General features: G+C 61.3%; 100 protein-coding genes, 2 tRNA genes and 5 pseudogenes (2 of these 107 cut by a window edge). 52 read left to right on the forward strand and 55 right to left on the reverse strand.

Annotated elements, in window-relative coordinates; genetic code table 11:
• The 3 genes in view from minD to ACX0MV_RS15490 are tightly spaced (at most 56 nt apart) and all read left to right on the forward strand, a layout consistent with a single transcriptional unit that may run on beyond the window.
• Positions 1 to 724 carry the 3' portion of a septum site-determining protein MinD gene (gene minD / locus ACX0MV_RS15480; protein WP_458983406.1) on the forward strand. 92 nt of this gene lie to the left of the window's left edge, so 724 of the gene's 816 nt are visible here — the last part of the coding sequence; its start codon lies beyond the left edge, outside the window; it ends in the stop codon at positions 722 to 724.
• Positions 721 to 975 carry a cell division topological specificity factor MinE gene (gene minE, locus ACX0MV_RS15485; protein ID WP_025165363.1) on the forward strand — a complete coding sequence of 85 codons (255 nt, stop codon included), beginning with the start codon at positions 721 to 723 and terminating at the stop codon, positions 973 to 975. Before minD ends, minE begins: the two co-directional genes overlap by 4 nt.
• 56 nt (positions 976 to 1031) lie before the next feature.
• On the forward strand, positions 1032 to 1667 hold the full coding sequence (locus ACX0MV_RS15490) for an RluA family pseudouridine synthase (protein WP_458983407.1): 636 nt from the start codon (positions 1032 to 1034) through the stop codon (positions 1665 to 1667).
• Between the two features lie 17 nt (positions 1668 to 1684).
• On the opposite strand, the gene ACX0MV_RS15495 is transcribed toward ACX0MV_RS15490, so the two are convergent.
• Complete coding sequence (locus ACX0MV_RS15495) at positions 1685 to 2692, reverse strand: hypothetical protein (protein ID WP_458983408.1); 1008 nt, start codon at positions 2690 to 2692, stop codon at positions 1685 to 1687.
• 234 nt (positions 2693 to 2926) lie between these two features.
• Here ACX0MV_RS15495 and ACX0MV_RS15500 point away from each other — a divergent pair, with 234 nt between their 5' ends.
• The 3 genes from ACX0MV_RS15500 to fhuB are packed head-to-tail and all read left to right on the forward strand — an operon-like array spanning position 2927 to position 6553.
• A complete protein-coding gene (locus ACX0MV_RS15500) occupies positions 2927 to 3688 on the forward strand; it encodes an ATP-binding cassette domain-containing protein (protein WP_458983409.1) in 762 nt (253 codons plus the stop codon).
• A complete protein-coding gene (locus ACX0MV_RS15505) occupies positions 3688 to 4548 on the forward strand; it encodes an ABC transporter substrate-binding protein (RefSeq protein ID WP_458983410.1) in 861 nt (286 codons plus the stop codon). The genes ACX0MV_RS15500 and ACX0MV_RS15505 overlap by 1 nt, the downstream gene beginning before the upstream one ends.
• Positions 4541 to 6553 (forward strand): Fe(3+)-hydroxamate ABC transporter permease FhuB, encoded by a 2013-nt coding sequence (gene fhuB / locus ACX0MV_RS15510; protein WP_458983411.1) that lies wholly within the window; start codon positions 4541 to 4543, stop codon positions 6551 to 6553. Before ACX0MV_RS15505 ends, fhuB begins: the two co-directional genes overlap by 8 nt.
• 382 nt (positions 6554 to 6935) lie before the next feature.
• Here fhuB and fhuF read toward each other — a convergent pair whose 3' ends face one another.
• The 13 genes and pseudogenes from fhuF to ACX0MV_RS15575 all read right to left on the reverse strand — a co-directional run bounded on the left by fhuF (position 6936) and on the right by ACX0MV_RS15575 (position 35034).
• Entirely contained in the window at positions 6936 to 7682 is a 747-nt protein-coding gene (gene fhuF, locus ACX0MV_RS15515) for a siderophore-iron reductase FhuF (protein ID WP_458983412.1), read from the reverse strand.
• A gap of 13 nt (positions 7683 to 7695) precedes the next feature.
• Positions 7696 to 9006 carry a lysine N(6)-hydroxylase/L-ornithine N(5)-oxygenase family protein gene (locus tag ACX0MV_RS15520; RefSeq protein ID WP_458983413.1) on the reverse strand — a complete coding sequence of 437 codons (1311 nt, stop codon included), beginning with the start codon at positions 9004 to 9006 and terminating at the stop codon, positions 7696 to 7698.
• A gap of 210 nt (positions 9007 to 9216) precedes the next feature.
• Positions 9217 to 10215: a GNAT family N-acetyltransferase gene (locus ACX0MV_RS15525; RefSeq protein ID WP_458983414.1), complete on the reverse strand. Its 999-nt coding sequence runs from the start codon at positions 10213 to 10215 to the stop codon at positions 9217 to 9219.
• Positions 10205 to 12370 carry a TonB-dependent siderophore receptor gene (locus ACX0MV_RS15530; RefSeq protein WP_458983415.1) on the reverse strand — a complete coding sequence of 722 codons (2166 nt, stop codon included), beginning with the start codon at positions 12368 to 12370 and terminating at the stop codon, positions 10205 to 10207. Before ACX0MV_RS15530 ends, ACX0MV_RS15525 begins: the two co-directional genes overlap by 11 nt.
• A 464-nt stretch (positions 12371 to 12834) precedes the next feature.
• Positions 12835 to 18219 carry an amino acid adenylation domain-containing protein gene (locus tag ACX0MV_RS15535; protein WP_458983416.1) on the reverse strand — a complete coding sequence of 1795 codons (5385 nt, stop codon included), beginning with the start codon at positions 18217 to 18219 and terminating at the stop codon, positions 12835 to 12837.
• A gap of 104 nt (positions 18220 to 18323) precedes the next feature.
• Positions 18324 to 21455 (reverse strand): annotated as a pseudogene (locus tag ACX0MV_RS15540) (amino acid adenylation domain-containing protein); the annotation flags it as partial.
• A 45-nt stretch (positions 21456 to 21500) separates the two neighbouring features.
• Positions 21501 to 29057, reverse strand: a pseudogene (locus tag ACX0MV_RS15545) (amino acid adenylation domain-containing protein); the annotation flags it as partial.
• 11 nt (positions 29058 to 29068) lie between these two features.
• On the reverse strand, positions 29069 to 29794 hold the full coding sequence (locus ACX0MV_RS15550; RefSeq protein WP_458983417.1) for a thioesterase II family protein: 726 nt from the start codon (positions 29792 to 29794) through the stop codon (positions 29069 to 29071).
• Positions 29794 to 29997 (reverse strand): MbtH family protein, encoded by a 204-nt coding sequence (locus tag ACX0MV_RS15555; RefSeq protein WP_458983418.1) that lies wholly within the window; start codon positions 29995 to 29997, stop codon positions 29794 to 29796. The genes ACX0MV_RS15550 and ACX0MV_RS15555 overlap by 1 nt, the downstream gene beginning before the upstream one ends.
• A gap of 279 nt (positions 29998 to 30276) precedes the next feature.
• Entirely contained in the window at positions 30277 to 31968 is a 1692-nt protein-coding gene (locus tag ACX0MV_RS15560) for a multidrug ABC transporter permease/ATP-binding protein (RefSeq protein ID WP_458983419.1), read from the reverse strand.
• A gap of 49 nt (positions 31969 to 32017) precedes the next feature.
• The gene (locus ACX0MV_RS15565; protein WP_458983420.1) at positions 32018 to 32596 is read right to left on the reverse strand and encodes a sigma-70 family RNA polymerase sigma factor; all 579 of its coding nucleotides are present in this window, start codon (positions 32594 to 32596) and stop codon (positions 32018 to 32020) included.
• Between the two features lie 111 nt (positions 32597 to 32707).
• Positions 32708 to 34315, reverse strand: a complete 1608-nt coding sequence (locus ACX0MV_RS15570) for an ATP-binding protein (RefSeq protein WP_458983421.1) — start codon at positions 34313 to 34315, stop codon at positions 32708 to 32710.
• On the reverse strand, positions 34312 to 35034 hold the full coding sequence (locus tag ACX0MV_RS15575) for a response regulator (protein ID WP_458983422.1): 723 nt from the start codon (positions 35032 to 35034) through the stop codon (positions 34312 to 34314). Before ACX0MV_RS15575 ends, ACX0MV_RS15570 begins: the two co-directional genes overlap by 4 nt.
• Positions 35035 to 35762: 728 nt before the next feature.
• On the opposite strand from ACX0MV_RS15575, the gene ACX0MV_RS15580 reads away from it, so the two are divergent.
• The 7 genes from ACX0MV_RS15580 (at position 35763) to ACX0MV_RS15610 (ending at position 44747) form a co-directional block, all read left to right on the forward strand.
• Positions 35763 to 38642, forward strand: coding sequence for a ribonucleoside-diphosphate reductase subunit alpha (locus tag ACX0MV_RS15580; protein WP_458983423.1), 2880 nt, complete (start codon positions 35763 to 35765; stop codon positions 38640 to 38642).
• 217 nt (positions 38643 to 38859) lie between these two features.
• Positions 38860 to 40113: a ribonucleotide-diphosphate reductase subunit beta gene (locus ACX0MV_RS15585; RefSeq protein ID WP_458983424.1), complete on the forward strand. Its 1254-nt coding sequence runs from the start codon at positions 38860 to 38862 to the stop codon at positions 40111 to 40113.
• Between the two features lie 114 nt (positions 40114 to 40227).
• Complete coding sequence (locus tag ACX0MV_RS15590) at positions 40228 to 40389, forward strand: hypothetical protein (RefSeq protein WP_458983425.1); 162 nt, start codon at positions 40228 to 40230, stop codon at positions 40387 to 40389.
• A gap of 431 nt (positions 40390 to 40820) precedes the next feature.
• Complete coding sequence (locus tag ACX0MV_RS15595; protein WP_458983426.1) at positions 40821 to 41261, forward strand: hypothetical protein; 441 nt, start codon at positions 40821 to 40823, stop codon at positions 41259 to 41261.
• A 561-nt stretch (positions 41262 to 41822) separates the two neighbouring features.
• The gene (locus ACX0MV_RS15600) at positions 41823 to 42353 is read left to right on the forward strand and encodes an REP-associated tyrosine transposase (protein WP_458983427.1); all 531 of its coding nucleotides are present in this window, start codon (positions 41823 to 41825) and stop codon (positions 42351 to 42353) included.
• A 317-nt stretch (positions 42354 to 42670) separates the two neighbouring features.
• A complete protein-coding gene (locus ACX0MV_RS15605) occupies positions 42671 to 44041 on the forward strand; it encodes a sensor domain-containing protein (RefSeq protein WP_458983428.1) in 1371 nt (456 codons plus the stop codon).
• Positions 44042 to 44219: 178 nt separating this feature from the next.
• Positions 44220 to 44747 carry a hypothetical protein gene (locus ACX0MV_RS15610; protein WP_458983429.1) on the forward strand — a complete coding sequence of 176 codons (528 nt, stop codon included), beginning with the start codon at positions 44220 to 44222 and terminating at the stop codon, positions 44745 to 44747.
• A 49-nt stretch (positions 44748 to 44796) separates the two neighbouring features.
• Here ACX0MV_RS15610 and ACX0MV_RS15615 read toward each other — a convergent pair whose 3' ends face one another.
• Positions 44797 to 45324 carry a DUF421 domain-containing protein gene (locus ACX0MV_RS15615; protein ID WP_458983430.1) on the reverse strand — a complete coding sequence of 176 codons (528 nt, stop codon included), beginning with the start codon at positions 45322 to 45324 and terminating at the stop codon, positions 44797 to 44799.
• Positions 45325 to 45622: 298 nt separating this feature from the next.
• Between ACX0MV_RS15615 and ACX0MV_RS15620 the strand changes: the two genes are divergently transcribed.
• Entirely contained in the window at positions 45623 to 46960 is a 1338-nt protein-coding gene (locus ACX0MV_RS15620; RefSeq protein WP_458983431.1) for a CSLREA domain-containing protein, read from the forward strand.
• A 113-nt stretch (positions 46961 to 47073) separates the two neighbouring features.
• Here ACX0MV_RS15620 and ACX0MV_RS15625 read toward each other — a convergent pair whose 3' ends face one another.
• The 6 genes from ACX0MV_RS15625 to ACX0MV_RS15650 all read right to left on the reverse strand — a co-directional run bounded on the left by ACX0MV_RS15625 (position 47074) and on the right by ACX0MV_RS15650 (position 52128).
• Entirely contained in the window at positions 47074 to 47802 is a 729-nt protein-coding gene (locus ACX0MV_RS15625) for a carbonic anhydrase (protein WP_458983432.1), read from the reverse strand.
• 59 nt (positions 47803 to 47861) lie between these two features.
• Positions 47862 to 49124, reverse strand: a complete 1263-nt coding sequence (locus ACX0MV_RS15630) for a sensor histidine kinase (protein WP_458983433.1) — start codon at positions 49122 to 49124, stop codon at positions 47862 to 47864.
• On the reverse strand, positions 49114 to 49797 hold the full coding sequence (locus ACX0MV_RS15635; protein WP_458983434.1) for a response regulator transcription factor: 684 nt from the start codon (positions 49795 to 49797) through the stop codon (positions 49114 to 49116). Before ACX0MV_RS15635 ends, ACX0MV_RS15630 begins: the two co-directional genes overlap by 11 nt.
• Before the next feature lie 191 nt (positions 49798 to 49988).
• Positions 49989 to 50876 carry an NAD(P)/FAD-dependent oxidoreductase gene (locus ACX0MV_RS15640; RefSeq protein ID WP_458983435.1) on the reverse strand — a complete coding sequence of 296 codons (888 nt, stop codon included), beginning with the start codon at positions 50874 to 50876 and terminating at the stop codon, positions 49989 to 49991.
• 91 nt (positions 50877 to 50967) lie between these two features.
• Entirely contained in the window at positions 50968 to 51426 is a 459-nt protein-coding gene (locus tag ACX0MV_RS15645; protein ID WP_458983436.1) for an Rrf2 family transcriptional regulator, read from the reverse strand.
• Positions 51427 to 51513: 87 nt separating this feature from the next.
• Entirely contained in the window at positions 51514 to 52128 is a 615-nt protein-coding gene (locus ACX0MV_RS15650; protein WP_458983437.1) for a DJ-1/PfpI family protein, read from the reverse strand.
• A gap of 398 nt (positions 52129 to 52526) precedes the next feature.
• On the opposite strand from ACX0MV_RS15650, the pseudogene ACX0MV_RS15655 reads away from it, so the two are divergent.
• Both ACX0MV_RS15655 and ACX0MV_RS15660 read left to right on the forward strand, forming a co-directional pair.
• Positions 52527 to 53219 (forward strand): annotated as a pseudogene (locus ACX0MV_RS15655) (PAS domain-containing protein); the annotation flags it as partial.
• Positions 53220 to 53324: 105 nt separating this feature from the next.
• Positions 53325 to 53759 (forward strand): annotated as a pseudogene (locus tag ACX0MV_RS15660) (methyl-accepting chemotaxis protein); the annotation flags it as partial.
• Positions 53760 to 53850: 91 nt separating this feature from the next.
• On the opposite strand, the gene ACX0MV_RS15665 reads toward ACX0MV_RS15660, so the two are convergent.
• Positions 53851 to 54363, reverse strand: a complete 513-nt coding sequence (locus ACX0MV_RS15665) for a DUF2938 domain-containing protein (RefSeq protein WP_458983438.1) — start codon at positions 54361 to 54363, stop codon at positions 53851 to 53853.
• A gap of 72 nt (positions 54364 to 54435) precedes the next feature.
• Here ACX0MV_RS15665 and ACX0MV_RS15670 point away from each other — a divergent pair, with 72 nt between their 5' ends.
• On the forward strand, positions 54436 to 54855 hold the full coding sequence (locus ACX0MV_RS15670) for a helix-turn-helix domain-containing protein (protein ID WP_458983439.1): 420 nt from the start codon (positions 54436 to 54438) through the stop codon (positions 54853 to 54855).
• Between the two features lie 106 nt (positions 54856 to 54961).
• Complete coding sequence (locus tag ACX0MV_RS15675; RefSeq protein ID WP_458983440.1) at positions 54962 to 55510, forward strand: hypothetical protein; 549 nt, start codon at positions 54962 to 54964, stop codon at positions 55508 to 55510.
• Between the two features lie 38 nt (positions 55511 to 55548).
• On the opposite strand, the gene ACX0MV_RS15680 is transcribed toward ACX0MV_RS15675, so the two are convergent.
• Together ACX0MV_RS15680 and ACX0MV_RS15685 are read right to left on the reverse strand one after the other, a co-directional pair.
• A complete protein-coding gene (locus ACX0MV_RS15680) occupies positions 55549 to 56184 on the reverse strand; it encodes a hypothetical protein (RefSeq protein ID WP_458983441.1) in 636 nt (211 codons plus the stop codon).
• A 242-nt stretch (positions 56185 to 56426) separates the two neighbouring features.
• Positions 56427 to 56621, reverse strand: a complete 195-nt coding sequence (locus ACX0MV_RS15685; RefSeq protein ID WP_458983442.1) for a CsbD family protein — start codon at positions 56619 to 56621, stop codon at positions 56427 to 56429.
• A 324-nt stretch (positions 56622 to 56945) separates the two neighbouring features.
• Between ACX0MV_RS15685 and ACX0MV_RS15690 the strand changes: the two genes are divergently transcribed.
• From ACX0MV_RS15690 to ACX0MV_RS15715, 6 genes are all read left to right on the forward strand, one after another.
• On the forward strand, positions 56946 to 57527 hold the full coding sequence (locus ACX0MV_RS15690; RefSeq protein ID WP_458983443.1) for a hypothetical protein: 582 nt from the start codon (positions 56946 to 56948) through the stop codon (positions 57525 to 57527).
• An 84-nt stretch (positions 57528 to 57611) separates the two neighbouring features.
• On the forward strand, positions 57612 to 60047 hold the full coding sequence (locus ACX0MV_RS15695) for a helicase-related protein (protein ID WP_458983444.1): 2436 nt from the start codon (positions 57612 to 57614) through the stop codon (positions 60045 to 60047).
• A 75-nt stretch (positions 60048 to 60122) separates the two neighbouring features.
• Positions 60123 to 60251: a hypothetical protein gene (locus ACX0MV_RS15700; protein ID WP_458983445.1), complete on the forward strand. Its 129-nt coding sequence runs from the start codon at positions 60123 to 60125 to the stop codon at positions 60249 to 60251.
• Between the two features lie 266 nt (positions 60252 to 60517).
• Positions 60518 to 62485: an AAA family ATPase gene (locus ACX0MV_RS15705; RefSeq protein ID WP_458983446.1), complete on the forward strand. Its 1968-nt coding sequence runs from the start codon at positions 60518 to 60520 to the stop codon at positions 62483 to 62485.
• A 381-nt stretch (positions 62486 to 62866) separates the two neighbouring features.
• Positions 62867 to 63823, forward strand: a complete 957-nt coding sequence (locus ACX0MV_RS15710) for a TAXI family TRAP transporter solute-binding subunit (RefSeq protein ID WP_458983571.1) — start codon at positions 62867 to 62869, stop codon at positions 63821 to 63823.
• Between the two features lie 106 nt (positions 63824 to 63929).
• Entirely contained in the window at positions 63930 to 64211 is a 282-nt protein-coding gene (locus tag ACX0MV_RS15715; protein WP_458983447.1) for a peptidylprolyl isomerase, read from the forward strand.
• Positions 64212 to 64267: 56 nt separating this feature from the next.
• Here the strand turns inward: ACX0MV_RS15715 and ACX0MV_RS15720 are convergent, their stop codons facing one another.
• Together ACX0MV_RS15720 and ACX0MV_RS15725 are read right to left on the reverse strand one after the other, a co-directional pair.
• Positions 64268 to 65146, reverse strand: coding sequence for a CAP domain-containing protein (locus ACX0MV_RS15720; protein WP_458983448.1), 879 nt, complete (start codon positions 65144 to 65146; stop codon positions 64268 to 64270).
• A 147-nt stretch (positions 65147 to 65293) separates the two neighbouring features.
• Complete coding sequence (locus ACX0MV_RS15725; RefSeq protein WP_458983449.1) at positions 65294 to 65665, reverse strand: hypothetical protein; 372 nt, start codon at positions 65663 to 65665, stop codon at positions 65294 to 65296.
• Positions 65666 to 65857: 192 nt separating this feature from the next.
• Between ACX0MV_RS15725 and ACX0MV_RS15730 the strand changes: the two genes are divergently transcribed.
• Positions 65858 to 66289 carry a DUF3597 domain-containing protein gene (locus ACX0MV_RS15730; RefSeq protein WP_458983450.1) on the forward strand — a complete coding sequence of 144 codons (432 nt, stop codon included), beginning with the start codon at positions 65858 to 65860 and terminating at the stop codon, positions 66287 to 66289.
• Positions 66290 to 66405: 116 nt separating this feature from the next.
• Here ACX0MV_RS15730 and ACX0MV_RS15735 read toward each other — a convergent pair whose 3' ends face one another.
• Positions 66406 to 66651, reverse strand: coding sequence for a hypothetical protein (locus tag ACX0MV_RS15735; RefSeq protein ID WP_458983451.1), 246 nt, complete (start codon positions 66649 to 66651; stop codon positions 66406 to 66408).
• A 218-nt stretch (positions 66652 to 66869) separates the two neighbouring features.
• On the opposite strand from ACX0MV_RS15735, the gene ACX0MV_RS15740 reads away from it, so the two are divergent.
• Positions 66870 to 67103 carry a hypothetical protein gene (locus ACX0MV_RS15740; RefSeq protein WP_458983452.1) on the forward strand — a complete coding sequence of 78 codons (234 nt, stop codon included), beginning with the start codon at positions 66870 to 66872 and terminating at the stop codon, positions 67101 to 67103.
• 5 nt (positions 67104 to 67108) lie between these two features.
• On the opposite strand, the gene ACX0MV_RS15745 is transcribed toward ACX0MV_RS15740, so the two are convergent.
• Together ACX0MV_RS15745 and ACX0MV_RS15750 are read right to left on the reverse strand one after the other, a co-directional pair.
• Positions 67109 to 67993 (reverse strand): EamA family transporter, encoded by an 885-nt coding sequence (locus ACX0MV_RS15745; protein ID WP_458983453.1) that lies wholly within the window; start codon positions 67991 to 67993, stop codon positions 67109 to 67111.
• A gap of 96 nt (positions 67994 to 68089) precedes the next feature.
• On the reverse strand, positions 68090 to 68917 hold the full coding sequence (locus ACX0MV_RS15750; protein WP_458983454.1) for an inositol monophosphatase family protein: 828 nt from the start codon (positions 68915 to 68917) through the stop codon (positions 68090 to 68092).
• 144 nt (positions 68918 to 69061) lie between these two features.
• Between ACX0MV_RS15750 and ACX0MV_RS15755 the strand changes: the two genes are divergently transcribed.
• The gene (locus ACX0MV_RS15755; protein ID WP_458983455.1) at positions 69062 to 69796 is read left to right on the forward strand and encodes a sulfite exporter TauE/SafE family protein; all 735 of its coding nucleotides are present in this window, start codon (positions 69062 to 69064) and stop codon (positions 69794 to 69796) included.
• A 36-nt stretch (positions 69797 to 69832) separates the two neighbouring features.
• On the opposite strand, the gene dgt is transcribed toward ACX0MV_RS15755, so the two are convergent.
• Both dgt and ACX0MV_RS15765 read right to left on the reverse strand, forming a co-directional pair.
• Complete coding sequence (gene dgt / locus ACX0MV_RS15760; RefSeq protein WP_458983456.1) at positions 69833 to 71329, reverse strand: dGTPase; 1497 nt, start codon at positions 71327 to 71329, stop codon at positions 69833 to 69835.
• A 152-nt stretch (positions 71330 to 71481) separates the two neighbouring features.
• Entirely contained in the window at positions 71482 to 71727 is a 246-nt protein-coding gene (locus tag ACX0MV_RS15765) for a DUF2789 domain-containing protein (RefSeq protein ID WP_458983457.1), read from the reverse strand.
• Between the two features lie 196 nt (positions 71728 to 71923).
• Here ACX0MV_RS15765 and ACX0MV_RS15770 point away from each other — a divergent pair, with 196 nt between their 5' ends.
• From ACX0MV_RS15770 to ACX0MV_RS15790, 5 genes are all read left to right on the forward strand, one after another.
• On the forward strand, positions 71924 to 72472 hold the full coding sequence (locus ACX0MV_RS15770; RefSeq protein WP_458983458.1) for a hypothetical protein: 549 nt from the start codon (positions 71924 to 71926) through the stop codon (positions 72470 to 72472).
• 191 nt (positions 72473 to 72663) lie between these two features.
• On the forward strand, positions 72664 to 73365 hold the full coding sequence (locus ACX0MV_RS15775) for a YebC/PmpR family DNA-binding transcriptional regulator (protein ID WP_458983459.1): 702 nt from the start codon (positions 72664 to 72666) through the stop codon (positions 73363 to 73365).
• Positions 73366 to 73562: 197 nt separating this feature from the next.
• Entirely contained in the window at positions 73563 to 74177 is a 615-nt protein-coding gene (locus ACX0MV_RS15780; RefSeq protein WP_458983460.1) for a hypothetical protein, read from the forward strand.
• Between the two features lie 302 nt (positions 74178 to 74479).
• Complete coding sequence (locus ACX0MV_RS15785) at positions 74480 to 75013, forward strand: ankyrin repeat domain-containing protein (protein WP_458983461.1); 534 nt, start codon at positions 74480 to 74482, stop codon at positions 75011 to 75013.
• Between the two features lie 207 nt (positions 75014 to 75220).
• Positions 75221 to 76978, forward strand: a complete 1758-nt coding sequence (locus ACX0MV_RS15790; RefSeq protein WP_458983462.1) for an N-acyl-D-amino-acid deacylase family protein — start codon at positions 75221 to 75223, stop codon at positions 76976 to 76978.
• Between the two features lie 75 nt (positions 76979 to 77053).
• Here ACX0MV_RS15790 and ACX0MV_RS15795 read toward each other — a convergent pair whose 3' ends face one another.
• The 3 genes from ACX0MV_RS15795 to ACX0MV_RS15805 all read right to left on the reverse strand — a co-directional run bounded on the left by ACX0MV_RS15795 (position 77054) and on the right by ACX0MV_RS15805 (position 80469).
• Entirely contained in the window at positions 77054 to 78007 is a 954-nt protein-coding gene (locus tag ACX0MV_RS15795; RefSeq protein WP_458983463.1) for an FHA domain-containing protein, read from the reverse strand.
• A 122-nt stretch (positions 78008 to 78129) separates the two neighbouring features.
• Positions 78130 to 79668, reverse strand: coding sequence for a serine/threonine-protein kinase (locus ACX0MV_RS15800; protein WP_458983464.1), 1539 nt, complete (start codon positions 79666 to 79668; stop codon positions 78130 to 78132).
• A gap of 18 nt (positions 79669 to 79686) precedes the next feature.
• Positions 79687 to 80469, reverse strand: coding sequence for a PP2C family protein-serine/threonine phosphatase (locus tag ACX0MV_RS15805; protein WP_458983465.1), 783 nt, complete (start codon positions 80467 to 80469; stop codon positions 79687 to 79689).
• A 476-nt stretch (positions 80470 to 80945) separates the two neighbouring features.
• Between ACX0MV_RS15805 and ACX0MV_RS15810 the strand changes: the two genes are divergently transcribed.
• Positions 80946 to 81386 (forward strand): GNAT family N-acetyltransferase, encoded by a 441-nt coding sequence (locus ACX0MV_RS15810; protein WP_458983466.1) that lies wholly within the window; start codon positions 80946 to 80948, stop codon positions 81384 to 81386.
• A 45-nt stretch (positions 81387 to 81431) separates the two neighbouring features.
• Here the strand turns inward: ACX0MV_RS15810 and ahpF are convergent, their stop codons facing one another.
• The 3 genes from ahpF to ACX0MV_RS15825 form a co-directional block, all read right to left on the reverse strand.
• Complete coding sequence (ahpF, locus tag ACX0MV_RS15815) at positions 81432 to 82985, reverse strand: alkyl hydroperoxide reductase subunit F (RefSeq protein WP_458983467.1); 1554 nt, start codon at positions 82983 to 82985, stop codon at positions 81432 to 81434.
• Between the two features lie 165 nt (positions 82986 to 83150).
• Entirely contained in the window at positions 83151 to 83714 is a 564-nt protein-coding gene (ahpC, locus tag ACX0MV_RS15820; RefSeq protein WP_458983468.1) for an alkyl hydroperoxide reductase subunit C, read from the reverse strand.
• Between the two features lie 193 nt (positions 83715 to 83907).
• Positions 83908 to 84873 carry a zinc-binding dehydrogenase gene (locus ACX0MV_RS15825; protein ID WP_458983469.1) on the reverse strand — a complete coding sequence of 322 codons (966 nt, stop codon included), beginning with the start codon at positions 84871 to 84873 and terminating at the stop codon, positions 83908 to 83910.
• A gap of 127 nt (positions 84874 to 85000) precedes the next feature.
• Between ACX0MV_RS15825 and ACX0MV_RS15830 the strand changes: the two genes are divergently transcribed.
• On the forward strand, positions 85001 to 87082 hold the full coding sequence (locus tag ACX0MV_RS15830) for a carboxy terminal-processing peptidase (RefSeq protein WP_458983470.1): 2082 nt from the start codon (positions 85001 to 85003) through the stop codon (positions 87080 to 87082).
• A 103-nt stretch (positions 87083 to 87185) separates the two neighbouring features.
• Positions 87186 to 88949 carry a bifunctional diguanylate cyclase/phosphodiesterase gene (locus ACX0MV_RS15835; protein ID WP_458983471.1) on the forward strand — a complete coding sequence of 588 codons (1764 nt, stop codon included), beginning with the start codon at positions 87186 to 87188 and terminating at the stop codon, positions 88947 to 88949.
• Here the strand turns inward: ACX0MV_RS15835 and ACX0MV_RS15840 are convergent.
• The 9 genes and pseudogenes from ACX0MV_RS15840 to ACX0MV_RS15880 all read right to left on the reverse strand — a co-directional run bounded on the left by ACX0MV_RS15840 (position 88946) and on the right by ACX0MV_RS15880 (position 96077).
• On the reverse strand, positions 88946 to 90070 hold the full coding sequence (locus tag ACX0MV_RS15840; protein WP_458983472.1) for a GNAT family N-acetyltransferase: 1125 nt from the start codon (positions 90068 to 90070) through the stop codon (positions 88946 to 88948). The two genes, ACX0MV_RS15835 and ACX0MV_RS15840, sit on opposite strands and share 4 nt — an antisense overlap.
• Before the next feature lie 259 nt (positions 90071 to 90329).
• Positions 90330 to 91667 (reverse strand): OprO/OprP family phosphate-selective porin, encoded by a 1338-nt coding sequence (locus ACX0MV_RS15845; RefSeq protein ID WP_458983473.1) that lies wholly within the window; start codon positions 91665 to 91667, stop codon positions 90330 to 90332.
• Between the two features lie 209 nt (positions 91668 to 91876).
• Positions 91877 to 91966, reverse strand: a pseudogene (locus ACX0MV_RS15850) (HvfX family Cu-binding RiPP maturation protein); the annotation flags it as partial.
• 86 nt (positions 91967 to 92052) lie between these two features.
• A complete protein-coding gene (locus ACX0MV_RS15855) occupies positions 92053 to 92751 on the reverse strand; it encodes an HvfC family RiPP maturation protein (RefSeq protein ID WP_458983474.1) in 699 nt (232 codons plus the stop codon).
• The gene (locus ACX0MV_RS15860; RefSeq protein WP_458983572.1) at positions 92748 to 93590 is read right to left on the reverse strand and encodes an HvfB family MNIO-type RiPP peptide maturase; all 843 of its coding nucleotides are present in this window, start codon (positions 93588 to 93590) and stop codon (positions 92748 to 92750) included. The genes ACX0MV_RS15855 and ACX0MV_RS15860 overlap by 4 nt, the downstream gene beginning before the upstream one ends.
• A gap of 21 nt (positions 93591 to 93611) precedes the next feature.
• Entirely contained in the window at positions 93612 to 93941 is a 330-nt protein-coding gene (locus tag ACX0MV_RS15865; protein WP_458983475.1) for an HvfA family oxazolone/thioamide-modified RiPP metallophore, read from the reverse strand.
• Positions 93942 to 94120: 179 nt separating this feature from the next.
• Positions 94121 to 94351 carry an anti-sigma factor family protein gene (locus tag ACX0MV_RS15870; protein WP_458983476.1) on the reverse strand — a complete coding sequence of 77 codons (231 nt, stop codon included), beginning with the start codon at positions 94349 to 94351 and terminating at the stop codon, positions 94121 to 94123.
• Positions 94345 to 94956 carry an RNA polymerase sigma factor gene (locus ACX0MV_RS15875; RefSeq protein ID WP_458983477.1) on the reverse strand — a complete coding sequence of 204 codons (612 nt, stop codon included), beginning with the start codon at positions 94954 to 94956 and terminating at the stop codon, positions 94345 to 94347. The genes ACX0MV_RS15870 and ACX0MV_RS15875 overlap by 7 nt, the downstream gene beginning before the upstream one ends.
• Positions 94956 to 96077, reverse strand: a complete 1122-nt coding sequence (locus ACX0MV_RS15880; protein ID WP_458983478.1) for a beta-ketoacyl-ACP synthase III — start codon at positions 96075 to 96077, stop codon at positions 94956 to 94958. Before ACX0MV_RS15880 ends, ACX0MV_RS15875 begins: the two co-directional genes overlap by 1 nt.
• Before the next feature lie 337 nt (positions 96078 to 96414).
• Between ACX0MV_RS15880 and ACX0MV_RS15885 the strand changes: the two genes are divergently transcribed.
• Positions 96415 to 97488 carry an alpha/beta hydrolase family protein gene (locus ACX0MV_RS15885; protein ID WP_458983479.1) on the forward strand — a complete coding sequence of 358 codons (1074 nt, stop codon included), beginning with the start codon at positions 96415 to 96417 and terminating at the stop codon, positions 97486 to 97488.
• 89 nt (positions 97489 to 97577) lie between these two features.
• On the opposite strand, the gene ACX0MV_RS15890 is transcribed toward ACX0MV_RS15885, so the two are convergent.
• Positions 97578 to 97859, reverse strand: a complete 282-nt coding sequence (locus ACX0MV_RS15890; protein WP_458983480.1) for a hypothetical protein — start codon at positions 97857 to 97859, stop codon at positions 97578 to 97580.
• A 261-nt stretch (positions 97860 to 98120) separates the two neighbouring features.
• A tRNA-OTHER gene (locus ACX0MV_RS15895) sits at positions 98121 to 98199 on the reverse strand.
• 119 nt (positions 98200 to 98318) lie between these two features.
• Here ACX0MV_RS15895 and ACX0MV_RS15900 point away from each other — a divergent pair.
• The 5 genes from ACX0MV_RS15900 (at position 98319) to ACX0MV_RS15920 (ending at position 102089) form a co-directional block, all read left to right on the forward strand.
• Positions 98319 to 98555 carry a ribbon-helix-helix domain-containing protein gene (locus tag ACX0MV_RS15900; RefSeq protein ID WP_458983481.1) on the forward strand — a complete coding sequence of 79 codons (237 nt, stop codon included), beginning with the start codon at positions 98319 to 98321 and terminating at the stop codon, positions 98553 to 98555.
• Complete coding sequence (locus tag ACX0MV_RS15905) at positions 98552 to 98881, forward strand: type II toxin-antitoxin system RelE/ParE family toxin (protein WP_458983482.1); 330 nt, start codon at positions 98552 to 98554, stop codon at positions 98879 to 98881. The genes ACX0MV_RS15900 and ACX0MV_RS15905 overlap by 4 nt, the downstream gene beginning before the upstream one ends.
• Before the next feature lie 46 nt (positions 98882 to 98927).
• Positions 98928 to 99662: a hypothetical protein gene (locus tag ACX0MV_RS15910; protein WP_458983483.1), complete on the forward strand. Its 735-nt coding sequence runs from the start codon at positions 98928 to 98930 to the stop codon at positions 99660 to 99662.
• A 268-nt stretch (positions 99663 to 99930) separates the two neighbouring features.
• A complete protein-coding gene (locus ACX0MV_RS15915) occupies positions 99931 to 101178 on the forward strand; it encodes a DNA cytosine methyltransferase (RefSeq protein ID WP_458983484.1) in 1248 nt (415 codons plus the stop codon).
• 11 nt (positions 101179 to 101189) lie between these two features.
• Positions 101190 to 102089, forward strand: coding sequence for an Eco29kI family restriction endonuclease (locus ACX0MV_RS15920; protein ID WP_458983485.1), 900 nt, complete (start codon positions 101190 to 101192; stop codon positions 102087 to 102089).
• 80 nt (positions 102090 to 102169) lie between these two features.
• Here the strand turns inward: ACX0MV_RS15920 and ACX0MV_RS15925 are convergent, their stop codons facing one another.
• Together ACX0MV_RS15925 and ACX0MV_RS15930 are read right to left on the reverse strand one after the other, a co-directional pair.
• Positions 102170 to 103426 carry a hypothetical protein gene (locus tag ACX0MV_RS15925; protein ID WP_458983486.1) on the reverse strand — a complete coding sequence of 419 codons (1257 nt, stop codon included), beginning with the start codon at positions 103424 to 103426 and terminating at the stop codon, positions 102170 to 102172.
• Positions 103427 to 103503: 77 nt separating this feature from the next.
• Entirely contained in the window at positions 103504 to 103653 is a 150-nt protein-coding gene (locus tag ACX0MV_RS15930) for a hypothetical protein (RefSeq protein WP_458983487.1), read from the reverse strand.
• 241 nt (positions 103654 to 103894) lie between these two features.
• Between ACX0MV_RS15930 and ACX0MV_RS15935 the strand changes: the two genes are divergently transcribed.
• The 11 genes from ACX0MV_RS15935 (at position 103895) to ACX0MV_RS15985 (ending at position 111593) form a co-directional block, all read left to right on the forward strand.
• Positions 103895 to 104110, forward strand: coding sequence for a DNA-binding protein (locus ACX0MV_RS15935; protein ID WP_458983488.1), 216 nt, complete (start codon positions 103895 to 103897; stop codon positions 104108 to 104110).
• Positions 104111 to 104327: 217 nt separating this feature from the next.
• Complete coding sequence (locus tag ACX0MV_RS15940; RefSeq protein WP_458983489.1) at positions 104328 to 104486, forward strand: Arc family DNA-binding protein; 159 nt, start codon at positions 104328 to 104330, stop codon at positions 104484 to 104486.
• A 39-nt stretch (positions 104487 to 104525) separates the two neighbouring features.
• On the forward strand, positions 104526 to 104870 hold the full coding sequence (gene pflM / locus ACX0MV_RS15945) for a lysogeny maintenance protein PflM (RefSeq protein ID WP_458983490.1): 345 nt from the start codon (positions 104526 to 104528) through the stop codon (positions 104868 to 104870).
• 462 nt (positions 104871 to 105332) lie between these two features.
• Positions 105333 to 105692 carry a hypothetical protein gene (locus ACX0MV_RS15950; protein ID WP_458983491.1) on the forward strand — a complete coding sequence of 120 codons (360 nt, stop codon included), beginning with the start codon at positions 105333 to 105335 and terminating at the stop codon, positions 105690 to 105692.
• 104 nt (positions 105693 to 105796) lie between these two features.
• A complete protein-coding gene (locus ACX0MV_RS15955; protein WP_458983492.1) occupies positions 105797 to 106009 on the forward strand; it encodes a hypothetical protein in 213 nt (70 codons plus the stop codon).
• 14 nt (positions 106010 to 106023) lie between these two features.
• Positions 106024 to 106233, forward strand: coding sequence for a major capsid protein (locus ACX0MV_RS15960; RefSeq protein ID WP_458983493.1), 210 nt, complete (start codon positions 106024 to 106026; stop codon positions 106231 to 106233).
• A 143-nt stretch (positions 106234 to 106376) separates the two neighbouring features.
• Entirely contained in the window at positions 106377 to 107624 is a 1248-nt protein-coding gene (locus tag ACX0MV_RS15965; RefSeq protein ID WP_458983494.1) for a virulence factor TspB C-terminal domain-related protein, read from the forward strand.
• Between the two features lie 2 nt (positions 107625 to 107626).
• Positions 107627 to 107956, forward strand: coding sequence for a DUF2523 domain-containing protein (locus tag ACX0MV_RS15970; RefSeq protein WP_458983495.1), 330 nt, complete (start codon positions 107627 to 107629; stop codon positions 107954 to 107956).
• 13 nt (positions 107957 to 107969) lie between these two features.
• Positions 107970 to 109157: a zonular occludens toxin domain-containing protein gene (locus tag ACX0MV_RS15975; protein WP_458983496.1), complete on the forward strand. Its 1188-nt coding sequence runs from the start codon at positions 107970 to 107972 to the stop codon at positions 109155 to 109157.
• 142 nt (positions 109158 to 109299) lie between these two features.
• Positions 109300 to 110577: a hypothetical protein gene (locus ACX0MV_RS15980; protein WP_458983497.1), complete on the forward strand. Its 1278-nt coding sequence runs from the start codon at positions 109300 to 109302 to the stop codon at positions 110575 to 110577.
• Entirely contained in the window at positions 110577 to 111593 is a 1017-nt protein-coding gene (locus ACX0MV_RS15985) for a phage integrase (protein WP_458983498.1), read from the forward strand. Before ACX0MV_RS15980 ends, ACX0MV_RS15985 begins: the two co-directional genes overlap by 1 nt.
• Here ACX0MV_RS15985 and ACX0MV_RS15990 read toward each other — a convergent pair.
• The 5 genes from ACX0MV_RS15990 to dapA form a co-directional block, all read right to left on the reverse strand.
• On the reverse strand, positions 111590 to 112129 hold the full coding sequence (locus ACX0MV_RS15990; protein WP_458983499.1) for a DUF4124 domain-containing protein: 540 nt from the start codon (positions 112127 to 112129) through the stop codon (positions 111590 to 111592). The genes ACX0MV_RS15985 and ACX0MV_RS15990 overlap by 4 nt on opposite strands.
• Positions 112130 to 112338: 209 nt before the next feature.
• Positions 112339 to 112428 (reverse strand) — tRNA-Ser (locus ACX0MV_RS15995).
• 80 nt (positions 112429 to 112508) lie between these two features.
• Positions 112509 to 113378, reverse strand: a complete 870-nt coding sequence (locus ACX0MV_RS16000; RefSeq protein WP_458983500.1) for a phosphoribosylaminoimidazolesuccinocarboxamide synthase — start codon at positions 113376 to 113378, stop codon at positions 112509 to 112511.
• 87 nt (positions 113379 to 113465) lie between these two features.
• Positions 113466 to 114581, reverse strand: a complete 1116-nt coding sequence (gene bamC / locus ACX0MV_RS16005) for an NlpB/DapX family lipoprotein (protein ID WP_458983501.1) — start codon at positions 114579 to 114581, stop codon at positions 113466 to 113468.
• 17 nt (positions 114582 to 114598) lie between these two features.
• Positions 114599 to 114904 carry the final stretch of a 4-hydroxy-tetrahydrodipicolinate synthase gene (gene dapA / locus ACX0MV_RS16010; RefSeq protein ID WP_458983502.1) on the reverse strand. Its footprint extends 573 nt past the window's final position, so 306 of the gene's 879 nt are visible here — the last part of the coding sequence; its start codon lies off the right edge, out of view; the stop codon is at positions 114599 to 114601.

Consider the following 114904-nt stretch of genomic DNA (forward strand, 5'->3'; position numbering starts at 1 on the left):
GCACAAGACCGTCATCGTCGATTTCGACGTCGGCCTGCGCAACCTCGATCTGATCATGGGCTGCGAACGCCGCGTGGTGTACGACTTCGTCAATGTGGTCAACGGCGAAGCGACCCTTACCCAGGCCCTGATCAAAGACAAGCGCCTGGAAAACCTCTACGTGCTGGCGGCTAGCCAGACCCGCGACAAGGACGCCCTGACCCAGGAAGGCGTCGAGAAGATCATCAACGAACTGCGCGAAAACTTCGAATACGTGGTCTGCGACTCGCCTGCCGGTATCGAAAAGGGTGCTCACCTGGCGATGTACTTCGCCGACGAAGCGATTGTCGTGACCAACCCGGAAGTTTCCTCGGTGCGTGACTCGGACCGCATGCTCGGCCTGCTGGCGAGCAAGTCGCGCCGCGCCGAAAAAGGCGAGGAGCCGATCAAGGAACACCTGCTGCTGACCCGCTACAACCCGGAGCGTGTGCTCAAGGGTGAAATGCTCGGCGTAGAAGACGTCGAGGAAATCCTCGCGATCCGCCTGCTGGGGGTGATCCCTGAGTCGCAAGCAGTTTTGAAAGCCTCCAACCAGGGCGTGCCGGTCATCCTCGATGACCAGAGCGACGCGGGCCAGGCCTACAGCGATGCGGTCGACCGCCTGCTGGGCAAGGAAGTCGCGCACCGCTTCCTCGACGTGAAAAAGCAGGGCTTCATGCAACGGTTGTTCGGAGGTCGTGAATGAATATTTTCGACTTCTTCCGCGAACGCAAGAAAGAAACCACGGCGTCCATCGCGAAAGAGCGTCTGCAGATCATCGTCGCCCACGAGCGCGGCCAGCGCAGCCAGCCGGACTACCTGCCGGCGCTGCAGCAGGAGCTGGTCGAAGTGATCCGCAAATACGTCAATATCGATTCGGATCAAGTACAGGTTGCGCTGGAAAACCAGGGCAGCTGTTCCATTCTGGAACTCAACATCACGCTCCCTGACCGTTGATTGGTTGAGAGCATGCAACGGCGGCCCTGGCCGCCGTTTCTATTTGTGGAAAGCCCATGCCGCTGTCGAATGTCGAAATTCTCCACCAGGACGCCGCCCTGCTGGTGATCAACAAGCCCACCCTGCTGCTCTCGGTGCCCGGCCGCGCCGAGGACAACCGCGATTGCCTGGTCACCCGCCTGCAGGAAAACGGCTACCCGGAAGCGCGCATCGTCCATCGCCTGGACTGGGAAACCTCGGGGATCATCGTTCTCGCCCGCGACGCCGACAGCCACCGCGAGCTATCCCGCCAGTTCCACGACCGCGAAACCGAAAAAGCCTACACCGCACTGTGCTGGGGCCAGCCCGAGCTGGACAGCGGCAGCATCGACCTACCGCTGCGCTACGACCCGCTGACCAAGCCGCGCCACGTGGTCGACCATGAGCAAGGCAAACACGCCCTGACCTACTGGAAAGTGCTGGAACGCCACGCCGAGCATTGCCGCGTCGAACTGACACCGATCACCGGCCGTTCTCACCAGTTGCGCGTGCATATGCTGTCAATCGGTCACCCGCTGCTCGGTGACGGCCTCTACGCCCACGAACAAGCGCTGGCCGCCTACCCGCGCCTGTGCCTGCACGCCAGCATGCTCAGCCTGACCCACCCGCAGACCGGCGAGCGCCTGCGCTTCGAATGTGCGGCGCCGTTCTGACCAGCGCCGCGCGATGCCTAGAACCTGATCGGCATGTTCTGATACGAGGTACCGCGTTTGCTGGTACTGAACATGCCGTCGGAGCCGAACGCGCCCAATGCGCCACTGGCAATCTGCATTCCCGGGATAAAGCTGAACATCTGTAGCAACGGCCCCAGCGCCTGGCCCACGTCATCCATGAACTTCTCGAAATTGTCCTTGTTCGAACCATCCAGCCGCACGTGCTTGTCATTGGTCTGATCGAGCCGATGGTCAGCCTTCAGCGCCCCATAGCCCTGCTCGGCGAAATCCTTGAGGTTGCCGGCTTCAGTCCCATGCCGCGCATCACCGCTGCTGGTGATGCCCTGGATGTCGCCATCGCCGGGGCCGCGGTAACCGCCTTCGCGATTGTTTGAAGAGTCGATCCAGTTCAACACCTTGGCCGCGTTGTAAGCCGCATCGGCGCGTGCCTCGGGGTCTGGGTTGTCGGCGGTCCAGTCACCGAAGCGCTCCTTCAACTGGTCGCGTTTGATGTCCTTCTGGTCGCCCAGGTTGGCCAGCGCCGGATTCGCGGCGATGATTTCCTCGGCGCTGCGCGTGTCGCCTTCAGGGCGCCCGGTGGCTTCGGTGGGAACGCTGAGGTTCTGTTGTTCACCAGGCAGATCGCTGTTGCCGAATGAGAAACCGGAGCCACCGAGAGACGCCCAGTCACCCGCCTGATAGGCCTCCAGCATCTTCGAGAAGTCACCGCTGTTGAGCAGCTCCTTGAGGTCGAAGCCGCCACCCTTGCCGTCATCGGCGAACTTGGCCGACAAATCGTCAAGCAAGGTACTGCCGGCCTCGCCAAGGCTGTTCTTGGTGACCGAGCTGTCGAACTTCACCATGCCATCTTCACCGATGCTCAGTCCGTACTTGCCAAGATGATCGGTGAGCCACTTGGGCATCTCCTGGCCCTGCAAGCCACCGGAGAAATTGCCCAGGCCTTCGAACCCAGCGCTGGAAAAATTGCCGGGGATGTTGATATTGCTGGGAATGGAAGCGCTCATCGTACCCTCCTGTTGATTTTCACCTGTGCAGCCAGACCGCGACGCCAGCTCTGCCATACCTGCTGAGTGGCAGCGGCGATGGATTGGGTTCCACCCCTGCGACACTGTCCAGGCGCCTGGACGACGCCAAGCTTTGGAGCAGGCACTGATTAACAATTGATAAGCATTAGCATTCTGCATTAAGGTTCGCGCTTTTCCTGCGCCCGTTGCAGGCACGCGTCGTGGAGCCTTCGTATGTTCGACCTGCAGAGCGTCAGCTTCAGCTTGCCCGACCGGACTCTCTTGCATCCGCTCAGCCTGACCATTGCCCATGGGCAGATGGTTGGCCTGATCGGGCATAACGGCTCCGGCAAATCCACCCTGCTGAAACTGCTGGCGCGCCAGCAGGCGCCAAGCGGTGGCAGCCTGAGCCTGGACGGCAAACCGCTCGCTGACTGGCAGGAGCGCGCCTTTGCCCGTGAAGTGGCATACCTGCCGCAGCAATTGCCGGCGGCGTCCAGCCTGACGGTGCGCGAGCTGGTCGGCTTCGGTCGTTACCCCTGGCACGGCCTGCTTGGGCGCTTCAGCCAGAAGGATCATGAAAAGGTCGCCCAGGCCCTGGCGCTGACTGACACCGAGCGCTTCGCCGAACGCCTGGTCGACAGCCTGTCCGGCGGTGAGCGGCAGCGCGTCTGGCTGGCCATGTTGCTGGCCCAGGACAGCCGCTACCTGCTGCTCGATGAACCGACTTCGGCCCTCGATATCGCCCATCAGGTAGAGGTACTGGCGCTGGTACGCGACCTCAGCCAACGCCTGGACCTCGGCATAGTGGTGGTATTGCACGACATCAATATGGCCAGCCGTTATTGCGACCGCCTGATCGCCCTGCACAGCGGCCGCCTGCTGACCCAGGGCAGCCCGCAGGAACTGATGACCGACAGCACCCTGGAAGCCATCTACGGCATCCCCATGAATGTGCTGCAGCATGCCGGCCAACCCATCGCCGTGGTGAACTGATGCGCGCCTGGCTTGCATGCTGCCTGCTACTGATCGGCACCCTTGCCCAGGCTGCGCCAGCGCAGCGCATCGCCGTGATCGACTGGGGCATCGCCGAAACCCTGCTGGGCCTGGGCGTAACGCCCATCGCCGTGGCACAGACCGAAGGTTACCGGCGCTGGGTTCGCGAGCCTGCGTTGCCGCAAGACGTCGTCGATATCGGCCTGCGGGTCGAACCCAATCTGGAATTGCTCAGCCAGCTCAAACCCGACCTGATCCTGATCACCCCACAGTTCGAAGCCAGCCGCGCACAGCTTGAACGCATCGCGCCGGTAAAGTCCCTGGCCATCTACACCCGCGAAGCGGAAGGCTATGTCGGCGCGCAACGGGTCACCCGCGAACTGGCCGCCCTGCTCGAGCGCGAAACCGAGGGCGAAGCGCTGATCGAGCGCGTCGAGGCCAAGCTGCAGCAGGTGCACCAGCGCCTGAGTCAGTACCCGTTGCCCGCGTTCTATATCGCCACCTTTCTCGATGCCCGACATGTGCGCCTGTTCGGCAAGCAGAGCCTGTATCAGGGCGTGCTGGACCGCGTCGGCTTGCGCAACGCCTGGCAAGGCCCGACCAACTACTGGGGCTTTACCCAGGTGGGTATTGAGCGTCTGGCCGAGCAGCCGGACGCCGGACTGATCTATCTCGACCCTCCGCCGCCCGGCACCGAGCAAGGCTTGGCCAACAGCGCCCTGTGGCAACGCCTGCCCATGGTGCGCGAACAGCGGGTTTACGGGCTGCCGCCCGTGTGGAGTTTCAACGGCCTGCTGGCCGCCGAACGTTTCGCCGGCCTGCTCGAACAGCGCCTGAGCAAGGAATACGGCCATGACTGATTCCGTGGCCCGCCTCCCCCTCGTCGAACGTCGGCGCGGCTTCACCGCCAGCCCGCTCTGGCTGTGCGCCCTGCTGCTGGTTGGCGCGGCGACGCTGGCGATCAACGACCTGACCCTGCGCCTGCCCAGCGCGCTCTGGTGGCCGGCATTCTGGCAGCCGGACGACAGCGACATCCGCCAGCTGGTGCTGCATTACAGCTGGTTGCCGCGCCTGTGCATGGCCGCGCTCTGCGGCGCCACCCTGGCCCTGGCCGGTACGGTGATGCAGCAGGTACTGCGCAATCCGCTGGCTTCGCCCACCACGCTCGGCGTCGCCAGTGGCGCGCAACTGGCCCTGGTGGTCGCGACGCTATGGGCGCCCGGCCTGCTGCTGATCGGCCGCGAATGGGTGGCGATGGCCGGCGGTGGCGCCGCCGCGTTATTGGTGTTCAGCCTGGCTTGGCGCCGTGGCCTGGCGCCCTTGACCCTGATCCTCGCCGGCCTGGTCGTCAGCCTGTACCTGAGCGCGCTGAATACCAGCCTGATGCTGATCCAGCAGCAGGACATGAACGCGGTGTTCATCTGGGGCTCGGGCTCGCTGAGTCAGAACAGCTGGAACGGCGTGGATTTTCTCCTGCCGCGTCTGGGCCTTGGCCTGCTTCTGCTGCTGCCTCTGCTGCGCCCGCTGGGCCTGCTGGAACTCGACGACAATGGCGCGAAAAGCCTCGGCGTGCCGATCCACTTCCTGCGTTTTTCCAGCTTGACCCTGGCGGTGTTTCTCAGCGCTTGCGTGGTCAGTGTGGTCGGGGTGATCGGCTTTATCGGCCTGGCCGCGCCGGCCCTGGTGCGCCTGCTCGGCGCGCGCACGCTGCGTGCCCGCTTGATCTGGGCGCCGACCTTGGGCGCGCTGCTGCTGTGTGTCACCGATCTTGGCATTCAGCACCTGGCCGGCAGCCTCGCCGAACTGCTGCCCACCGGCGCCGCCACCGCCTTGCTCGGTGCGCCGCTGCTGCTCTGGCTGCTGCCGCGGCTGAAATTGACCGGCGGCCAGCCACAGAACGAAACCGGCGCCGCGACCCTGCGCTACTCGCGCCCGATGCTGCGGCTGCTGCAGCTCGGTGGCGTGCTGATCGCCAGCCTGGTGCTGGCGCTGGCCATCGGCAAGGGGCTGGAAGGCTGGCAATGGCAGCTCGGCGACCTGCAACTGCTCGAATGGCGCTTGCCACGGGTGACGGCTGCAGCGGCGGCCGGACTGATGCTGGCCATCGCCGGCACGCTGATCCAGCGCCTGACCGGCAACCCTATGGCCAGCCCGGAGGTCCTGGGGATCAGTGCCGGCGCCGCGCTCGGGCTGATCGCCGTGCTGTTTCTAATGCCCTATTCCGGCCTGCCGGCGCAGCTCGCGCTCGGCGGCCTGGGTGCCCTGCTGACGCTGTTGTTGCTGCTCGGCATGAGCCGGCGCAACGGGTTTGCGCCCGAACGGGTGCTGCTGATCGGTATCGCCATCAGCGCGTTCTTCGACGCGCTGCAGGTCATCATCCTGGCCGGCGGCGACCCGCGCGGGCAGAACCTGCTGAGCTGGCTGTCCGGCTCGACCTATTTCGTCACGGCCCCCACGGCTTTCGGCGTACTGCTGTGCGCCGTGTTGCTGCTGCTGGCGACACTGCCCTGCACCCGCTGGCTGGAACTGCTGCCTTTGGGCGACAGCAGCGCCAAGGCGCTGGGTGTACACCTGGGCAAGAGCCGTTTTTACCTGCTGCTGCTCGCGGCCCTGCTGACCGCCGGCGCGACGCTGATCGTCGGTCCGCTGAGCTTTATCGGCCTGCTCGCGCCCCACCTCGCGCGCCTGCTCGGGCTGACCCGCGCAATGCCGCAACTGCTGGGCGCAGCGCTGCTGGGGGCGACCGTGATGGTGCTGGCCGACTGGCTGGGACGCAACCTGCTGTTCCCGATCCAGCTCCCGGCCGGCCTGCTCGCCTCGCTGGTCGGCGGCGCCTACTTCATGCTGTGCCTGCGCAGGCGTTGATAGGCCAATGCGTAGGGTGCGCCGTGCGCACCACAAATTGCGCTGGCCCTGGTGCGCACGGCGCACCCTAAGACGTGAGACCTTGTGTCGGAGCGGATGTGGCGTTGTTAGCCGCCGTCGCTTAATCCAGCGCGCCGCCGACGGTGAACAATCGAGGTGGGGCAGGTTATCCGGGCGACCGGAACGGCGTGGGAAGAGACACCTTTTCTACTCGCGTATCCATTGTGTGCAGCATCGCCGATGAAGCGTGGGATCGCTGGCAGAGGTTGCGATGGTAGGGTGCGCCGTGCGCACCACAAATTGCGCTGGCCCTGGTGCGCGCGGCGCACCCTACGAAGTGGGCCTGTGTCGGGGCGTGGTGGGCGTTCTTAGCCGCCGTCGCTCAATCCAGCGCGCCGCCGCCGGCCGGTGGACAATTGAGGTGGGGGCAGTTGTCGCACATTTCCATGGCCAGCTGGTTGCGGATGCAGCAGGTACGGCGCTGTCGCCAGGGTGCCTGGCCCTCGCCCTGCTCGATATAACGTACCGGCTCGAACAGCGGGTTGCGCGAGCCATCCGGGCGCAGTCGGGTGGCCAGCAGGGCATGCCCATCGGCCAGGGTTGCAGCGGGAAACGGTAAGCGGCCCAGGGTGCTCATAAACCATTCGACGTAGTTGCCGGCATTGCTCCACAGCACCCGCGGCGCCACCTTGCGGTAGCGGTTGAGGGCCGTGATAAAGGGCGTCAGGTTGCCGTCCAGCAAATCACCGAAGCGCTCGAAACCATCGCGTGGCGCGCTGGACCAGCGCTCGCCTTCGCCGGGTAATTTGAATGCTTCCGGCAAGCCATCGGCACCCACCACCACTTCGATCGCGTCGAATTCCAGCGGCAGGCGCCAGTTGAGAATCAGGCCCGCCGCCAGCACGGGCGGTATCAGGCGCAGAAAATAGTACTTCGACCAGAGCGACAGCAGCGCGCGGCGATCACCGTCTGCATGCTCGGGGCCAAAGCGCAGCAACCACTCCTCCAGGCGCTGCGGGTCGACGAAATCCCGCGCCGGCACAGCCGGGCGAGGATCGTCGGCGAGGGTCAGCACCTCGCGGTAATGGGCGAACTGGCCCTGAAACAAAGGAGCAATGGCTGGAATCAACGGCGAAGTCTCGTCATGCGCAGGCGCTGGCTGCAGTATGCGGCCGGCGGCTCTGTTCCAGAAGCGCGTCCACCACTTCCTGGGAGCGTACCGAAAGCACTGACAACAGCGTATCGCTCAGGCCGTGACTGGCCTCGCAGCAGCCTTGCAGGTAAATGTTGGGGAAAAATCCGTCCAGGGTCGGCACGCGGTAATGGCGTTCCACTTCACCCTCAGCCAGGTACTGGCTGACGCCCTCGAGCAGACGCTTGTGGCCGTCGCGGCGATACCCGGTTGCAAGCACCACGCCGTCGAATTCGCGCAGCTCGTTCTGCCCGCTGTGGCTGTCGCTGAGGCTCAGGCGAATACCCTGTGCAGCCGCCTCGACCCCATGGATATGCCGATTGGCCAGCAGCTGCTGGTTGCTGCGCCCGGTAATGGTCTGCAGGTAAAAGCCCTGGTAGATCCGTTCGATGAGGTCCAGGTTGACCACCGAATAATTGGTGTGGGCGTGGGCGCGGATCAGCTCCTGGCGCACGGCATGGGGCTGCTGGTAAATCAGGTCGGTATAGGAAGGATCGAAAATCTCGTTGACGAAGGGGCTGTCGTCCGCCGGGCGTAATGCCTGGCTGCGCATGATCAGGGCTACTTCGGCGTTCGGGAAACGCCCGGTAAGGTCGCTGAAGATCTCTGCCGCGCTTTGCCCGGAGCCGATCACCGCCAGGCGCTGGGGATGCTCACGGTCAGCGCACAGGCTGTCGATGCGCTCCTGATACATCGAGGAGTGGATCACCCGCGGCTCATCGCGCAAGGCGCGGAACGGTTCGGGAATTGCCGGCAGACCGCCGATGCTGACCACCAAGTTGCGGGTAATCCGCGCGCGGGTGCGGCCATCGGCATAGCGCGAGATCACCCGCAGGCGTTGCACCTCGCCCTGCTCTTCGATGGCCTCGACGGCTATCACTTCCTCGCCGTAATGCACCCGATCGGCAAAGTGGCCGGCGGCCCAGCCCAGGTAGTCGTTGTATTCGATGCGCGACGGATTGAAGCTGCCGATATTGATGAACGGCTCCAGACGACGCTTCTGATGCAGGTAATTGATAAAGGTGAAACGGCTCGCCGGATTGCGCAGGGTCGCCAGGTCCTTGAGGAAGGAGATCTGCATGCGGCTGTCTTCAAGCAACATGCCGCCGTGCCATTCGAAGGCCGGTTTCTTTTCCAGGAAGCAGTAGCGCAAGCCGCCTTCGCGGATTCGTCGATCCTCCTCCAGGGCCACGGCGATGGCCAGGTTGGCCGGACCGAAGCCCAGGCCGATTACGTCGTATTCCAGCGTTTCAATACTCATGTCAGGCACCGATTCTGTGGTCTGTGGCTCGTGATTAGGACGCCGCGCGTCCCGCCTCAGGCCGTTGCTAAATGGCTGCGCTCAGCCAGGCCTTGTTCGCCTTGCCTGGGCATCTGCGCCCAGTCGTCGCTCGCTACATCTTTCAACGGTCTGTAAACCTCATCAGTGGCCGCGTTATTCGCGGCTCGTGTTATTGCGACGCGCCGCAGCTCAACAGAGCGGGCAGCGCGCAAAGAAGGTTTCCCGCTCCAGCACCATCAATGCGGCGCGTTTGTGCGGAAAATCGAACTCCTTGTGCTTGGCAAAACCCAGCGCCTGCAGGTGCTGGATCATTCGCGCATTGTCGGCGCGCGGCTCACAGACGATGCGCTGCGTGCGCGGCTCGTCGAGAAACAGGTAATGCACCAGGGCGCCAAGCCAGGCGGCGACCTTGTGCGGGCCGCGGTGGGCATCCTCGCCGACCAGCATATGGATGCCGCGGTCGTAATCGTCCGCCGGGTAGAAGGGCGCGATGCGGTCCTCCTTGGCCCAGTAAGCTTCGTAATAGGCGAAGGGCTGCTCGTCGAAAGCGCCGACCAGGGTCAGTACCCGTGGATCATCCGCCAGGGTTTCGAGGTACGCGCGGTGCTGCTCGAGATCACCCTGCTCCTGCCAGAACGCCGCTACCCGTGGGTGGTTCTGCCAGCGATTGAAGCGCTGCAAATCGCCCTCGATATCCAGACTACGCAAGGAAACCCAGGCGCCGAGACGGGCATCGAAACGCCGATAAAGCTCGCCAACCGGCTTCGGTGCACGCCGCGGATGACGTCGCCCGCTCGGATGCATCACCAGGCTGTGCGGGTAATCGGCACTGGCAGGCTGGCGCAGAAACGGCTGCGGAAGCTGCCAGAACATGTCGCGCTCGATACGCAGGTCCGCGCCCTCGCCCACCAGCAGGCCGCGGGCACGCAAGGCAGGATCGACTTCCGCCAGTTCCAGGCGCAGCTGTTGTAGCGCCGGGTCATTGGCGAAGCTCCAGTAGGCCAGCGCCCACAGCGCCTCGGCCTGCTTGTCCAGCGCCAACTCCAGCGGCACCAGCACCGAGCCCTGACGACGGGCGCGCAGCAGCGCGCGCTCGTCCAGGTGCAAGGCCAGGCTGGCGCCATCGTCGCGGCCAACCAGCTGCTGCCCGGTAGGCAGCGGCAGGTAGCTCAGGCCGTCAGAACTCATAGCTGACACTGGCGATGACGTTGCGACGGTTGCCGTACCAGCAGTAGTAGTCGCAGGCGGTGACATATTCCTTGTCGGTCAGGTTGTTGGCGTTGAGCTGCAGGCGCACATCTTCAATGCGGTAGCTGACCATGGCATCCAGCAGGGTGTAGGACGGCACCTCAAGGGTCTCGACGTTGTCCCCGTAACTGGAACTGGTGTGACGGACGCCGGCACCGAAGCCCAGGCCGTCGAACATGCCGCCTCGGAACTGGTAGTTGGCCCAGACCGATGCCATCTCGTCAGCGATATTGGCAGGGGTCTTGCCCTTTTCGGCCGGGTTGGTGGTCTTGGTAGTTTCCGGATCAAGCTTGGTGTAACTGGCCACTACGCTGACGTTCTCGGTGACATTGGCCTGGGCCTCGAGCTCGATGCCGCGGCTGCGCACTTCGCCCAACTGGGTCGGGACGCCAGCCTTGGTTTTTCTGACGTTTTCCTGGGTCAGCTCGAACACTGCTGCGGTGAACATGGCATCAAAGCCTTCAGGCTGGTACTTGATACCGATTTCCTTCTGGTTGCCCTCTTCAGGCTCGAAGGGATCACCCGTCACGGCGTTCAGGTCGGTGACCGGCAGGAAGAACTCGGAGTAGCTGATGTAAGGAGTCAGGCCGTTGTCGAACACATGGGCAACGCCACCGCTCCAAGTGAAGTTCTCGTCACGCACGTTGTGGCTAACGCCAGTGGTGCGGTTGTCGAAGTCGGTGCGCGACTTGTCGAAACGGCCGCCGAGCAGGAATACCCAGTTGTCGTACTTGAACTGCTCCTGGATGTAGTAGCCCATCTGGTCGGCGCGGGTGTCCTTGTCCTGCAGGGCAAAATCGCCAATGGGCAGGCCGTATTCCGGATCGTAGATGTCCAGCAGCGGGATGGCCGGGAAGGTCGGGTAACCGTTAGGGCTGCGGTCGTTGATTTTCAGCTGCTGGTAATCGACGCCCAGCAGCAGGGTGTTTTCCCAACGATCACCGAACCAGTTGCCGAGCAGGCGGTTGTCCACCGACAGGTTGTCGGCCTTGCCATCGTTGTAGGTCAGGCCGCGGGCGATCAGGCGGTCGGTGGCGCTGCCGTAATAGAACAGCTGGCGCAGTTCCAGATCCATGTGGCCGTAGCGCAGGTTCTGCTGAAAGTCCCAGTTATCGTTCAGGCGATGGTTGAACTCGTAACCCAGGGTGTACTGGTCGCGCTCGAAGGTCTCGTAGCTGGGGTCACCCACGGCGGTATCGGTGTCGATCTTGCCGTTCGGATTGGGCGCGATGGTGCCGCTGGACGGCAAAAACTGCAGCTGTGGATCGGAGCGATCCTTCTGCACACTGGCCAGTAGGGTCAACGAGGTGTCGCTGTCGAAGTTGATCGTCATCGACGGCGCCAACAGGATGCGCGCGGCATCGACATCATCGACCTGGGATCCAGTGTCACGCGACAGACCGACCACGCGGTACTGCACGTCGCCCTGCTCATCCATCTGACCGCCGACGTCGAAGTTCACCTGCTTGCGATTGAAACTGCCGTATTGCAGACCGACTTCATTCTTCTGGTCGGCGGAGGGGCGTTTGCTCTGCAGGTTGATCAACCCGCCCGGCGGGGTTTGCCCGTAGAGCACCGAAGACGCGCCCTTGAGCACCTCGATGCGTTCGAGCATGTAAGGGTCGATCTGCCAGCTGTAGAACGCGCTGGAATAGATCCGCGAACCATCCATGAACAGCCCGTTGTTGGCCTGCTTGAAGCCTCGAATGATGAACCAGTCCTGCTTGTTGTCCTCGCCGTAGAAGCCGGCTTGCACGCCGCCGGAGTAGCGCAGGGCGTCGCTGATGGTTTGAACGTTGCGGTCCTTCATCTGCGCCTCGGTGACGACGGATACCGAACGCGGGGTCTCGCTGAGGGGTGTGTTGATCTTGGTCGCGCTGCGGCTGTTCTTCGCCACGTAGCCCTGGTCTTCGCCGACCGGGCTGTCCAGCTCGCCGGTAACGCTCATGCTTTCCAGCTCGATGGGCTCTTGCGCCGCCTGCAGCGGACTGGCGAGCAATGCCAGGGCGTAGCCCATGGCCAACGGCAGGTGCGCGCGTTTGAAGGGCGCTATGGCTAGAGACTTCGACAACCGGTACTTCGCTGAACGCTGCATCAACTTACTCTCCCCAGATCAAATACAAATCAGAAAAATTCTCATTACCGTATCTTCTCCCACTAAGACGATTGCCGGCAAAAAAAATTTAGCGATTTGTGGATTTATTTTTCCCAGGCCCAACTACGTGTTGCACGAAGCCTTTGTTGGGTGGGTTAGCGGCGCGGAGCCTGGCCGCAAAGTAACTGTGGCATTGGTGCGCCGCGACCTACCAAGCGGTGGCAGGCCAGACCCCTCCGGTGGATTACCGCGCAGAAAACTACACATCAGACTTTGTAGGGTGCGCCGCGCGCACCAATACCAATGCCAGTACTGAGGCACACGATCCCGTAGGGCGGACATGCCGATAGCTTGTCCGCCATTTATGCCCACGGTGGACACGCCTTCGGCATGTCCACCCTACAACGCGTCATCCATAGCCGATGATGCGTATGACTGTTCTGGCACATGCGCGCCCGTTGTCTTTAACCCAGCGCCGACAAGTGGCGGCTTACCTGCTCCAGGGTCTGCGGTGAGCGCACGATCCCCAGGTGGTCGGCGTCGATCAGGCTATGGCTGGCCGCCCGACCAAGCACCTGTTCCAAGCCCTGCTCCAGCATCGCGGCGCGGCCCTGGGGCCGGCCTGCCCACCAGCAATGCGGGCGTACCTTGACCATCGGCAAGGCATAACCGGCGCACAGGCGGCGCATATGCTGCTCGACCGACCAGGCGAACAGCAGCTCCTGCAGACTCTGGCTGGCCATGGCGTCGAGCCCCTGCCCCAGCAGCCAGTGCTTGCAGGCCTGCGGCCAATCCAGCGGTGGCAGCGGTTCGAGCCGCGCGAGCAGATCGTCCAGCGCGCCTGCCGATAGCTCCGGCACCAGCATGCGCAGGTGCTCGCCGAGGCGCGCACGGGCTTGCGGATGGCGGCTGTCGTCCTCGGGAATTTCCGTGCCGGGCACATAGCAATCCACCAGGCCAAGAAAGGCCACGGTCTGGCCGCGGGCTTCCAGACGCGCGGCCAGTTCCAGCGCCAGGCTGCCGCCCAGGGACCAGCCCAGCAGGTGATAAGGCCCCTCGGGCTGTTGACGCAGCAAGGCAGCCAGGTAGGCGTCGGCCATCTCGGCCAGGCTCGCGTCGCGCCATTCGGGGTCGACGAAGCTGCGGCACTGCAAGCCGAACACCGCACGCTGGCCTTCCACCTTGGCCGTCAGCGGCTGGTAACCGGTGACCCGGCCGGTGACCGGATGCGGGCAGAACAACGGCGCCGCCAGCGAGGTCTGTCGCGACAGTTGCAGCAGGGGCGTCGGCCCTGCTCCGGCGGTTGTCCCGGCCAGATCGAGCAAGGCCAGCAGTTCGGCGCGATAGGCCTCGGCCAGCGCCTGCACCGTGCTTTCGTGCAACTGGCTGGGCGCGTATTCCCAAGCCAGGCTGAGTTCGCCGTCGAACACCTGGCCATTGACCGTGAGCAAGCTGCCCAGCGGGTTGCCAGAGGCCTGTTGCGCACCGCCGCCCTCCAGCGGACGGAACCAGCCGGTGGCTTCACCGCCGGCATACTGGCCGAGGTAGTTAAAGGTCACCTGGGCCTGCGGCGGGGCTGCCAAGGCGGCTTGTGCGGCCGATTCGCCGAGCCAGCGCAGCGCGCCATACCCGACGCCGCCATTGGCGACGTGCTGCAACTGCGTCTGCACGCTGTGCAGTTGCTCGCGCAGGTCGCCGACGTGGGGCAGGCGCAGCGGATAGAGGCTGGTAAACCAGCCCAGGGTGCGGCTCGGGTCGATTGCGCCAGCCAGCGGCTCGCGGCCATGCCCTTCCAGATTGACCCGCAGCGCGCCTTGCCCGCTCCAGGCGCAGAGCGCGCGGGTCAGGGCGGTCAGCAACAGATCGTTGATGCGTACGCCCAGGGCGCTCGGCACCTGGGTCAGCAGGCGTTTGCTGCTGGCGCGATCCAGGCCGATGCGCACCTCGCGCTTTTCGCCAAAGGTCGCCGTGGCCGCCGGCAGATCCTGGGGCAGCGGCCGGTCATGGCCGGACAGCCGCATGCACCACTCATCCAGTTCGGCGGCGGCCTGCTCGCTGCGTGCCCAGGTTTGCAGATGCTCGGCCCAGTCCTTGAAGGAACAGGTCTTGGCCGGCAATGCTGGCGGCTGACCGGCGACCAGGCGCTCATAAGCGCGTGGCAGATCCTCCAGCAGCACACGCCAGGACACACCGTCCACGGCCAGGTGATGGATCACCAGCAACAGCCGATCCGCCTGACCGGCCTGGCGCAGATAGAGCGCACGCAGCAGTGGGCCGTCGGCCAGATTTAGGCTGCGTTGCACTTCGTTGCACACCTCTTCGGCCTCAGCGTCGCTGTCGACCTCGCGGCTTAGCAGCAGCGGCGTATTCAGCGCATCGTGCGCGGCATACCACTGCCGGCCCTCGGCGAAGCGCAGGCGCAAGGCGTCGTGATGCAGCACCAGCGCCTGCAAGGTCTGCTCCAGCACTGCAGGGTCGAGCGGGCGCTGCACCTCGAGGTACAGCGACTGGTTCCAGTGCGCCGGCTCGGCCTGGCCCATGGCGAAGAAATGCGCCTGGATCGGCGTCAGCGGCAACTCGCCGCTGACCGGCCCCTGGGCCAGGGTCGATTCGCTCGCCGGCCGCGCAACGGCCGCCAGCTCGGCCAGGGTTTGTTGCTGAAACAGATCCCGCGGGGCCAGCGCCAGACCCTGCTGACGCGCCCGGCTGACCACCTGTAGCGCAACGATGGAATCGCCGCCCAGCTCGAAGAAATGATCCGTGCGCCCTACCCGCTCGACACCCAGCACCTGCTGCCAGATCGCGGCGAGGATTTGTTCGTTGTCAGTTTGCGGTGCCTGGTAATCCGCGCTCTGCCATTGCGGTTCCGGTAGCGCGGCGCGATCCAGCTTGCGCGCCGGGGTCAGCGGCAGGCTGTCCAGCTGCATCAGCTGCGCCGGCACCATATAGTCCGGCAGCTGAGTGGCCAGCCGTTGTTTGATTTCGCTCAGGTCCAGCTTGCCGCGACCGACGAGATAGCCGACCAACTGCTTGCCGCTCGGCGTATCGCGCGCCACCACCGCCGCATCGGCGACCTGTGACAGGGCCAGCAATTGGCTTTCGATTTCGCCCAGCTCGATACGGAAACCGCGGATCTTTACCTGATGGTCGACCCGGCCCAGATAATCCAGCGCACCGTCTTCACGCCAGCGCACCAGGTCGCCGGTGCGGTACATACGCTCACCCGGTCCACCAAAGGGATCGGGTAAAAAGCGCTCGGCGGTGAGATCCGGGCGCTGGTGATAACCGCGAGCCAGGCCGACTTCGCCACCGATATACAGCTCACCAGCGACGCCGATGGGCAGCAGATTGAGTTCGCTGTCGAGCACGTAGCAGGTACGCGGACCAACCGGGGTGCCGATCGGCGCGTAGGCCGCTTCCAACTGGTCGCCGGCAAAGGCTTCCCAGATTAGGGGGGTGACCACCGTTTCGGTGGGGCCGTAGCCATTAACAATACGAGTGGGTTTAAGCACCCGCTGCATACGCTCGTAGGTCTCGCGGGTAAAGGCTTCGCCGCCCAGGGTCCAGCTGCGTACGTTCAGGGTGAGGTTCTGGCTTTCGACCCAGTCGAGCAACTGAATGGCATAGCTCGGCGGGAAGACGGCGATGGTGATGCCTTCGTCCTGCAATACCTGACAGGTCTGCTCGACGCTCCACAGCTGCTGATCACGAATCACAAGACGACTGCCGAAGGCCAGCGGCACCGTCCAGCGCTCCACCGCGCCATCGAAGCTGATGGAAGCGAAATGCAGCTCTACATCGTCCGGGGTCATGCCGTAGCGCTGGCCGATGGTCTGCACATGCATGGTCAAGCCGGCGTGATTCACCGCCACGCCTTTGGGCTGACCGGTGGAGCCGGAGGTGTAAATCAGATAGGCCAGATTAAGCGGATGCATCGCGACAGCAGGCACTTCGCTGCTGTAGGCAGACAGCTCAAGTCGATCCAGGCAAAGCGTCTCCACGGCCGGCAAACGCCCCGCCAGATCGCTGCTGGTAATCAGCCATCGCAGGCCCGAGTCCTCGACCATATACGCAAGGCGTTCGCGCGGATAACCGGGGTCCAGCGGTACGAAGGCGCCGCCGGCTTTAAGAATCGCCAGCAGGCCGACGATCATCGAATTGCCACGCTCCAGGGACAGGCCAACCCGCGCTTCCGGGCCAACGCCGCGCTCGATCAGCAGATGGGCCAGGCGGTTGGCCTGGGCTTCCAGTTCGGCATAGCTGAGGCGCTCGCCACCATGCACCAGGGCGATGGCGTCGGGGCGCAGACGGGCCTGCTCAGCGATCAGCTCCGGCAATAGGCGCGCCGGGTTATGGCTTTGCTGGCACTGGTTCCAGACGGCCAGGCGTTGCTGATCTTCGTCGTCGAGCAATGGCAGACGCGCCAGCGGCAGATCCGCGGCCTGGCACAGCTGCTCGAGCAGGCCAATAAAATGGCTGGCCATACGCGCCACCAGGGCAGCGTCCAGGCGCTCGCGGGCATGGGTGAAGACCAGGCGCAGCTCGCCGTCGGCGTCTTCCTCGCTGTCCAGGGCCAGGTCGAAAATCGCATGCGGCACATCCTGGGCCAGGGGCGTCAGGCGCAGGCCGGGCAGCCGGGCCAGGGCGCCGAGGTCGCGTTTTTGGTGGTTGAACAACACCTGAAACAACGGCGTCTGGCCGAGGCTGCGTTCTGGGGCCAGGGCCTCGACCAGTTGATCAAATGGCAGGTCCTGATGGTCCTGCGCTTCCAGCGCGCGCTGGCGAACCTGGGCAAGCAGTGCGCGAAACGACTGCTGCGGGCTCAACTCGGCGCGCAGCACCTGGGTGTTGACGAAAAAGCCGATCAGCGGCGTGATCTCGCCGCGTTGCCGATTGGCCACCGGCACCCCGACGCGGATATCGCGCTGGCCGCTGTAACGCGCCAGCAACAGCTGAAAGGCCGCCAGCAGCACCTGGAACAGCGTGGCGCCTTCGCCCTGGGCCAGGGCGCGCAGCCGCGCCGACAGCCCAGCCGGCAGCGCTTGGCCAAGGCGCACTGCATGGCGCATCTGCCCGGCCGCCTGGCGATAGGGCAAGGCCAGCACCGGTTGCTCGCCACCCAGGCGCTCGCGCCAGTACTGCAACTGCCGCGCGCCCTCGCCCGCCTCCAGCCAGGCGCGCTGCCAGATGGCGAAATCGGCGTACTGCACCGGTAGCTCGGCCAGGCTCGCTGGCTGGCCCTGGCACAGCGCGGCGTAGGCCTGGGCCAGCTCGGCGCTGAATACGCCAATCGACCAGCCGTCAGAGACGATATGGTGGGTAACCACCTGCAAGCGCCATTGCTGGTCGTCCAGGCGCAGCAACTGCACCCGCAGCAGCGGCCCGCGGGCAAGGTCGAAGGCGCGTGCGGCCTGCTCGCGGGTTACCGCCTCAAGCTGCTGCGGCTCGCCGCGCAGGTCGCGCTCCTCCAGCGCCAAGGCCCCAGGCGGGTCGATGAACTGCCAGGGCTGACCGTCACTTTCCACGAAGCGCGTACGCAGCGCCTCGTGCCGCGCCAGGATCAGCTCCAGCGCGCCGATCAGCGCCGCGCGATCCAGCTCGCCCTCCAGGCTGAACGCGCCAACCATGTGGTACGCGCTGCTGTCCGGCTCCAGCTGGCCGATCAGCCACATGCGCTGCTGGGCGAAGGACAGCGGCAGGCGCTCGCCCCGCGGTGCCGGCACCAGCGGCAGCAGCTCGAAGCGGATGCCCTTGGCCTGCAGCAGTTCGAGGAAGCGCTTCTGTTCGGGCGCGCCGAGGGCCAGAAAGCGCCGCGCCAGGGCGGCCTTGTCGATCAGGGGATTGCTCACAGCGACTCCAATTCATCCAGTAGTGCGGCCATTTCGCGCAGCGCATCGTCGTCCGCTTCGGCGGTTTGCGGCGCCTGGCGCTGCAGCGAATCGGCCAGGGCGGCGAGGTTGTCCAGTTCAAAGAAGGCCCGCAGCGGCACTTCCAGGCCGAGCTGCTGACGGATCTGCGCGACCGCCTGAGTGGCCAGCAACGAGTGCCCGCCGAGCTCGAAGAAGTTGTCGTCGAGGCCGACCTGCGGCACCTCCAGCAGCGTTTGCCAGATAGTCGCCAGGGCCACCTGCAGCTCACCGACCGGCGCCCGGTACTCGCGCACCTGCCACTGCGGTTCGGGCAGCGCGCGGCGTTCCAGCTTGCCGTTAGGCGACAGCGGCATCTGCGCCAGCCGCACCAGGGCGGCCGGCAGCATATGTTCGGGCAGCTGGGTTTTCAGCGCGGCCTTGAGCTCGGCCAACCAGTTAGCTTCATCGGCTTCAGCCGGCACCGCATCCGCCACCAGATAGCCCACCAGCTGCTTGCCGATCTGCGTATCGCGCGCCACCACCACCGCTTCGGCAACGCCCGGTTGCGCCAGCAGCAATGCCTCGATCTCGCCCAGTTCGACGCGGAAACCGCGAATCTTCACCTGATGGTCGATGCGCCCCAGGTAGTCGATGGCGCCGTCTTCGCGCCAGCGCACCAGGTCGCCGGTGCGGTACATGCGCGCACCCGGCGGGCCGAAGGGATCAGGCACGAAACGTTCGGCGGTCAGCTCGGGGCGGCCGTGATAACCGCGGGCCAGGCCGATGCCGGCCAGGTACAGCTCGCCCGGCACGCCAAGCGGCACCCGCCCCAGTTGTGGGTCAAGCACATGCAGACGCAGATTGGCGATGGGCCGGCCGATGGGCACCGCGTGGCGGCCTTCGTCGATGCAGGTCCAGTGGCTGACGTCGATGGCCGCCTCGGTCGGCCCATAGAGGTTGTACAGGCGCACTTGGGGCAGACGCTGGAACACCCGCGCCTGCAACTCGGCAGGCAGCGCCTCGCCGCTGCAGACGATCTGCCGCAGGCTGCTGCACGCCTCGATCTGCGGATGGCCGACAAAGGCCTGCAGCATTGAGGGGACGAAATGCAGGGTGGTCACCTCATGGCGCTGAATCAGTTCGAGCAGGCGCTGCGGGTCGCGGTGGTCGCCCGGCGCGGCTACGGCCAGGCGCGCGCCGGTCATCAGCGGCCAGAAGAACTCCCACACCGAGACGTCGAAGCTGAACGGGGTTTTCTGCAACACCGTGTCGCTGGCATCCAGTCGATAGGCTTCCTGCATCCACAACAGGCGATTGGCCAGGGCCGCGTGGCTGTTGCCGGCGCCCTTGGGTTTGCCAGTGGAACCGGAGGTGTAAATCACATAGGCCAGGTCGTCGGGGTGCAGCTCAAGTGCCGGCGCCTGGGCCGATTCGTCGCTGCAATCCTCGCGGTCCAGGCACAGCGTGCGTACCTCTGCCGGCAACGGCAGCTCGGCCAGCAGCAGGCTGTGACTGAGCAGCAGCTCGACGCCGGCATCCTCCAGCAGGTAGGCCAGGCGCTCGACCGGGTACTCGGGGTCCAGCGGCACATAGGCGGCGCCGGCGCGAACGATGGCGTGCAGGCCAACCACCAGCTCCAGCGAGCGCTCCAGGCTGATGCCGACCAGGCTGCCCTTCACCACTCCGAGCCGACGCAGACGGTTGGCCAGGCGGTTGATCTGCGCGTCCAGCTCAGCGTAGCTCAGGCTACGCTCGGCCATCAGCAACGCTGTGGTGTCAGGGGTGCGCGCCGCCTGCTGGCTGATCAGTGTCGTGACCGGGACGAAGGCGCCGTAATCGCGCTCGCTGTGGTTCCAGGCGGCGATGCGCGCATCCTCTTCCTGATCCAGCAGCGGCAGCAGGCCGATGGCCTGATCCGGCGCGGCGCACAGACCTTCGAGCAGGCGCTGGAAGTGCCGCGCCATGCGCGCGATGCTGCGCGCCTCGAACAGTTCGCAGGCGTAGCTGATAAAGCCGCCAAGGCTGCCGTCCACACCTTCTTCGGTATCCAGGGCCAAGTCGAACTGAGCACCCGCGGCGCCCGGATCGAAAGGCTCGACACGCAGCCCCGGCCAGTTGCCGAGAGCGCTGAAGTCGATCTGCTGGTGGTTGAACGCCACCTGGAACAGCGGGTGATGGCTAAGGCTGCGCTGCGGCTGCAAGGCCTCGACCAGCTGATCGAACGGCAGCTCCTGATGGCTTAGGGCGTCACGGCTGGCCTGCTGCAGTTCGCCAAGCAACTGGCGGAACGGCTTGTTGCCGGCCGGCGCACCGCGCAGCACCAGGGTGTTGACGAAGCAGCCGAGCACGCCTTCGGTTTCCAGCAGGCTGCGCCCCGCTACCGGTACGCCGACGCGGATATCGTCCTGGCCGCTGTAGCGGTGCAGCAGGCTTTGCCAGGCCGCCAGCAGCAGGGCGAACAGCGTGGCGTTTTCCCGCTGGGCCAGGGCGCGCAGCTGGCCGGTCAGGCTTTCCGGCAGGCTGAAGCGCAGACGCGCGCCGCGTAAGCCGGTGCGTGCTGGACGCGGATGATCGGTGGGCAGCTCGAGCAGCGGCTGGTGCTCGCCCAGGGCCTCGCGCCAGTACGCCAGCTGCCGCTCGCGTTCGCCACTGGCCAGCCACTGGCGTTGCCAGTGGGCGTAGTCGGCGTATTGCACCGGCAGCGGCGCGAACGTCGGCTGCGCACCTTCGGCAAAGGCCGCATAGGCCACGCTGAACTCGGCGATAAAGCGCTGCATCGACCAGCCATCGGAGACGATATGGTGCTGCACCAGCAGCAGCCGGTGTTCCTGATCACCGAGGCGCAGCAGGGCCACGCGCAACAGCGCATCACGGGCCAGATCGAACGGCTGACCAAGCAGTTGTTTGCTGATGGTCTTGGCCGCCGCCTCGCGCTCGTGGGCGGGCAGTTCGCGCAGGTCATGCTGCGCGATGGCCTGGGCCTGCGCCGGCAGGATGCGCTGCAACGCCTCGCCCTGCACCTCGACGAAACGCGTGCGCAGCGCTTCGTGGCGGGCCACCAGCACATCGAAACTGGCTTGCAGTGCGCCACGGTCGAGGCGGCCATAGAGCGCCAACCCGGCCGGCATATGGTAGGCAGTGTTGTCCGGTTGCAGGCGGTTGAGGAACCAGAAGCGGCGCTGGGCGTAGGACAGCGGCAGATCCGCACCCCGCGGCAACGCGCGGATGCTCGGCAACTGCGGGTTTGGCTGGCCAAGCTGAGCGGCGCAGGCCGCCAGCAGCGGCGCCTCGAACAGCGCCTTGAGCGGCAGCGCCAGACCGTGCTCAGCACGCAGACGCGAAACCACCTGGGTTGCCAGCAGCGAATGACCACCCAGCTCGAAGAAATGATCGCTGCGCCCTACCCGTTCGACGCCCAGCACCTGCTGCCAGATCGCCGCGAGAATTTGTTCGTTGTCAGTTTGTGGCGCCTGGTAATCCGCGCTTTGCCACTGCGGCTCGGGCAATGCGGCACGGTCCAGTTTGCGCGCCGGGGTCAGCGGCAGGCTGTCCAGCTGCATCAGCTGCGCCGGCACCATATAGTCCGGCAGCTGAGCGGCCAGCCGTTGTTTGATTTCGCTCAGGTCCAGCCCGCTGCGACCGACGATGTAACCGACCAGCTGTTTGCCGCTTGGCGTATCGCGGGCCACCACCGCCGCATCGGCGACCTGTGGCAGGGCCAGTAATTGGCTTTCGATTTCGCCCAGTTCGATGCGGAAACCGCGGATCTTTACCTGATGGTCGACGCGGCCGAGGTAATCCAGGGCGCCGTCTTCACGCCAGCGCACCAGGTCGCCGGTGCGGTACATCCGCTCGCCCGGTTCGCCAAAGGGATCGGGCAAAAAGCGTTCTGCTGTGAGATCCGGGCGCTGGTGGTAACCGCGGGCCAGGCCGACTTCGCCGCCGATATACAACTCACCAGCGACGCCGATGGGCAGCAGATTGAGTTCGCTGTCGAGCACGTAGCAGGTACGCGGACCAACCGGGGTGCCGATGGGGGCGTAGGCCGCTTCCAGCTGATCGCCGGCAAAGGCTTCCCAGATCAACGGCGTGACCACGGTTTCGGTCGGGCCGTAGCCGTTGACGATGCGCATGGGCTTCAGCACCCGCTGCATACGCTCATAGGTCTCGCGGGTAAAGGCTTCGCCGCCCAGGGTCCAACTGCGTACGTTCAGGGTGAGGTTCTGGCTTTCGACCCAATCGAGCAACTGGATTGCATAGCTCGGCGGGAAGACGGCGATGGTGATGCCTTCGTCCTGCAACACCTGACAGGTCTGCTCGACGCTCCACAGCTGCTGATCGCGGATTACCAGACGGCTGCCAAAGGCCAGCGGCACCGTCCAGCGCTCCACCGCGCCGTCAAAGCTGATGGAAGCAAAATGCAGTTCCACATCGTCAGGGGTCATGCCATAGCGTTGACCAATGGTCTGCACATGCATGCTTAGCCCAGCATGGTTCACCGCCACGCCCTTGGGTTGGCCGGTGGAGCCGGAGGTGTAGATCAGATAGGCCAGATTGAGCGGGTGCAGCTCGATAGTGGGCGCGACGCTGCTATATACGGACAGATCGAGCTGATCCAGGCATAGCGTGTCCACAGCCGGCAAACGCCCAGCCAGATCGCTGCTGGTAATCAGCCATTGCAGGCCCGAGTCCTCGACCATATAGGCCAGGCGTTCGCGTGGGTAGCCAGGGTCCAGCGGCACAAAGGCGCCGCCGGCTTTTAGGATCGCCAGCAGGCCGACGATCATCGCATTGCCGCGTTCCAGGGACAGGCCAACCCGCGCTTCCGGGCGGACGCCGCGCTCGATCAACAGATGAGCCAGGCGATTGGCCTGGGCGTCCAGTTCGGCATAACTCAGGCGTTCGCCGCCGTGCACCAGGGCGATGGCGTCGGGGCGCAGACGTGCCTGCTCGGCGATCAGCTCGGGCAACAGGCGCGAAGGTTCATGGCTCTGCTTGCACTGGTTCCAGATGGCCAGACGTTGATGCTCGGCGTTATCCAGCAGCTGAAGCGCCGCCAGCGGCCGTGATACGTCGCCCAGCACTTGCTCCAAAGCCTGACGCAACAGCCCCTCGATCTGGGCAATCGCGGCCGCGTCGAAACGCGCGCTGTCGTAGGCCAGCAGCAGGTTCAGCGCATCGCCCGGCAGTACCGCCAGGGCCAGCGGGTAATGGGTGAATTCATGGCTCTGCGGCGTGCCCAGGCGCAGGTCGCCCCGTTCGGCGCGGCTCAGGGCATCGCCCAATGGGTAGTTCTCGAATACCAGCAGGTTGTCGAACAGCGCTTCCCCACCCAATTCGGCCCAGCGTTGCAGGTCGTACAGCGGCGTATGTTCGTGTTCGCGCAGGGCCAGGTTGTGCTGCTGCAGGTTCGCCAGCCAGGCGCCGACCGCCTGCCCCGGCGGCAGCTCGACCACCACTGGCAGCGTATTGATAAACAGGCCGACGATCTGCTCGGCACCTGGCAGATCCGCCGGGCGCCCCGCCACCGTGGTGCCGAAACACAGCGTGTGTTTGCCGGTCAGGCGGCTGAGCAGCAGCGCCCAGGCGCCCTGGATCAGGCTGTTGAGGGTCAGGCCCTGACGCTGAGCGAAGCTGCGCAGGCGCACCTGCATTTCACTGCTTAGCGCCAGCGGATGGCGCACATGGCCGCTGCCGGGCGTGTGACAGGGCAGGCTACCGGCGACCCGGGTCGGCGTATCGAGGCGCTGCAACTGCGGGCGCCAGAAGGCTTCGCTGGCCGCCGCGTCCTGCTGCGCCAGCCAGGCGATATGCTCGCGGAACTGACCGCGCGGTGGCGCCAGGCTGTCGCCGTGGTAGAGCGCCAGCACTTCGCCGAGCAGCAGCCCGGTGCTCCAGCCGTCGAGCAGCAGATGGTGCAGCGTCCAGACCAGCACGAACTCCTGCTCGTCGCGCTGCACCAGCAGCAGACGCAGCAAAGGGGCCTCGGCCAGGTCGAAACCGCGGTCGCGCTCAGCCCGGCAGACGGCGTCGAGACGCGTCTGGAAATCACCCTCAGCGAGTGCATTCGGCTCACGCCAATCGAGCTGCTGCCAGGGTAAGGCGACACTGGTCTGCACCGCCTGCAACGGCGGCTCGCCCGTAATGATGCGTACACGCAACATGGCGTGGCGTTGCAGCACCTGCTGCCAGGCCTGACGTAAGCGCTCAGGCGCCAGCCCGCTCAGCGGCAATACCAATTGGTTAACGTAGCTGGTGGCGGAGTCGCCCAGCTGGCTGTGGAACAGCAGGCCCTGCTGCAGCGCTGACAGCGGGTAGAGGTCCTCGACACCCGGCAAGGCGTCGAGCGCCGTTTGATCGAGGCCGGCCAGGGCCACATCGCTGGGCGTCAGGCAACGTGGCGCTTTCAGGCAATGAGCGCGGATCGCCTGCAACTCGGTTTGCAGGCGTTGCAGCAACCCTTCGAGGGTGGCGCGATGCCAATGCCCGGGGCAGAAATCCAGATGCAACTGCAAGCCGCCGTCGCGTTGTTCGGCGTTGATCACCAGGGGCGCATCCAGCGCTGCATCCGCCTCGCGCCAGAGACCGGCGTCGAGCACCTGCAACATACCGTTGCCGGCTCCTTCGAACTGTCCAAGGTAGTTGAACAGCAATTGAGGCTTCACCCCGGCCAGCGCGCCCTGTTGTTGCAGCAGGCCATAGGCCAGACCGCCATCGGCCACGGCGCGCAGCTGTTCCTTGATCGCTTTAAGGCTGTCCGGCAAACCAGTCTCCGGCCGCAGGCTTAGCGGATAGAGGCTGGTAAACCAGCCGACCGTGCGACTGAGGTCGATGTCTTCGAACAGCGGCGCGCGGCCGTGGCTTTCCAGGTGCAGGCTCAGCGCCGGCTGTTCGCTCCAGGCACAGAGCACCCGCGCCAGGGCAGTCAGCAGCACCTCGTCGGCGCGCAGGCGATAGGCATGCTGGGCGCCCTGCAACAGCTCGCGGGTCGGCTCGGCCGCCAATGTCAGGCTCAGGCGTTGCCGCTGGCCTTCACGGCCCGGGGCGGCGGTCATCGTCGGCAAGGCGCTAACCGCCTGCTCCTGGGCTGACCAGAACGCGCGCTGGGCCTGCACCGCGTCGCTTTTGCCCCAGGCCAGCAGACGCTCGCCCCAGGCCTTGAAGGCGCTGGTCTTTTCCGCCAGCTGCACGGCCTGACCGGCCTGCAGCTGTCCGTAGGCGCGCGGCAGATCTTCCAGCAGCACACGCCAGGACACGCCGTCCACGGCCAGGTGATGGATCGTCAGCAGCAGACGGTCAAGCTGGCCGGCCTGGCGCAGGTAGAGCGCACGCAGCAGCGGGCCCTGGTGCAGATCGAGGCTGGCCTGGGCCTCGCGGCAACGCGCTTGTGCGTCGGCGTCATCCTGGGCCTGGTACTCCTGCAACAGCGACTGCGCACTGGCTTCAGCAAGCGAGGCGTGCTCCTGCTGCCAGCCGTTATCGCCGGGCGAGTAGCGCAGGCGCAAGGCATCGTGATGCTGCACCAACGCCTGCAACGCCTGCTCCAGCAGCGCCGGCTCAAAGGACTCGCGCAGCTCGAATAGCAGGTACTGGTTGCAGGCGGCCAGGCCTTCGCGTTCGAGAAAACGCGCCTGGATCGGCAGCAAAGGCGCCGGGCCGACGATAGGCGTTTGCTCGGCGCGCGGTGCGGCCACTTCGCGGGCCACCGCAGCCAGCTCGGCCAGGGTCTGCTGCTGGAATACATCCTTGGGCGTCAGGCCTAGCCCCTGCTGACGTGCGCGGCTGACCACCTGCAACGCAACGATGGAATCGCCGCCCAGCTCGAAGAAGTGATCGCTGCGCCCTACCCGCTCGACGCCCAGCACCTGCTGCCAGATTGCTGCGAGGATTTGTTCGTTGTCAGTTTGCGGCGCCTGGTAATCCGCGCTTTGCCACTGCGGCTCGGGCAATGCGGCACGGTCCAGTTTGCGCGCGGGGGTCAGCGGCAGGCTGTCCAGCTGCATCAGCTGCGCCGGCACCATATAGTCCGGCAGCTGAGCGGCCAGCCGTTGTTTGATTTCGCTCAGGTCCAGCTCGCCGCGACCAACGAGATAGCCGACCAGTTGCTTGCCGCTCGGCGTATCGCGGGCCACCACCGCCGCGTCGGCGACCTGTGGCAGGGCCAGCAATTGGCTTTCGATTTCGCCCAGCTCGATACGGAAACCGCGGATTTTTACCTGATGGTCGACACGGCCCAGATAATCCAGCGCGCCGTCTTCACGCCAGCGCACCAGGTCGCCGGTGCGGTACATCCGCTCGCCCGGCTCGCCAAAGGGATCGGGCAAAAAGCGTTCAGCGGTCAGGTCCGGGCGCTGGTGATAACCGCGGGCCAGGCCGACTTCGCCGCCGATATACAGCTCGCCGGCCACACCAATCGGCAGCAGGTTGAGTTCGCTGTCCAGCACATAACATTTGCGCGGGCCAACAGGTGTGCCGATAGGGGCGTAAGCGGCTTCCAACTGGTCGCCGGCAAAGGCTTCCCAGATCAGTGGCGTGACCACGGTTTCGGTCGGGCCGTAGCCGTTGACGATGCGCGTGGGCTTCAACACCCGCTGCATCCGTTCATAGGTCTCGCGGGTAAAGGCTTCGCCGCCCAGGGTCCAAGAACGGACATTGAGCTCGAGCGCCTGCGACTCAACCCAGTCGAGCAACTGGATTGCATAGCTCGGCGGGAATACGGCAATGGTAATGCCTTCGTCCTGCAACACCTGGCAAGTTTGCTCGACGCTCCATAGCTGCTGGTCGCGAATCACCAGGCGGCTGCCAAAGGCCAGCGGCACCGTCCAGCGCTCCACCGCGCCATCGAAGCTGATGGAAGCGAAATGCAGCTCTACATCGTCCGGGGTCATGCCGTAGCGCTGGCCGATGGTTTGTACATGCATGCTTAGCCCGGCGTGATTCACCGCCACGCCTTTGGGCTGGCCGGTGGAGCCGGAGGTGTAGATCAGGTAGGCCAGATTGAGCGGATGCAGCGCGACATCGGGCACCGATGAGAGATAAGCCGATAGATCAAGCCGATCCAGGCAAAGCGTCTCCACTTCCGGCAAACGCCCCGCCAGATCGCTGCTGGTAATCAGCCACTGCAGGCCCGAGTCCTCGACCATAAAGGCCAGGCGTTCGCGCGGGTACCCGGGGTCCAGCGGTACAAAGGCACCGCCGGCTTTAAGGATCGCCAGCAGGCTGACAATCATCGAATTGCCGCGCTCCAGCGACAGGCCAACCCGCGCCTCCGGGCCGACGCCGCGCTCGATCAGCAGGTGAGCCAGGCGATTGGCCTGGGCCTCCAGCTCGGCATAGCTCAGCCGCTCGCTGCCATGCACCAGGGCGATGGCGTCGGGGCGCAAGCGGGCCTGCTCGGCGATCAGCTCGGGCAGCAGGCGCGAAGGCTCATGGCTTTGCTTGCAACGGTTCCAGTCAGCCAGGCGTTGCTGGTCGGCATCGCTATGGGAGCGCAAGTGCGCCAGGGCGCTATCGGGCTGGTCAATAAATGCCTCAAGCATCTGGTTGAAGCCGTCGACCAGCCGCTCGATGCTGGCCGCGCTGAACAATTCGGCGGCGTAGGCGAAGTTGATGGACAGCCGTTCGCCGGCGTCGCGTACTGCATCCAGGGCCAGGTCGAAGGGAATGCGGCTCGCCGGAAACTCGTCCAGGCGCACCTGCATGCCGGGCAGCCAGTCCGCTGGCAGCGGGTGCTGGCGGCGGTAGTTGAGCGCCACCTGGAACAACGGCTGCTGGCCCAGGCTGCGCGATGGTGCCAAGGCTTCCACCAGTTGCTCGAACGGCATGTGCTGATGCTTCAGGCCTTGCCGCAGGCATTCCCGCGTGCGGCCGATCCAGTCGCGCACGCTCAGCGCCGGCGACGGTTGACCGGCCAGCACCAGGGTATTGACGAAGAAGCCGACCAGGCGTTCATGACCACGGGCGCGAGCTGCCACCGGCACGCCAATACGCACCTCGCGCTGGCCCGACAACCGCGCCAGCTGCAGCTGCAACGCTGCCAGCAGAACGGTGAACAGGGTTGCGCCGCTGGTTTTCGCCAGGCCGCGCAAGCGCCCGACCAGTTGCGGGTCCAGTTCCAGCAGCCGATAGGCGGCGCGGCGGTCGGCCTGGGGCGGACAGGCAAAGTCGGCGGGCAGCAGCAGGGCCGGCTGCTCCTCGCCCAATTGCGCGCGCCAGTAATCCAGTTGCCGGCGGCCTTCGGCGCTGGCCAGCCACTCGCGTTGCCGCTCGGCGTAATCGCAGTATTCCATAGGCAGGGTATTCATCATGGGCGCGCGGTGCTGCTGGCGCGCCCGATAGAACTCGGCCATTTCCTCGAACAGCACGCGCACCGACCAGGCGTCCGACACGATGTGGTGCATGGCCACCACCAGGGCGTGGCGGTCCGCCTCCAGGCGATAGAGCGCACAGCGAATCTGCGGCCCGTGGCCGAGGTCGAAATGCCGCTCGACGAATGCCCGCCCCTGCTCCTCGGTTTCGGCCTGGCGCAGCTCCGGCGCCAGCTCGCCAAGATCGATGTGTTCCAGCGGCATCGGGCATACCGGCAGCACCGCCTGCTGCGCTACGCCGTCCTGCTCGGCGAACACCAGGCGCAACGCGGCGTGCCGGGCCAGCACCTGGTCAAGGCTGTAGCGCAGCGCAGCGAGATCCAGTTCACCCTCAAGCCAGAGCACGCCGCCGAGGTTGTAAGCGCTGCTCGCGGACTCCAGACGGCTGAAGAACCACAGGCGCTGCTGGGCAGACGACAACGGCGCCCAGGCCAGATCGGACACGGGGCGGGAAAGGCAATCGGCGGTCATGGACAACACCTCTAGGCGCCCTGGGGCGCGTAAGCGGCCTCGGCGCGCAACAGGCGCCGGGCGTGAAATTCGATCAGGTTGAGCAATTCGGCTTCCTGGGCGCGCAGGTAGAAATGCCCGCCGTCCAGCCATTCGAGGCTGAAGGTGCCCAGGGTTTCGCGGCGCCAGGTGCGCAGGTCCTCTTCGCTCAGGCTGTCCTGGCGGGCGCCGAGCACATGCACGGCGCAGGGCAAGGGGTGGCGGCGCTGGTAGTGGTAACTGTCGACCAGCGCCAGGTCGCCGCGCAGCACGGGCAGGCATTCGCGACGGAACAGCGGGTCGGCGCGCAGTTCGCGCGGCAGCGGGGCAAAACCGTCCAGCAGGCTCAGCAGTTCGCTTTCGCTGCCGGTCGCCATGCGCGGGCCGAGGGCACGGCGCGACGGCGCGCGGGACGCTGATACAAACAGCGCAAGCGGCGCCGGATGGCCGGCGGCGACCAGCGCGTGGGCCAGCTCGAATGCCAGCAAACCGCCGAAGCTATGCCCCCAGAGCAGGTAGGGCCCCTCGCACTCGCGCTGCCAGCCGGCCTTGAGGTCGGCCAGCACGCTCGCGAGGTCGTGCGGCAAGGCTTCGTCCTGGCGCGCACCGCGCCCGGCCAGTTCCAGCGGGCAGACTTCCAGCCAACGCGGCAGGCGCTTGCGCCACCGTGCATAGGGCATGGCGCTGGCACCCGCATGGGCCAGGCAGAAAAGCTGCATCAGGCTTGCGCCGCCTCGCGCAGACTCAGCGGACGCATGTCGGTCCAGACTTCGGCGATATGCGCCAGGCAGGTCTGCCGATCGCCATGCACGCCAACGTCCTGCCAACCGGCGGGAACCGGCTTGTAGTCCGGCCAGATGGCGTATTGCTGCTCGGCGTTGATCACGACCAGAAAACGGGTTTCGGGGCTGTCGAAGCTCATGTGGGTTCCTCGTGCGAGCCGGAACGATCCGGCGATATAGATACAGACGAATTCAATTACGAATAATTTTTATTTACCTACAAATCTCGGACGTGACAGTGCAGCGCCCCACGGCGTTTCCGCCCTCGCTCGCCCTGCCAGCGCCGCGGCGCCAGGGGCAGTCTCGCAATAGCCATTGCTCAAGCAGATGCGTCTGCTCTGGGCAGGGCGCGTGCGCACCGCTGACATCGAGTGCCTGGTGCGCATAGCGCACCCTACAAGCCGGTGTTATCAAACCCGCTACGAGATGCCCGGCACCTCGACGCGCCGCGCCGGCCCGCCGATCTCGTGCAGGGCATCGGCGCTGGCACGCTGGCGCAACTCGCCGGTCAGCTCGATCAGCTGACCGCCGTCCATCTTCAGCAAGCGATCGGCCTGATCGAAGTAGTGATCGTCGTGGGTGATCGCCACCACCGTCTTGCCGGCGGCCTTCAGCTGCGGCAGCAGTTCGCGGTAGAACAGCCGACGGAACAGCGGGTCCTGGTCTGCAGCCCACTCATCGAGCACCAGGATGTCGCGGTCTTCCAGCATCGCCAGCAGCAACGCCAGGCGCTTGCGCTGACCCTGGGAGAAGCGTGTGTCGAGAAGACGGCCGTCGGCGAAGCGCGCCTTGTGGGTCATGTGCAGGCGCTCCAGCCAGCCGAGGGTCAAGCCGTCATCCACGTCAGTGCCCGCGGGCCCGAGCAGGCGGGCAAACAGGTGAAAATCGGTGAACACGCTGGCGAACAACTGGCGGTACGCCGGCCACTCGTGGTCGTGCAGCGCGCGCTCGTCGAGGCGAATGCTGCCGGAATCCGGCCGATGCAGGCCGGTAAGCAGCCGTGCGAGGGTCGACTTGCCACTGCCGTTGCCGCCCACCACAAACACCAGCTCGCCGCGCTTGAGCGTGAGGTTGACGGGGCCGACATCGAAACCGAGCTCACCCGCCTCGCCTGGATAGCGATAGCTGACGCCGTCGAGGCGCAGCGTCTGCCAGTCGGCGGGCTGCTGAACGTAGTCGAAATCTTCGCGCTGCTCGGCCAGTTCCAGCGCCTCCAGCTTGCCCAGCGCCACCCGTGCCGCCAGTAGGCTGGGAATCGCCGCCACGCTGGCAACCATGGGCGCCCGCAGAAACAGCACGGTCAGGGCGAAGGTCGCCGCCACCGGCGCGGCCGCCCAGCCCAGGCCATTGGCGCAGAAAAACACCAGGCCGATGGTGCCGAGCACCATGCAGTTGGCCCAGTTGCCGGCCAGGCCGTTGAAGATGTCGGCGCGGGTGACGTTGTCGCGGTAGGTGCGCGCGTCGGTGTCGAATTCCTCGTTGAACAGCAGGCGCGCGCGGTCACGGTTCAGCGCCAGTTCCTTGCGCCCGTCGATGACGGCCTGATAGTCCTGATACAGCCGATCCTCGGCTTCGCGCAGCAGGCGGATGTGGTGATTGACCCGGCCGATGAACAGCCAGCCGACGCTCAGGGTAAAGCCCAGCCAGGCCAGGGTCACGCCGAACAGCGAGGGCGACAGCCAGGCCAGGTAGGCGAATGCGGCGAGGCTGAGAATCAGCCCGTAGACCAGCTCGGGCAGGTAGACGAACGCGATGGTGATATTGCGGATATCGCTCGACAGACTGGCGAGAATGCGCGCCCCGCCGATCTGCTCCAGGCGCTCGATATCGGTGTCGAGCACGCGCTTGACCAGGTTGCGGCGCATCCGATAAACGAAGCGATGGCCGAGGGTGTGCAGCGCCATTTGCGCCGCCGAGGCGCAGGCCAGCAGCAGGATCAGCAAGCCGGCGAACTGCAGCAACGCGTCGCCCATGGCATCGCCCCCGGCGATCAGCCGCAGGTTGACGAACGCGATCACCCCCACGCTCAACAGCGCGCTGCACAGGCTCAGCAGCAACACTCCGAGCAGCGGCAGACGGTTTTCCCGGAACAGCAAACGCAACAGCTTCATCGATCAATATCCTCGGCGGGCCGCAGCCCGGCTGAGCAGAAGAAAAGGGTCATGCCGCCACGTCGCCCAGGCGCACGCGGCAATGGCCGACGGCATCGCGCACGAGAAAGTGCACGTGGGTCGGCGACGCGCACAGGTGGCTGGCGACTTCACGCTGGCTGTAGCCTTCCACCTGGCTCATGGTGAAGGCCGTGCGGGTGCGGCTCGGCAACTCGGCGAGGGCCTGCTGCAGGTGTTGCCAATGCAGCTCGCCCAGCACCACGCGCTCCGGCGAGGGGGTCGGCGCGGCCACATCGGGCAACCTGCCGTCGTCCACCTGATAGCGGCCTTCCAGCCCGAGCCGACGCAAACGGTCGATCGCCAGATTGCGTACCACGCGGAACAGGTACTTGAGCGCGTCGTTGATCGCGTGGGCTTCGCCGTCCTCCCAGAGCTTGAGAAAGGCGTCCTGAACCACGTCTTCAGCACGAGCACGGCAACCGAGGACGCTCTGGGCGAAGTCGATCAATGCGCGTCGATGACCGTCGTAGAGCTGCTCCAGCTCGACGTGCAGGCCTGCGGGCGAGGAGCCCGGAAAGCCCTTGGCTGCAACGGCCGACGTGGTGGAACAGAAAAAGAAAGCGCCCATCGCTGCTCCTTGGCTAACGTCAGGCGCACATATTAATGATAATGGTTATCAATACAAGACATAGATCGTCGGATTATTGACTAATCGACCAACTGATCGGGCAAAAGCGCTTCAACTGCCCTGTTTGCGTGGCCACACCAGGCTGAAACGCGCGCCACCCAAGGCATCGCTGCGGCTGATCAGGGCGCGGCCCTCATGCCAGTAGATGATTCGCCGCACGATCGACAGCCCCAGACCATGGCCGCCCGACGCGCGGGTACGGCTGTCGTCCAGGCGCAGGAACGGCGTGAAGATATGCTCCCAGGCTTCCTCCGGCACGCCCGGCCCGTCGTCTTCGACGTCGACCCGACAACGCTGCTGACCGACCTGATAACTGATCCGCACGCGCGATTCGGCATGACGCATGGCGTTGCTCACTAGATTCTGCAGCGCCCGGTGCAGATAACGCACTTCCGCCTCCACGCTGGCGCCACTGCCATCCAGCGCATCGAGCGAAGGCCCGCGCTCGACCTGCACGCTGGCCCGCAGCGGCGCCAGTTCGGCGATGACCTGGTCGATCAACCCGTCGAGGCCGACCTGCTGGAAGTTCAAGGCTGGTGCGCCCTGCTCCAGGCGGGCGTAGGTCAGCATCTCGTCGACCAGCTTGTCGAGGTCCTGGATGTCGCTGTCCATGCCCTCCATATATTTGCGCCGCGCCTGTTCGCTCTGGGCGTCGCCGATCATTTCCAGGCCGAAACGCAGGCGCGCCACTGGCGTACGCAATTCGTGGGACACCGCACGCACCATTTCGCGCTGGATGTTCAGCGAACGCTGCAGGTGCTCGGCCATGCCATTGAACGCGGCCGCCAGACGCCCAACCGCATCGGTACCACGGGTTGGCACACGCGCATCCAGCCGGCCACTGGCAATAAGCGTCGCCGCCGCTTCCAGGCCGCGCAGGCGTTGCTCCAACGGCCGCACCAGCAGGTACACCATAAAGCCGAACAGGCTCAGCCCGAGCGCACCGATCAGTACCAGCAACTGCGGCGGATAGGGGTTCATCTGGTACAGCGGGCCGATTTCCAGCACCCAGGGCGTATCGACGATACCGGCGAACACATGGATGCTGTCGCCGCCCTTGCCGAGGGCCATCACCGTGTCGCCCTCATCCACCCGCCGGCGCTGATCGGTGTCCAGGTCGGCCTGGTCCAGTTCGACCAGGCGCAGGTCGAAGCCGAAGGCCTTGTCCTCTTTAAGCTCGGCCAGGCGTTGCGGCTGCTCCGCCACCGGGTAACGCACCAGCTCGTCGATCAACAGGTAAACAGTGGCGCGGGCCAGTTGTTCGCTGATCTGCTGCACCTCGCCCATCAACAGCAGCTGCTGTTTGCCGCCGATCAGGCTGTAGATCGCCGCCGCATGGGGCCCGGTCTGCTCCACCAGCACCTGGCCGCGTTGCAGGCGGGTGCTCTCGCCGCTGTCGAAGCCAACCTCAGCCAGCGGTTTAATCTCCAGAGGAATGCCCAGCAGGCGTGACCAGATGATCAGCGAGCGGCGCCGCTCCAGCTCGGGCATTGCGCCCATGCGATCCGCCATCAGGCGAAAGGTGCCGCGCGCCAGGTGCTCGCGGTACTGATCGGAACGCACCTCGTTGGCCAGGTGCAGCGTGCCGACGCCGAGCACCGCCACCAGTACCAGCACACTGAGCATGCCGGCGTAGATGCGCAGGAAAATGGAGTTCATGTGAGCGCTTCGGCCGCCTCGGCGACGAACAGGTAGCCCTTGCTGCGTACGGTTTTGATCAGCCGTGGATGAACCGGGTCGTCGCCGATTTTCGGGCGGATGCGTGAGATGCGCACGTCGATGGAGCGGTCCTGACCGTCGTATTCGATGCCGCGCAAGGCGTTGAAGATTTCTTCGCGGGACAGAATTCGCCCGGCGTTGGCCGTCAGCAGCCACAACAGGTCGAACTCTGCACTGGTCAACTCGATGCTCGCATCGCCCAGCCAGGCCTCGCGCATGGCGCTGTCGATCACCAGCGGGCCGAACTGCAGGCGCCGACGTTCGGCCACGGCGCTGGCATCGCTACCTTCGCGGCGGCGCAGCAGCGCCCGGATGCGGGCCAGCAGCACCCGTGGCCGCACCGGCTTGCAGACGTAGTCATCGGCGCCCATTTCCAGACCCAACACCTGATCCATGTCGTCGGTGCGCGCGGTCAGCATCAGGATCGGCCCCTCGTACTGGCCACGCACCTTGCGACAGATCGACAGGCCATCCTCGCCAGGCAGCATCAGGTCGAGAATCACCAGATCGGGCTGCTCCTGCAGGATGCGCGCCGCGGCGCGGGCGCCGTCCGCCTCGATGCTCACGTTGAGGCCGTTGCCCTTGAGGTAATCGCGGGTCAGCTCGGCCAGGCGCTGGTCGTCCTCGACAATCAGGATGTGCCAGGAATCTTGTTCCACTGCTGCCTCCATAGACAGGTCAACCACGCGAAAACGGGCCGCATTGTACCAACCGCTCGGGCGCTGCACAGACCGCGCCATCATTCTGTAAAAACACTAGATATAGTATTGGCCGCTGTGCTGTAACGCCGCAGTGAAAAAAGCCGCAGGCGCCCTGCTGGCCACGACGAATGGCTGATCCCAGCAGCCACGGGGGCTGCGTTGGAAAACCCGCGTTTCGCCCACAATCCACCCACAACTTATCCACAGGATGTTAGTGTCCGTTCGCCTTGCAATGCTGCAAATAGCGCATTATCTTGTATGCCCATCGCGCTCGACCCACCACATGTAGGGTTTAGAGCATTTTACCTATTGACGTTTCGCCCGCTTTGCAAGTCGTGATTCTGCAGTGCGCCATCACGCTGGCCCACGCCCATTCGGCGCCACGTTCGGCCTGCCACGGCAGCCAGCGCTACGCCACATCGCAGCACGATTTCAAGCTATTCAGCCGGTGCAGAGCCCAGGGCCGCACCACTAGATCTAGTAGTTATGGCGCCGTAACGCCATAACCTGTGACTTTTTAAGCCAGGAAGGCGCTTTCAGTCGTGCCTCCCGCGCCCAGTTTGCAAGTCCCATGCGTCCGGCCCTGGCCGTGCGTCTGGCATGTAGATAAGGGAATGAACGGCAGGTACGCCGCAGCGATCAACACTGCATAGCGTCTAAAACAAACAAATAACACGGAGACATCCATGCATACCGACACTACTCGCGAGAACCCGCAGGCCAAAGCGCCGCAGGCCGCCGATGCCAGCCAGGACCTGTCCGCCACCGCGCCGGGCCAGCTGCGTGTGATCAAGCGTAACGGCACCGTGGTGCCGTACACCGACGACAAGATCACCGTCGCCATCACCAAGGCCTTTCTCGCCGTAGAAGGCGGCACCGCTGCCGCCTCGTCGCGCATTCACGAGACCGTTGCGCGTCTGACCGAACAGGTCACCGCCACCTTCAAGCGTCGCATGCCCTCCGGCGGCACCATCCATATCGAAGAAATCCAGGACCAGGTCGAACTGGCCCTGATGCGTTCCGGCGAGCAGAAAGTCGCGCGCGACTACGTGATCTACCGCGAATCGCGCAGCCAGGCGCGCAAGACCGGCGCCGCTACCGAGATCGCCCAGCCGCACCCGAGCATCCGCGTCACCCACGTCGATGGCAGCGTAGCGCCGCTGGACATGGGCCGCCTCAACACCATCGTCACCGAAGCCTGCGAAGGCCTGGCTGAAGTCGATGGCGCGCTGATCCAGAAAGAAACCCTGAAGAACCTCTATGACGGCGTGGCCCAGAGCGACGTCAGCACCGCCCTGGTGATGACCGCCCGCACCCTGGTCGAGCGCGAGCCGAACTACAGCTACGTCACCGCACGCCTGCTGATGGACAACATCCGCGCCGAAGGCCTGGGCTTCCTCGGTGTCGCTACCAGCGCCACCCATCACGAGATGGTCGACTTCTACGCCAAGGCCCTGCCGGCCTACATCGACAAGGGCGTCGAGTTCGAACTGCTGAATCCCGTGCTGAAAACCTTCGACCTGGAAAAACTCGGCAAGGCGATCGATCACGAGCGCGATCAGCAGTTCACCTACCTCGGCCTGCAGACCCTCTACGACCGTTACTTCATCCACAAGGACGGTATCCGCTTCGAACTGCCGCAGATTTTCTTCATGCGCGTGGCCATGGGCCTGGCGATCGAAGAGAAGCAGAAAGAAGACCGCGCCATCGAGTTCTACAACCTGTTGTCGTCCTTCGACTACATGGCCTCGACCCCGACCCTGTTCAACGCCGGCACCCTGCGCCCGCAGCTGTCGTCGTGCTACCTAACCACCGTGCCGGACGACCTGGGCGGCATCTACGACGCCATCCGCGACAACGCCCTGCTGAGCAAATTCGCCGGCGGCCTGGGCAACGACTGGACTCCGGTGCGTGCACTCGGCGCCTACATCAAGGGCACCAACGGCAAATCCCAGGGCGTCGTGCCCTTCCTTAAAGTGGTCAACGACACCGCTGTCGCCGTAAACCAGGGCGGCAAGCGCAAGGGCGCGGTCTGCGCGTACCTTGAAACCTGGCACATGGACATCGAAGAGTTCATCGAGCTGCGCAAGAACACCGGTGACGACCGCCGCCGCACCCACGACATGAACACCGCCAACTGGATTCCCGACCTGTTCATGAAGCGTGTGTTCGACGATGGCCAGTGGACCCTGTTCAGCCCGAGCGAAGTGCCGGACCTGCACGACCTCACCGGCCGCGCCTTTGAAGAGCGCTACGAGTACTACGAAGCCCTGACCCAGTACGGCAAGATCAAGCTGTTCAAGACCATCCAGGCCAAAGACCTGTGGCGCAAGATGCTCTCGATGCTGTTCGAAACCGGCCACCCATGGCTGACCTTCAAGGACCCATGCAACCTGCGCAGCCCGCAGCAGCACGTGGGCGTCGTGCACAGCTCGAACCTCTGCACCGAGATCACCCTGAACACCAACGCCGACGAAATCGCCGTGTGCAACCTCGGCTCGGTCAACCTGCCGAATCACATCGTCGACGGCAAGCTGGACACCGCCAAGCTGCAGCGCACCATCAACACCGCCGTACGCATGCTCGATAACGTCATCGACATCAACTACTACTCGGTGCCGCAAGCGCGCAACTCCAACTTCAAGCACCGTCCGGTCGGCCTCGGCATCATGGGCTTCCAGGACGCGCTGTACCTGCAGCACATCCCGTACGGCTCCGACGCTGCCGTCGAATTCGCCGACAAGTCGATGGAAGCGGTCAGCTACTACGCCATCCAGGCGTCCTGCGACCTGGCCGACGAGCGCGGCAGCTACGAAACCTTCCAGGGTTCGCTGTGGAGCAAAGGCATCCTGCCGCTGGACTCGCAGCAGATCCTCATCGAGCAGCGCGGCCAGAAGTACATCGACGTTGACCTGAGCGAGTCCCTGGACTGGGCACCGCTGCGCGCCCGTGTGCAGAACGGCATCCGCAACTCGAACATCATGGCCATCGCACCGACCGCCACCATCGCCAACATCACCGGCGTGTCGCAGTCGATCGAACCGACCTACCAGAACCTCTATGTGAAATCGAACCTCTCGGGCGAATTCACCGTGATCAACCCGTACCTGGTACGCGACCTCAAAGCCCGCGGCCTGTGGGACTCGGTGATGATCAACGACCTCAAGTACTACGACGGTTCGGTACAGCAGATCGAGCGCATCCCGCAGGAGTTGAAAGACCTCTACGCCACCGCGTTTGAAGTCGACACCAAGTGGATCGTCGATGCCGCCAGCCGGCGCCAGAAGTGGATCGACCAGGCGCAGTCGCTGAACCTCTACATCGCCGGCGCCTCGGGCAAGAAGCTCGACGTGACCTACCGCATGGCCTGGTACCGTGGCCTGAAAACCACCTACTACCTCCGTGCCCTGGCCGCGACCAGCACCGAGAAGTCCACCATCAACACCGGCAAGCTGAATGCCGTATCCAGTGGTGGCAACGATGGCCTTAGCGCTGCGCCAGCCGGCCCGGCACCGGTGCCAAAGGCTTGCGCAATCGACGAGCCAGACTGCGAGGCTTGTCAGTAAAACGCGTGGATCTGAGCGGCATTCGCGTTGTTACCTGCTGGAGCGGCCCCCATCACATACATGCGTATGCTCAGGGTTTCCACTCCAGCAGGTGCCTAGCGACTACTCGCTCAGCTACACGCTCGAATGTCGAGCAAGAGCAGAAGCAAGCAACACCGTATTTTTTGTACATCAATGCAGGCTGGTTATTTCACTGGCCTGAAGCAGGAGCCAAGCCATGCTGAGCTGGGATGAATTCGACAAGGAAGACGGCACCGAAGCTGCCGTCCCGAACAAAAGCGCTGCCGCCCAACAGACGGACATGAGCATCGACAAACTCGACCAGGTTGGCGGTGCCGCCGCGGTCGAAGCCCGCGCCGTCGCCGCTGACGACAGCGCCGCCGTGGCCCGCGCCAAAGCCGCACTGGATCAACTCGACATCGCCGAAGGCCTGGCCGAGCTGGAAGGCTCCGCCGCTCGCGTCGCGGTCGACGAGAAGCGCATGATCAACTGCCGCGCCGACCTCAACCAGCTCGTACCCTTCAAGTACGACTGGGCCTGGCAGAAGTATCTGGATGGTTGCGCCAACCACTGGATGCCCCAGGAAGTGAACATGAATGCGGACATCGCGTTGTGGAAAAGCACCGACGGCCTGACCGATGACGAGCGCCGCATCGTCATGCGCAACCTCGGCTTCTTCTCCACCGCCGACAGCCTGGTTGCCAACAACCTGGCCCTGGCCGTGTACCGCCTGATCACCAACCCGGAGTGCCGCCAGTACATCCTGCGCCAGACCTTCGAAGAGGCGATACACACCCACGCCTACCAGTACTGCATCGAATCGCTGGGCATGGACGAAGGCGCGATCTTCAACATGTACCACGAGATCCCGAGCGTCGCGAAGAAAGCCAGCTGGGGCCTCAAGTACACCCGCTCCATCTCCGACCCGACCTTCAACACCGGCACCGTTGAAACCGACAAAGAACTGCTACGCAACCTGATCGCCTACTACTGCGTACTGGAAGGCATCTTCTTCTATTGCGGCTTCACCCAGATCCTCTCCATGGGTCGCCGCAACAAGATGACCGGCGTCGCCGAGCAGTTCCAGTACATCCTGCGTGACGAATCCATGCACCTGAACTTCGGCATCGACGTGATCAACCAGATCAAGATCGAAAACCCACACCTGTGGGACGCCCAGATGAAGGAAGAAGCGACCCAGATGATCCTCCAGGGCACCCAACTGGAAATCGAATACGCCCGCGACACCATGCCCCGCGGCGTACTGGGCATGAACGCCGCGATGATGGAGGACTACCTCAAATTTATCGCCAACCGTCGTTTGACTCAGATCGGTTTGAAGGAAGAGTACCCAGGTACATCTAACCCGTTCCCATGGATGTCGGAAATCATGGACCTGAAGAAAGAGAAGAACTTCTTCGAGACGCGGGTTATTGAATATCAGACGGGTGGGGCGTTGAGCTGGGATTGATTCCAGTCACTCACTAAAGAGATTAAGAGCGCTTTACCTGAAATGGATGTTTGGGGTGGCGATTAGAAACTTTAAGCCCCGCCTAGTGCGGGGCTTTTTATTATGAGAACTGTTATGACTGACAAATCAAAAAACAAGCAACAAGAAAAGCAAATCGAAAGCGGCAAAACACATGGAAAAAGAGACAACCCCACCAACGTCCAAGTCAACAACGATAACGGCCGCACCACAAGCACTGGCCCTCGGACACCACTAAAAGACAAAAAATCAGAATGAAGCTTTCTGACTATAAAAACACCTACTATGAGCTAAGTGCTAGCGCAAGCAATGTCGCGCGCCAGATTGCATTCGCGGGCATAGCTCTGATCTGGATATTTAAGAAAGATTCAAGCATAGGACTTACCCTTCCTAATGAGCTGTTATGGCCCGCACTATTTTTAATCTTAGGACTCACCGCGGACTTACTACAATACATTTCAGCCTCCGTGGTTTGGGGTGTATTTCACAGAACCAATGAGGCCAAAGGGTGCAAACCAGACGACCAGTTAGATGCTCCGATTTTTCTCAACTGGCCTGCCCTTTTATTTTTCTGGGCAAAGCTTATTTTCATATCTTGTGGAAACATAGCAATAATCACCTACGCCACAAACAGCATATCTTTTCAATAGCAACCACTTAATAAAATAAAAATAAATCGAGCGCCAAAAATGAAAATACAAAAAGATATAGACCAAATCCAGGGCGAGTTGTACAGAGCCAAGCGCAGCTGGAACAGAACATCAGAGCAGGTCACCAACTACTTCGAACACTGGGAATCACTTTCCAAACAAACACTCAATGAATTAGTCCAATTCACCCCAAGAGAATCCAAAGAAACACTAATCGGGTCAATTTTAAATAAAAAATTTCGCATTCACTTTACACCTCTGCTAAAGAACGGATCGATTTACGCCGAGACGATTATTGAAGTATTTTCCTCAGACCAAGAGCAAACCATTGAATCAGGCCGCATCTTGATCGACAAAGATGGAAAGATTTTTGACACAAATATTGCTCCCCTAATTACAGAGTTCGATGATATGCCCGGCTACTCACTGCTGTGCAACATTCTACTTGCCACACTTCAAACAGAAGCGCCGCAAAGCTAAAAACGGACAAACAGGGAATAAGCCACGCTTTCTATTGGCTTACTGCTTGGATGTTTCGCTGCTTGGTAGTCGCAGCACCTTCACTGCTCGCAACGACTGGTTTCGGCCTTACGCCGAGTTACTTTCTCTTTGCGCGCGCAAAGAGAAAGTAACCAAAGAGAAAGCGCGCCCGGCATCCGGGTTTCGCTGCGCTCAACTTCCCTCGCTCCGGTGCTGTTCCGAGGGTCGTCACGAAGGGCCATCCCTGGCCCATCGCTCCTCGTTTGGCATCCATGCCAAACGCCCCTCTCCACAGCACCTCCACTCGGCCTCCTGACGGGATTCAGGGATCGCGCTGTTTGGACGATTTGTGGATGGCAGAGCGAAAGGCAAAAGCAGAGCAACAACAGAAGCATCGCGGGCAAGCCCGCTCCTACAGCAAGTAGCCCGGACAACCACCGCAATGGTGGATGAATAAAGCGTCATCCACCCTACGGATCACCAATGTGCCGGGCGTAGGCTGGACAACGCGAAGCTTGTCCACCATGGTTCAAATACCCAAACGCTCAAGGATGAGCCGTCATGCCCAACTACCGCCGCGCCTGTGTTGCCGGTGCCACTTACTTCTTTACCGTCAACCTGCGCGACCGCAGCAGCAATCTGCTGATCCGTGAAATCGATTTATTGCGCGAGACGGTACGCGCGACACGGTTGCGGCATCCCTTCCATATCGATGCCTGGGTGGTACTGCCTGAACATATGCACTGCATGTGGACGCTGCCGCCAGGCGATGCCGACTTTGCCTTGCGCTGGAAGGTCATCAAGTTCGCCTTCGCCAAACGCTTGCCAATCACCGAAGCGCGCACCGTCAATCAACAGCGCAGGCGCGAGCGCGGCATCTGGCAGCGGCGCTACTGGGAACATCTGATCCGTGATGAAGGGGATTACCAACGCCACTTCGACTACATCCATTGCAACCCGCTGAAGCATGGGTATGTCGAGCGGCTAGCGGACTGGCCCTATTCGAGCTTTCACCGGGCAGTGGCAATGGGTATTTATTCCGCAGATTGGTGCGTTGAGCTGGAGCAGATAGATAGTGGTTATGGCGAGTGAGTCTGTAACCGGACAACCGCTGCAATGGTGGATGAAAAAAGCGTAATCCACCCTACAGGCTGAAATACCAATCTCGCAGAAGACGCCAACCCCCGTTCAACAGGCCGAGCAGAATTGTGAAAGGGGTGAGCCGAAGGGAAGAACCGTCAGCCCGGACAATGCATAAGCGGCGTATGGACAAACCCAAACGCAACAACAGTTGGGAGCAGACCACTATTTCCGTTAAACACTATTACGGGTTTCCCTCTTAAGCCGAGTCACGCTCATCGAAATCATGCGCTAGCGAACCCTGCAGGCATCACCGTATAGTCATCGCCATGACGTCAAACTTACCCCTGCCCCACGACAAGCTACTGGATCTGCTGCTGGACGTTGTCTGCGTAGTGGATAAACAGGGCCGCTTTCTTTCCGTCAGCGCGGCCAGCGAGCGGGTTTTCGGTTACCGGCCCGAAGAGATGGTTGGCCGGATTGCCTTTGAGATGATGCACCCGGAGGATCGCGCCGCCAGCCTGGCGTTGGTGGAGCGCATCAATTCGGGCCAGCCCTCGCATGACCACGAGAACCGTTATCTCCATAAAGACGGCCATATCGTTCACATCATGTGGTCTGCCCAATGGCTTGAGGCTGAGCAGGTGCGGGTGGGTGTGGCGCGGGATATTACTCGGCGCAAACGTGCCGAAGCGATCCAGGCCGCGCTGTATGCGATATCGGAAGCGGCCCACTCGGTTGACGATCTGCACGCACTGTATAAGCGAGTGCATGACGTAATGGGTGAGTTGCTACCCGCCAAGAATTTTGCCGTCGCGGTATACGACGCGACGAACGAGCAGCTCAGCTTTGCCTACCACGTTGATCAATTTGATGCGCCGCCGTCGCCCATACCACTGGACTCCAACTCCTTCTGTGCCAAGGTTATTCGCTCCGGTGAAGCCCTGCTGCTAACGCCTGAGACGGCCGAGCCGACGCTTGCCGAGAGTAGCGCGGGGCCAGATCAGCAGGCCCTGGACTGGCTTGGCGTGCCGCTGATATCGGGCACCAGGGTCATCGGTGCGCTGGTGCTGCGGAATTATTCCGGGACCACGCGCTACAACGAACAGGACAAGGAGCTGCTGCAGTTTGCATCGACCCAGGTAGCCGCTGCGATAGAGCGCAAACGCACGCACTCGCGCCTGGAGTTTCTTGCGCAGTACGACCAGCTGACCGAGCTGCCGAACCGTACGCTGCTTCTGGACCGTTTGCGAAGTGCCCTGCACCGAGCAAAAAGAGACGCCTCGCGGCTGGCGGTGCTTTATCTCGACATGGACAACTTCAAGCACATCAACGATACCTTTGGCCACACCGCGGGGGACCTTCTGCTGCGCGAAGTCGCCCACCGCCTCAGGCAGTGCGTGCGGGAGTCCGATACGGTTGGCCGTTTGGGCGGTGACGAATTCGCCGTCGTCTTGGATAACATCGGCAGGCAGGAAGATGCCGCCGTGGTGGCTGAGAAAATCATCGGCGCGCTAAGCGCTCCCTACCTGCTGGAAGGGCAAACGCTGATGAGCGCGCCAAGCCTGGGTATCGCGGTATACCCGGAGCACAGCCAGACTGAACTGCATCTGATTCGGCGCGCGGATGAAGCCATGTACGAGGCCAAACGCAGTGGCGGTAAGCGCTATGTGGTTGTCGATGGGCCTGTGAAGTCATAGCGAGAAACCTTCATATGGGCGACTCAAAATCTGCGGCCACATGTCAGTCGAAACGCCTCCACGAAACAGAGAACACTCCACATTTCTAACGATTGGCTAGCGCAGCCAACGCCCTACTCTGCTCAAATGCCAGGTAGCTCATCACCGCCCAATAAAGAACCTCGAGGGAGTAACGCGTATGGACACCCGCTTTCTAACCCTCATGGAATTCCAAAGCGTCTATTTCTACAAATTCATCACCCTGGCCATCCTCGTGGCGGTCGGTGTTCTCCTGTTGTTCGCGTTGCCCGAGATGAAACGCGCCGAGATGGCCGTGATTATCCCGGTGCTTTTCCTCCTGTGGGGGCGCTTTGCGGTTGAATATGTCCGGGTCAACAAATGTGGCCCTGCGTTTATCCATAACGATGAGCTGGTGATTACCCGTGATCAGGGTCACCGGCAGATTCCCTTGACCAGCATTCGCTCGGTCGCCTCCAAACACAGTTTGTTCATGGTGCGCCGCTATCGCTCCTGGACCGATCATCTGGCGTTTGTGCAGGTCACGTTGAACAACGGCGAGCGTGTTTTCACCCTGGCCGAGAGCGCGGTATTCGAGTACCCGGCGGGCAAGAAAACCCTGAGCGCGGTCCAGGCTGCTGTACTTGCAGCCAAGACAAAAAGCCTCACATCCCGGCAGCAAAACCATGAGGCGGGGCGCTCGGCTTAGGCGTGCGTCACCCATCCTCACAGCACGGCCCCTGCCGGCCCTCGCCGAGCTAGTTCAGGTCCGGCGTATTCACCCCAGCCAGGCTCGAAGCCCCACTCGCCTCGCCACCACGCACCACACTGAATTTGCCATCGGTCTCCAGCACGACCGCCTCAACCTCGGCGAGCACCTCGATGCCCGAAGACCGAATGGAGGAACGCACCTCGTCCTCGGCAACCCGCGCAGCGCGCATGGCGCCACGTAGAAACTGGCCGCGGTGGAACAGCAGCGCCGGTTCTCCGGTCACCAGGCGGCGTACCCAGCCGACGCGCACGCTGGTCCAAGTGACCAGGTATTGCAGGCTGATCAACAACGCCATGGCCAGGGTGCCCTGGGCCAGGGAGACGTCCTTGTTAAGCAGGATGGTGGCGAACGTCGAACCCAGGGCGACGGTCACGACCAGGTCGAAGGCATTCATTTTTGACAGCGTGCGCCTGCCGGAGAGGCGCAGCAGCAGAACCAGGCTGATATACGCCAGCACGCCCACCGTCACCGTGCACACGAGCACCTGCCAGTTATCGAAAAACATGCCATCCATCACTGTCCCCTTTCGCGTTAGCTGCACACGCAACTGGGACAACGACACCCTGGATTATTCCTGGCTAATGTCGCCCTGCGCTTAATCACAACCCTGCGCGGTCTACTCGTGCCGCCGCCATTGCGAGCCTTGTGACGGGATGCGCCACAGGCCGTTGAAGCACGCGCAGGCGCGGGAACTATCATCGAAAAAAGCCCACTTACTGCCAGGCCCTGGGTTAAGCATCCGCTCTAACCTGGCCTATCCGCGGAATCTGGTTGTCTCCGCCTTTCTTATGGACATAGACAAGGAGACACCCATGCACCCCTTCGCTTCCCGGGCTTTCAAGGCCCTGCCTTTTGCGCTTCTGAGCGCCATCAGTACCACGGCGCTGGCCAACGACTTCGTGGTTACCACCCACCAGGATGAGTTCGATGGTGTGTGCGACGTTCATTGCTCGCTGCGCGATGCCATCCAGGCGGCCAACGAGCAACCTGGGCCGGATCGCATTCAGCTGAAAGGAACCTACCTGCTGAGCCGAGCGACACCAGGCGACAGCGACGCCTACGACGACGACACCAACCAGACCGGCGACCTCGATGTCGCGGATGAGCTGATCATCCGCGGGCGCGGCGAGGAGATAACCCAGATTCGCAGCGAAGGCTCAAACGACCGGATATTCGAAGTGCTTCCTGGCGCGCGACTCGCTATCGAGCGTTTGACGATCAGCGGCGGCTCGACGCCGACCTATGGCGGCGCGCTGGAGAACCATGGCGAAACCGTTCTGCACCGAGTGACGCTCAGCGATAACCAGGCCAAAGCCCGCAACGCCGACGACGCCAGTAGCGGTGGCGCCATCGCCAACTTCGGCACGCTGGACATCTTTTCATCCAGGCTCGTACGCAACAAAGCCGCGGGGATCGATAACCCCAGTTACGCCGGCGCGCTGTACAACCAGGGCCGACTGCTGGTGCGTGACTCGCTGTTTGAGGGCAACGATGGCGGCTACGACTACGGCTTCGCCGGCGCCTTGTACAACAGCGGCTTGGCCGACGTGGCCCGCAGCAGCTTCGTCAACAACTGGACACCCGAGTTCGGTAACGCCAGCGCCATCCTCAATGAAAAGGCCGGCGTGCTGAAGGTGTCCAACTCCACGTTCAGCCAGAACAACGCGCTAGCAGCGGTCATCCTCAACAGAGAACCCAGCCGAGAAGGCACGCCCAGCCTGCAGCTGACTCACGTCACCATGGTCGACAACATCGGCTCTGGTGTGCGTAATGGCGGCAAACTGCGGATTCGCAACAGCGTGATTGCCGGCATCAAGGACGAAATCGAAGGCTACTCAAGCAGCTGCTGGAACTTCGGCAATAAATACCAGTTCGAGGCCAGGGGCCTGCTGCTCGGCAATGCATACGGCAACTGCCCGGCCGAACGCTTTATCGATGACGCCGAAACCCTCACCCACCTGGTCGAGCCCCTGTCCACCGTCAATGACCGCACCTATGTCCACGCACTGCGCGTGAACAGCCCAGCACTGGAAGCAGGGGTAGGCTCCTGCGCCGGGCACGACCAGCGGCGCCAGCCACGGCCGCTCGACGGGGATGGCGACGGCGTGGCCCTGTGCGACCTGGGCGCCTACGAGAGAGCCAGGCCTTAGACGACGTATGGTAATTGGCTGGCCGGTGGAAACGTTTTGCTTTTTCCACCGGCCGGTATGTTCCAGCTTAGTCGCTGCCCGGAACTACCCGCCAGCGAGACATCTTGCGTGGCCTATTCCAGCACCGGCCGCGCATTGACCGGTTGCACCGGCCGGCTGTTGTGGTGATGCACTACCGCTAGGAATTTTTCTATCTGCGCCTTGGACGCCGAGATCGGCTGCTTCATGACCAGCCAGCGCACGCCTTCGGAGCAAGGCGGTGTGGTCAGTGAACCATTGAAGCGGTAGTAATCGCGGTTGGCTGGCAGGATTTCCAGCGGCGAAATATCTGCCGTCAGGTCGTGCATCTCGCCCTTTTCCGGCATCTGCGCCCAGGCTTTTTCAAGCGCCTTGTTGGCCTCGCCTTCGGTCACCATGACCGCCACCACGGCCAGGTTGCCGTGCTTGTCGGCGTGAACCAGGTGGGCTTCCATGGGGAAGGATTTGCCATGAATAAGGTTTTCGCTCGGTACGTGAAAGTGGAACTGCTTCAGCTCGAACTGGATGTTATCGACCGTGATGAAATCGCCGGGCAGCGTGTTGACCTGCACGGTGTGGCCATTGTTGAGGATGTTCGCGCTACCGACCTGGTAGTCGAAGACGATGGGCGCCAGCTTGGCGTCGATAAACCCGGTCAGGTTGATCGGCGACTGGTTGCTCCCCGCGCAGGCACCGTATTCCGGGCTGAGTTTGGCCCACTTGTCCGGGCCGGTATCGCCGCTGTATTCCCAGGCTGCGCCACTGCTGGCGCAGGCAACGCCCGACAACAGCATCATCCCCATCGCTATCACTGTGCTTTTCATGGCTTCCTCTCGATTTTTTATGGAATCAGGAGGCTAGGCGGCCGGGCGTTAAGAATGCGTTAAGGGCCAGGCAGGTCGGTGCGCAACGCGGGAAAGGACAGCACGAAACGGCTTCCGCCGCTGGCTGGCTGCTGCAGACGCACGTCCCAGCCGATACGGTCGGCCACCCGCTTGACGATGGACAGGCCCAGGCCGGTGCCCTCGTGCGCCGGCTGCTCGGCGCCATGCACAAAGGGCTCGAACAGCCGCTCGCGCAAACGCTGCGGAATGCCGGTGCCGGTATCCTCGATCACCAGCTGGCCCGCTGCGAGCTGGACCACGATGGTGCCCTGCTCGGTATGTTGACAGGCGTTACGCAACAGGTTGCCGATGATGATGCCGGCCAATTCGGGCCGCACCTGGGCTGACACCGGCTCGCTGCAGGTCAGGCTGCACGCGACCGGCTTGCCCTGCAGCAGCGGCTGGCAGCGCTCCATCTCCGCTTCGACGATGGCGTTCAGCAGGGTGCGCGGCGCATGCAGCGACTCCGGCGCGCGTGCGAGCACCAGCAGCGCACTGACCCGCTGTGCGGTTTCCGCGGCGACGCGGCGGATGCGCTCAGCCGCAGCGTGTTGCGCCGGCTGGGCCGACAGCTGCGCCGCCAGCACTTCCGCCGCGCCCAGCATGACGGTCAGCGGGGTGCGCAGTTCATGGCTGACGTCGCCCGTGAACATCTGCTCGCGCTGCAGAAACTGCTGCAATTCGTCGGTGCGCTTGGCGAAGGCGCGTGCCAGCACGCCGATTTCATCCTGGGCGGCCAGGGACGGCAGCGCACTGGCCGCAACGTTGCCTTCCACCGCCTCCGCCAGCGCGGCAATAGGCGCGATCAGGCGCCGCGCACTCAGCATACCGAGCGCGATGGCAAGCAGCACACTGACGGCGAAGCCGATCAGCAGCGCCCAGAGAATCACCTGCTCGGTGTGTGCAAGCTCCTCCACCTCCTGCACCACGGCGTACCGGCGCCCGCCGTGTTCGCGTAGCAGCGCATGCACGTGCCGGTTATTGAGGGCCAGTTCATGGGAGCCCACGGGCAACTGTTGCAGTTCAGGCGGAATGTCGCCGTCGATCAGAAAGCGCACTTCCGGCGGCGCATCCGGTAGGCGGCCCTGCTGCTGAAAATCGATCAAGCGGTCAGCCATTTTGGCGAGCCGCACGTCGATGACCTGCTCCTCGATGATCTCCACCGAGATATAGGAAACCAGGCTGAAGGCGCCGGCTACCATGACCGCCAGCAGAATGTAGGCCAGCGCGATGTGCTGTTTCAGCGAGTGGCTAGGGTTCATCGTGGGCCGTCAGTCGATAGCCGATACCCGGCAGCGTGAGCAGCATGGGCATGGCAAAGGGTTTGTCGAGCACCCGACGCAGCGTGTGGATGTGGGTGCGCAGGGCGTCGCTGTCCGGCGGGTTGTCGCCCCACACTTCCCGCTCGAGTTCCTCGCGGGTCATCAGCTTGGGCGCCGCGCGCATCAGGGCGCTAAGGATGCGGTAAGCGGTTGGCGTCAGCTCCAGCGCCTGGCCCGCACGGCTGACCCGGCCAATGCCTGCATCCAGGCGAAGGTCGCCGAACATCAGCACTGCTTGCACATGCTCGTGACGTGAGCGGCGCACCAGCGCTTTCAGGCGCGCATCCAGCTCGGGCAGCGAATAGGGCTTGACCAGGTAGTCGTCGGCACCGACCTCGAACCCGGTCAGTTTGTCGTGCACCGTGTCTCGGGCCGTCAACATCAGGATCGGCGTGGCCAGTTGGTGGTCACGCCGGAGCGTGCGGCATACCTCCACGCCATCCAGGCCCGGCAGCGACAGGTCGAGCACGATCGCATCGTGCAGGCCGCCGGTTGCGCACGCGACGCCGGCGTTGCCGTCGCGCGCCACATCCAGCGTGTAGCCGAGGGGCTCCAGATAGCCGTACAGGTTGGCGATGATGTCCGGGTTGTCCTCGATGATCAGTACGTGCATGGCCTTTCCATCGCTTGGTAAGCGGCCCGTCGGGGGAGCGGATAGCGCCAGTGTCGCCCGGCCGCGTTGCCAGGATAGCCCGTTGCCAGCGTATGCCGCACGCTCGCGGACGAGCATATCCGGCGGGCACGCGCAGGGCGAGGCGCCCGCAGACGAAACCTGTCGCGCTCTACCGCTCCAAACCCGAACAGCTACAGCCCGAACATCAACGCCCGGTGCGCGGCGACCCCCGCCATCGCGCCATCGCCCACTGCCAATGGCACGGAGCCGGCTGCTCGCGCCGCATCGCCACAGGCAAATACGCCGGGTATCGAGGTGGCCTGCATCGGGTCGGTTTTTATGAAGGGGCCGAGTGGTCCCTCTTCCATCGCGCAATCCAGTTGCTCGGTCAACGGCGAGGCACGCATGCGCGGCGCGACGAAAATGCCGTCGAAGCCGATCCGCCGGCCGTCCAGCAGCTGCGCTTCCAGCGGCTCGCCTTGCAGCCGGACCAGCGCGCTGCGCTCAAGCGCAACGCCACGGGCTTCAAGTTGCGCCAGTTCTTCGGCGGAGGGTTCGAAGGCGTCGTTCAACAGCAGCGTCGTGCTGCCCCATTCCGGCAGCATCAGCGCCTGGTGCATCGACAGTGCCGAAGTAGCCAGTACGCCGATGCGGCCCAGCTCCAGCTCGTAACCATGGCAGTACGGACAGTGGAACACATGGGTACCCCAATGCTGGGCCAGACCAGGAATCGGCGGCAGTTCATCGACGATGCCGGTTGCAAGAATCAGCAGGCGAGCGCGGTGCTGTTCACCACGCTGGTCGGTCAGGCAGAAGCCCTGCTCATCACGCCGGACCTGCGCCACCTCGCCGTGCAGCCAGTCAACCGTGGGGTAGTTCATCAGCTGGGCGCGGCCTTCTGCGGCGATTTCACCAGGGGCTGCGCCATCCTGCGTCAGAAAGCCATGGGACGCCGCGGCAAAGCGGTTACGGCGCAGACCCGCATCAATCACCAGAACCCGCCGCCGCGCCCGCGCCAATGGCAACCCGGCCGACAATCCGGCATAGCTGCCGCCAATGATGATCACGTCATAAAGCATGATTCGCACCCTCGTTAATTTGCGTATCTTTTGAAGTTACACTAATAAACAAGTTGCATGGAAGGGGCTTTTATAAACCTGGACAGCTGCTTTAGTGGGCGCCGTGGCCTTTGGCCGAAGATTGGCAGGTGCTGTACAGCGCATTGAACTGGCCCGACAGGGCCGCCAGGGTCAGCGAACCAAGCCGGTGCAGCAGCAAGGCTTCGGCTTCTCGCAGGGCGTCTTCAAGCGCCGCGTTGACCACTCGCTCGACCAGGCAATCGGGGTTGTCGCGGTCGGCGCCGATGGCAAAGATGCGCGGCCCGCCGACAGCGGTATAGATGTCCAGCAAGGTGACCTGATGCAGGTCGGCCGTCAGGCTCCAGCCGCCGTTGTAGCCCTTGTCGGCACGCACATAACCGGCCTGGCGCAATCCGCTCATGGTACGGCGCACCACGGCCGCATTGGTGCCAAGCATGTGCGCAATCTGCTCGGAGGTCACCGCTCGCTCGTCGCGCGCCATGTGCAGCAGGACGTGGAGCATGCGGGAAAGGCGGCTATCGGTTCTCATGGCGGACTTTTTTCGGGTGGGTGGCCTGGCTCGGCTCGCACCTTACAACGGAACAGTCGCGATGACACGCAGCGCCTGGCGCAGCAACTAACCCTGTAGTTGCGGTAGATAGGGCACGATATTGCCGAGCGCCCGCTCGACGTAATCGGCCTTTTCCCCAACCGGCGCGACGTAATGCAGCGCCTCGGCTGCCGCATCCAGCCCGACCAGACGCGCCAGGGTCCAGGCCGCGAGGTAGATGGAAGCCAGGCAGCCGCCGGCAGTGGCCAGGTTGCCGCGGGCGAAGAAAGCTTGTTCGAGCACCTCGATACCGGCCTCCTGCACCCAGGGCTTGGTGGTGAGATCGGTGCAACCGGGTACGCCGTTGAGCAACCCCAGTTTCGCCAGCAACAAGGTGCCGGAACACTGGGCGCCGATCAGCTGGCGCGTTGGGTCGAGCCGTGCCAGCGTCGCCATCACCGCGTCATCCTGGGCAATCTCGCGGGTCTTGATACCGCTGCCGACGAGCACGGCATCGAAAGTTTCGATTTCGTCCAGGGCAGCCTGGCGATGCAGCCGCACGCCATTCATCGACGTAACCGTTTCGCTCGGCGCAGCCAGGGATACCTGCCAGCCCGGCTGCTTGATGCGGTTGAGGATGCCCAGGGCAATCAGCGAATCCAGCTCGTTGAAGCCGTCGAAGGTGAGAATGGCAATACGCATGGCAGGCCTCGGTGCAATGAAGTCCGAGCCATTCTCGGCGCAGGCGCGCAAGGCGAATAGACACAGAAGCTGGCGGCGATAAGCATACAGCTCGATGAGCCAATGCCAGGCCTCGCGCGTTCTCCGTTCCTCTCGTCGAGCACAGCGAAAAACCGCTGCTAACCTGTGAATTGTCCGACAACTGTATTGTCGATGCGGCTTGGCCGCATTCCTGTGGGTAACCACCCGCGCGAAGACACCTGAACCGGCGCTCGCTGCGACTCTCAAGAAAGCAGGCGCCTCGCCGATAGGCCAGCACTACCCCAGAGAACTGGTGCCCCATGTTCAACAGCCGCTTGAAACAACAACTGGAAGACACGAATTCCGAGCTGCAGGAGCTGCAACAACTGGTCGACAAGATGAACGCTGACAAGCTTTCGCTCAGGCTCGACCCGGAATTCAGGTTGATCGAGTGCAACGATGCCTTCGCCCGCACGCTCGGCTATTCCCGCGAGCAATTGCAGGGCCGACCAATGGGCGAGCTGGTGCCTCCCTACGTCAAGAACCTGCCCTGCTTTCATAACTTCCGCAACGCCGTCGCCAGCCTGGCGCCGATCAGCGACGACTACCGCTACCTGCGCGCGGATGGCAGCCTGGCCTGGTTCAATGTGCACTGGTATCCGATCGCCACGGCAAGCGGTCGGCTGTCCTATATCCAGGGCTTCGCCACTGATGTCAGCGCCACGACCTACCGAATGAAGGAAAACGAGGCGTTTATCGCCGCGCTGCTGCGCTCGACTGCAGTGATTCAGTTCAGTCTGGACGGCAAGGTCATCACGGCAAATGATCAGTTTCTGCAAACCATGGGCTACAAGCTGGGCGACATCCAAAACAAGCACCACAGCATGTTCTGCACACCGGAAGAGGCAGCGTCCACCGAATACCGGGCGTTCTGGCAGACGCTCAACCGCGGCGAGCACGTGGCCAGCCGATTCAAGCGTGTCGACCGTTACGGCAACGTCATCTGGCTGGACGCGACCTACAACCCGGTGCATGACACCGAGGGCAACCTGGCCCAGGTGGTCAAGTTCGCCAGCGTGGTGACCGATCTGGTCGCGCGGGAAACCGAAGTGCGCGAAGCGGCCAGCATCGCCTATGACATCTCGCAGCAAACGGACGTCAGCGCAGAGCGTGGCGCCGGGGTGGTCAAGGACACCGTTTCAACGATGCAGAAGATCGCCGAGCAGATGCAGTCAGCCACCGATAGCATCGAGGCGCTGGGCAAACAGTCGCTGCTGATCAACTCGATCGTGCAGACCATCGGCGGCATTGCCGCGCAGACCAACCTGCTGGCGCTCAACGCCGCCATCGAAGCGGCGCGCGCCGGCGAGCAGGGCCGCGGGTTTGCCGTGGTTGCCGACGAGGTCCGGCAACTGGCGGGCCGCACCGCTGCGGCCACCGACGAGATCGTCAACGTGGTCCAGCAGAACCAGACGCTCGCCGATGCAGCCGTGCGCATCATGTTCAGCAGCCGCGAGCAGGCGACCGAAGGCCTTGGGCTGGCCAACCAGGCGGGCGAGGTGATTCTGGAAATCCAAGATGCGACCAAACAGGTGGTCGCCGCGGTCGGTCAGTTCGCCAAGGAGCTGTAGCTCGCGGCCAGCGAACACCGCCCGAGACTGTATGAGGAATGGCGCTGCAGGGTTTTCACCCTGCAGCGTTGGATACGTTAGCCGCCACCCGTCAAGCGCTGCAGACCTGCAAGGCAAACAGCTGCGCCGTTACCCACCCTGCCAGGTAAACCCCCAGGCCGAACACCAGATGGGTCATCAAGGCACGCAATCTGACTCGCCACGGGCTCGGCGTCAGCGACGCCGCCAGGCCCATGCCGAACGCCGGCTGCATCAGCAGCAACGGCGCGGCCACGCTGACAACGCCCAACAGCAGCGCCGGCAGCAGCGTAGGCCGGCATAACCACTGCGGCCCGATCAGCATCACGAACAGGCCGACAAACACCACGCCGATCAGGTAATGGCAGAACCAGCCAAGCGGCCGCTCGCCGCGCTGCGGATGCGCCTTGCCAATGGCTGCATGGCGGAAACGGCCATGGCGCATATGCCCCAGCCACCGGCCGAGCAGCGCGTAGTCCAGCGACGCAATGCCCAACAAACGCTGGCGCAGCAACGCCCATATGTCCATCGCCAGCGTCGCGCCGACGCCCAGCATGATGACCCGCAGGATGATTTCACTTGTCATAACCACCTCTTCCACTCTGTTTGAAAGGCTGTTTTGATAAGCCTGCCAGTTCAAGTCGACTTGAGGTCAAGCATGAAAGAGATGGATATCGGCAAGGTCTCGCGCTGGTCTGGTCTGCCAGCTTCGACGCTGCGTTATTACGAGGAGAAAGGTCTGATCCGCTCGATTGGCCGCAACGGGCTGAAGCGCGTGTTCAGCGAGTCGGTAATCCAGCGCTTGTCGCTGATCGCGCTCGGTCGCGCAGCGGGGTTTTCCCTGGATGACATCGCGCTCATGCTGGTCGGCGATGCCCAGCCTGCCATCGACCGGGCTCGCCTGCAGGCCAAGGCCGATGAACTGGACGCCACCATCAAGCGGCTTGGCGCCATTCGCGACGGGCTGCGCCATGCCGCGTCGTGCCCTGAACCCAACCATCTCGAATGCGCGAAATTCCAGCAACTGATGACCCTGGCCGCCCGCACCGCCGCCAAGGGCAAGCTCCGCCCGAGCTGAGAGAGGCTGTTGGACAGGGCCTGCCAGCCCCGCCATAGCTGCCTGGAGGCCCTCAGTATCAATGTGCTAGCATCGCCGCCCCATCTCTACTGCTGAAAGGACTCACATGCTCAAGCACTTTGTTTCACTCGCCGCCATCGCCCTGGTTCTGCAAGGTTGCGGAGTCGCCATGCCACGCTACGAAGCCCACTTCGATAACGTGCAGTTGCTGAAAAAGGAAGCCCCATTGGCAGCTCTGGCTTCACCGACCGTGGTGGCCGACAAGGGACAGGATTCGATTTCCGTGCGCAACAATCCCATTCGCAGCCCGGAGGGCTCGATCAGCAAGCATGTACAGAAGGCGCTGGAAGACGAGTTGCGCCTGGCAGGTTTGCTCGACCCGACGGCGTCGCGTCAACTGGACGTGCGCTTGACCGAGAGCCAGCTGAGTGCCGGCATGGCCACCGGCGAGGGTGCGATCAGCGCTGACTTCAACCTGCGTGAAGGCGACCGTTCGCTGTACCGCAGCAGCAAAACCGTGAGCAATACCTGGGACAGCAGTTTTGTCGGTGCCATTGCGATTCCAGCCGCAGCCAATGCGTTCAACCCGCTGGTACGCAAGCTGCTGGCCGAGCTGTATCAGGACCCTGCGTTCATCAAAGCAATGAAGCAGTAAGCAGCAAACGGCGCGCCCACTGAGGCGCGCCGGTCTTCTCAGCCGCGTAGCGGCACCATCGTTGTCCCCTGAGCGTATTTCAGCACTTGCTGATCAATCACCTGCTTCAGCAAGGCGTTGAGCTGGCGGCGAAAGCTGTCGTTGATGGCTTCAGCCGGCGTGTAAGCCATCATCGGAATAAAGATCAGCCCCATCCAGGTACGTACCGACTCGTAGTTCTGGTTGGCCAGCACCGGCTGGTTGTCGGCATCCAGCACCTGCAGCGTCATGGTGTACTCATCTTTCGCGGTCGCCGGCAGCACCATCAAGGTGAACCCGGAAATCATCCCGCTGACCATCGCCGCACCCGCGGAACCGCTGTTGTAGACCTTCAGCTTCAGCGTGTAGTCGCCTGGTTGCTTCTGGAATTCGTCCAGTGTGTAGCGGCTAAACAGCCCGGAATCGCGTAGCGAGGCTTCGAGTTGCGGCTTGAGCATGTCTCTGGCCTGCGGGACTTCAACCGCCTTCGCATCGCCCGCCTTGCCTTGGTAGAAGCTGAAATCGACAAACACACTGGGGCGCTGCTGGTAGGCGGCCATGGACGGCAAGGTGGTTTCTGCAACCTGGTCACCAGGGAAACTGGCACAGCCGGCCAGGGTAAGGGCCAGGGCCATGCCCAACATCTTCAACTTCATGTGGATCGTCCTTGTTTTCGGGAAAATGACGCCGTCCTGGCTGGGCCGTCGCGACGCGCGCGACACTGTATTGAAAGTACGCCGTGATGGCAATTTGCCCTATCACTTACTGGTAATGCATTGCGACCAGAGGCGAGGCGCCGGATGCAGCGCCATCCAGGCCCACCCGCTCTGCTCGCTTTTTTGCAGGCACAAAAAAACCCGGCCATTCGCGGGAATGGCCGGGTTGCGGTAAGCAGGGCTTAGGCCCGGTCGACGCCTTTCTTGATCGCGTCTTTCACGTCACCCTTGATCTGCTGGCCTTGGCCTTTGATCTGCTGGGCATCACCTTCGCCTTCGAGACGTGGATTGTCGGTGGCCTTGCCAACACCTTCTTTCACTTTACCGATGGCTTCGTTGGCATTGCCTTTGATTTTGTCTTCAGTGCTGCTGGTCATGGGACACCTCACTTTCAATGGGTTACAGAGAGTGGAACCCCGCAAGCGGCAATCGTTTAGTGTTTCTGACGAGCGATGCGGGCCAGCTCGGTAAACCCTGGCCATAAGCTTGCCGACTGCCCATCCGAGACAGGGTCTAGCGGATGCCAAAGCCCCACCGCATAGAAAGCAGTGTCACTATCTGATCGCTGGCAAAGCGCTCCGTACCAGCGGCGCCAGAACAAATCCCGTTGAACCATCCTGCCCCGCTTCATACCCAAGCTGTATGGCATCGGCAGCCTCTGGCCGCCGATAAAGCAAGCCCCACAGCACACGAGGTGATGGATGAAACACATTCTGATCGCAGCTTTCGACCGCTATACCGACGCCGAACAGGTCAAGCAGCAGTTGCAGACCCAGGGCGTTGCCAGTGACGATATCCAGTTGTCGGCGTCGAGCAATCCGGCAATGACCGAAAGCAGTCATGTCGAGGTGTCAGCACCTGACGAGTCGGTTGGCGAGAAGGTCGCCGGTTTCTTCCGCTCGGTGTTTGGCGATGAAGCCGATGCCCATGCGGGTACCTATTCCCACGTCATGCAGCAGGGCTCGACGGTGGTTACCGTCACGGTGGGCGACGCGCAGGTGGAAATGGTCGAGGATCTGCTGGTACGCAACGGCGCCATCGACATCAACGAGCGCAGCGCCAGTTGGGGCGCAAAGAACGCCACGCCGAGGACCGCCAGCACCGAGACTCTGACCACGGGTTACCCGGATGCCACATCGGCCAGCACCAGTGTCAGGGACTACAACAAGACCCGCGGCGCGGGCCTCGAACAGAACGGCTCGCTGATTCCCGGCAGGGCAGAAAATGAGCATGCGCCGCGTCGCGAAAGCGGGACCGGCCGGGTCCGTATCATCACCCGCTAAGGGTGCTGGCTTGGTCGCAGATGGGCGCAAACGCGGCAGGCAATGTACAACGTCGCAGTCACCTGATCAGCAGAGGCGTCGATCATGCGCAAAGCCGACATCAAGCAACGCGCTGCCACCCGGCTTGAGCGTTTACGGCGCTTTCTCGCCTGGGCTGGCGAGAAACACCCTGACTTCACGCCCAACAAGAATCATCAGGAGCAATGGTTCAGCCAGTACGGCGGCCACCGCACTCCGGGCATCGGCCGCGCCGCCAAGGCGTTCTGGCTGGGCCTTGGCGAACAGGCTGTGGAGGCCGAGCTGGAAGCCCCGGACACGACCAGTCTGCTCGGCCGCATTCTGGCCCGTGATCTCAACGACTACAGCTGCCCGGTCGATGTGTTTGGCGTCGAGAAAACCTTCAGCTGCGGTTCGCTGCAGAACCTGCTGAATGCCGAGTGGGCGCTGCGCATCGCCGACAGTGAATCCAGCGCGCTCTTTGCCGAGCACGTGCAACAGGCGGTTCAGGCCGTTGTTCAGCAGCGCCTGGAAATCCTGCGCCAGCCCTTTGCCGAGATGAGCGTTGAAGACAAGGCCCGCTGCCTGGCGAAGGTCCGCCCCGAGGTGGGCCGTCTAGATGAGTTCCTGCCCAAGGCCATCGACACCCTCAACGAGGTCAGGCACGAGCTGCGCTATACGGTCGAGCTGCGCCACGGCGACCTGACACTTGACGTGCAGCGGCGCGTTCCGAGCGGTCAGGGCCATGTGCTCAGCGAGGCAGAAGTACAGGCCTACAAGGATCGGGACCGCGGCGAGATGCTCGCCAAGTTTGCGCTGCTGGTCGAGGAAGCTGGCGATTTCGACGTGCAGCTGCTCGGGCAGAAGCGCCTCAGCGAAATCTTCATGATGGAGCCCGGCAAGCTGCGCAAGGCATTGCGCGCCGCCAAGCAGGACCACAAGGAGAAGATGGCCTTCGCCGTGCTGCTGGAAAACAATCCGCGCTTCGTCCACTACCACAAGCTCTACCCAGCGCGCCGGCTGACGCGCAAATGGACCGCCCTGCTCGGCCCCACCAACAGCGGCAAAACCCACCGCGCCATCGAGGCGATGACGGCGGTGAAGCATGGCATCTACCTGTCGCCGCTGCGCCTGATGGCGCTGGAAAACCAGGAACGCATCGAGGCCGGTGGCGTGCCCTGCTCGCTGGTGACCGGTGAGGAAGAAATCCTCCGCGAAGGCGCGACGCACTTCTGCTGCACGGTCGAGGAGTTCGCACGTTTTCGCCACCAGCACTGGGATGTGGTGGTGATCGACGAGGTGCAGATGATGGCCGATCCGCAACGCGGCTGGGCCTGGGTCGATGCGCTGGTCAGCGCCCATGCGCCGGCGCTGATCATGACCGGCCCGGCGCTGATTGAGCCGTCGCTGAAAACCCTCTGCGCGCTGTGCGAGGACCGCCTGCTGGTCAACCGCACCAAGCGCCTGTCGCCGGTCGAAGTGGCCAAGCACTCGACCACGCTCAAGCACCTGCCCAAGGGCTCGATGCTGGTTGCCTTCAGCCGCAAGACGGTGCTCGAACTCAAGGGCCTGCTGGAAATGACCGGCAAGAGCGTGGCGGTGGTGTACGGCGCACTGTCGCCCGAGGTGCGGCGCGAACAGGCCAGGCGCTTTCGCGAAGGCGAGGCGGACATCATGGTCGCTACCGACGCCGTGGGCATGGGCCTCAACCTGCCGGCACACACCCTGTGTTTCTACACCGATGAAAAGTACGACGGCATCCAGAATCGCCAGCTCAAGGTGCAGGAGGTCAAGCAGATCGGCGGGCGCGCCGGACGTTATGGCTACAGCAGCAGTGGCAGCATCACCGCGCTCGACCCCGCGACACTGAAATCGATCAAGCGCCTGTTCAACGAACCCGACCTGCCGGTGAACCTGGCGCAATTTCAGGTCAGGCCGTCGATCGAACACCTGCGGGCGATTTCCGAGCTGATGGGCGAACCGAGCCTGTTGCGGGCCTGGCTGACGTTCAACCGCAACATCAACTACGGCGACGAATTCATCTCGCTGCTGCCTGACGAGCTGGCCGACTGGATCAGGCTGATCGACGACCCAAATATCGAACTCTGGTTGCGCTGGGTATTCGCCTGCACACCGATTCGCGGCGGTCTCGACAGCCCGGCAAGCGGCTTCGCCCAGCAGTGGCTGGTCAAGGTGGCGGCAGGCAAGGCGATCGACATTCCGCGGCTGCTGATCAGCGCCGACCTGGCCACCCTGGAAAGCTCGCTGCATATCATCGAAACCTACCTGCATCTGGCCCGCGTGCTGCCGGAACAGTTTCCTCAAATCGCCAAAGGCGAAGAGCAGCGCCGGCTGCTCAACGATGCCATCACCCAGGAGCTCTCACGTAAGCGCAAGCCGCGAAGTGCCGACAAGCGCCGGATCGCTGGCGATGCCAAGAGCTGCAAGCGATGCGGCAAACCCATGCCCGTGCTCAGCCGCCAGTTCAGCCTGTGCCAGACCTGCTGGAGCGAGCAGCGCTGATAGCGCTGCCCATCCCTGCGGAACTTGCGCGCAGCGTCCGAGCCATACAGGTAGTAGCGCAGCCGGAGGTGCACCATGAGCGATGACAAGAGCGCCCCGCCAACTGAGCAGGACGATGCAGAGGCCCTGCCCGAAGAAGTGCGGGAAAACCTGCAGAAGCAGGCGCCACCACCTGCGCCCATTCCTGACCCAGGCCCCTTGTAGGCAAGCGCCTCGCGCTGAGGCGTCTCGACACGATTTGTCGGTGCCGATGTTCAGCTTTTTATGTAGTCGCACAAGTTCCGTACTACCGACCAGCGGCAGCTCCGTTCGTCTCTGAACGCTTAACCTCCCCCGCCCTGAGCCGATAATCCCCTCGCGTGCCGAGTCAATGCCAGTCGCTGGTTACGCTCGCGAGCGGAGCCTCGATGCCGCCTTGGTTCGCCCGTTAAAACGGGTGTTGTATGAAGTCCGCACCTCCCGGAATCGCCATGAAAAAATCGCTTCTCAGTCGTCACCGCCGAATGCTCGGCGCCGCTTCCTTGTGCCTTGCCCTGGTCGTTGTGATCGCAGGCTGGTACTGGCAGTCCGTTTCGCCCGCCACGACCCCAGCCGGCGATACATCGGCTCTGATGCTGCAGCAGCTGCAGCAATCCACTGATGCCTGGACCGCCAATCGGCGCGACCTCTCCACCCTGGTTGGCGACATGCGCGCCAATCGCATCGCCAGCGCTGCCTTGAGCGAGGAAGCGGTTTACGTCTCCACGCTCGGCGGCCAGCACTATTGGCTGGCGGACCAGTCCGGGCGGATCGGCGAGATGATTCTGCGCGACTACAGCAGCGCCAGCAGTGCGCTGTTTCCGGTCACACTGTTCGATACCGACGGCGAGATGCCCTGGTACCAGACTGTACTCAAACGCTGGCCGCTGATCCTGCTGGTGCTGATCGGCCTTGGCATCGCGGCCTGGAAACTGCGTCCGTTCCAGACCTTGAAACAGGGCACTGGCGTGCGCTTTGCCGACGTGATCGGCGCCGGCGAAGCCAAGCTCGCGCTGCAGGATGTGACTGCCTACCTGCGCGACCCGGCGGCGTTTGCCGCATTGGGTGCGCGTCCGCCGAAAGGCGTGCTGCTGACCGGCGAGCCGGGTACCGGCAAGACCCAACTGGCCAAAGCGCTGGCCAGCGAATGCGATGCCCATTTCATTCAGGTTACCGGCAGCGACTTCTCGTCGATGTATTTCGGCGTGGGCATTCACAAGGTCAAGTCGCTGTTCCGAACTGCACGCAAGCATGCACCCTGCATCATTTTTATCGACGAAATAGACGGCATTGGCCGGCGCGGTGAGCAAAGCCGCTCGAGCGACGCCGAGGGCAACCGCATCGTCAACCAGTTCCTCACCGAACTGGACGGCTTCGCGGCTGACAGCGGCGTACTGGTACTCGGCGCCACCAACTTCCCCAACTCGCTGGACCCGGCGCTGGTGCGCGAAGGCCGCTTCGACCGCAGCATCGCCGTCGGCCTGCCGAGCCTGGCCGAGCGCGAGCAGCTGTTCCAGCTATACGCGGGCAAGATCAAGGCCACCGGCGTGGTCGACTACGCCCAGCTGGCGCGTAACAGCGTCGGCCTGACCCCGGCAGCCATCGCCTATATCGTCAACCACGCCGCCCTGCTCGCTGCCCGCGCACAACATGACCAGGTGGTGATGCAGCACTTCATCGACGCCCTGGAAACCTGCCGCATCGGCGAACAGCCGGTGGGCGCCAGCGCGCTGTCGGAAACCGACCGCACGCGCATCGCCGTGCACGAGGCCGGCCATGCAATCGTCGCGGCTGCACTGAAGTGTGGCCGCGTGGAGAAGGTCACCATCCTGCCGCGCGGTCAGGCGCTAGGGGTTACCCTGGTCACGCCGGTCGAAGACAAGCGCCTGCACCTGGAGTCCGAGTTGCGCGCGCGCATTCAGATGCTGCTGGCTGGCCGCGCTGCGGAGCAGTTGTACTTCCATGAAGTGTCGTCTGGTGCCGGCCAGGATCTGCACGAGGCCAGCAAACTCGCCTTGTCGATGGTCGGCTCCCTGGGCATGGCGCCGTCGGGCTCGCTGCTGAGCCTGCAGGCGGTGCGCGATGCCCACCTGGAAAGCGACCCGCGCGAAGCCCTGCAGGCGGCGGACGAGTTGCTGCAGCAGCTCAGCCGCGAGTGCATGACCTTGCTGCAACGCTTGAAGCCAGCGCTCGACACTGTCAGCGAGCGACTGCTGGCGGAGGAAACCGTGCCGGGTGAAGACGTGGTCGCCGCGGTGGCCGAGCTGCACAGCGCGCCTCTGGAAAACATCCCGTTTCTTCCCGGCCATGTTCGCCATTTGGAACGCGTGGCAGCCAGCGCTTACGACACCCTCGATCCGCTGTTCGACCTGGCGGTGATAGACGAAGAAGAGCAGCACCCGGGGCCCGGCATGGCCTGATTCGCCAAACCTGCTGGTAGTACTTGCACGAGCCGCCTATCCAGGCGGCTCGTTGCTTTGCGCTGGTGGTTGCAACCCGCCTCTACTCCCTCCCCATTAACTCCTCCGCTTTAGGCGGATTTTCGCTTTTTACCCGCCTGGCTTAGGCCATTTCCCGCTCAGGGTTTTTCTACGGTTCCTTGCGCAGCGCTCTAACTCCGCCCTCGCGCACCTGGCACGCCATCTGCTCTGGCTTAGACGGCGCGCACACTGCAGCGCGCCTCGACTAATAAGAACGACAAGAGGTCATCCATGAACCGTTCACTGCTCTGCCGCCGCCATTCTCCGTCTGCGCTTCGCACCTGTCCGCCAGCCCGCGCAGTCGCTCGCACACTCAGGGGAATACCCCTTACCCAGCATGTGACCCGCCTGATTGCAGCCGCGGCCCTGGCTGCCAGTTGCAGCGCAACAGCCGAAACCACGTCCATCAGCATCCTCACCGGTGGCGTCAGCGGCGTTTACTACCCGATCGGCAACGCGCTGGCGCAGGTGTACGACGAAGCGCTCGAGGGCCCGCCCAGCAGCGTGCGGGCCACCAAGGCGTCGGTGGAAAACCTCAACCTGTTGCAGATCGGGCGCGGCCAGTTGGCCTTTGCCCTTGGCGACTCGGTGGCCGACGCCTGGAAGGGGGTGCAGGAGGCCGGCTTCAAGGCGCCCCGCGATCGCTTGCGGGCGATTGCGGCGATCTACCCGAACTACATCCAGATCGTTGCCAGCGAAAAATCCGCGATCAAGTCCCTCGCCGATCTGAAGGGCAAGCGCATCTCGGTCGGCGCGCCGCGCTCCGGCACCGAACTTAACGCCCGCGCCATCTTTGCCGCCGCCGGGCTGACGTACGAAGACATGGGTCTTATCGAGTTCAAGCCCTATGCCGAATCGGTCGAGCTGATCAAAGCCGGCAAGCTGGACGCCACCCTGCAATCCGCCGGGCTGGGCATGGCGGCGATCCGCGACCTCGCCTCCTCGCTGCCCATCACTTTTGTGCCGATCCCCGCAGAGGTGATCGAAAAAATCGGTAACGACGCCTACCAGTCGCGGCTGATTCCCGCCGGCACCTACCCGGGTCAGGATCGCGACGTGCCTACCGCGGCGATCTCCAACGTGCTGCTCAGTCAGATAAAAGTCTCCGACGAGCTGGCCTACCAGATGACCAAGCTGATGTTCGAGCAGCTCGACCGGCTGGCTGCCGCTCACCCGGCTGCCGGGGAAATCACCCTGAAAAGCGCGGTGCAAGGATTGCCGATTCCGCTGCACCCCGGCGCCGAGCGTTACTACCGGGAAGTGGGCGTGCTCGACTGAACGCGCATGGCTGGCGCAGCGCTGCTGCGTGCGTTGCATCCTGCTGATTTGAATAGCCAGGCGATTCCGGTAGGCTTTGCAGCTTCTCTAGATAGGAGCATTACCCATGGCCAAAGCCACTGCCCGCCACATCCTGGTTGCATCCGAAGCCAAGTGCAACGAACTCAAAGCCGCCATCGAAGGCGGTGCCGACTTCGCCCAGGTCGCCAAGGACAACAGCACCTGCCCGTCCAGCCGTAACGGCGGCGACCTCGGTTCGTTCGGCCCTGGCCAGATGGTCAAGGAGTTCGACACCGTGGTCTTCAGCGCGCCGATCAACGAAGTGCAGGGCCCGGTGAAAACCCAGTTCGGTTATCACCTGCTTGAAGTGACCAGCCGCCAGGACTGATCGCCCGGCCCCATGCCTGCCAGGCGCAGGTGGGGCCCGACCCAGTCGGCAGTCAGCTATTGCGGCGTGCCGAAGACCTGGGTCCAGTAGATTCCGGCGTCGCTCTGCGGGTTGACCGCATAGGCGGCGCCCATTTCAGTGAAATCCGGGTTCATGATGTTGGGGCAATGCGTCGGACTGGCCAGCCAGCCGGATACGGCCTGCTCCGCCGACCCCTGACCCGCCGCCAGATTCTCGCCGATGCTGCGCCATTGGTAACCCGCACGCGTCGCCCTGACGCCCGCCAGATTGCCCGCCTTGTCGGTATGACTGAAGTAGTTGCGCTGCGCCATATCCCGGCTGTGGCCCAGCGCGGTTTGCCCCAACGTCGCATTCCAGCTCACCGGCGGCGCCGGATCGAACGCTTGATCGCCACAGCGCCGCGCACTCGCCCGCGCCTGATTGACCTGTTCGAGAACCTCCTTGCCGGCCGCCTGCCAATCGCCCATGGCGCTCGACAGCAATGGGCGCGCGAGTATCACCTGCCAGGTATTGCCAGCGCGCAGCACGCCGATTTCCGCGAACTGCGGGTCCAGCAGAGTGGCGCAGTAGCGCTGGCTGATCGCGCCCATCGCCGCCGCCGGACTGGCCGGGCCGGTAACGCTGAGTACCTGAACGGCGGCGTGCTGATAACCGGCTTGCTGCAAAGCGGCTTGCAGTTGCTCCCCCGAACGCACCTGAGTTCGGGCCAGTTGGGCATTGGGCGCGAGCGGCCCGAGCGCCTCGGCCTGTTTGCCCTGGCAGTGGGGCCGCGACTGACGGTATTCGTTGATCGACGCCACCAGCGCAGCGTCGTCGGCGGCGCGAACCGTGCCTGACACGCTCATCAGCACTAGGGCCAGGCCTATCGGCGCGCGCACGCTGTAGCGGGAAAACATATGGGGCAAGGGTTGCATCGACTCACCTGAGGGTCTGGTCTGAACGGCAGACTGTAGACCACGACCTCGCTAAAAACTCCAATGATCGTTACCAGGGGCGAGCGCATCGGCGGGTTGAAAAAATGCCGCCCTGATCGAACGGCATTCATGCGCGGGTAGCATCGATCAATGCCGACGATGCTGCCGTTCATGGCGATGCGCGCGGTGATGGCCGCGGCCTTCGCGCACCGGAACGGCGATATAGCGCACGGATCGCCCGCCCTGGTAACCCTGGTGCCCGCCCTGATGGTAATAGCGATGCGGCAACGGCCTTGGCGCGTAATAAACCACCCTCGGCCGCGGCCGGTACTCATGCCGATGGCGGTCGTCGTGGCGGTGGCGATCGTCCCGCGCATTGCTGATGACCGAGCCCAGCACCGCGCCGACCGCCACACCCGCGATCACCGGAACGACATCGCGTCGCTCGAACGCCGCCGCATTTGCAGCCGTCAGCACGCTGCCGGCCAGCACCACCATTGTGAAAAATCTTCTGAACATAGCGACCTCCGTTACCCGAGGAATGATTTCCCTGCATCGATAAGACACCGGCAGCATGTCAACGGAGGTCAGGCGCAGGTAAACCCAAGGTAAAGGTTCAGCGCCGCCGGGGGAGCTTCCGACCTACGGAGTCGAATGGCAGCGCGCCGACTGGGGTCCAACCTTGCGTCTTTCACCCACGAGGAACTCCCCATGAGCCTGTTCAGCTTGATCAAGCAGAAACTCGGATTCACCGACGACAGCCAGACCCCGACCATCGACATGCAGCGCAGCGCGACCGAGCCAGCGCTCAATTCCCAAGCGCCCACTGCAGCACACAACGCGACCACCGGACCGAGCCCCATGTCGGGTACCGACACGCCCGCGGTGGACATTCCGGCCAAGCTGGACGGCATGACCAGCACCCACCCTGAAAAATTGAACTGGCGCACCTCGATCGTCGATCTGCTGAAACTGCTCGAGCTGGACAGCAGCCTGGAATCGCGCAAGAGCCTGGCGCAAGAGCTGCATTGCCCATCCGACAAGATGGCGGATTCGGCTCAGATGAACATGTGGCTGCACCGCGCCGTGATGCGCCAACTGGCCGAACATGGCGGCAACGTGCCGGCCGAACTGCGGGACTAGGTCAAACCGGCCAGCGCCTGATGGCGAGTCGGTGGCATCAAGCGGCTTCAGGTGTGACAGGGCGGCGCGTGTTTCCGCCCTGCTCCACCCGTTCACGGGGTACCTCGGCATCAACGCTAGATGGCGTTCGGTTCCCAGATCAGATTTCCCTCATCGCTGATTTCCACGACCTTGGTCAGCGCCGCTTCAGCCGCAGTGTCGGCTTCCGACACCAGGTCATAGCGGTGCCCGTTGGCCACCCGATGGATGTGCGCCTTCTCGTCACTCCCCCGACGTTTGACGGCGATAACGGCTTCGAAGGCGTCCTCTGCTGGAACGGCCGAGGAAATAGCTTCAAATTCAGCGAAATGTTTGCGGGCCATACAGGTTCTCCAATCGTGCGGTGTAAACGATGGACAACGCCCTGGCGTAATTGCTCGCGGCAGCCGCCCAAAGGCTGCTGGTCGTGGTGCAGCCAGCACGGGATGCGACTCGCACCGACGGCTGCATAATCAACGGAACCTGACGGGTCGATTAGCCAGATGTGATTAGCCAGGTATACTGGCGCCCCACTTTTTCCACTCGCACTCGCGGACTTCCCATGACCTCTCCCACGCCTCCGGCTGCGACCGCCGAAAGCGCATCGACCCTCGACAGCGCACCGGCAACGCCGAAAAAATCAGCCGGCGGTTTTGTTTCGCTGTTTTCAGCCGCTGCCGCAGCAGCTGGCAAGCACGACGACCAGCCCTGGCACCAGAAGCGCAACAAGTCGGCGCATGAGAAAAAAATCGGCCCGGCGCCCAACGGAACCCGCCGGTCCATGGGTAAGCGCTGAGCAGATCAGGCTGCGCGCGCCCTTGAGCGGCGATCCAGCCAGGCACCGCCGACATTCACCAGCAAACCGGCCAGTACCAGCAGCGCGCCGAACAGCTGAGCACCGTTCAGGTGTTCGTCGAGCAGCAGGGCCGAGGACGTCAGCCCGACCACCGGTACCAGCAGCGAGAATGGCGCGACCTGGCTGGCCGGGTAGCGCGACAACAAGCGGCTCCACAGGCCATAACCCAGCAGGGTGGCGCCGAACGCCAGGTACGCCAGCACCAGCAGTGCCTCCAGGTTAAAGCCACGCAGCGCGGATTCGATCGCCTGCGGCCCCTCGATCAGCCAGGACAGTGCCAGGAACGGCAGCGGCGGAATCAGACTGCCCCACACCACCAACCCCATCAGGTCGACCTTGCCCAGCGTGCGCGTGATGACGTTGCCCAGCGCCCACATGGCCGCAGCGGCGATGGTCAGGGCGAAGCCGGCAATCGTCAGCGTGCGCTCGCCCTGCAGGCCGATCAGCGCAAGGCCGGCGGCAGCGACCACTAACCCCAGCAGGTTGGCCATGCGCAGCCGTTCGCCGAGAAACAGCGCGGCGAAAAACAGGGTGAAGAACGCCTGGGATTGCAGCACCAGCGACGCCAGGCCGGCGGGCATGCCAACGGCCATGGCGGAAAACAGAAAGGCGAATTGCCCCAGGGAAATGGTCAGGCCGTACGCCAGCAGCCAGCGCAGCGGGATCTGCGGGCGCCTGACGAAGAGGATGGCCGGAAACGCCGCGAGGATGAAACGCAGCGCGCCGAGCAGCATCGGCGGCATGCCATCCAGGCCGACCTTGATCACCACAAAGTTCAAACCCCAGACGACAATCACCACCAGGGCCAGCAGCAAATCCTTCGGCGCCATACGGCCTCCCGGGCGGATAAGGCTGCATTAGACCGGCCCTGTGCGACGCGCTCTACATACAGTCGCTCGGCAAATTGCCCATACAGTCGCGCAGAGCTAGTCGTCGCCATCCAGCGAGGGGCCGATCAGCCCTTCGATCTGCTGATAAACCCCAGGGCAGGCCACCAGGAACGGGTTGCCATTGAGCAGGCCGTCGTTGCGAAAGAAGTCATTCATGCGCCCACCGGCTTCCTCCACCAGCACCACGCCAGCCAGGCAGTCCCAGCTCTTCAGATGGGTTTCGTAATAGGCGATCAGGCGGCCGGCAGCGACGTAGGCCGTCATCAAGGCGCCGGAGCCGTTGCGAAAGAACATGCCGCCCTCGGCCAGCAGACCCGTCACGAAGGGGAGGAAGTTTTCCTTGCCGCGGCGGTGGGTGGTGCCCGCCCCCATCACCCCTTCGCGCACATGCTGGGCGCCATGCACCTTGAGCGGCGTGTCGTTGACGAACGCGCCATGGCCACGGCGGCCGTGGAACAGCTCGTTGTGATTGGGGTCGGCGATGGCGCCGAGCATCGGCTGGCCATCGACCAGCAAGCCGATCGACACGCACCAGTTATGCAGGCCGTTGACGAAACAGCTGGTGCCGTCAATCGGATCGATCACCCAGACGCAGCGCGCATCGAGATCGGCGCTGCCGCCCTCTTCACCGAGAAAGCCGTCTTCGGGAAAGCGCCGCAGCAGCTCGACCCGGATGAAGTCCTCGACTTCCTTGTCGGCGATGCTGACCACATCCTGCATGTCCTGGCCCTTGTGCGTTACCCGCAAGCTGGCGCGGCGCTGGTAATAGTCCATGCCGCGCTGGGCCGCCTCGCGGGCAATGGTTTTGGCACACAGGTAGCGGGCTTCGAGATCAAGGTCTTGGTTGGGCGGTGTTGCGTGCATGGAGGAATCCTTTTGGTGACCGTTCATTGGCTCAGCTTAAACGCACTATGCAGGGGACAGGCACATTGGCAAAACGTTTAGCTCAAGCGGGCTGATCGCGGCACGCTTCTGCTAACCTGCGGCCTTTGCCGACGCAGCCCCTGTATGAACCTGTCCGACCTGTTGCTCTTCGCCATCCCCGCGATCTTTCTGACCGGACTGTCCAAAGGCGGTTTTGGCGGCGCGCTCGGCGGTATCGCGGTTCCCCTGCTGGCGCTGGCGACGTCGCCGAAACAGGCGGTGGCAATCATGCTGCCGATTCTCTGCCTGGCCGACGTGGTGGGCCTGAAAGCGTACTTTCGCAAGTGGGACATAGCCAACCTGAAAGTCATGATGCCCGGTGCGCTGATCGGCATCGGTATCGGCTCGCTGACGTTCGAGTTGCTCGACGAGCGATTGATCGGCTTGCTGATGGGGCTGATCGCGGTTTCGTTCGTGATACTCGGACTGCTGAGCAACAGTCAGACGCCGCGCCCGTTGCACAAGGGCCGTGGATTGGCGTTGTCGTCCGTGGCCGGCTTCACCAGCTTCGTTGCCCATGCCGGCGGCCCGCCGGTCATGATGCACCTGCTGCCACAGCAACTGGACAAGCTGCGCTACGTCGCCACCATCAATATGTTCTTCCTGCTGACCAACGCGATCAAACTGGTGCCCTATGCCGCGCTTGGCCAGTTCACCCGCGACAATCTGCTGACCAGCCTGATGCTCGCGCCCGTGGTGCCGTTCGGCGTGTGGACCGGTTTGTGGTTGCAGTCGCGGGTCAATCACACCTGGTTCTACCGGATCGCCCGCGTGGGCATGCTGCTCGCGGGCATCCAGTTGATCTGGCACAACCTGTAGCCCGCAGCCCGTAACCTGTAGCCGGGTGCGCCTGGCCTAGATCGCCGACAATGCCCGGTATTCGTCGTGGGCATGCTGGTCGGTCATGCCGCTGATGAAGTCCTGCAGCATCCGGCAGCGGTGATAGAACTCCCACAGCGCCCGGTCTGGCGAGCCTTCGGGGACGGTTGTCAGCGCTTCGTGGTAAGCCTTGACCAGTTGGCTCGGCAAGCGCCGCGCCAGCATCTGCAGATGCGGTGCACTGCGGCAAGTGCCTGCGGTCAACGCCACGAACGTGGCTGGGCTGGCCTTGAGCAACGGCGCATAGAAGTCCAGCAGGCCTTGCAGAATGCGGTAGCCCTGCAGCTGCAGGGTTTCCACCTCACGGTCGCAGAAGACCCGCTCCATAGCGACGTCCTTGAACGTCTGCACGATGGCGTGGGGCAGGCTCTGATCTTCCAGCAGCGCACGGTCCAGCGTGCCGTGATACACCGCCTCGATGTTGTCGATGAACTGCTGGGCGGCATGCTGCACCAGCGGGTGAATCATGTTCACCCGCAGCCAGATGAAAAACTCGCTGACTTTGTTGATCGGCTCTTCCTGGGAACGTTTCAGCGCATAACTCACCAGCTCGCGAAAGGACTGTTTCTTGCCGGGGATGCAGGCATCGGGTGACTGATGCTGAGCGAATTTATCGACCAGCAACTGGGCCAGCCGCTCGACGCTGAGGATGCCTTTCTCGACCGAATCTTCGATGTCGGCCAGGCAATAGGAAATGTCGTCGGCCGCTTCCATGATGTAAGCGACAGGGTGACGCGTACCTGGCTGCAGGTCGAGCGCCGCGCGCAGGTCGGTGATATAGCCTTCTTCGGCCAGGTAGAAACCGGGTTTCTTGTTCAGGTAGGCGCCGGGCGCATCCTGTTGCGGCTTGGCCTGGTACGCCGGACGCAGGTACTTAAGCAGGCCCGCGGTCTGGGTGTAGGTCAGATTGAGGCGCAGCAGGCTGACCACCAGCCGCACCGCCTGGGCATTGCCTTCGAAACTTTTCAGGTCGCGCAGCATGCGCTCGCGCAACTCGCCGTCGCCTTGGTCCGCTGCAACCGCGGCGGCAAACGCCTCGTCGAGCCCACGCGCGAACCACTCGCCAATGGCGAATTCGCCGAAGTGCCCGAACGGCGGGTTGCCGATGTCGTGCATCAGGCAGGTCATTTCCACCAGGCTTTCCAGCGCGCCTTCGAGCCCATCCAACCCATAATCGGCCGCCTGCGCGCCGAGCTGCTTGTACAGCGTGCGCACGATGAAGCGCCCGGTTTGCTGCACTTCAAGCGAATGGGTAAGGCGGCTACGCACTGCCGCGTTGCGCTCAAGGGGGAATACTTGGGTTTTCTGCTGCAGCCGGCGCACCGCCGCGCTGTTGATGATGCGCCCGCGGTCGCTTTCGAACTGATCGACCAGGGCGCTCAGATCGTCGTCAACCGCGGTCACCCCAACCTGGCCCTTGCCATGGGGTCGTTGGCGGGAAATCTTGCATTTGAAGTTCACCGGTTGCTGCATCGCTGCTGTCTCTGCCGTACCCAGGAACCGCGAGCCTAACGCGGGCTCTGGCGATTACCAAGCGGCAGGCAACTTAACCGCCGGGGACATAAGACTACAAGCCACCGCGGGCATCGTCACCGTGTGCCCGCGTTTGCATCCATCGCTCAGGGTCAGGCCGTCTTGTTTTCATGCAGGCGCACGTTGAGTTCGTCCACGATGGGCGCCCATTCAGCGTCGTCCAGCAATTCCTCTTTGAGGAACGCGCCCTGGGCATCGCTCCAGAATGGCGCCTCGGAAACCTTGACGTGATCCGGCAAGGGATAGTGCCGGGCGATAAAGGCATCGATGCTGGCAGGATCGGATGGCAGACCCAATTGCTCGAACAACGTGCCCAGGTCTTTATTGGACAATTCCATGGTGATCTCCGTCAGGTGGCATTGGCTGGATGGCTTAGCCTGATAAGGCCGCGCGCTGTACCGGAGTAGAGCGCTGCAGCCTGAAGTCAGTTCAACCCAATGTCTCAACCCAATGTCCGTTGCAACCGCTCGGTTGCGCGGCGAACCCTGACCGCTTGCGCGTGTCGATACATCAGGTTTAACGCGAGGGCAGAACATGGGTAGTTACCGACTGAGCACGGCACTGTTCGCACTGGGCGTGTTGCTCGGCTGCGCATCCAAGCCGTGCGAGGACCCGATGAGCGACGCCTGTCGCGATGCGCAATTGCTGCAGCAGAACGACATGTTGCAGGCCAAACTGCTGATCGCCTCGGGCGCCCTGGAAAATCACGAACTGGCAAGTGCCCTGCTCGATCGCGCCGAGAGTCAGGACAAACGTGGCGAGGCTACGTTTTACCGGGCGATTCTCAAGGTACGGGAAGGGCCGCAGGTCGAGGAGGTACTCGAATTACTGGAGGACGCGGCGAATCAGCGCCATCCCTATGCCATCGCGATGCTGCACAAGATGTATGCCGAACCCTACCTGGTGAGCGAAGCCGACCCTGCGAAAGCCGAGCAATACCGCGAGCAATACGCAGGGCTGGACGTTGCCAAAAGCGGTTATCCGTCCATGGACAAGGCCCTTAGCGTGGTCAATGAACTCCTCGCAACGCCGGCCTTTACCGAGACTGCGCAACCCGCCCAGGCTCAGGCCGGCGTGGACTAGCCACTGCATCAGCGGGCTAGAGGCTGCGATTGTTTTTTTTCCAGCCAGGACTCACGCAACAGAACGACCATTGAATTACTGGTGCCAGCGCGGCGCAGACCGACTAAAATCCGCCCCCTACTTTCATCTCCGCCACGTCGCGATTCGCGCACGCCGGAGGACTCGATCAATCGCACGAGCAGAGAACAGCCATGGGCGCACAATGGAAAGCCAAGCCGAAAGAAGCCGCAGCGAACGCCAGGGGTAAGATCTTTGGCCGGCTGGTAAAAGAAATCATGATTGCTGCGCGTAACGGCGCCGATCCGGATATGAACCCCAAGCTGCGCCTGGCCGTGCATCAGGCGAAAAAGGCCTCGATGCCCAAGGACACGCTCGAGCGTGCCATCAAGAAAGGCGCCGGTCTGCTGGGCGAAAACGTGCACTTCGAACGTGCGACTTATGAAGGCTTCGCCCCCCACCAGGTTCCTGTGATCGTCGAGTGCCTGACCGACAATATCAACCGCACCGTAGCCGAGGTTCGCGTCCTATTCCGCAAGGGCCAGATGGGCGCATCCGGATCGGTCACCTGGGACTTCGACCATGTCGGCCTGATCGAGGCAACGCCAGAAGGCGATGCCGATCCGGAGCTGGCGGCCATCGAAGCCGGCGCGCAGGACTTCGAACCAGCCGACGAAGGCAACACGCTGTTCATCACTGAACTGACCGACCTCGACGCCGTGTGCCGCGCCCTTCCCGAGCAAGGATTCACCGTGCAATCGGCGCACCTGGGCTATCGGCCAAAAAATCCGATCAATAACCTGACCGACACACAGATGGAAGAAGTCGAAGCTTTCCTCGAGGCCATCGACGCCCACGATGACGTACAGAATGTCTACGTCGGGCTTTCCGGCTGATCGTCAGGCGCTAGATATAACAAAACCTGTGCGCCAAGGGCCGCGCTGATCAGCAGCGCAGCCCGGCACTTCCACGGACCGGACCTCGAACAGGCACATTGATATCACCCGAAAGATTGTAAAACGGGTAGAATCGCGCGCCGTCGCGCCAGCAGGTCGGTGCGAAAACAAGGATGTTGCAGTCAGGAGCCATCACCATGCACAAATTTCTTATCTTGGCCGCCTGCCTACTGCTCGGCGCATGTGCAGGCAGTCAGCAGACGGTATACGAGCATTCGGTCAAGGCCGGTAAAAGCCCCTTCGCCAAGAGTGCGCTTGAGGCCATTCACAATACCGATGCGATTCCCCTGCCCCTGACACCGGGCCTGCTAGCCGACCACTGGCCAATCAGCGCCGATGAGCCGCGCCTGGATTTCGGCAGCTCGATTTCCAATTACCGGGTGTTTTCCCTGACCCTGAAGAAGGGCGAGCGCTATACCCTCAATGTCAACTCGCTTTGCAACGCGCCGTGTACGCGGTTCAACAAGGTTGCGCTGAAACCGCGCGCGATGCTGCTTGATGCCTATGGTTCGGTGATCGCCCACAAACCCTCACGCGCCGCGGCGGTGGTTGGCCAGATCAGCCTAAGCTGGGACGGCGAGGCACCGGAAGACGGCATCTATTACCTGCTCGTCGCCGCCGACAACGACCACCCCGGACAAACCATCGTGATCGACGATGTCTGGGTGAACAATTCACCGCTGATGGCGGTCAAGGTCGACACGCAAAGCGCCCCGTTCAGCAAGACCAGCGCGTTCTCCGGCAAGCACTAAGCACCTCCTGTACAAAGCCGCCTGATCATCGGGCGGCTGCCTCCCTTCTCATAACGCCATCTAACAATTCTTCCCCCGCCTATGTGGTGGCCTACGGCAGCTTTTGCCAGCGAACAGCGCGAACTACGTCAACATACTGGGCTACGAGCCAGATGTGCCGCATGTCGCGTGTCAATAGCGCCTACGGAACGATCGCCTCGCTTATGAACCTAATCGAAAATGCCAATCGGCCCTGGTAGATCATCAAGGCTATGCTCCCCGGCCAAGGCTAGGCGATACCCACGACATTCAAGGAGGACTCCATGAGCGCATTGACTATGCATATCGGCGACAACGAGACCGCACTGGACGAAGAAACCCTGGCGTTTGCCCACAAGGTTTTCGATTTGGCGCGCAACGGCGATGCGAAAACCCTGGGCGCCATGCTGGACCACGGCTTACCGGTCAATATGCGCAACCACAAGGGTGACAGCCTGTTGATGTTGGCCGCTTACCACGGCCATCTCGATGTGGTTGAAGTTCTGCTGAAACACCACGCCGACCCCGATCTGCGTAACAACAGCGGGCAAACGCCGCTGGCCGGCGCGGCCTTCAAGGGCAATCTGGAGATGCTGCAACTGCTGCTGGAAAACGGCGCGGATGTGGAAGGCGCAACGCCAGACGGCAAAACCGCGTTGATGATGGCCGCCATGTTCAACAACACCAAGGTCATCGACCTGCTACTGGCCCATGGTGCCGATCCTCAAAGCCACGACAATGCCGGCCTGACGCCGCTGCAGGCTGCCCAGCGAATGGGCGCGCTGCAAGCTGCCGAGCGGCTGTTACACGCCCGTTAGCGATGCAGCAAAGGGTAGCTGCGTTCAGACAGCTACCACGAAGAGCCAGCAGCGGCTGGTTCCAGTACTGACTCTCGCGCCGCCATCTTAATCGGGCAATGCGCACGCATGGCCTGACCGAATCGGCGCAGGCTTGTGCACTTTCGACACCACCCTCCCCGCCACCGCCGTCTAGGCTTCAGCCACCCACATGACTGGAGTGCGCTGATGTTCGATGTGCTGATCAAAAACGGACTGTTCTTCGATGGCAGTGGCGCCCCAGGGGTGATTCGCCACCTTGGCATTCGCGACGGCAAACTGCTGCGCATCAGCGCCACGCCGCTGGATGAAGCAGATTGCTGCAAGGTGATAGATGCGGCGGCGCGCTGGGTAACGCCGGGGTTTATCGACATCCACACCCACTACGACGCAGAACTGGTGGCAGCGCCCGCGCTGAAGGAATCGGTACGCCACGGCGTGACGACGGTGATGATCGGCAGCTGTTCGATCAGCATGGTGCTGTCCAGCCCGGAGGACTGCTCGGACTTGTTTACCCGCGTCGAGTCGGTGCCGCGCGAACACGTACTGCCGCTATTGAATGCGCGCAAAACCTGGAACAGCGCCAGTGAATTTGCCGATTTCCTCGACCGGCATCCGCTGGGGCCAAATATCTGCTCGTTTCTCGGCCATTCCGACCTGCGCGTTGCCGTGCTGGGTCTGGAGCGTGCGGTAGACGCCAGCGTGCGCCCTAGCGAAGACGAGCTGCAGCGCATGCAGTGCTTGCTGGAGGAGGCGCTGGACGAAGGGCTGCTTGGGCTGTCGAGCATGACCAATCCCTGGGACAAGCTTGACGGCGAGCGTCAGCGCTCCAAGTCGCTGCCGTCGGTGTATGCGCCATGGACTGAATACGCGCGCTTGAACAAGGTCCTGCGCCGCCGAGGACGCATTCATCAGGGCGCGCCGAATCTGGTCACCAAGTTCAACGTGCTGGCGTTTCTTTGGGACAGCATGGGCTGGGGGTGGCGAAAACCGCTGAAAACCACCCTGATCACCTTGATGGATGTGAAAGCCGACCCTTGGCTGGCATCGCTGCTCGGCCCTTTGACGCGCTGGATCAATCGTCTGACCCGTGCGGATTTCCGCTGGCAGACGCTGCCGGTGCCGTTCGAAACCTATGCCGACGGCATGGAGTTCGTAGTGTTCGAGGAATTTCCCGCGGGCCAGGCCGCCCTGCACCTGGCCAATCATGATTTGCGCAGCGAGCTGTTCCAGAACCCGGCTTATCGACTGCGCTTTCGCCAGGATGTGGAGAAGAAATTCGGCCCGCGTGTCTGGCACCGCGATTTCGACGATGCCTGGATAGTTGACTGCCCGGATCGCAGCGTGATTGGTAAAAGCGTTGGCGAACTGGCCACGACCCGTGGCGAGCACCCTGCCGATCTGTTTCTCGACCTGCTAGTAGCCCACGGGCCTCGCCTGCGCTGGCGCACGATGATCGCTAACCATCGCCCCGAGATAGTCGAGAAACTGGTGTGCGAAAGCAGCACCCTGATTGGCTTTGCCGACTCGGGCGCGCATATCCGCAACATGGCTTTCTACAACTTCGGCCTGCGCCTGCTGAAACTGGTACGTGACGCCTCGCTGCGTGGGCAAGCGGTGATGCCGGTGGAAACGGCGATCTGGCGCCTGACCGGCGAGTTGGGCGAATGGTTCGGGATCGATGCCGGCCGGCTGTACGAAGGCGCGCGGGCCGACCTGGTGATCATCGACCCCACCCGGCTGGACGAGTCCCTGGCGGCTTATCAGGAGGCGCCGATGGAAGCCTTTGGCGGTTTGCAGCGTATGGTCAACCGTGGCGAGGCAGTGGACGCCGTGCTGATCAACGGCCAACTGGCGTTCGAGAATGCTGAGTTCGCCGAAGGCCTGGGCAAAACCCGTGGCTTCGGGCAGTTCCTGCGGGCGGGATCAGCACCGACTCCGTCCTAGGCCCCATTCATCACACTGACCGTGCTAAGAGACCGCCCTGCCCGCTGCGCGGGTAAAGAGCGGATTATTCGCCGCTTAAAGCCAGTAGATACCCAGCACAGCAGCCGCCCCAAGCAGCAGCACCGAAATCACCGGCATGATCAACCGCCCAAGCGCCGACTCGCCGCCCGCCTCGGCTTCAGGGGTATGCATCGGATTAGCCTGCGCTGCACTGCGCATCGGATTGGCACGTACCAGCGGCTGGCTAACAGCCGGTTGTGGTACGGGCGTTTCGGCTGCTTGGCGTAATACCGGGGCCGGCGATGCCGAAACCGGAGCGGGTGCGGGTGCGGGTGCGGGTGCGGGTGCGGGTGCGGATGATGGCTTGGGTAGATCGATGGCACGCATGAATACCGTGGCGTCTTCGTCTTCCGCTTCTGCCACCGTGACTTTTGGCCCAATCACCAGCAAGGTCACCGAGCCGAGCTTGAGCTGGTCGCCGGGCTGAAGCACCGCCGTGTTCACCCGCTGCTGGTTGACCAGTACACCATTGGCCGACGCCAGGTCCTTGACCTCCAGCACATCGTCCTTGAGGTAGAACTCGCAATGCCGGCGGGAAAGCTCCATATCGCTGAAACACAGGTCACACTTGACCGAGCGGCCGAACGTCATCGAACCGTTGATGTGAAATTTCTTGCCTTCATGCTCGCCCTTGACGACTTGCAGAAACCACCGCGGCGCGCTGTCGGTCTTGGTCTTGCTCTTGGCAGGGTCGACGAACAGCAGCTCCACCGCGCCGAGTCGAACACGATCCCCCGCGCGGATCTGGAACCGTGCGCCGACGCGCTCATCATTGACGTAGGTGCCGGTCTGGCTACCGAAGTCGGTGAGGTAGTAAAAACCATGATCCTGGCGGATTTCGGCATGGAACGGGCCGATGCCGGCATCGGGCAGGACCAGGCTGTTACGAGTGTCCTGGCCAATGGTGAAGCGTTCGTCGACAAGCCAGATAGGAGCCTGGCGGTTGTCGTTGAAGTGAATCCTGAGCATACGGCGCATACCTCAATCAGTGATGCAAAGCCCACGGCCTGATGGCAGGCCGGTCCACAGCTAGGCGCTCCAGCAGCTTGCCTGGCCGAGCGTGAGCTGCCAGCAAGCGGCATGTGCGCCACTCAATTCTTGAATATGTTGTTCCACAGGCGCTTGATTGGGTTCTGCGTGCTCGTCTGCTGTTGCGCTGAGCTGGTAGAACCGCTGCGCGCCTTGGCGGGAGCACGACGCACCTGTGCCACACGGCTTCGACGTTCGTGATCGTCGTAAAGTTGCAGCAGCTGCTCATTTGCCGGTTCCACTTCGAGGCCATGCTTGATGTACTCGAGCGCCAACGCGAACTCACGACGCTTGTAGGCGCTCTCCGTCTGCTCGACGAACCGCTGCGCGACCCGGTTGATGCCGGCCAGCGCAAGCAGGTTTTCCGGCTCCCAGGCCAGAACCTGGCGGTAGTAATACGTGGCGCTGTCATCTTCGGGCAGCAGCAACTGATCGGTTGTCATGCGCTGCTCTGCCAGTTCCAGATAACCATTGATCCGCGCTTGCAGGACGCGATTGAGCCCGTCCAGCGCCTGGGGATTGTCGGCATCAAGCAACAACGCCTGGCGGAAAAAGTAGTCGGCGTTATCTTGGGTCGGTTCGAGCAGCTTGCCCTCGGCAAGGCGTTGCTCCGCGACAGCCAGGTAATCGGTTATCTGCTTTTGCTGGTAAGCGTAGTAGCCGGCCGTGGACGCGCCGCCGAATACCAACATGCCGAGCAGCAGCCACAGCCAGAGAAAACGCCGCCCCTTGCTCGCGACACCGCCACGCTGCGGTTTGGCCAGCAGCACTGCCGGCGCGACACGGGTGTTGTCGGGGTCCTGCTCGTACAGCTCGTCGAGGCTGGCGAGCAGCACTTTGCAGTCGCTGAAACGCTCGTCGGGGTCTTTCGCCAGCATGCGATTGAGCAGCCATTGGTAGCTCTGCAAATGCGCCGGCAGGATCGGCAGCGCCATCTGGATATGGTTCATGACGGTCTGCGGATAGCTGGCGCCCCGGTAGGGGTTATTGCCAGTGAGCATTTCCAGGAGGATGACGCCCAGGCTGTAGATATCGCTGCGCGCATCCAGCGGCTGGCACTGCGCCTGCTCGGGGCTGCTGTAGGCCGGGCTGCCGACGGCGATTCCGATCTGAGTGAGGTCCTGGCCGAGTTCGACCTCCTTGGCCACGCCGAAGTCGGTGATGACAGCCGTGCCGTCGTCGCGAAACAGGATATTGGCCGGCTTGATGTCGCGGTGCACCAGGCCTTTGTCATGCACCACAGCGAGGCCGCTGGCGATCTGATGAACAATGCGCAACGCCCGCTGCGGTTCGAAAATCTCGCCCCGGTGCCGCGCCAGATCACCGCCGGGAACGAATTCCATGGCCAGGTAATAACGGCCGTCCAACAGCTGGTTGATGTCGTGAATGGTGATGATGGAGGGGTGATGCAGGGAGGCGACGATGTGGCCTTCCTTGATGAATCGCTGGCTAAACGCCTGGTCGTTGGCGCTCAGCAGAACCTTTACCGCCACCTTGCGATGCAGCGATTCCTGGGTAGCCAGGAACACTTCGGCCATGCCGCCTTGACCAATGCGAGCGTGCACTTTGTAACCGGGAATCGTAAGCAACTGTTCAGTCATGGATTGGCGCACATCAGATTAGGGCTTGGGGTTGAATAAGCGCCGGAAGAAGCCGCGCGGCCTGGCACCTTCGCTGGGCTGGGTGGCGCTACGCCCGAGCACGATACAGGAGATATTGTCTTTGCCGCCCATTCGATTGGCCAGCCCAATCAGTTCAGCGACCAGATCGTCGAGGGTGTGGGCAGTGCTGCAGATTTCATGGATTTGCCGGTCGTCCAGCTCGCCGGTCAGGCCGTCGCTGCATAGCAGGAGCAACTCGTGGGCACCCAAGCTGCCGCGTTTGACGCTCACCTCGAGCGCCTGATCGTCGCGGCCGAGGCATTGCAGGATGACGTTGCGCTGAGGATGACTGCGCGCAGTTTCGACGCTCATTTCGCCGGCGTCGATCATGGTTTGCACCCAGCTGTGGTCGCTGGTCAGCGGCTCGATATGGTCGACATTGACGCGGTAGGCACGGCTGTCGCCGACCCAGGCGATCTCGAACTCAGTGCCAATGAACTGCACCGCCACCAGGGTGGTACCCATGCCGCGGCCCTGAGTGTTGTGCGCAGCAGCATCGAGAATCGCATTGTTGGCCGCATGGACCGCTTCCACCAGCGCAGCGCCTTCGGCGCAGGCCCGGTGCAGAGTTTCCAACGCCAGCGCACTGGCGACCTCGCCACACTCGTGGCCGCCCATGCCGTCGGCAACGGCCCACAAGTTCAGCTCCGGGCGGCACAACAACGCATCCTCGTTATGCCCGCGTACCCGGCCCGTGACGCTTTTTCCGGCGTATATCAGTGTTTTTTCAATCAAGGTCATCGACTGGCTTCTGTAACCTGGAGAACGGCCGCGCTAACCACCTACGACCACACAATTGGCCCATGATGCGATTCCAGCCGCGTGATGTCACCGTTAACGGCGGTTTTTGCCAGTGAACTGTTAACCAGTCGAAGGCCTGCGCGCAGCAAAATGCGCGACATGCCGGGCAAATCCGGCAGCTTTTGCCTAAGCAGGCGTAGACTGGCAAAACACCGACGCCATGTGCTCGAGGAGGTGAAGATGCGGACAAGCCACACCTATAGGCATCAACCATGCAGCATCTATCGAGGCAACGATCATGAGCAAAGGTATGGACTCGAAAAAGCAGGACAAGAAAAAACCGCTGAAAACCTTGCAGGAAAAGCGCCTGGCAAAAAAGGGCAAGCAACCTGACAAAGGTTTGCTCGGCAGTCACTGACCATAGCCGCATCTGCACGGGCCATGCCTGTGCAGATGCGATAGCCGATTTGCCCGCCATGACCGATTTGCGTGTTCGCTGTCTACCCGCCCCGCTTCGCCCCCTCGCGAACAAGTTCTACCGAGCCCACCGCAGCCCGATGCGCGCCCACGCGGACGATCAGGTTTGGGTTGCCGAGCATGGGGAAATTGCCGCAGCGCTGTGCCTGCGCGTTATAGCCGGTGGCCACTGGTTGACCGGTCTGCTGGTCGCGCCTGATGCCCGCGGTCAGGGCCTGGCCCGAGCACTGGTCGAGCATGCGCTGGCCGAAACAACAGCGCCGGTCTGGCTGTTCTGCCATCCGCAGCTGAGCGAATTCTATCGGCGCGTGGATTTTCTACCCGCGCTGGGGTTGCCCGCCGAGCTACAGCAACGCCTGTTGCGCTACCAGCGCAGCAAAACCCTGGTCGCGCTGATGCGCGTTGCACCGGAGCCGCTGCCGCTCAACGCACGCCCATAAAAAAGCGAACAGCCTTTGCAGGCTGTTCGCTGGGTTATCGCCTGACTACGAGCGGATCAGGTGATCGAACGCGCTCAGCGATGCCTTGGCCCCTTCGCCGACCGCAATCACGATCTGCTTGTACGGCACCGTGGTGACGTCGCCCGCCGCGAAGATCCCCGGCAGCGAGGTTTCGCCACGCGCATCGACGATGATTTCGCCACGGTTGCTCAACTCAACGGTGCCCTTGAGCCAGTCGGAGTTCGGCAGCAGGCCGATCTGCACGAAGATGCCTTCCAGCTCGATGTCGTTGAAGGCGTCCGAGTTGCGGTCCTTGTAGACCAGACCGCTAACCTTCTGCCCGTCGCCTTTCACTTCGCTGGTCAGCGCGCTGGTGATGACGGTGACGTTCGGCAGGCTGTGCAGCTTCTTTTGCAGCACGGCATCGGCACGCAGCTGGCTGTCGAATTCGAGCAGCGTGACATGGGCAACGATGCCAGCCAGGTCGATCGCCGCCTCGACACCGGAGTTGCCGCCACCAATCACCGCCACACGCTTTCCCTTGAACAACGGGCCATCGCAATGCGGGCAGTAGGCCACGCCCTTGCCGCGGTATTCCTGCTCGCCCGGCACGTTCATCTCCCTCCAGCGTGCGCCGGTGGCGAGAATCAGCGTCTTGGCCTTCAGCGAAGCGCCGCTTTCGAACGTCACCTCATGCAGGCCGCCGGCCTCCTTGGCGGGTACGATCGCGCTGGCGCGCTGCAGGTTCATGATGTCGACGTCGTACTGCCTGACGTGTTCTTCCAGAGCGCGGGCCAGCTTCGGCCCCTCGGTTTCCTGCACCGATATGAAGTTCTCGATGGCCATGGTGTCCAGCACCTGGCCGCCGAAGCGTTCAGCTGCCACACCCGTACGGATGCCCTTGCGCGCGGCGTAGATTGCTGCCGCAGCACCGGCTGGGCCACCGCCCACCACCAGCACGTCGAAGGCTTCCTTGGCGTTGAGCTTTTCGGCATCGCGAGCGCTGGCGCCGGTGTCGATCTTGGCGAGAATTTCTTCCACACCCATGCGGCCCTGGCTGAACAACTCGCCGTTCAGGTAAATGCTCGGCACCGACATGATCTGCCGCTCTTCGACTTCGCCTTGGAACAACGCGCCGTCGATGGCCACGTGGCGGATGTTCGGGTTGAGCACTGCCATCAGGTTCAGCGCCTGGACTACGTCCGGGCAGTTCTGGCAGGACAGCGAGAAGTAGGTTTCAAAGCTGAACTGGCCCTGGATGCCCTTGACCTGTTCGATCACGTCGGCATCAAGCTTGGAGGGGTGGCCACCGACTTGCAGCAGCGCCAACACTAGCGAGGTGAATTCATGGCCCATGGGAATGCCGGCAAAACGTAGGCCGATATCCGCACCGGGACGATTGAGCGAGAACGACGGCTTGCGGATGTCGCTGCCGTCTTCACGCAGGGTGATCTTGTCGGTCAGGCCGACGATGTCGTGCAGCAGACCACTGAGCTCACGGGATTTGTCGCTGTCATCAAGGGACGCGACGATCTCGAACGGCTGAGTGACCTTTTCCAGATAGGCCTGTAATTGGGCTTTAAGCGTGGCGTCCAGCATGATTCAGGTATCCCATTGACAAAATTCAGGAACAAAAACGCCCGGACGGATCGCGCCCGGGCGTCGGGCACTAGAAGGGCCGGGTTACAACCCCTTAAGCGCGTGGATCAGCAGATGACACTGGAGGAACCGGGCGGGCGGAATCCGCGGCGGCTCCCGAGTGTTTTAGATCTTGCCGACCAGGTCCAGCGAAGGAGCCAGAGTCTTCTCGCCTTCCTTCCACTTGGCCGGGCAGACTTCGCCTGGGTGGCTGGCGGTGTACTGAGCGGCCTTCAGCTTGCGCAGGGTCTCGGATACGTCGCGGGCGATTTCGTTGGAGTGGATTTCCACGGTCTTGATCACGCCTTCCGGGTTGATCAGGAAGGTGCCACGCAGTGCCAGACCTTCTTCAGCGATGTGCACACCGAAAGCGTTGGTCAGCACGTGGGTGGGATCGCCGATCAGCGGGAACTGAGCCTTGCCAACGGCCGGGGAAGTTTCGTGCCAGACCTTGTGCGAGAAGTGGGTATCGGTGGTGACGATGTACACCTCGGTGCCCGCCTTCTGGAACTCGGCGTAGTTGTTGGCGGCATCTTCGATCTCGGTCGGGCAGTTGAATGTGAAGGCTGCCGGCATGAAGATCAGAACCGACCACTTGCCCTTCAGGGACTGCTCGGTGACTTCGATGAATTTGCCATTGTGGAAAGCGTTGACCTTGAACGGTTGAACTTGAGTATTGATGAGAGACATCTAGACGCTCCTTGGGGGTGATGAAAAGGGTGATGGAAAACTTGACCCGAAGAATCCTACCGCACTTCGGCAAGGAATCTTATTGATTGAAGCCATGGCATTGATAAGCCGGCTCAATCGTACCTGCACAAACAATTTCAAAATCAGCCATTTAGCGGCGCGTGAAGCAAAGCTTGCCAGTTAGCTGCACCGCCTAGCTGAGGCTGTCATCTATGACCAGCACCAGCTTGCCATTGATCTGGTTACTTGCAAGCGCTGCAAAAGCTGCTTCGGCGTCCTTCACCGGATAGGTGCCTTGCAACTGAGGCCGCAACCGACCCTCGGCAAATAGCGGCCAGACATGCTGCTGCAGATCACGCAGCAAATCCGCCTTGAACTGATCATCGCGATTGCGCAAGGTCGAACCGGTCAGCTGTGCACGCTTGGCAAGCAGCAGCGCCATGTCCAGCTCGGCCTGGCGCCCACCCATCAAACCGATATTCACCCAGCGACCATCAAGGGCGAGCAGCTGCAGATTGAGCGCAGCGTAGTTGCCGCCCACCGGATCGAGGATCACATCAAACGGAGCGAAGTCGCGCAGCGCCTGCAGGCCATCGTCACCGCGCAGCGCGCCGCCCTGGGCGCCCAGGCTTTCGCAATAGGCGAGCCGGTCAGCCGAACCGACGCTGACCCAGCACGGGTTGCCAAACGCTTTGCACAGCTGGATGGCAGCCGAACCGACGCCGCTGGCGCCGGCATGCAGCAAAACCTTTTCGCCAGGCGTGAGCGCACCCAGCTGAAACAGATTCAGCCATGCGGTTGCATACACTTCCGGCAGGGCCGCCGCTTCATGCAGGGACACCCCGTCCGGAATCGGCAGCGCGTGCCGCGCATCGATCACCACCTGCTCGGCCATGCCGCCGCCGGCGAGCAGCGCGCACACTCGATCGCCTACTTTCCAGTCGCAACCGGCGCCCACTTCGCTGACAACCCCGGCGCACTCCAGGCCCAGAATTGGGCTGGCGCCTGGCGGTGGCGGATACAGCCCGGCCCGCTGCAACAAGTCGGCACGATTTAATCCAGCAGCCGCCACGCGAATGCGGATTTCCCCTACATCACAGGCGGGGACAGGCTGTTCTGCCCATTCCGCACGCCCTTCAACGCCTTGCAATGCCTTCACGCTGCCTCCATAGTGCAGTTAAACCGAGCCCGGCGTGACCGCTGGGCTTTTGCATTGCGCCGATGGAACCTGGCGCCCTTACAGATGGCCTAATATGCGTTATCAATTGCCCCTGCGTCGAATCAGCTTGAAGCGATCCCTGTTTGCCACCCTTCTCGCCCTGAGCGTTGCGTCAAGCGCTCTGCCGGTGTCGGCGAAAACCACCAGTGCTGATCCGTGGGAGTACCTGCAGCCTGATCGCGAGCAGGTCATCGCCAGCCTCAACGTGGTCGAATTGCTCAATCGCCACCACTACAACAAGCCCCCGTTGAACGATGCGCGCGCGGCAAAGATTTACGACGGTTATCTGAAGATGCTCGACCCGTCGCGCAGCTACTTCACTGCCGGCGATATCGCCGAGTTCGACCAGTGGAAGACCCAGTTCGACGACTTTCTCAAGAACGGCAATCTCGAGCCGGGCTTCATCATCTACAAGCGCCATCTCGAGCGTTTGCAGGGGCGCCTGGAGTTCGCTCTCGCCATGCTGGAAAAAGGCGTCGACAAGATCGACTTCAACGTTGATGAAAGTCTGCTGATTGAGCGTGAGGACGCGCCCTGGGCCAAAGACGTCGCCGCACTGGACGATTTGTGGCGCAAGCGGGTGAAGGATGAAGTGCTGCGCCTGAAAATCGCCGGCAAGGAACCAAAGGCAATCCAGGAGCTGCTGATCAAACGCTACAAGAGCCAGCAGGCGCGCTTGCAGCAGACGCGCGGCGAAGACATCTTCCAGACTTACATCAATGCGTTTGCCATGTCGTACGACCCGCACACCACTTATCTGTCGCCGGATAATGCGGAAAACTTCGACATCAACATGAGCCTGTCGCTGGAAGGCATCGGCGCGGTGCTGCAAAACGATAACGAGCACGTCAAGGTCGTCCGCCTGGTTCCGGCCGGGCCTGCGGAGAAAAGCAAGCAGATCGCCCCGGCGGACAAGATCATCGGCGTGGCCCAGGGTAACGACGAAATCGTCGATGTGATCGGCTGGCGTCTGGATGAAGTGGTCAAGTTGATCCGCGGCCCGAAAGGTTCGCTGGTACGCCTGGAAGTGATCCCGGCCAGCAATGCGCCGAACGATCAGACCAGCAAGGTGGTGAACATCACCCGCGAGGCGGTCAAGCTTGAGGAGCAGGCCGCGAAGAAGTCGGTGCTGAAACTCAATCACGACGGCCGTGACTACAAGCTGGGGATCATCGAAATCCCTGCCTTCTATCTGGACTTCAAGGCCTTCCGGGCCGGCGATCCGAATTACAAAAGCACTACCCGTGACGTCAAACGCCTGCTGACCGAACTGGAAAAGGAAAAGGTCGACGGCGTGGTCATCGACCTGCGCAATAACGGTGGCGGTTCGCTGCAGGAAGCCACCGAGTTGACCGGGCTGTTCATCGATCAGGGGCCGACCGTGCTGGTACGCAACAGCGACGGTCGCGTCGATGTGCTGGCTGATGAGGATTCCGGGGTCTATTACACCGGGCCGATGGCCGTGCTGGTCAATCGTCTGTCCGCTTCCGCCTCGGAAATTTTCGCGGGTGCCATGCAGGACTATCACCGCGCATTGATTCTTGGCGGTCAGACCTTCGGCAAAGGCACGGTGCAGACCATTCAACCGCTCAACCATGGCGAGCTGAAACTTACTCTGGCCAAGTTCTACCGCGTATCGGGGCAAAGCACCCAGCACCAGGGCGTGATTCCGGATATCCAGTACCCGGACATAATGGACACCAAGGAAATTGGTGAAAGCGCCCTGCCCGAAGCCATGCCGTGGGACAGCATCAAGCCTGCGATCAAGCCCGAGCGCGACCCGATCAAGCCCTTCCTGGCGGAACTGCAAAGTCGCTATGAAGACCGCACCGCGAAAAACCCGGACTTCACCTTCTCCCGCGAACGCCTGGCGCTGGCGCAGAAGCTGATGAGCGAAACCAGCGTCAGCCTTAACGAAGCTAAGCGCCGCCTGCAGCAAACCGATATCGAGCAGCAGCAGCTGGCTATCGAGAACAGCCGTCGCAAGGCCAAGGGCGAGACCCTGCTCAGCGAGCTGAAAAAAGAAGACGAGGACGAAACTCCAGTTGAACCGGAAAAGACCAAGCCTGAAGACGACGCCTTCCTGGCTGAGGCAGGGCATATCCTGCTCGATTATCTGGGCTTGAGTTCGCGCGTCGCCAAGCAATAGCGAACGCTGCGGGCTGTCATTAAACAGTCATCGAACTGTCGTGAAATGCAGGGGCTGATAGCGATATCAGCCCCTTTGCTTTTTATGGAAATCGATAACCGCCATGAACGTCACCGAGCAGTTGAGCGCCCTGGATCAGATCCTCGCTCACGGCGACTTGCACAGTCTGTTTCAGCCCATCGTCTGCCTGTCGGAACGACGCATTCTTGGCTATGAAGCGCTGACCCGCGGGCCTTCGAACAGCCCTCTGCACTCTCCACTGACCTTGTTCGCCGTGGCACGTCATGCTGGGCGCTTGAGCGAGCTGGAAGTTGCCTGCCGCAAGAATGCCTGCCGGCGTTTCAGTGAGCTGAAGCTTGAAGGCAAGCTGTTTCTCAACGTGTCGCCGGACTCGCTGCTGGAGCCCAGCCACCAGCCTGGACGCACCTTGCAGTTGTTGCAGGCGTACGGCATACCGCCGAGCCAGGTGGTCATCGAGCTGACCGAGCAATCGCCCACCGATGATTTCGCGCTGCTCGACACCGCGCTCCACCACTACCGGGCGATGGGATTCTCGATTGCACTGGACGACCTAGGCGCCGGCTATTCCAGCCTGCGGCTGTGGTCCGAGCTGCGCCCGGACTACGTGAAGATCGACCGTCACTTCATCGACGGCATTCATCAGGACGCTGTCAAACGGGAGTTCGTCGGCTCCATCCTGAAGATGGCCAAGGCCTCGCGGGCCCAGGTGATCGCCGAAGGTATCGAGCTGGAGGAAGAACTGGCGGTGCTGGCGGAGATGGGCATCGACTTGCTGCAAGGCTATCTGCTCTGCCGCCCGCAAGAAAACCCGCCACGCGACGGCTATGCAATGTTGCCCAAGTTCGACAGCGCCCCCGGCCCGCTAAGCGAAGAAAACAGCGACCTGCACGCGCTACTCATCACTCAGCCAGCGGTTTCCCTGAGCACCCCCATTGCCGAAGTGCTGGAAGCGTTTCGTGCGCAAGCCAACCTCAATTCCCTGGCGGTGCTGGACGAGCACCAGCGGCCGGTCGGCATCGTGCACCGCTACTCGCTATCGGAAACCTTGCTCAAGCCGTTCGCTGCCGACTTGTTTGCCCGCAAACCGATCAGCCGGCTGATGAGCGAAGACTTCCTCGCGGTCGAACGCAGCCAGTCGCTGCAGCGGGTCAGTCGCCTGCTGACCAGCCGCGCACGCCAGCGCATCGAGGAAGACTTCATCGTCACCCAGGACGGTACTTACCTGGGGCTCGGTCGGGTGATCGACGTGCTCAAGCTGATAACCGAGCTGAAAATCCAGCAGGCGCGCTACGCCAACCCACTGACCTTATTGCCCGGTAACGTGCCCATTCAGCAATGCTTGACGCGCCTGTTGCAGCAGAATCGTGAAGCGCTGATCTGCTATGTCGATATCGACAACTTCAAACCCTTCAACGACCTCTACGGCTACGCCAAGGGCGACGAGGTGCTGCTGAGCCTGGCGCAATGCCTGAACGAGCGGGTCGACCCAGTGCGCGACTTCGTTGGCCATATCGGTGGCGATGATTTCTTGCTGGTGCTCGGTTCGGCCGATGGCCGACTGCGGCTTAACCGGCTGCTGGAAGATTTTCAGAACCAGTGTCGGCGCTTTTACCGCGAGGAACATCTGCACGCAGGCTGCTTCTATGCCCACAACCGCCAGGGTCAGCGGCAGGAATTTGCCCTGCTGTCTTTATCGGTGGGTGTGGTGCACCTGCATCCGCAGCATTGCGCGTTGCTCGACGCGGGCCAACTGGCCGGCATGGCGTCGGACGCCAAACGCCAGGCGAAGGAAGTGCCCGGCTACAGCCTGCACACGATAGATACGCAGACGTTGTTCGCCGATTAAGCCTGCCGATAGGGCAGCAGGCCGCGGGCTTCTTCGGCATAGGCGTGCACGCCGATACGCTCGCGCTCGAGAAAATCCACCACCGCAGCGCGCAAGCCTGGGTGGCACAGGTAGTGCCAGGAATGGGTGATAACTGGTTCGAAACCGCGAATCAGTTTGTGCTCGCCCTGGGCACCGGCATCGAACCGCTGCAACCCGTGGGCGATGGCGTAGTCCATGCCCTGATAGAAACAGGTCTCGAAATGCAGGCGATCGAACTCCGCCAGGCAACCCCAGTAGCGCCCGTAAAAACTATCGCCGCCCACCAGGCTGAATGCCATGGCCACCGGCTGGCTGCCCTGAAATGCCAGGACGACGCGGATCATCTCGGGCATGCGCTCGGCCACTAGGCTGAAAAACGGCCGGGTCAGGTAGGGCGACTGGCCGCGTACGTGGTAGGTATTGGCGTAGCACTGGTAGACGAAGTCCCACTCCGCCTCACTCAGTTGGTGGCCTTCGCGCCAATCGAACTCGATACCCTGCCCTGCTACTTGCTCGCGCTCCTTGCGCATCTGCTTGCGCTTGCGCGAACTCAGGCCATCAAGAAAATCCTGAAAGTCGCGATACCCCTGATTGCGCCAGTGGAACTGACAACCCAGGCGCTGCAGCCAGCCGTCGCGGCCCTGCAGCAGCGCATCGTCAGCGGTGCAGGTGAAGTTGATGTGCAGACCGGAAAGACCTTGGCGCTCGAGATCCGCCGTGAGCTCATGAAGCAGCTGCCCTGCCGCCGCTGGATCGCCGAGCAACCGCTGGCCACCCACCGGCGAAAACGGCACGGCACCGAGCAATTTGGGGTAATAGGCGATACCCGCGCGCAGGCAGGCATCGGCCCAACCGTGGTCGAACACGTACTCGCCGTAGGAATGGCTTTTTAGGTAGGCAGGCATCGCGGCCAGCACCTGACCTTGTCCATCCAGCAACACTTGGTGAGCCGGTTGCCAGCCGCTGCGCCCGCCGACGCTGCCGCTTTCTTCCAGCGCAGACAGAAACGCATGACACAAAAACGGTTGTGGCTGGGCACACAACGCATCCCAGGTCAGGGCGGGGAGACTGGCGAGCGACTCGATGGCAGCGATGGGCATGCGGGCTTCCACTGGATGATGGGATAAAGGCAACGCCTGCGCAGGCGTCGACAATCTATCGCTAACAGCGCCGACGCACGATAGGGCTCGCTCGCCCCGTGCACAAGCTTCTAGAGTTATCGGAATCCCCGTTTGCCTGGTGGCGTTGCAAGCGCCCTACTCTTCCACCCCTAGAAGTGCACGCAAAAAAAAGCCCCGCACAAAGCGGGGCTCAAAAAAGGAGCAGCGGAGTAAAGCGGGACTATTTCTAAGTCCTAGATTAGAAGACGTATTGCAGGCGACCGATGATGGCTTTGCCGTCGTCCTGGACATCCACACCGTCTACCTGCGATTCGGTATCGAGGTTTTCTACTTCGTAGTCGACGTAGTTCAAGCTCATGCGAACGGCTGGAGTAGCGAAGTAGTTGACGCCGACCACCATGGCGCTGGCTTCGAACTCATCACTGGCATCAGCCGCTACGACGCCGGCCAGGCCCAGGCTGCCTGGAATGGCATCTTCGTCAGAGTCGATGGTGGTGTTCTCGTAGCGAGCGAACACTTCCCAGGTGCCTTTCATATCGGTCGGCTTGTCCCACTTGCCGTCGCTGCCCTTGTAGCCACGTGCAGCGCCGATCATGTAAGAAACCTGTGCGGTGTAACCGTTCATGTCGACATCGGAATCAAGCCCGGCATCCGTCTCGCCAGCGATGCTGCGCTGGAAGTATTCAGCCTGACCACGCAGACCACCGAACTGAGCACCCGACTCCAGTACCCACTCGCTGTCTTTGTCTGCCACGTCCACATCGGCGAAGGTCAGGCGGAAATCGTTGTCGCTACGAATACCCATGCGAGTACGGGCGCGGGCACGGTCATCGTCCGAGCTGCTGTCGTGGTAGTTGGCCGCCAGGTGAACGACGTCTGTACCGTCCAGATAAGGAGCCCAATGCGCACGCAAGGTGTAACCGAACAGCTCATCGTTGCCTTCGGACTCGTAGTTGTTGTTGTTGTCGCTTTCGTCGTAGGTCGCAACTTGAGCCATCAGGCCGTAGCTGTCGCCGGAGTGCTTGAAGTTCACACCAAACTGGGTGTCTTCGTCACCATGGAGGAAGTCGTACATGAACGGACGCTCAATGGCGGTAATCCACGACGAGCTTGTGCTGTTTTCCAGGCCGTAGTCGACACCGAAGCGGCCAACGGTAAAGGTGCCGAAGTCCAGGCCGGTATAGGCGATGAAAGCACGGTCAACAGCGGTGTTTTCACCGGCGGCAGAACCGTCGTAGCTCAGGCGCAGGCCCCAGTCCCAATCGCTGTAAGCGGTGCCTTCCAGGCCGAACTCACCACGGCGGATAAAGGTGTTAAAAGTGTCGTCGAAGGGATCGTTCTGATCCGCAGCCATCAGGCCATCGAAGTTGGTGGCATCCCACTGCAGCTTACCGCTGAGTTTGAAGCTGAATGCTTTGTCGGTGGTGGCGACTTCGAGGCCACCCTTGGTCTTGATCACGATATCGGCGCCGTCAGATGTGACAGTACCGGCGAAAGCCTGGGCGGAAACGGCCAGAGCCAGAGCGCTGGTTGCGAAGCCGGCCATTACTCCACGAAAGCTGTGCTTACGGATCATCGAAGATTCCTCTAAATGGACTTTTAAGTGTTGAAAACACCCGAGCGCTGGGGCTCGTTCGTGCTGGAGGGAATCTTGGCGGGGGGTTATTTCAGCTCAGTTGCTGATATATAAAGATTTGATTACAGCGGAACTTTTTACTCCGTTTATCTATAAGCAGCGGAAGTCGCTCTAGGCCGGCACTTCCCAGTGCGCCCCGTGCCCTTGCGCTTATGCATGCCGGCCATCCAGAACACCGGCACCAAGTACAGGCGTAGCAGCAGCGGGCCGAGAAAATCCAGGCGACGAGAAGCGTCCAGGGCGCCCTAGAAACGATTGAAAAAGCTCAGCATGGTGAATCTCCACAAGCTGGCGCTTGGCGCCGAGGGTCAGATACAGCGAGGGATTAAAAGCGCCAGATGCCCTGGTTATACCAGTCATCCAGCAAAGTTTTGGCGTTGTTGAAATAGGCGTTGTCGGCGTTTAGGCCATGCTGCAGCGCCAGCTCCAGCAGGGCCGGCTCGGCAGCCTCACCGGCCTGCAGACGTGCCGCCAACTGATAGGCGAACGGACTGAGCTGCATAAAGCGCACCTTGTCTTGCCCGTCCCGCCAGACCAGCAGACAGGTCGGCTCGGCATCTGGCGCACAAGGTTGAAAGTCCACACCAATGCGCTGCACCGGCCACTGGTAAGCCAGCGGCCAGGCCAGTGGCGACCAACCCTGCGCAGGCACTTCGGCCTCGCTGACATCCAGCGCCAACTCGACCCACTCGTAATGCGCCAGTTCGAGGATAAACGGCGGATCGCCCGCCTCGGCGACATAGCCCTGCTGCAACCAGGCGAGAAACTCCTGGCTGATCTCAAGAAAGTACGGCGTGTGCGCCTGATGCTCGGCGATAAAACTGCGCACCAGGCGTTGCCAGCGATTGGCCTCGATCAGCCGGTGCAGCACCGGGAAAGCACCACTGATAAAGCCTTCGATATTGTTGAAAAACAGCGTTTCATACACCGCCATACGCTCGGCGGTAATGCCGTCGAGCAAGGAATGCTGCGCAGGCTGGCGAATACGCGCGGCAAAAGCACGCTGTGCTTTTACGCCACTCATGTGCCATAGCCTCTTAGCGGAGCCGCTGCCGCTTGCAGCTGACGGATCTGCGCCACCTCGGCATACAGCTCGGCAATCGGCGGGAAGTTGAAATCCCGTTCCAGCAAGGTCGGGCGCACGCCATGCACGGCGTAGGCCTGTTCCAGCAGCGCCCAGACCGGGTCGATCACCGGCGCGCCGTGGGTGTCGATTTTCAGATCGCTGGCCTGATCGTAATGCCCTGCCACATGCAGATAGGCGATGCGCGCACTGGGCATGGCTGCGATATAGGCGGCCGCATCGAAGTTGAAATTGATGCTGTTGACGAAGACGTTGTTTACGTCCAGCAACAGCTGGCAGTCGGCCTGCTCCAGCACCGCGCTGACAAACGTCGCTTCATCCAGCTCGCCCGGCAACTGCGCGTAGGCCGAGACGTTCTCGATGATCAGTGGACGCTCCAGCACGTCCTGCACGATGCGCACGCGTTCGGCAATGCGCAGCACCGACTCCTCGGAAAAGGGCAGCGGCATCAGGTCATACAGCTGACCATGGTCGGCGCAGGCCGATAGATGCTCGCTGTAACCGCGCACACCGTGCTGCTCGAGAAAGCCCTTGATGGCCTTGAGCAGCTCGATATCCAGCGGGGCAAAACCACCGAGGTTGAGGGACAGACCATGGCAAAGCAGTGGCAGGCGCTCGCTTAAGGCATGCAACTGCTTGCCCAAACGCCCGCCCGCGCCGATCCAGTTCTCCGGCGCCACTTCGAGGAAATCCACCTCGGCTGCGCTGCAGTCCTGCAACACGCCGAGCAGGCCGCGCCGCAGGCCCAGCCCGGCGCCACTGACGAAATGCTCCGGCATGTGCTGCCCTCGCACGCTCATTTACTCGGCTTTCTCGGTTTTATCCGCGCCGCATTTACCTTCACCGCACTTGCCCTCACCACATTTGCCTTCGGCGGCGGCCTTGGCGCTGGCTTTATCGTCTGCACCACACTTGCCTTCACCGCACTTACCTTCGCCTTCGGCCTTCATTTCACCGCCACACTTGCCCTCGCCACAGGCGCCTTCCGCGGCTTTCTCGCCGGCCGCCAGGCTGTAGCCGCCACTCAATTCCTGCGCAGTAAAGGGGTTGCCGGCCGCTTGTGCGGTGAAGGCCGTGCTGCTCAACAGCGCGGCGCCAAGGGTCGCGACAACAGCGTTCAAGTGCTTCATGGTCAATCTCCAGGTCGTTTCAGGATCGGGCCGGTTGGCCTCTCGCCACAATGGACGAGGCAGTTCGTCGCGCGTTACACGCAGCAGTGTTTTTTTGCATGGGATAAGCCGCTCAAATATCGACCCGCCGGCTAACCTGCGCTGGCAGCGCAGAGATCACGGGCGTGAGCACGAGCCGCTCAGGGATGGCGGCGCTTCTCGGCAAGCTTGGTCGCCAATGCATCAAGGTCCGCGCGCTGACCTGACGGCAGCTGGCGCAGCACCGCCTGACTGAGGCGCATCTGGCGGATGAAACGGCGGCAATTGCGACACATCGCCAGGTGCGCGTGCACACCCAGGCGCTGTCGCAGGCCGAGCTGGCCGTCGAGAAAATCACTGGATCGGGCAACCAGTTCCTTGCAATTCAGCATTGGCCGGTCTCCTCAAAATGCTCCAGGGTGGCAAACACCTTCAACCGCGCGCGGTGCAGCAACACCCGTACATTGGAGAGCGAGACGTCCAGAAGATTACAGATTTCCTGCAGCTCCAAGCCCTGCTGCTCGCGCAACTGCAGCACGCTGCTTTGCAGCTGCGGCAGGCAGGCCAGGGTTTTCTCCAGGCATTCGCGCAGCTCGGTCTCGGTCAGCAGCGCTTCGGGCGTGTCCTGATGCCAGGCATGGGGTGCTAGCAACCAGTGGCCGTCGTCGGCAAAACGCTCGTCGCCAACGCTGCCGTGGGGCGACGGAATATCGTCCAGCAACACTTCGCGGCGGTTGTGTTTGAGGCGCGTTTTAGCAGTGTTGGCGGTGATGGTCAGTAGCCAGGTCTTCAGGCTCGAACGCCCCTGAAAGCCTTCGAGGTTGCGCACCACGGCAAGCCAGGCGTCCTGCACCACTTCATCGGCATTCCGGCTTCCAACAATGGCGAATGCCACCGCGCGCATCGCGCTCTGATGGGCGGCGACCAGCTCGCGAAAGGCCTTTTGCTCACCCGCCAACAGGCGAGCGAGCAAGACGTGGTCCGCCGGGTAATCCATCAATGCTTGCGCAGGATCACGCTGCCGATCGAATAGCCCGCACCGAACGAGCTGAGTACACCCAGCGCGCCGCTGGGCAGGTCGTCCTGGTATTTGTGCAGGGCGATCACCGAACCGGCCGAGCTGGTGTTGGCGTAGGTGTCGAGGATGACCGGCGCCTCGTGCGGCTCGGCGTCGCGGCCGAGCAGCTTGCGGGCGATCAGCAGGTTCATGTTGAGGTTGGCCTGGTGCAGCCAGAAGCGTTTGACGTCCGCGACGTCGAGGTCGTTTTCCTGTAGGTGCACGCCGATCAGCTCGGCCACCATCGGGCAAACATCACGGAACACCTTGCGCCCTTCCTGTACGAACAGTTTGTCCGGGGCACCAACGCCCTCCTCCGCAGCGCGGTTGAGGAAGCCGAAGTTGTTGCGGATGTTGTTGCTGAACTGGGTCAGCAATTTGGTGCTGATGACATCGAATTGATACTTGGAGGTGGCCAGGTCGGCACGCTCGATAATCACCGCCGTGCAGGCATCACCAAAGATGAAGTGGCTGTCGCGATCACGGAAATTCAGGTGACCGGTACAGATCTCCGGGTTGACCATCAGAATCGCCCGCGCCTGGCCGAGCTGTACGCTGTTGGTCGCCGCCTGGATGCCGAAGGTGGCCGAGGAGCAGGCGACGTTCATGTCATAACCGAAACCCTGAATCCCCAGCGCAGCCTGGACTTCGATGGCAACGGCAGGATAGGCGCGCTGCAGGTTGGAGCAGGCGACGATCACGCCATCGATATCGGCTGCCGTCTTGCCGGCCCGCGCCAGCGCTTCCTGGGCGGCACCGATGGCCATCTCGCAGAGAATTCCCCACTGCTCGTTGGAGCGTTCCGGAATACGCGGGGTCATGCGTCGCGGATCGAGGATGCCGTCCTTGTCGATGACGAAACGGCTCTTGATCCCGGACGCTTTTTCGATGAATGCGCTGTTCGATTCGGTGAGTGCTTCGACTTCGCCTCGGGCAATCGCGTCGGCGTTGTCGGTATTGTGGAGCTGCACATAGGCGTTGAAAGCTGCCACCAGCTCGTCGTTGGAAATACTGTTGGCCGGGGTGTACAGACCAGTGCCACTGATTACGACGTTGTGCACGGGGCGCTCCTCTTATCAAGCCGCCGCAGCAGCCATATGTAGGGTGATTCCGGGCCCGCAGGCCACAGGGACAATAGTGAGAAGCGGTGTGCTTTTGCAGTCAATGGCAGCACCCGCTTGAGGCCGTAGAGTGTGCCACAGCCAACCAGGCCGCGTCCTCAGCTCATGCAGGCCTATTGATAACAGATGAAACCCCTGCGTGTTCTTACGCCCCTTTGGTACGCGCCGCCGGCCGCCTAGCCAATCCTCGATCACTCACCCATCTGGGCGATGGCTGGAATAATGGCGCTCACTATGCTGCAGCGACCCCACACAACAACATAAAAAGGGTCATACCATGCGCAAGCTCGTTCTGGCTTTCCTGCTTAGCGTCGCATCCCTGGCCGAAGCCGCCACGGGCGTTTTTCCCGATAGCACCTTTCAGAATCTCGATCACGGCCTTTACTGGTTCGGCTATGGCGACAGCTGGCAGAAAGCCGTGCCTGGCCACAGCAACGCCTATTACGGCGCTAACAAGCCTACGGTCATCTATATCCATGGCTGGCAAAACGGCTCGACGCAGCGCAAGAACCGCGAAACCTTCAACCGTCAGGACGCCGGCGGGCCCAATCTCGACCTCGCCCATGCCTGGCTAGCCGCCGGTTACAACGTTGGCATCCTGTATTGGAATCAGTTCGCCGACGAGGGCGAGGTGAAGGACGCCGAAGCGAAAATCTGGACCGCCGCCGGACCGCGCGCCATGCGCTGGCGTAACAGTTCAGGTAGCTACAGCAACGGCCCGGGGCAATCAGCAAGCGACCTGCTGTTCGCCAGCTACAGCGCCAATCTGGCCGGTTACACAGGCAGTAATATTCGTTTGCTCGGCCACTCGCTGGGCAACCAGATGGCCATTGTGCTGACGAAGAAAATCAGCGACGCCATTGCCGCCGGCAGCCTAAACAGCAAGCTGCTACCTAAACGAGTGGCGCTGCTTGACCCGTTCTACTCCAATTACGCCAAGAGCTATCTGGGCAACAAGTGGGTTGGCGAAGTCTGCCGTACCTACGTCAGCGCCCTTAAGAGCAAAGGCGTGATCTTCGAAACCTACCGCACCTCCGGCGCCAGCAGTACCGGTTTTATCGGCGATAGCAATAGCGGCCTGATGAACATGACGGCGTTCACCGAACTCAAGCCCTGGTATTTCAGTGCGACCCAACTGACCGAGAAACACAATGCGGCGGTTTGGCACTATCTCTGGTCATTCAGCTTCAACCCGCCACTGATCACCGGCAGCAGCAACCAGGCGGCATCGGCGCGCACAGGAGACAGCCGTATCGCGACGTTGATGAACGGCAGCAAGCGGCTGGTGCACGACCAAGGCGCCTACAGCAAGGAACCCTCGGACGACAACTTCAAGGAAGCGGCGCGCTGATCTTGATCAACCTGCACCTCAACCTGACCCAATGAAAAAGCCGTGGTCGACGACCACGGCTTTTCAGAGCATCACGCACACTGCATACATCAATAATCGGGGTCGACCTCGACGATTTCGGTGGAAAAATTCTTGGCATAGGTCATCAGGCGATCCCGCGCCTCTTCCAGGGTTTTGCCATAGAGATGGGATGGATAATGCTTGCCATCGGGTTCGAAGGTCGGCTTGTAGTGATGGCTGATTTGCCAATAGAAACAACCGACATCCGCCGGCAAGTCCTCGCACAGGCTTACCCTGCCCTTGACCGGATGATTCAGCCCTTCGACATCAAAGATGTGCTCTTCAAGAACCTTGTAACTCCTGACCGCCATCCTTCTCTCCTTTCGCTATCAACCAGTACCACGTCTGCACTTCGACGCATTAACTACTGGAAAACTTGACTGCCCAAACGAGCGAAAAGTTCGTGCCGGACGATGGCGGGCGCGCACGCAGTGCTGCGAAAAGGGCGGGTCCCTGAACCGGTACGGATGGCGCCTCGGAAAGTGAAGATCGATAAAGCCCTGCATCTGAATACAATCCAGAAACGCAAAAGCCCCTGACTTGGTAAGTCAGGGGCTTTAGGTGTCGCGATATGGCGGGAAGATAGGGATTTGAACCCTACTTTTACGGCTTCAATTCGTCGCAAACCGTTGCAGTGCGGGGCTTTCTCCCTCCTCTACCGTGCCGATTCATCACTATTTAGCGCAGTGTTTTCGACACTTTATCGACACTGCCGTTAGCGGTACGATGTAGCCTCTTTGCCAAATTTTGCCATAAAGGCGGATTTCGTCATGAGCACCATGAACATTTCTTTACCAGATGCGCTGAAGAGCTTTGTCGATGAGCAAGTTAACCAACGTGGCTACAGCACAAGCAGCGAGTACGTTCGCGAGCTAATTCGCAAGGATCATGATCGGCAGTATCTACGTGGCCTGCTTCTGGCTGGAGCGGAATCTGTGCCCACTGCGCCTGCAGATGGCGACTACTTCGAATCGCTACGCGCGAAGGTGCGGAACGCTCGGGCATGAAGGCCAAACCGGTTATCCCGAGAGCACTGGCGAGCCAGGATGTTGATGACGCAATCAGCTACTACCTGAGCGAAGATGCCGAACAGGCTGCGCTTGGCTTTATTGATGCACTGGAAAAGGCCTATACCCACATTGGGCGCCATCCATCCTCTGGCTCTACCCGCTACGCCCATGAACTCGACCTGCCGGGCCTGCACTGCTGCCAGCTAAAACGCTACCCGTACCTCGTCTTCTATATACAGCGCGACGATCATATAGACGTCTGGCGGATCCTTCATGGATCAAGTGACATTCCTCACCAGGTAAGCGGTATTGAACATTTCTAATGGTTCCGCCAATGACTAAACCCCCGCACTGCAAAAGGTGAGTAAGATGGATTTTCAGGTCTTCGCATCAATCATTGGTATAGCTTTCGCTGCATTGATAAGCGCTTCAGGTTACTTATATAAAAATCGAATGGAGACAAAAAGGAGTGCTCGAAAGGTACTGTATTATCTTCTTGAAATCCGTTACGCCATTAATACATCGCTCATAGATCCTGCATCAATTTATGACCAATATATCACTCATTGTTTTAAAGCATTTTCAGATAAAGGCGGGATAGTAAACCGTGGCCAAGTAGAGTCTCTAATAGGGAAATATGTTTATCAACACTTCGTTAATATTGCGGACTCTTTAAAAACAGATATTGACGAGAGGATACTTATTCCATATGAGCAAGCTTTGCTAGAGCTTAGCGAGATCAATCCTACTCTCGCCTACAAACTACGGGGTAAAGAGAGACTTCAACACGCCATCACACACACATCAGCTTATAGTGACACTTTCGAAAATGAAATACTTCCTACTCTCCCTTTAGTAACTGGTGAGATGAGCCGTGCGATAAAAAAATTTTCATCCTCACAAAAAAATGAAGCTCTTGATGATATTGAAAACTCATTTAACGACCAAATTTTGATGGTTGCTAAAAGCTGTGGTGTTTTTGATTATTTGAAATGCAAGAAAATACTTAAGCAATCCATTGATCAGTCCGTGGATTTTCCTGACTTTAGCAATGCCTTAGATGAGATTACGGAACTCCTTATAACTGAGTTGGCAAAATCTTAGGAGCAACCTATAGCTCCTTAGGGAAAACCATTATTTTCGACAGATGGTTGCTCCCGCCCGCCTTGCCAGCTAAGGGCTAGCTCTGCGCTGGAGGCTCAATTGACTCTAATCATGGATTGCCATCTTGTCTCATCCGCTTTCATTAGCCAAAATGCAGCCCTTTGAGGGGTTAGCTGTACAAAACCCCAGTACAAATGCTTCAAGCTTTGCTGGGGCTCTGTAGATCTACTAGCCAGCCCGTCGCGTCGTCTGAGTCTACTGGTGAGTCATGCTTGAATACGTCGAGGAAACCGAAATTAAGCGGGTTCCATACCCAGCGCGGGAAAGTCTCCCCGCTTTAGCGTCTCCATTAAAAAGCATCGAGTTGTTCGCAGGCGCGGGAGGTCTAGGGCTAGGCTTTTCGTATGCTGGTGTCGAGCATCTGGCGGTTGTTGAATGGAATCGTCACGCTTGCGAAACTCTCCGCAACAACAAGCGTAAGCTCATAGAGCCGCTAGCTCATTGGCCGGATGTATTTGAAGGCGATGTTTCTAATTTCAGCTACGACAAATTCTCTCAGGTCGACTTGATCACAGGCGGTCCGCCCTGCCAGCCTTTCTCTATGGGCGGTAAACATCGTGGCTTCCTCGACGCTCGGGATATGTTCCCTCAAGCAATTCGTGCAGTCAGAGAAACCCGCCCCCGCGCCTTTGTTTTTGAAAATGTTCGGGGTTTAGTACGTAAATCATTTACTGATTATTTCAACTACATTATCAAGCAGCTTGAATACCCCTCACTCGTGGCAAAGCCTGATGAGGAATGGCTTGATCACCTAAAGCGGCTTGATCACCACGCGGCCCAAGTAGCTCAACCCGAATACATCGTATCGGCTACTTTAGTGAACGCCGCTAACTACGGTGTACCGCAAAAGCGAGAGCGCGTGATCTTTGTTGGATTCAGAGCCGACGAATATCGTCGCCCTTGGTTTTTCCCTGCAAAAACGCATAGCCACGATGCCCTACTTCACTCTCAATGGGTGACTGGCGAATATTGGGAGCGGCATAAAGTCGCCTTGAAAGCCCGTTTAGCACCATCAGAGCGCTCAAATAAAAAATTAGCTGATCTACGCCAAGTAGATCCACAAAGCCTAATTCTGCCCTGGCTAACTGTTAGAGATGCAATCTCGGACTTACCTGACCCAGAGCGAAAACCTAACATGGGTTTTATACAAGCTCATAAATTCCAGCCAGGCGCTCGATCTTACCCAGGACATACAGGTAGCCCGTTAGATGAACCATCTAAAGCACTGAAAGCTGGTGGCAATGGCGTACCGGGTGGGGAGAATATGCTACGCCGGCCTGATGGGTCCGTTCGTTACTTTACCGTTAGAGAAAGCGCCAGAATCCAAACCTTCCCCGATAGCTTCCTGTTTGAAGGCACATGGGGCGAAGTCATGCGTCAACTCGGTAACGCCGTACCCGTACGCCTAGCGTCCACGGTAGCGAAAAGCGTTTGTGAATATTTAAACGGAAACTAAGGCACAAAGGGATGGCAAAAAATTCTGCTAAAGAGCCAATGGATCAACTGACCCAGGAGCTCAAAGCCCTGGTTCACAAGATTGAAGAGCTTGGGGAAGGAGCTGATGCGAAAGCTAAAGTACGTGCCTTAAAAGCATTATCTGAAGTATCCAGCCAGATTAGCGACGTCACGGCAAGCCTCGACCCAATCCTACGGCCGGATTCAGTATTTGACCCTGGCGCTCCTGATACCATTGGCCGAATCATCGCCTTGACGATGGTCGCGCAGAAAAGACACCCCCTATCAAAAATCCCGGACTTCTATGGTTCCGGCATTTACGCTATTTACTACACCGGGGATTACGACGCATACGGGCCACTAGCCAACACTGAGCACCCTATCTACGTAGGGAAAGCAGATCCCAATGACGCCACATCACAGGATGCCGTGTCACAAGGAGTGAAACTGTCTGCAAGGATGAACGAACACGCCAAAAACATCGGTAAAGCTGTCACGACTCTTAAGCTCTCCGATTTTGAATGCCGGTTTCTAATAGTCAAATCAGGTTTCCAAGCCTCAGCAGAGCGCTACCTCATCGACTTCTTTAAACCTATCTGGAACAGCGAAACTAAAATCTGCTTTGGTCTGGGTAAACATGGCGACAGTGCGCTCACCCGTGTGAATAAGCGCTCCCCTTGGGATACGCTGCACCCGGGCCGTGCTTGGGCTGATAGAACCTCAGAAGATCAAAAACCGGCTGAGCGAATCAAACACGAAATCACTGCACACTTCTCAGTACATCCGCCCTATCAAGACTCGCACCAGATTTTTGATAAATTCAATGAGGAAATGCGTCAGCTAAGTACTGAGCACTTTTACTCATTAGATGGCGATATCGTCGATATAGTGGAGTCGTTGCCTTTGAAATAAGGAAGTATGAAAAGACTGGATATTCATACTTGATTTAACTTCTTAGATTCACCTAAAATAAAAAGCAGAAATTCTAACCATCAACCAGTTTTAAATCTACGCCTTTCAACTTTTCCCGTGGTTTTATTTTTGAATAAAACAAGTCGAATACACATAATATATAAAGGATCAACCACGGAATAAAGAACTGCTTTCTCGTTACGTCTTAATATAGGTGTTTCTGCAGAGCACAGCTCACCAAGAATACTACCGATACCCATATTTGTTTCTGGCACAGTGTCAGAAAATTCCTTCCTAATTACTGCCTCAATTTCCGATGGCTGCAAGGGACTTTTGTTTATCTTCCCTATAGCATAAATTACCTGATTTCTACGCCCAACAGTCGTCTCCTTGCTATTTAAATGCGACTCAATAACAGAGTAAACCGCTCTCATACTTTTCCTTAGCCAATGAGCACTAGCATCTTTCAATAGGCCGTCTTCATAACTCCATTCATTAATTTGTACTTGTTTAGCTATTTGTGCGCAATATTCTTGCACACACTGAGCGATACCCAAAGTATAGTGAAACACTACCCGCTTTAGTTTTTCTATATCTTCGTTATCTAAAGTAATCTTTAGTTTTCTTACAAATCCCTTCTCAATTATCCACTTAATTTGTTCTTGATCTAACCCGCTAACCTTAGAAACTTCTTCTATTCTATTAGAAATAGACCTTAAATTTTTCGAAGCTCCAAAGAAATCACCTACTCCATTCGGAGTTCCCACAATTAGCAGCTTTATTTTATAAAGAGCATATCTTTCATCATCTAGCAGCAAAATAATGCTGCACAGCTCATCCACTAACTGCTCGTTCCCAACTAGCATTTCTAAATTTTCAATTACAATTACGGTATTTTTAGATTTATTACCGACAAACTTAAAAGCAGCCAATAGTGGCTCATCGGTTTGAACATCATAGCTTCTAGTCGCACCCAAGCCCCCCTCAGCTATGATGGCGCAAGCCTTGGCTTCCTTACTCTCCTCTAAAGCCGTGTTATTTAAGCTGCCTTTAGGAATACAAACCTTGTAAATTTCCTCAGTTAACGAACCAAGCCTTAACGCGTTTCCGCAGTTAGCCACTACATATTGAGTCTTATTTTTACTAAAAACATGCTTATAAAGCCAAGATTTTCCATTGCCACTTTCCCCGAAAAGCATCGTATGCATATGCCCTTCAATCGACTCTTCTAGCTCTTTCTCTAGAACAGCCCTTGAAACGTACATATCATCATTTACTGCTCTTGTTCTAGGGGTGAAAACATCTGATATTTTTGGCCTACTTAAAAATCCCACCACAAAAATCTCCTTTCAATGGCCAAATTGATATTAGCCCTACCAGCGAAACCAACTGCTAGCTACTCTTTTAGTAATCGCTATCCCGCGTTTGGACTGGCCAATTTTGAATTTGCTTCGTCGTATTGAGGGCTGGTTTGCCCTACTTCTGGCGCCGTATTTCCACTAGCCAGCCATAAAGCGTACTGCGGATACATTTTCACCAAGATAGAAATTTCGTCGGTGCTCATTCGAATTGCACCTTTGCTTATGTTTTTCCATCGCTCGTGATTCGTTTCCCCTAGCTGACTTAGCTTCTTAGGCCCAGCCATCCTGATCAATAGGGTTGCTCTATCTTTAATATCTTTCATATTATTAATTTAAATCGAGGCACTATTTACTCCAATAAAAAGCAGGAGTAATCTTTGCCTCGGAGTAAATATTGCCTCAGGTTGATGATCCCTTAATGCCACGAATAGTGACGGAACGAGCATGGAACTGGAAGAGCTGGAGCCTTCGAAGCTAATAGGTCCGCAACAGGACGTTGAAACTGTCGAGTCATGGGCTGAGCGTAACGGCCTCACTTACGGCACCGCACGCGCTTGGGCCATGAAAGGTGTTGTGCCTACGGTCAAGCTCGGTAAGCGTCGCATGATCAATAGCGCTCTGCTTCGCTCTTGGCTGCTGGAACAGGAGTGGACGGCTTGAATTACGTCTCTGCGCTATGCGCTCGTCAGCTTCTGTCAGTAATCCGCTATGCGGATTTCAAGACATCGCTATCCGCTCTTTTCGCGTTTCACCGTTTCTTATTAATGCTGCGCGTAAATGGCTCGATGAATTCTGATCAATACGCACGCCTTTTAGCGCTTGCTGCTAACGCCTGTCGCTACTGCATCCAGGGCAGTGCGCAGGCGAGGGTTACCCCATGAGCCGCACCGACCAGCAATTTAAGCTCCGCATGCCTGCAGCACTGCGCGCCCAGGTCGAGCAAGCCGCCAAAGAGGCGCGCCGCTCCCTGAATGCTGAAATCGTCCTTCGCCTTGAGGCGAGCTTCGCCCATGTAAAGCAGGAGGTTTCCCAATGATCTATGCCAGCTCCGGGCTCCCAGGCGAGGGCATGACCTATGACGCCATTCAACTACAGCAAACAGCCGCACCCCGAGAACTGCGACTGCTCTGTCTGTTGGGTAAAAGCAGAACTGGCCAAACCATCTTCGCCCCGGTCTGCACGCTGCGACCAATGCCGCCCCGCGTCTGTTCAACGTGGCCGCATCCTAAGCATGGGTCTCGTAAATGGTGTGTGGACGCCCTTGAAGTGGGAACCGGTAATAACGCCTGCTTATCACTGCGCCAAGCACACCCCCAGCGACCGACCACCCAAGCCGCCCCGCTATTGGGTGGAAGTGGCGAGCATCGGCAAGCCGGTGCCTTACGTGCCGCTGCGCGAACCCTTCGAGCTGACGGGGTGAACGCATGATTGGCTTTGACCCTATGACCCTGTTCGTTCTCTTCCTAACGCCTATCGGCTGTCTGTTTGGCGGTTACTGGTTAGGCCGCATGGACAGCACTCCAGCAGTTCGCCGCTGTGCAGATTCTCGGTTGGCCTATACCCGCGCCGAACTCCACGGCTTCACCTTCGGCATGGTCGCTGCTCTGGCCGCGATTCATGGCAATGCCGATCCGCCCAGTAGATCGCCGCCTATGTCCGGGACTGGTTTACCAGTCGCGGGCATAGGTGGCGAAACGGGATGACAAGGGCGAGGCCCTTGGTGTCCACCGCCTAACAGTTCAACGCACGACCCGGCTTTAAACCCCGGCAAGCCGAAACAACCCAGCAGATTCGAACGTTGAAAGTTCACCTGCTCGGGATCGCTCTGCCTGCTGAAAGGCAAAACCGCGCACTAACGCGCAACTAAGCGAGGAAACAAAAGATGGCACGTTCGATTATGGAAGTTGCATTTCTGGGCACCCAACGTTTCGACGGCGAGGGCGGCACCAAATACATCAAGGTTTTCTACGGCGACGAGCCGGACGGCAAAACCGAACACGGCCTGTCGATCATCGGCATGGCGGCTGATGACGATGCCGCCGAAGAAATCTTCGCAGCCGGCGCCCACTTCGACCCGCTGCAGCGCGTGCGCATCACCTTCGACGTGGCCCGTGGCGGTCAGAACAAGGGCAAAAATCTAGCCCTGCATCTGGAAGCGGTCGAGGCCAAGCCAAGCGCCCGTCAGCCACAAAACCCCCAGCGCCCGACCACTCAGCCCGCGCCTGACGCGGCCAAGTCCTAAGGGGCGGCTCCGGTGGTGTGGATGTTCTGCAACCACTGCCGCAAAGGCTCGCCGGCTCACTGCTGGCGGGTCATTAAGGCGTGTCCGCACTGCCGGAGCCCCCAATGAATTTTCTGGCGTGTGAGGGCGACTGGTCGGTTGGCCCAGGTGGTGAACCCATCTGCACCGGCTCACTGGTTTCGCTCACTCGCGAGGAAATGCAAAGCCTCTACGGCTCTGCACTCAGTTGGGATCAGGTCGCCGAGCTGCAAGGCGAAGTCATCACCCTGTTCGCCGTGGTGTTCGGCTTCTTGGTCCTGAAAAAAGCCCTGAAATAGTGAGGTAACACCCCATGAAACAACACCTGCAATCCCTGAAACGCTCCCTCGGTGTCGCCACCGCTGCTGGCGTGCTGTCGATCCAACAGGCCTATGCCGCTGTGCCGCCAGAAGCTACCGGTGCGCTGGATACCGCTGGCACTGACGTCAACACCATCGGCTGGGCCGTGTTCGCCGTACTGGTCGCCGCCATGGCGTTCAAGTACATGCGCCGCGCCCTGTAACCGCAACCCGTGCGTCATCAAGTCCCGCTTCGGCGGGACTTACTTTTTCGGACCCCGCCATGAACTACGAACTCTACGTCCTGCTGATCACGACAGTGGCGCTGTACCTCGTGTTTTTTGGTCGCGTTTAAGAGGGCATCGCCATGCAACGGATCGCGCTCGTTCTGCTCGCGTTGTTCAGCCTCCAGGCCCATGCCGAAAATACCTATTCGGTTCGGGGCGGCACTTACTTTGGCACCGATCAGGTGCGCTGGTACAAGACGGCCAACGAAGCCTGCGCCGCCTCTGTCTCATGGGTTAACAGCACCATGTGGCACCCTTACTACGGCTCGTCCTATAACCACGTCACCGCCTTTTCACATATCTCCGGCGGCGCCTGTTACTACACCCTCAGCGCTGGCGGTACTGGTCCGGCCTCAGGCGGTACAAACGCCACCGTCGTTACCAAGCCCTGCGCCCCTGGTGAAGATGAAAGCCTGACCTGGCCGCTGGGTCGTGAGGAAGTCGCTATCGGTGATGCCTCCTTCGTGCCGTTCAACTTCCCGCTACCCAATAGCTACTGCTTTGAAGGGTGCCAGGCGCAAAAAGCCGGTACTGCAGGCGATCTGTTTGGCACCCCCGACACCGATCCCAAATACGAACTGATCTGGGTTAACGCCAACTACACAACTGACGGCCTCGCCTGCTCGATGCCGACCAACCCAGCAGAGCCCGATATCCCGCCGCCAGGCACTGAAGAACCCGACCCCTGTGAAACGGACCCGAACGCACCTGGCTGTAGCGATCCAACAGATCCCACGGACCCAACCGATCCGACCGACCCAACAGATCCGACAGATCCCACTGACCCGACCGACCCAACAGATCCCACTGATCCAACAGACCCCACCGACCCCGGTGGCGGTGATGGCGGTGATGGCGGTACAGACCCAGGCAATGGCGGTGGTGATGGCGGCGATGGCGATGGCGACGGTACTGCCGATGGCCTCGACTGCGATCAGCCACTTTCCTGCTCAGGTGATGCGATCCAGTGCGCGATCCTCACCACGCAAAAGAACGCCCGCTGCGAAACCCTGACCGCTTGGGACTTCCCGACTCAGGAAGGCGATATCCAAGGCTTCATCAACGCCCAGGGCGACAAAGCCAAGCTTGATGAAGGCGAAGGCGAAATCGACGTGTCCGGCCTGTTCAACGACAGCACCACCACGCGCTTTCTGCCGTCCTCCTGTCCGCAACCAAAGTCGTTCTCGCTCACCACCGGGGGCGGTCGCACCTTCGAGTTTTCCTACGAACCCCTGTGCCAACTGGCGATTGATATCAGCTACCTGATCGTGATCGCCGCATCCCTTTTCTACGCCGTCTATGTCGGCCGCTCCGTAGGAGGTGAATAGCCATGCCCGCATTTCTTTGGGTAGCCCAATTCCTTTGGATGATCGCCGCGCCCCTGGTGATGATGGTCCTACGGGCCATCGGCTTTGGCTTCGTCACGTACTACGGCTTTAACGCCCTGATCAACGCCGCCAAGGACTACATGATCACCAACATGGGTAATGCCGGTGTGGTGATTCAACAGATTCTCGGCCTGGCCAAGGTCGATATCGCGATCAACATCATGCTCGCCGCCGTGTTTACCCGCTTCATCATCGCTGGGATCAACAAAGCCCAAGATCGTCGTCGCAACCAAGTCTGGCGCAAGCCGGGCGGCACCTCTATCGAAGCCTAGGGAGGGGTGAACGATGCTCTATATCCGCACCGGTAAGCCTGGCCACGGCAAGACCTTGAACACCATCCGCGAGGTGGACCTAAAAGCCCATGCCGAAAGCCGGGTCGTCTACTACCACAACATCAACGGTCTGCAGCCTGAACAGCTCAAGGCACGCTGGTTCACCTTTGAAGATCCCGAAAAGTGGTACGAGCTGCCCCATGACTCGATCATCGTCGTGGACGAGGCCCAAGGCTGGTTTGGCTCCCGCGATCCTCGAGCCCGACCGCCTGAGCACATCACCCGCTTCGAGACCATGCGCCACAACGGCCATGAAGTGCACCTTGTCACCCAAGACCCGCGCTATCTCGATGTGCATCTACGCCGCCTGTGCAACGGCCATATCCACTATTGGCGCGTCTTCAAATCGCAGCAGCTCCTGCGTTTTGAATCCGAAGCGGTAATCGAAAAGGTCGAGGTCAAATCAAGCTTCAAGGATGCCGACAAAAAGACCCTGCGCCTCGATAAGAAGTACTTCGGCGTCTACACCAGCACCAACGCCAAGCACCACTTCCAGGCCAAGCTGCCGACCAAGTTCATCCTGGCCATGCTGGTGATCGCGGGATCTGCCTTTATGGTCCACCGCGCCTATGAGCGATACGAGCAGGGCAAACAGACTGAGCAAGCCAACGCCCTAGGCGCCCCAGTCGCAGAAGCCCCCGGCATGGTCGACCAAGTGAAAAACTCAGTCGGCGCCCTGATCAACCCCGCAAGCGGCTCCACTACCAAGCAAGGGCAAACCCTGGAGCAATACCTCGCCGCCCGAGTTCCGCGCGTCCCTGACGTGCCCAGCTCAGCGCCGATCTATGACGAACTGACCAAGCCCAAGACGTACCCGCGACTGTCGTGCGTCATGAGTTCGGACTCCAACTACATCGACCGCAACAGCAAGCGTTACCGGGTCATCAAGGCCGCTCAGAAAGCCTATATCTGTGAGTGCTTTACCCAGCAAGGGACCTGGCACAAAACCTCATTCTCGTACTGCAAGAACACCGTCGAGCGTGGCGCCTTCGATCACGCCAAGCCAGACCCCGGCGCGCGCCTCGATGGCATGACGGCCCAGCAGCAACCCCAACAGCCACAGATAGAACAGGCACCCCAGCAGCCTGGCGGCGTGCGTGTGACCCAAGTGCCGTATGAAAAGGGGAAATTCCTATGGTGATCACTCAGCGCCCTCGCATGGCGCTTTTGAGCGCATGCGCGAGGCACGAGCGCAGCGCCAAAAGCGCGCGCTGACGTCCCTGTAACACGTCAGATAAACACAGTTAAAGAGTGTCGATTCGTCACTATTTGGAGCAGAAGAAATGACCGTAAAAGATCAAATCCGGGTAGACCGCCAATTCAAAGAGTCGGCAACCGGTCGCGTTTTCTTTGACCAGAAAACCGCGTCGATAACCGACCTCTCAGGCGTTCGCCTGCTTCGCTGTGGCGTCGATACCGTGCGCCAGTTGTATCGCGGGCTGATCCGCCTGGAAATCATGGCGCTGTTTGAGACTCCGGGTGTCATGGTCGAGTTTGCCGGTCAGATCTGGCATTCCGGTCGCGTTAGCAAAGACTCCGGTTATCAGTACAAGCTGCAGAACGCTGACCTCGGCATCATCCTGTTGGTGAAGAACTTCAACGCCAAGCTAGAGAACATCGGCCCTCACCTGAAAATCGAAGTATCGCCCCATGCAATCGACGCGCTTTCGCCTGAGCGCTTGCAGGAGCGCATGGACTACTACGCAGCTGCTGTCCTGACGCACCGTGAACTCAACCAATGTGCAGTCCACCTGGCGCTTGACCTCCAGGGCTGGAAACCTCCGGTGGATCTGGTGGCGCGCATGCACTGTCGAGCCAGGACTCACCGCGATATTTCTGGCATCAACGAAATCAACTGGGCGACCAAATCCAGCGTTTACGGCCGTGGCGAAACCTCCATGTTTGGCTCTGCCGGTGGCGTCCAGCTGGCGATCTACAACAAGACCGAACAAGCCCGAGCGACCGACAAGCTCGACTATTGGGAAAGCGTGTGGAAACGCCGCGATAGCTTCGATAAGGGCGACCCGGACAACTACAACCCCGAAGCGGATGTGTGGCGTATCGAGCTGCGCTATCACCACTCGATCATCCAGCAATTTGCCAGTGGCTCCGTAGACCTCAAGACAGGCGAAGCTATCGACACCCAATCTTTTGCCGCGTTCTCGGCCCATCTGGACGGCCTATGGCGCTATGGCCTGCGTCAATTCAAGCTGCTCGCCCGACCTGGCTACTTTGAGCCGATCTGGACCTTGATCCGTGAGGATGTGCGGGTGGACCTACCGGTCGATTCCCTGCTCGATGAGACCGAGTACAAGCGCTATCACAAGACCTCGCGCGGCTTCTCCGGCAAGAACGTCGAACTGTTCCTGGGAAACTTCGTCAGCCTGCTGGCAAGGGAAAGGGTGGGTGCAAAAAAGGCGTTTGACCGGCTGAAAACATGGGAGTGTTGGCCGGTCATCCGCGACCACTATGCCGCCAAGGAAATGTCTGAACGGGATCTATACACCCATATCAAGAACCTGCTCCAAGAGCGGCATGTTAGATGGGGGCGTGCCGTCTAATGGCTATCGAACAACAGCCTGACGGTCGCTGGAAAGTCGACGTAGAGCCCATCAAGGGGAAGCGCTTCCGCAAGACATTCAAGACCAAAGCGGAGGCCCAACGGTTTGAGGCTACCTGCCGCACAAAGGTAATTGACGCCCCTGCTTGGTCACCGAAACCCAAGGATAGACGTCGCCTGACAGACCTGATCGACCGATGGGCAACATTACACGCACACACCCTGACCGATGGCGAAGCTCGTCGCCGATTGCTCGATAGCCTCGCAAAAGCGCTAGGCAATCCAGTAGCCATCAAGCTGACAGGCAATGAGTACGCTGAGTACAGAACCAACGCGATAAAAGCTGGTGCCAACCCCAAAACTTTAAACAACCGCCTTGGCTACCTTCGCTCCGTGTTCAACGTGCTGTATCAGCTCGGCGACATCGACTATGCAAACCCGCTGGCACGTGTGCGCCCTCTCCGCCTGCAGGAGAAGGAATTGTCTTATCTGACTAGCGAACAGATAAGCCAGCTTTTCCAAGCGATTCATGAGCGCTGTAGGACCCCTCACGTCGCCATGGTTGCAGCTATTTGCTTGGCTACTGGGGCACGCTGGGGAGAAGCGCAGGCACTAACACCAGGCAGGGTTAGAGGTGGGCTGGTTACATTCATCAACACGAAGGGCAAGCGTGTGAGGGCCGTTCCGATAGACGCCACGCTAGAAGCTCGAATTCAAAACCACTTTAAGCGGCACGGCTTGTTCAGCAACTGTCTTAACAGCTTTGACAAGATCCTGGGGGTATCAAAAATACCTGTTCCGGCTGGCCAGTCATCCCACGTGCTACGGCATACATTCGCCAGTCGATTCGTGATGAACGGGGGAAACATACTGACTTTGCAAAAAATCCTAGGCCACACGTCACTGGCCATGACGATGCGCTATGCACACTTGGCACCGGATCATTTGCAGGATGCTTTGCGCTTTGGGCCTATTGCTGATTTTGAACAGTTTTTTAGAGAGTGGCCGAGCGCTTAGGGGTTTTGCGCGCGTTTAGCCCCTTCTTTGAACGCCTCTTTGAACGCTTCTGCCATTAGGCCTGAGCAGACCAAAATACCGGCGCCTTTAGACAGACACTCATAATTTTTCTGGTCCTCGCCTGAGCTTGTAATGCAGCTCTGCATGGTTATTTGTTTATCTATGGCATCTAAACTTTTTATGCCTTTGTCATACTCAGCTGCTGATGCCTTTCCAGATTGCTTCTTCTCTCTTGCAATGTCCTTCAGGTTATCAATATCGACAGCAGTCCAACGCAGAGCTCTTTTGCACATTTCTTTTTTCGAGACCTGAGCCGAATCTGTTGGTGTGCTCTCTGAAGGCTCAGCCTCCACTACTGGGCGATCGTCACCCACATAGCCTTGATTGATTTTCACCGGCTCGATTTTTTGCTGGGCAGCTGGTGGCTGAGTGCTGAAGTGTTTTTGACCATTCTCATCAACCCATTGGTAGATCTGAGCCTGGGCTGTCGTAGCAGCGCACAGAAGCAAGAGAGGAAGCAGCTTGCGACAGAACATTCGTAAGTCCTTTTATGATGAGTAAGCATGCGCTAGGGCAATGTAAGTTTCGACAGCCGGCGCCCAAGCATCCTACAGGTCGTTTGCCTATTCAATCTCAGGCAGACACTTTACCTATTCTCGCTTTCGACACTTCTTCGACACTTGACCAGCCTGAAACGAAAAAGCCCCCGAAACTCTATGAATTTCAGGGGCTTAGACGTGTTATATGGCGGGAAGATAGGGATTTGAACCCTAGGTACCATCGCTGATACAACGGATTTCGAATCCGTCCCGTTCGGCCACTCCGGCATCTTCCCGTGGCGGCGCGCATGATAGCAGCTGAAAACGTTTTGGCGAAGCCTAAATGGCTAATTTATCGCGTGCTATCAGGCGCTTATCACAGCGTGAGCTTGGTCAGCGCTTCACGGTACTTATCGGCGGTTTTCTGTGCGACCTCGGCGGGTACCGCTGGGGCTGGGGCCTGTTTGTTCCAGCCGGTGGATTGCAGCCAGTCACGCACGAACTGCTTGTCGAAGCTCGGCGGATTCTTGCCCTCTACATAGCTCTCTGCTGGCCAGAAGCGACTGGAATCGGGGGTCAGCACTTCATCCATCAGGGTCAGGGTGCCGTCCTCGTCGAGGCCGAATTCGAACTTGGTGTCGGCGATGATGATGCCGCGGGTCGCGGCATATTCAACAGCGGCGCTGTACAACGCGATTGCCGTGTCACGCACTTTGGCCGCGATATCGGCGCCGATAATGGCCTCGCATTGGGCGAACGAGATGTTTTCATCATGGTCGCCAACGGCGGCCTTGGTCGAAGGAGTGAAGATCGGCTGAGGCAGCTTGGAGGCTTCCTGCAGGCCGGCGGGCAACTCGATGCCGCAGACGGTGCCGCTTTTCTGATATTCCTTCCAGCCGGAACCGACGATATAGCCACGCACGATGGCTTCGACAGCGATCGGCTTGAGGCGCTTGGCGACTACCGCCCGCCCCTCGACCAGCGGAAGCTCGGCGGCAGAAACTACATCCTCGACCTTGTCGCCGGTGAAATGGTTGGGCACCACGCCCGCCAGCTTGTCGAACCAGAAGTTGGAGATCGCCGTGAGGATCTTGCCTTTTTCCGGAATCGGCTCGGCGAGAATCACGTCGAACGCCGAGAGACGGTCGGTGGCGACCATCAGCATGCGCTTGTCGTCGATTTCGTAAAGATCACGGACTTTGCCCGAGTAGATCTTTTTCAGGCTTAGCGTCGAAGGAGTAGTCATGTCGAGATTTCCGCCTTTAAGAACGAAACAGGCGAAACCCACCGGGTTTCGCCTATTGGTATTACGGCAACAGGTTGAGCAGCACGCTTAACCCAGGTTGTCCTGGATCAGGTCCAGTACCCGGCGGGCCACGTCGGCAGGAGCGACGGTGTTGAGGTCCTTTTCAACAGTGACCTGCACGCTATCGCCGACCGGTGTCAGGCGGACCTGATAACGCTCGGCGCGGGCGTCGATGGTTTCCTTGTCCGGCTCGCTGCCAAATACGTTGCTGAAAAAGCCGGGCTTCTCGTCCGTCTGCGCGCGTTCCGCCAGGTTGACGTAGTAGACGCCAAGGCTGCGATTGAGGTCGTCGATGCGTACGTCGGCAAGCTCGAGCGAGCGACCCACGCCAGACCAGGCGCGGTCGAAATCGGCGCCAAGGTTCAGCACCGGATTGCCATTGCCATCCTCGGACAGGCTCACGCGACTGGGTGCATCGAAATCACGCGCGGCCAACAGGGAAACCGAGCCACCCTGTTCTACGCTGCGCGCCATGCTCGCAAGCATTTCATCGAGCAACGCGGCGTCCAGGGCTGCATTGTCGCCGCGGCTGGTGAACGCGACGTCAGCAGTGCTGCCGGCCGGGCGCTGGGCACTGACCACGAACACTTCACTGGTATTGCGCTGCACGCCCGGCTCGATGCGAACGCGAACGCGGGTCTCGCTATCGGCAGCGCCGCCGTTGGCGCTTCCGCTCAGGCGGGTCGCCATGCCTGCGGAAAGCTGGTCGAGGCGCTGCCATTCGGTGCTGAACTCACCTGTTTGCGGACGCTCTTCGGCGATGCGAAAACCGTTGTCCTCGAAGAACTGGCGCGCAACCGGCCACACCTCGGCAGGTACGCGCTGGGCCACCAGCCAACGCGACTCTCCGCTCTTCTGCAGACTGAATTCACTGGCATCGGCACGCACGGCCAATGCTTGCGGGCGCGGTACCTCGTACTCGCCTTCGGCGGTGCTGTCGGCGATCTGCTGCGGCACCGGCAGCAGTGGGTCCATACGCTTGGCGTTCACATCCGCCGGCAGCTGCATTGGCGCGGTTTGGCGTGCCTCGAGGTAGTCGCTACCGCGATCACGGAAATAGCCGTCTTCACCGTAGATCCAGCCACAACCGGCGGTGCTGGAAATGATCAGAGCAAGTGCAGAAAATCCGCCCAGTCGCTTCATGCGTAGTAATTCCTCAATTAAACCAATACGCCGCACTGGCGCAGGGCCTGACGCAGCGGTTCATGACAACGCGGGCTGAGCCAGGTCAGCGGCAAGCGGATACCGTTGGGCATCAAGCCCATTTCATTCAGGGCCCACTTCACCGGGATCGGGTTGGATTCGATAAACAGTGCTTTGTGCAACGGCATCAGACGGTCATTGATGGCGCGCGCCATGGCCGCCTCGCCGCGCATCGCTGCCGCGCACAGATCGCTCATCGCACGAGGCGCGACGTTTGCAGTTACCGAGATGTTGCCCTTGCCGCCCATGAGCATCAGCTCGAC

It is taken from the genome of Pseudomonas cistanchae (assembly GCF_054483635.1).

Coding starts and splice junctions, on each gene's coding strand:
- minE (WP_025165363.1), top strand. CDS start 721: ATGAATATTTTCGACTTCTTCCGCGAACGCAAGAAAGAAACCACGGCG.
- ACX0MV_RS15490 (WP_458983407.1), top strand. CDS start 1,032: ATGCCGCTGTCGAATGTCGAAATTCTCCACCAGGACGCCGCCCTGCTG.
- ACX0MV_RS15495 (WP_458983408.1), bottom strand. CDS start 2,692: ATGAGCGCTTCCATTCCCAGCAATATCAACATCCCCGGCAATTTTTCC.
- ACX0MV_RS15500 (WP_458983409.1), top strand. CDS start 2,927: ATGTTCGACCTGCAGAGCGTCAGCTTCAGCTTGCCCGACCGGACTCTC.
- ACX0MV_RS15505 (WP_458983410.1), top strand. CDS start 3,688: ATGCGCGCCTGGCTTGCATGCTGCCTGCTACTGATCGGCACCCTTGCC.
- fhuB (WP_458983411.1), top strand. CDS start 4,541: ATGACTGATTCCGTGGCCCGCCTCCCCCTCGTCGAACGTCGGCGCGGC.
- ACX0MV_RS15520 (WP_458983413.1), bottom strand. CDS start 9,006: ATGAGTATTGAAACGCTGGAATACGACGTAATCGGCCTGGGCTTCGGT.
- ACX0MV_RS15525 (WP_458983414.1), bottom strand. CDS start 10,215: ATGAGTTCTGACGGCCTGAGCTACCTGCCGCTGCCTACCGGGCAGCAG.
- ACX0MV_RS15530 (WP_458983415.1), bottom strand. CDS start 12,370: ATGCAGCGTTCAGCGAAGTACCGGTTGTCGAAGTCTCTAGCCATAGCG.
- ACX0MV_RS15550 (WP_458983417.1), bottom strand. CDS start 29,794: ATGCAGCTTTTCTGCCTGGCCCATGCGGGTGCCAGCGCCATGCCCTAT.
- ACX0MV_RS15555 (WP_458983418.1), bottom strand. CDS start 29,997: ATGAGCTTCGACAGCCCCGAAACCCGTTTTCTGGTCGTGATCAACGCC.
- ACX0MV_RS15560 (WP_458983419.1), bottom strand. CDS start 31,968: ATGAAGCTGTTGCGTTTGCTGTTCCGGGAAAACCGTCTGCCGCTGCTC.
- ACX0MV_RS15565 (WP_458983420.1), bottom strand. CDS start 32,596: ATGGGCGCTTTCTTTTTCTGTTCCACCACGTCGGCCGTTGCAGCCAAG.
- ACX0MV_RS15570 (WP_458983421.1), bottom strand. CDS start 34,315: ATGAACTCCATTTTCCTGCGCATCTACGCCGGCATGCTCAGTGTGCTG.
- ACX0MV_RS15580 (WP_458983423.1), top strand. CDS start 35,763: ATGCATACCGACACTACTCGCGAGAACCCGCAGGCCAAAGCGCCGCAG.
- ACX0MV_RS15585 (WP_458983424.1), top strand. CDS start 38,860: ATGCTGAGCTGGGATGAATTCGACAAGGAAGACGGCACCGAAGCTGCC.
- ACX0MV_RS15590 (WP_458983425.1), top strand. CDS start 40,228: ATGACTGACAAATCAAAAAACAAGCAACAAGAAAAGCAAATCGAAAGC.
- ACX0MV_RS15595 (WP_458983426.1), top strand. CDS start 40,821: ATGAAAATACAAAAAGATATAGACCAAATCCAGGGCGAGTTGTACAGA.
- ACX0MV_RS15600 (WP_458983427.1), top strand. CDS start 41,823: ATGCCCAACTACCGCCGCGCCTGTGTTGCCGGTGCCACTTACTTCTTT.
- ACX0MV_RS15605 (WP_458983428.1), top strand. CDS start 42,671: ATGACGTCAAACTTACCCCTGCCCCACGACAAGCTACTGGATCTGCTG.
- ACX0MV_RS15610 (WP_458983429.1), top strand. CDS start 44,220: ATGGACACCCGCTTTCTAACCCTCATGGAATTCCAAAGCGTCTATTTC.
- ACX0MV_RS15615 (WP_458983430.1), bottom strand. CDS start 45,324: ATGGATGGCATGTTTTTCGATAACTGGCAGGTGCTCGTGTGCACGGTG.
- ACX0MV_RS15620 (WP_458983431.1), top strand. CDS start 45,623: ATGCACCCCTTCGCTTCCCGGGCTTTCAAGGCCCTGCCTTTTGCGCTT.
- ACX0MV_RS15625 (WP_458983432.1), bottom strand. CDS start 47,802: ATGAAAAGCACAGTGATAGCGATGGGGATGATGCTGTTGTCGGGCGTT.
- ACX0MV_RS15630 (WP_458983433.1), bottom strand. CDS start 49,124: ATGAACCCTAGCCACTCGCTGAAACAGCACATCGCGCTGGCCTACATT.
- ACX0MV_RS15635 (WP_458983434.1), bottom strand. CDS start 49,797: ATGCACGTACTGATCATCGAGGACAACCCGGACATCATCGCCAACCTG.
- ACX0MV_RS15640 (WP_458983435.1), bottom strand. CDS start 50,876: ATGCTTTATGACGTGATCATCATTGGCGGCAGCTATGCCGGATTGTCG.
- ACX0MV_RS15645 (WP_458983436.1), bottom strand. CDS start 51,426: ATGAGAACCGATAGCCGCCTTTCCCGCATGCTCCACGTCCTGCTGCAC.
- ACX0MV_RS15650 (WP_458983437.1), bottom strand. CDS start 52,128: ATGCGTATTGCCATTCTCACCTTCGACGGCTTCAACGAGCTGGATTCG.
- ACX0MV_RS15665 (WP_458983438.1), bottom strand. CDS start 54,363: ATGACAAGTGAAATCATCCTGCGGGTCATCATGCTGGGCGTCGGCGCG.
- ACX0MV_RS15670 (WP_458983439.1), top strand. CDS start 54,436: ATGAAAGAGATGGATATCGGCAAGGTCTCGCGCTGGTCTGGTCTGCCA.
- ACX0MV_RS15675 (WP_458983440.1), top strand. CDS start 54,962: ATGCTCAAGCACTTTGTTTCACTCGCCGCCATCGCCCTGGTTCTGCAA.
- ACX0MV_RS15680 (WP_458983441.1), bottom strand. CDS start 56,184: ATGAAGTTGAAGATGTTGGGCATGGCCCTGGCCCTTACCCTGGCCGGC.
- ACX0MV_RS15685 (WP_458983442.1), bottom strand. CDS start 56,621: ATGACCAGCAGCACTGAAGACAAAATCAAAGGCAATGCCAACGAAGCC.
- ACX0MV_RS15690 (WP_458983443.1), top strand. CDS start 56,946: ATGAAACACATTCTGATCGCAGCTTTCGACCGCTATACCGACGCCGAA.
- ACX0MV_RS15695 (WP_458983444.1), top strand. CDS start 57,612: ATGCGCAAAGCCGACATCAAGCAACGCGCTGCCACCCGGCTTGAGCGT.
- ACX0MV_RS15700 (WP_458983445.1), top strand. CDS start 60,123: ATGAGCGATGACAAGAGCGCCCCGCCAACTGAGCAGGACGATGCAGAG.
- ACX0MV_RS15705 (WP_458983446.1), top strand. CDS start 60,518: ATGAAAAAATCGCTTCTCAGTCGTCACCGCCGAATGCTCGGCGCCGCT.
- ACX0MV_RS15715 (WP_458983447.1), top strand. CDS start 63,930: ATGGCCAAAGCCACTGCCCGCCACATCCTGGTTGCATCCGAAGCCAAG.
- ACX0MV_RS15720 (WP_458983448.1), bottom strand. CDS start 65,146: ATGCAACCCTTGCCCCATATGTTTTCCCGCTACAGCGTGCGCGCGCCG.
- ACX0MV_RS15725 (WP_458983449.1), bottom strand. CDS start 65,665: ATGTTCAGAAGATTTTTCACAATGGTGGTGCTGGCCGGCAGCGTGCTG.
- ACX0MV_RS15730 (WP_458983450.1), top strand. CDS start 65,858: ATGAGCCTGTTCAGCTTGATCAAGCAGAAACTCGGATTCACCGACGAC.
- ACX0MV_RS15735 (WP_458983451.1), bottom strand. CDS start 66,651: ATGGCCCGCAAACATTTCGCTGAATTTGAAGCTATTTCCTCGGCCGTT.
- ACX0MV_RS15740 (WP_458983452.1), top strand. CDS start 66,870: ATGACCTCTCCCACGCCTCCGGCTGCGACCGCCGAAAGCGCATCGACC.
- ACX0MV_RS15745 (WP_458983453.1), bottom strand. CDS start 67,993: ATGGCGCCGAAGGATTTGCTGCTGGCCCTGGTGGTGATTGTCGTCTGG.
- ACX0MV_RS15750 (WP_458983454.1), bottom strand. CDS start 68,917: ATGCACGCAACACCGCCCAACCAAGACCTTGATCTCGAAGCCCGCTAC.
- ACX0MV_RS15755 (WP_458983455.1), top strand. CDS start 69,062: ATGAACCTGTCCGACCTGTTGCTCTTCGCCATCCCCGCGATCTTTCTG.
- dgt (WP_458983456.1), bottom strand. CDS start 71,329: ATGCAGCAACCGGTGAACTTCAAATGCAAGATTTCCCGCCAACGACCC.
- ACX0MV_RS15765 (WP_458983457.1), bottom strand. CDS start 71,727: ATGGAATTGTCCAATAAAGACCTGGGCACGTTGTTCGAGCAATTGGGT.
- ACX0MV_RS15770 (WP_458983458.1), top strand. CDS start 71,924: ATGGGTAGTTACCGACTGAGCACGGCACTGTTCGCACTGGGCGTGTTG.
- ACX0MV_RS15775 (WP_458983459.1), top strand. CDS start 72,664: ATGGGCGCACAATGGAAAGCCAAGCCGAAAGAAGCCGCAGCGAACGCC.
- ACX0MV_RS15780 (WP_458983460.1), top strand. CDS start 73,563: ATGCACAAATTTCTTATCTTGGCCGCCTGCCTACTGCTCGGCGCATGT.
- ACX0MV_RS15785 (WP_458983461.1), top strand. CDS start 74,480: ATGAGCGCATTGACTATGCATATCGGCGACAACGAGACCGCACTGGAC.
- ACX0MV_RS15790 (WP_458983462.1), top strand. CDS start 75,221: ATGTTCGATGTGCTGATCAAAAACGGACTGTTCTTCGATGGCAGTGGC.
- ACX0MV_RS15795 (WP_458983463.1), bottom strand. CDS start 78,007: ATGCTCAGGATTCACTTCAACGACAACCGCCAGGCTCCTATCTGGCTT.
- ACX0MV_RS15800 (WP_458983464.1), bottom strand. CDS start 79,668: ATGACTGAACAGTTGCTTACGATTCCCGGTTACAAAGTGCACGCTCGC.
- ACX0MV_RS15805 (WP_458983465.1), bottom strand. CDS start 80,469: ATGACCTTGATTGAAAAAACACTGATATACGCCGGAAAAAGCGTCACG.
- ACX0MV_RS15810 (WP_458983466.1), top strand. CDS start 80,946: ATGACCGATTTGCGTGTTCGCTGTCTACCCGCCCCGCTTCGCCCCCTC.
- ahpF (WP_458983467.1), bottom strand. CDS start 82,985: ATGCTGGACGCCACGCTTAAAGCCCAATTACAGGCCTATCTGGAAAAG.
- ahpC (WP_458983468.1), bottom strand. CDS start 83,714: ATGTCTCTCATCAATACTCAAGTTCAACCGTTCAAGGTCAACGCTTTC.
- ACX0MV_RS15835 (WP_458983471.1), top strand. CDS start 87,186: ATGAACGTCACCGAGCAGTTGAGCGCCCTGGATCAGATCCTCGCTCAC.
- ACX0MV_RS15840 (WP_458983472.1), bottom strand. CDS start 90,070: ATGCCCATCGCTGCCATCGAGTCGCTCGCCAGTCTCCCCGCCCTGACC.
- ACX0MV_RS15845 (WP_458983473.1), bottom strand. CDS start 91,667: ATGATCCGTAAGCACAGCTTTCGTGGAGTAATGGCCGGCTTCGCAACC.
- ACX0MV_RS15855 (WP_458983474.1), bottom strand. CDS start 92,751: ATGAGTGGCGTAAAAGCACAGCGTGCTTTTGCCGCGCGTATTCGCCAG.
- ACX0MV_RS15860 (WP_458983572.1), bottom strand. CDS start 93,590: ATGCCGGAGCATTTCGTCAGTGGCGCCGGGCTGGGCCTGCGGCGCGGC.
- ACX0MV_RS15865 (WP_458983475.1), bottom strand. CDS start 93,941: ATGAAGCACTTGAACGCTGTTGTCGCGACCCTTGGCGCCGCGCTGTTG.
- ACX0MV_RS15870 (WP_458983476.1), bottom strand. CDS start 94,351: ATGCTGAATTGCAAGGAACTGGTTGCCCGATCCAGTGATTTTCTCGAC.
- ACX0MV_RS15875 (WP_458983477.1), bottom strand. CDS start 94,956: ATGGATTACCCGGCGGACCACGTCTTGCTCGCTCGCCTGTTGGCGGGT.
- ACX0MV_RS15885 (WP_458983479.1), top strand. CDS start 96,415: ATGCGCAAGCTCGTTCTGGCTTTCCTGCTTAGCGTCGCATCCCTGGCC.
- ACX0MV_RS15890 (WP_458983480.1), bottom strand. CDS start 97,859: ATGGCGGTCAGGAGTTACAAGGTTCTTGAAGAGCACATCTTTGATGTC.
- ACX0MV_RS15900 (WP_458983481.1), top strand. CDS start 98,319: ATGAGCACCATGAACATTTCTTTACCAGATGCGCTGAAGAGCTTTGTC.
- ACX0MV_RS15905 (WP_458983482.1), top strand. CDS start 98,552: ATGAAGGCCAAACCGGTTATCCCGAGAGCACTGGCGAGCCAGGATGTT.
- ACX0MV_RS15910 (WP_458983483.1), top strand. CDS start 98,928: ATGGATTTTCAGGTCTTCGCATCAATCATTGGTATAGCTTTCGCTGCA.
- ACX0MV_RS15915 (WP_458983484.1), top strand. CDS start 99,931: ATGCTTGAATACGTCGAGGAAACCGAAATTAAGCGGGTTCCATACCCA.
- ACX0MV_RS15920 (WP_458983485.1), top strand. CDS start 101,190: ATGGCAAAAAATTCTGCTAAAGAGCCAATGGATCAACTGACCCAGGAG.
- ACX0MV_RS15930 (WP_458983487.1), bottom strand. CDS start 103,653: ATGAGCACCGACGAAATTTCTATCTTGGTGAAAATGTATCCGCAGTAC.
- ACX0MV_RS15935 (WP_458983488.1), top strand. CDS start 103,895: ATGGAACTGGAAGAGCTGGAGCCTTCGAAGCTAATAGGTCCGCAACAG.
- ACX0MV_RS15940 (WP_458983489.1), top strand. CDS start 104,328: ATGAGCCGCACCGACCAGCAATTTAAGCTCCGCATGCCTGCAGCACTG.
- pflM (WP_458983490.1), top strand. CDS start 104,526: ATGACGCCATTCAACTACAGCAAACAGCCGCACCCCGAGAACTGCGAC.
- ACX0MV_RS15950 (WP_458983491.1), top strand. CDS start 105,333: ATGGCACGTTCGATTATGGAAGTTGCATTTCTGGGCACCCAACGTTTC.
- ACX0MV_RS15955 (WP_458983492.1), top strand. CDS start 105,797: ATGAATTTTCTGGCGTGTGAGGGCGACTGGTCGGTTGGCCCAGGTGGT.
- ACX0MV_RS15960 (WP_458983493.1), top strand. CDS start 106,024: ATGAAACAACACCTGCAATCCCTGAAACGCTCCCTCGGTGTCGCCACC.
- ACX0MV_RS15965 (WP_458983494.1), top strand. CDS start 106,377: ATGCAACGGATCGCGCTCGTTCTGCTCGCGTTGTTCAGCCTCCAGGCC.
- ACX0MV_RS15970 (WP_458983495.1), top strand. CDS start 107,627: ATGCCCGCATTTCTTTGGGTAGCCCAATTCCTTTGGATGATCGCCGCG.
- ACX0MV_RS15975 (WP_458983496.1), top strand. CDS start 107,970: ATGCTCTATATCCGCACCGGTAAGCCTGGCCACGGCAAGACCTTGAAC.
- ACX0MV_RS15980 (WP_458983497.1), top strand. CDS start 109,300: ATGACCGTAAAAGATCAAATCCGGGTAGACCGCCAATTCAAAGAGTCG.
- ACX0MV_RS15985 (WP_458983498.1), top strand. CDS start 110,577: ATGGCTATCGAACAACAGCCTGACGGTCGCTGGAAAGTCGACGTAGAG.
- ACX0MV_RS15990 (WP_458983499.1), bottom strand. CDS start 112,129: ATGTTCTGTCGCAAGCTGCTTCCTCTCTTGCTTCTGTGCGCTGCTACG.
- ACX0MV_RS16000 (WP_458983500.1), bottom strand. CDS start 113,378: ATGACTACTCCTTCGACGCTAAGCCTGAAAAAGATCTACTCGGGCAAA.
- bamC (WP_458983501.1), bottom strand. CDS start 114,581: ATGAAGCGACTGGGCGGATTTTCTGCACTTGCTCTGATCATTTCCAGC.